A 115,343-nucleotide genomic window follows, 5' to 3' on the forward strand; every position below is an offset into this window, starting at 1 on the left:
GTGTTGATTGTAAGTACTCAGCTCTTACCTTTTCTTTTCTCTTTTCAGCCATATCCCTAGCAGTTTTTTCATCTTTTACTTCATAGAATCTATCACCTGCAGCAGGTACTTCTGATAGTCCAAGTATTTCAACTGGTATTGATGGTCCGGCAGACTTAATTTTCTTTCCTTTATCATCAAACATTGCCCTAATTCTTCCATATGTAGTTCCTACAATTATAGAATCACCTACATGTAAAGTACCATTTTGAACAAGTAATGTAGCAACTGGTCCTCTGCCTTTATCAAGCTTAGCTTCTACTACTGTTCCTCTAGCATTTCTATTAGCATTTGCTTTTAATTCTTGCATTTCAGCAGTTAATAGAACCATCTCAAGTAATGTATCTATTCCTTCTTTAGTATGAGCTGATACAGGTACAGTGATTATATCTCCACCCCAGTCTTCAGCTAACAATCCATGCTCAGTTAACTCTTGCTTAACTCTATCTGGGTTAGCTCCTGGTCTATCCATTTTATTTATAGCTACTACCATTGGAACATTTGCTGCCTTACAGTGGTTTATAGCTTCTACAGTCTGAGGCATTATTCCATCATCTGCAGCTACAACTAAAATAACTATATCAGTAATTTGGGCTCCTCTAGCTCTCATAGCTGTAAAGGCTTCGTGACCTGGAGTATCAAGGAAAGTAAGCTTTTCATCATTTATAGTTACAGTATAAGCACCTATGTGCTGAGTAATTCCACCTGCTTCTGTTTCAGTTACTTTAGCTTTTCTTATAGCATCTAATAATGATGTTTTACCATGGTCAACATGACCCATAACAGTTATAACAGGAGGTCTTTTTTCTAAGTTAGTATCTTCTTCTTCATCTTCATCTATCTGCTCTACAGCTTCTTTATCAATATCTCTTTCTTTTTTAACTACAATAGCATTAAATTTTTCTCCTAATTTTTCAGCAGTTTCAAAGTCAATTTCTTGATTTATAGCCGCCATTACTCCCATAAATATTAGCTGCTTTATAACTTCTATTGAAGATGCATTTAACTTCTCTGATAACTCTTTTACAGTAATTGTATCATCTATTTCAATTACTTTCTCATCACTATCTTCATTTTCTGTGTAATTACCTTGATCGTCCCTACCTTTGATTTTACCTTTATTTTTCTTGCGATTTTTTGTTTTATTATCTTCAACTAACTCTTCATATTTTTCTACTATATCTTCGCCAGAATTAGTTTCCTCTTTCCTTCTTTCTGCTAAAAGTTCTTTTATTAATTCCGCATCTTCTTCCTCTATCACACTCATGTGATTCTTTACTTCTATGCTAAATTCGTCTAGCAGAATACTAATTAAATCTTTGCTTGATATTTCTAATTCTTTGGATAATTCATAAATTCTTACTTTTGACATAGCATTCACCCCCGACACTAAATTTTTTCGATGTCTTTATATATACTAATTAACCGTTCGCTCATTTTTAAATCTGTAACGCCTAGGATTTTTATTTCTTCCTTTCCCAAAGCGCTTCCTAATTCGTCCTTATCGTATCCCTTTAAAACAGGTGTTTTATATTTTTCACCATACTTTAGGAATTTATCTGCTGTATTGTCAGATGCATCAGAAGATAGTATTATTAAATACACTTTATTCCTTTTTATTGCATCCTCACATTTATTATACCCTTCTAAAAGCTTTCCTGCACGTTTCGTTAAGCCTAAAAATTGGAGAAATTTATCTTTCATGCTGTATTTCATCTCTCAATCTTACATAAATTTCTTCATCTATTTGAGCCTCTAAATTTTTCTGCAATCTTTTTGCTTTGAAGGCTTTCTCCAAGCATTCGATATTTCTGCATACATAGGCTCCTCTTCCATTTTTCTTACCAGTCAAATCTACTGAAATGTCTCCATCAGTATCTTTAACAACCCTTATAAGTTCTTTCTTAGGCTTCATTTCCATGCATCCAGTGCACATTCTTTGTGGTACTTTTTTTTGCTTCATACAAAAACCACCTCACCTAAAATTAAATATTGCTTTATTTATTATTCATCTACAAACTGGTCGTCATCTTCATTTATAGTTTCCTTAAAATTAACTCCAGCTTGTGATTTACTTTTAATATCAATTTTCCAACTAGTAAGTTTTGCTGCTAATCTAACATTCTGTCCTTCTTTACCAATAGCTAAGGATAACTGGTTATCATCCACTATTACCTGAGCAAATTTATTATCCTCATCTAGTGTTACATCTAAGACTTTTGCTGGACTTAATGCATTTGCAATATATTCTTCCGGTAACTTACTCCATTTTATGATATCAATTTTTTCATTTTTAAGCTCATTTACAATATTTTGCACTCTTATGCCTTTAGGCCCTACACATGCTCCCATTGGATCTACATTTTCATCATTTGAAAACACTGATATTTTTGTTCTTGATCCAGCTTCTCTTGCAATAGCTCTGATTTCAACTGTACCATCAAATATTTCAGGTACTTCAAGCTCAAACAGTCTTTTTATTAGACCTGGATGTGTTCTTGAAATAACAATTTGCGGACCTTTTGTTGTACTCTTAACTTCAACAATATATAATTTTAACTTATCATTGAAGTTATATTTCTCACCTGGCATTTGCTCATTAGGTCCCAGCACTGCCTCTGTCTTGCCTAAATCAACTAGTACGTTATTTTTATCTTTTCTAATAACAGCACCTGTGATAATATCGTCTTCTTTTTCTGCAAATTCACTATAGATAATTCTTCTTTCTTCTTCCTTTATTCTTTGAATAACAACTTGTTTTGCTGCTTGCGCTGCTACTCTTCCAAACTTTTTAGGAGTTACTTCAATACTTACTATATCCTCAATATTATAGTTAGGATCTATTTCCTTTGCTTCTTCTAAACTTATTTCATTTACTTCGTCATAAACTTCATCCACAACTTTTTTCTGAGAATAAACATGAATTTCTCCATTTTCTCTGTTCATTGTCACTTTAACATTTTGGTTATTTCCGCCTAAATTAGCGTAATTTTTCTTATATGCGGCAACTAATGCATCTTCTATAGTTGTAAACAACAAATCTTCACTTATACCTTTTTCTTTAACTATTTCTTTTAAGGCTTCTATAAATTCCTGGTTCATTTCCTAAAAATACCCTCCCTTAAAGTTCGCATCTGAGACTTACACTTGAAATCTTATCTCTTGGAATAGAAAGATCTTCATCTTGGTATTTTATCTTTAGTTCCTGAGAGTTAAATCCTAAAAGCTCACCTTCAAATTTTTTCTTTCCATTTAATAATCCAGATATCTTTACTAAAACATTACTTCCAATATATCTTCCTAAATGTTTATCTGTATGTAAAACCCTTTCCATTCCTGGTGATGAAACTTCTAGATAATATGCCTCAGCTATAGGATCCTCTACATCTAGCATATCACTTACAGCTCTACTTACTTTTTCACAGTCTTCTAGTGATATTCCACCATCTTCTTTTTCTATATATATTCTCAGATAATTTTCTTGACCTTCTTTTACATATTCTAAATGATAAAGTTCATAATTCAACTCTTCTACTATTGGTCTAATTAGTTCTATAAGTTTATCTATTAAAGCATTTTTATTCATTTCAATCCCTCCTTACCTATATATTCTGCAATTTACAATAAAAAATGACTTTTTATAAAAAAATTGCATAAAATATTACGCTAATTTAAAAACGCAACATAAGCTGCGTTTTTTAAAAATAGAAAGAGCGGGTCAGTACCCACTCTTTACAACAGTTAACATAGTTCTGTAGATTTGCTAACTCCATTCTAACATACTACATTAATTATTTCAAGGAAAAGTTAAAAAATGGCTTAAGTCTAAAAAATTTATTACTCTTCTTAAAATATTTAATGCGAATAATTTAATTACATATTCTTTATTTGCTCTATCAATTCGTCAACTAATTCTTCTTCCTTAACTTTTTTAACTATCTTACCTTTTTTAAAAATAAGCCCTTCACCATTTCCTCCAGCTATTCCTATATCAGCTTCTCTTGCTTCTCCTGGACCATTCACTACACACCCCATTACTGCAACCTTTAAATTTTTATTATAATTTATAAGTCTTCTTTCCACTTCTTCTGCTATATTAATTAAATCTATTTGTGTTCTTCCGCAAGTAGGACATGATATAAACTCTATTCCTTCATTTAAATATCCAAGAGATTTTAAAATTTCTCTGCCAACTTTTATCTCCTCCACGGGATCCCCCGTTAGGGATATTCTTATAGTATCTCCTATTCCTTCACTTAGCAACGCACCTATTCCCACACTTGATTTAATTGTTCCTCTCCATATTGTACCAGCCTCTGTAACTCCTAAATGAAGAGGATAATCTACAACTTTTGAGATCATTCTGTAGCTATCTATCATTTGCATAACATTTGAAGACTTAATAGATATGACTATATTATCATAATTTACGTTTTCTAGTATTCTAACATGTTCTAACGCACTCTCTACTAAAGCTTCCGGGCACACTTTGCCATACTTATCTAATATCTCTTTTTTTAAAGAACCTGAATTCACGCCTATTCTTATTGGTACATTCTTATCTTTAGCTGCTTTAGCTACTTCTTTTACCTTATCTATACTTCCTATATTACCTGGATTAATTCTAAGTGCTGATACACCATTTTCAATAGATGTCAGAGCTAATCTGTAATCAAAATGAATATCTGCAACTAGTGGAATATTTATATTATTTACTATTTCTTTTATTGCATTACCGGCTTCCATGTCAGGAACAGCACATCTTATTATATCACAACCCGCTTCTTGAAGCTTATATATCTGTGCAATAGTTTCCTTTACATTTCTTGTATCTGTATTAGTCATAGACTGTACTGCTATTTTTGAATCTCCACCAATATGTATATTTCCAACCTTTATCTTTTTAGTTTTTACTCTTTTCACTTATTTCATCTCCCTAAAAAAATTGGAAATTGGGAATTAAAAATCGAATTACACAATTTCTAATTCCCAATTATTTATCTTATATTTATTATGAATTAAAATTTAATAGGATACAATATATCTTTGATGGTTACCAGTACCATCAAAGTCATCAGAATAGCAAATCCTACATAATTTATCAAGCCTACCTTATTCTCATCAACCTTTTTACCTGTGATTATTTCAAATAAAAATAATAGTATATATCCTCCATCTAAAGCCGGAAAAGGTATAATATTAAATATAGCTAATTGTATGCTTATATATGCTGCAAAAGCCATTAGACTTAATACTCCAGCCTTAGCTGCTGCCCCTGAAACTTTAATTATTGTCAGTGGTCCACCTACATCATTCATAGATGCATTACCTTTAAATAATGTTTTAAAGAAACTAAATGTTTGTTTTACTAATGAGTTAGTCTCTATAAATCCATAGGTTACGGATTGTGTAACTGTAGGTTTCTCAACTGTAGTCGGATATATACCAACTATGTATCTATTTTCATTAGGATCTTTAACTGGCGCAACTTTTACAGTTTTTGTTTCGCTGCCGCGCATATATGTTATATCAATTGGTGTACCATTAGCTATATACACTCCTGTTACAAAATCCTCCCAGGTTAAGACCTTAGATCCATTTACTTTTACTATTTTGTCTCCAGCTTTAATCCCCATCACATCTGCTGGCTGATTTGGCACCACCTTACTTACTTCTGGAGATAAATAACCTCTTAAACCTGCAATAGATGCAAATAAAACTATTCCAAGTATAAAGTTCATTATAGGACCTGCAATTACAATACTCAACTTTTGTAAGGGTCTTTTGTTGTTAAAAGCTCTAGGGTCTGTGCTTTCCCCTTCATCTCCTAACATTTTTACGTATCCACCTATTGGTAATAGTTTTATTGAGTATGTTGTTTCCTTTCCTTTTACCCCAAAAAGCTTTGGTCCCATTCCTATAGCAAACTCTTCTACTTTTACTCCATTTAATTTTGCTAATGTAAAATGGCCTAATTCATGAATTATAATTAATACTCCAAAGGCTATGATAGCCATTATAATATACAAACGTTATTCCTCCCAACCAAACTAAAATTAATTCTATTTACCAAAATTTTCGTTAACATAGCGTTTTACTTTACTATCTAGTTGTAATATATCTTCTAAAGTATAGTTTTGTTGTATAGTAAACTTATCCATACACATCTCTAATATATTGCCTATTTGTAAAAATTTAATTCTTTTATTTAGAAACAAATCTACTGCACATTCATTTGCTGCATTTAATATTGCCGGCATTGTACCTCCAGCCTTACCTGCTTCGTATGCAAGCTTTAATGGTTTAAATGTATCCATATCTGGTTTTTCAAAAGTTAAAGCTCCCATTTTGTAAAAATCTAATTTTTCCACAACAGCGTTTTTTCTTTCAGGATAATTAAGTGCATATTGTATAGGAAGTTTCATATCTGTGCTTCCCATCTGAGCTATTACACTTCCATCAATATATTCTACCATAGAATGTATTACACTTTCAGGATGAACTACAACTTCAATCTGATCATAATCTATATCAAATAGCCAATGAGCTTCTATTACTTCAAGACCTTTATTCATTAAAGTGGCAGAATCTATAGATATTTTTTTTCCCATATTCCATCTTGGGTGCTTTAAAGCTTCATCTACCGTAACTTCAGATAGTTCATACTCTTTTTTTCCTCTAAAGGGTCCTCCTGACGCTGTGAGTAAGATTTTGTTTACTGAAGATTTTTCATTTCCTTGAAGGCATTGGAATATAGCTCCATGTTCTGAATCTACAGGAAGTATTTTAACACCGTGTTTTTTAGCTTCTGACATAACAAGCTTTCCACCTGTAACTAGTGTTTCTTTATTTGCTAAAGCTATATCTTTTCCTGACCTAATTGCAGTAATTGTAGGCACTAACCCTACCATTCCAACTACAGAGGTTACCACTATGTCTACCTCTGACAAACTTGCTATTGTATTTAGTCCCTCCATACCAAAGAGTATTTTTGTGTTTTTGCCTATATTAGTGCAATACTCTTTAACTTCTCTATAAGCTTTTTCTTCTGTTAATACAACATAAGGCGGATTGAATTCATTGATTATATCTATGACTTTTTCCCAGTTGCTGTTTGCAGAGATAGCAGTAAGTTGGAATCTATCCTTTTCTTTTCTTATGACATCAAGTGTTTGGGTTCCTATAGAACCTGTGGCACCAAGTATTGAAACTTTTCTCATTTGAACATCTCCTAATTCTGATTAGGCATCTGAAATAAAATAACAATCCAAAATAGGCTAACATACTAATTAATTATTTTTTAAAGATGCCTCAAGCTTTAGTGTCTTAAATTTTCCTATATAACAATTACATATAATAGAACTTAAATCCAAAAATTTAATACTATATAAAGAGATAATATAATAAATAGTAGATGGACTTCAAGTCTATAGTTCATAAACTTTGTGTTAACAATTTCTCTCTATATAATATCTCCTAATTTTTTTCTTATAACAAAAACCCTATACTTAGATATAAATTCTATAGCAAGATTAACTATAACATATTTATCTTCCAAAATAAAGTAAGCAGTTATATTGCCTATAGAATATGAAAATAAGCTATAGGTATCTGCTTATTTTCCAGAAGATATGCTGTCAACAAATACTATGCTAATTAAATTATTAGCTTTATTATTAAATAAATTATTATTGAATAACAAATTATAAATAGGAGAACATAGAAACATCATTATAACTATAAAGAAAAAAAGTTTAAAATAGTGCCTTATTATTATAGTAAAAATTATACATATAATCAATATAATTAAATTATAACTAATTTTTTTGTAATTTAAATTTACAACACTCCTTAATATTATTGCTTTATAGTATTATATTCAGCACTATACTTATATATTAATTGCAGTTTCATTATAAAAGAAAGAGAGGTGAGTTCATTGACTTAAACAAACTATAAGTCAATGATTATATAATTGAATGATAACATAGAAATAGTAAAACAATTACTAGACAAAGGTTATTCTGATGTGCAGATTTGTGGTGAAGTTGGTCTAGATTGGGAAGAGTTTTGGAATATTATTGAGTATATAAATGATATTGAATAGAATTATAAAAAGGAGCAATGAAAAGGCTCCTTTAGATATATCTATTGATTTTGTGAAAGATTTTGAGCTTCAGCTACGTCTTGCTGTATTTTCTGCACCGGATCTGCAAAAGCATTATACCATTGTTTATTTACTGCCATATCCGATAGTTTAAAATGCTCATTGACACTATTAGTTAACTCACAACTAAGAATCTGTCTCAATTGAGGATTTGTAGCTTCAACAGCTGCTTTAGCTAATATTCTAATTCTAGTTTTTGATGAAGTGAGCATATCCATAGCTATATCCTTATCATTAAGATTAGTCCCACTATCAGAGGTATCATCTACTCCAAATAGATCATCTAACCACGACATATCATTTCACCTCCCACATAAATTATTTTTCTCAGTAAATACTTAAATATCCATGGGAATAAAGTGAAACTATAAAAAGACCCAAAAGCAATATTAATAAAGCTTTCAAGTCTTATTATGAGTCTAAATATTAAATTCCTACAATAAAAGTTATGTAATAGTATACAACAACAGAGGCAAATAGTATACTGTCAAATCTATCTAGTATACCTCCGTGACCTGGAATTAGATTACTGTAGTCTTTAACGCCAATATACCTTTTTATAGATGACGCAGTAAGGTCACCAAATTGGCAGAACACTCCACAAATAGCTCCTATTAAAAAGAAGTGATAAAGAGGTATAGAAACTCCATTAGAATTAATCACATACCCAAATACTCCACAAGCTATAGTGCTTCCAAGCATTCCTCCTATAGATCCTTCTACAGTTTTTTTGGGACTTACTCTAGGGCATAATTTTCTCTTTCCAAAGGCTTTTCCTGTATAATAAGCTGTAGTATCACAAAGCCATGACGATATAAATATTAACCAAACTAAATAATTCCCATAATTCTTATTATTAACCAAAACAATAAAACTAAAGAACACAGCCACATATAAAAACGCTAATATTGTAATGGATATATCAATAAAATTATATTCAGTATCTAATACAGGGATACACATAATTATAAAAATAGCAATTATTAAAAGAAAAAAAGTCATTCTATAATCAATAGTTTTATTTAGCGTTATATAGTAAACTATACATAGTAAATATCCCGCCACAGTTATTGGCTGAATATTTTTAGATTTTACCACTTTGTAGAATTCATACATTCCTAATAGAGACAAAATCATAATACCATATTTTAGGTATATACCACCTAAAAATAGAAATATAATAAAAGGTGCAAGAATTAATGCTCCTATATATCTATTATTCATCTAACCATCTCCTAGCAATAATTTTACTTCACGCCTCCAAATCTTCTATCTCTATTTTGGAAATCATAAATCGCTTTATGCAAATGTTCCTTTTTAAAGTCAGGCCACTTTATATTAGAATACCAAAACTCAGAATAAGCACACTGCCAAAGTAAGAAGTTGCTAAGTCTTTGTTCCCCACTTGGTCTTATTATTATGTCTGGATCTGGCATTCCTTTTGTATCCAAATGACTTGCTATAGTATTTTCATCTATATCTTCTTCTATTTTTCCATCTTTAATTTCTTCATATATTTTTTTAACAGCACGAAGAATTTCGTCTCTTCCACCATAGTTTAGTGCTAAGTTCAAAGTTAAGCCTGTATTATTTTTTGTATTCTCGTAGGCATTTGTTAGTTCCTGCTGGCAAACTTGTGGAAGTTTTAATATATCTCCTATATGATTTATGATAACATTATTTTCATCTAATTCCTTAAATTCATTTCTTAAGTATTGAACTAATAAATTCATAAGAGCATTTACTTCTTCATTGGACCTTTTCCAATTCTCCGTTGAAAATGCATATAATGTTAAGTATTTTATACCCAAACTGCTGCATTCTTTTACAATTTCCCTTATGGCTTCAACTCCTGCTTTATGTCCCATAGTTCTTGGAAGCATTCTTTCCTTCGCCCATCTTCCATTGCCATCCATTATTATAGCAATATGCTGTGGCATATTCTCTAAGTCTATATGTATATCTTCACCGGCAGCTTTATTCTTCTTTTTTAAACCGAAAAAATTTAACATATGTACTCTCCATTCATAATTTATATTAAAGCCTTCATTTGTTAATAAAAACCTGCGAATTCGCAGGTTTAAAATTCAAAATTATATTGACATAATTTCCTTCTCTTTAACTTCAACCATTTTATCTATTTCTTTGATGAAGTTATCTGTTTTCTTTTGAATATCATCTTCAGCTTTTTTTATTTCGTCTTCAGATACTTCGCTTTCCTTCTTTAAAGCCTTTATTTTTTCATTACAATCTCTTCTTATTCCTCTTATGGCAACCTTTGAATCTTCACCAAGCTTTTTTACATTTTTAACTATATTTTTTCTTGTTTCTTCAGTAAGCTCTGGAATAATAAGTCTTATAACTTCTCCATCATTTGAAGGGTTAATTCCAAGATCTGACTTTAATATAGCTTTTTCAATAGCTTTTATTGAACTTCTATCCCAAGGTTGAATTGCAAGTATTCTTGATTCAGGAACAGATATGTTCGCTAATTGATTTAATGGTGTCATTGCTCCATAGTATTCAGCCTCTATTCTATCTAGCATTGCTGGAGTGGCTCTTCCTGCCTTCATTGAAGCTAATTCATTCTTTAGCACTGATATAGTCTTATTCATTCTTTCATCCGCTGACTTTAAAATGTCTTTAATCATTGAAAATATACCTCCTTATAAATTTATTTTTACTGCTTGGAAACTAAAGTTCCAATGGACTCACCTAATACCGCTTTTTTTATGTTTTCTGGATTATCTAAGCCAAATACTAAAATAGGTATGTTATTATCCATACATAATGATGTTGCTGTGGAATCCATAACTTGAAGCCCTTTTTCTAGTACTTCAATATAATTTAACTTGTCAAATTTCTTAGCATCACTATATTTGTGAGGATCCCTATCATAAACTCCATCAACTTTCTTAGCAAGAAGTATAACTTCAGCTTCAATTTCAGCAGCTCTTAATGCCGCTGCTGTGTCTGTTGAAAAGTAAGGGTTTCCAGTGCCTGCTCCAAATATTACAACTCTATTTTTCTCCAAGTGTCTCATTGCTCTTCTTCTAATAAAAGGTTCTGCTACTTCTTTCATTTCTATAGCAGTTTGGACTCTTGTATTAACTCCAATGTTTTCAAGAGAATCTTGAAGCGCTAAAGCGTTTATACATGTAGCCATCATACCCATATAGTCTGCAGTAGTTCTATCCATTTCTTCTCCACTTCTGCCTCTCCATATGTTTCCACCGCCAACTACAGCACCTACTTCTACACCCATATCTACTAATTCTTTTATCTGTACTGCTATCTCTTTAGTAACATCAAAGTCTATACCATACCCCTTTTCTCCTGCTAGAGCCTCTCCTGATAGCTTTAACATAACTCTCTTGTATTTAGCATTATACATATATTATACCTCCAAATTGTCATAAATTACATATATTAAGGTTTATACCTTAAAAAAAGAGAACACGCAGTGTCCTCTTTTCAGTTACTATTTACCTTGCATCTGCTTTTGAACTTCTTCAGCAAAGTTTTCTTCTTTCTTTTCGATTCCTTCGCCTTTTTCAAATCTTATATAAGCAGCTACTGTTATTGGTGCTCCAACTTCTTTTGATTTTTCCTGAAGGTATTTCTCAATAGTTAAATCTGGATTCTTAACCCAAACCTGTTCAACTAAACAGTTTTCTTTATAGTATTTTTGAACTCTTCCTATAACCATTTTTTCAACTATCTTTTCAGGCTTTCCTTCATTTAAAGCTTGAACTCTGTAGATTTCTTTTTCTTTTTCAAGCGATTCGTTATCTACAGCATCTCTGTTTAAGAATAGAGGGTTAGTTGCAGCAACTTGCATAGCTACATCTTTAGCAACCTCTTTTAAAACTGAGCTTTCTTTTTCACATTCAACTTTAACAAGAACACCTATTCTTCCGCCGCCGTGAATATAACTTTCGATTACTCCATTTTCAACAGCTAATTTTTCAAATCTTCTAACTGCCATGTTTTCACCTAATTTTGCAATTAGTGCAGTTACAGCATCTTTAATTGTTATATTTTCATCTGCTATGTACTTTTCTTCAATTAATTCTTCTACAGTTGTAGCTTTTGAATTTGAAGCTTGCTTTGCAACATTATCAGCTAATTCTACAAAAGCTTCATTAGCTGCAACGAAGTCTGTTTCACAGTTAACTTCTACTATTGAAGCAACTTTTCCATTTTCAGAAATGTATGTTTTAACTAATCCTTCTGCTGCTACTCTTCCAGCCTTTTTAGCCGCAGCTGCTAAACCTTTTTCTCTTAATATTTCTACAGCTTTTTCTGAATCTCCATTAGATTCATTTAAAGCTTTTTTGCAGTCCATCATGCCTGCCCCAGTTCTTTCTCTTAATTCTTTTACCATCTGTGCAGTAATCATAGTAAATTCCTCCTATTCAAACTTAATTTAAAAGGTAAATGAAGAAATATCTTCATCTACCCTAATTAAATTATTCAGCTAATTGTTCGCCTTGTCTTCCTTCAATTATAGCATCAGCAATTTTAGCTGTTATTAATTTTACAGCTCTTATTGCATCATCATTTCCAGGTATAACGTAATCAACTTCATCTGGGTCACAGTTAGTGTCAACTATAGCTACTACTGGAATTCCAAGAATTTTAGCTTCTGATATAGCATTTTTTTCTTTTCTTGGGTCAACAACAAATAATGCTCCAATGTTGTTTGAGTCCATTTCTTTAATTCCGCCTAAGTTCTTTTCTAATTTTTCTTTTTCATTCTTAAGCTTTATAACTTCTTTCTTTGGAAGAACTTCAAAAGTTCCATCTGCTTCCATAGCTTCTAATTCTTCTAATTTTTTTATTCTTGCTTTGATTGTTGTAAAGTTTGTTAGCATTCCACCTAACCATCTATTGTTAACGAAGTGCATTCCTGATCTTACTGATTCTTCTCCAATAGCTTCTTGAGCTTGTTTCTTAGTTCCTACGAAAAGTACATCTTTTCCTTCTTCTGAAACTGATCTCACAAAATCATAAGCTTCTTCAACTTTTTTAACAGTTTTTTGTAAATCGATTATGTAGATTCCGTTTCTTTCTGTGAAGATATAAGGAGCCATTTTAGGGTTCCATCTTCTTGTTTGATGTCCGAAATGAACACCTGCTTCTAATAATTGTTTCATTGAAATAACTGACATAATATTTTTCCCTCCTAGGTTTTCCCTCCACTACCGTCATATCTATAAAATACCTTATTCGGCACCATTTTATAAATTGGGTAGTGTGTGTATTTTTCTACCTTTTGTAGTATATCATATGAATTAATGCTATTCAACAACATTTTTAAATTTATATAAATAAATTTAAAAATATTTTATGTATAAAATTTATGATATTAAACTCTAATGATTATTATCATCTAAATTTTACAAATTTATACTATGAACAAAAATAATTTACCTTCAATGTTCTATTTAAACCACATTTTTATCCGATGACTACTCACTCTAATACTCTTATATAATTCAAGTTTCACTTTCATAACTTTAAATAAAAATGGAGAATTAGATAATTCTCCATTCACACTACTTTATTTTCTTTAATTCATCAAGTAACTTTTCATTAAGTATTCTTATATGAGTACCTTTCATACCTAATGATCTTGATTCGATAACTCCAGCACTTTCGAATTTTCTTAGCGCATTTACAATTACTGATCTTGTAATACCAACTTTATCCGCTATTTTAGATGCTACAAGTAATCCCTCGGTTCCATCTAATTCATTAAATATATGTTCTACAGCTTCTAATTCTGAATAAGAAAGAGTACCTATTGCAAGTTGTACAACAGCTTTTTTTCTAGCATCTTCCTCTATTTCATCATGCTTAGCTCTTAATATCTCAAGTCCAATAATCGTAGCACTATATTCTGATAATACTAAATCCTCATCTGTAAATTGCTCATCGAATCTAGCAATTAATAAAGTTCCTAATCTTTCTCTATTACCAATAATCGGAACAATTGTAGTTAACTTATTCTCTATACCACATGATTTGTCTTCATCGAATACACAATCACCTTGATTTGTTAAATTTGAAAGAGTCTCATGAATATTTAATAGCTTATTATTATAATTCTCTGGGAATCTCATCTCATTTAAAACTTTATCTTTAACTGTGTCACATTCAAATCCTGAAGAAAGATTGAAACCTAATATCTTTCCTCTTCTGCTTATTATATAAACATTACAGTTTAGTACCTCGCTTAATAATTTACATATATCATCAAAAACTACTGGTTCAGTTCCTGTCTTCTGCAGTATCTTATTTAACATTCTTGTTTTATTTAATAACGATGACATTTGCACTCCTCCTTAATATTATCTTTTATATAAACAACCTAAATTCACAAATCAAATGGTATTATAAAGTTCATACATTCCTTTTTAATTATTATTGTCAAAAACAAGCAAGATTATTGTGCCAACAATTTAGACTTTTTGAAATATTTAGAATTATTTCTTATTCTTTAATTATAATAACATAATAGCAAGTACATTTCAACAGTAATTTTGTAATATTCGACATATTTATTAATATTTTTTGATATATTTCCTTTATCCTTTATTATTGTTAACATTTTTGATGTCATTTACAGAATTATTTATATTTTCTCCCTCTACTTTGTATTCTACATTCTTGCACTCAGAATTTGTGCATTCCAAGTAATTTCCTTTAGACTTGCTATATTTTTTTACCATCATACTACCGCAAACTGAACACTTTTCTGCTGCTGGTTCAAACCAACTTACAAAGTCACAATCTGGATAATTGCTACATCCATAAAACTTTCTTCCTTTTTTACTCTTTTTTACTAATATCTTTCCAACGCACTTTGGACATTTAACTTCTAATTCTTCTACTAATGGCTTTGTATTTTTACAGTCAGGATAACCTGGGCATGCAAGAAAGTCACCAAATCTTCCGTGTTTAATAACCATATTTCTTCCACACTTCTCACACTCTATATCTGTAACCTTATCTTCTATTGTTATCTTAGCTACTTCTCTTTCTGCTATATCTATTGCATCTTTTAAAGGTGTAAAAAATTGCCCTACAATTTCATTCCAATTTGCATTTCCGTCTTCTACATTATCTAATTTTTCTTCCATTTCAGCTGTAAACTCAAGATCAACTATCTGTTTAAAATACTCACTGACTATGTTATTTACTATATCTCCAAGTTCTGTTGGCTTTAAAGTTTTCTTTTCTCTTTCAACATACTTTCTTTCTAATAATGTAGATATAATAGGTGCATACGTACTTGGTCTTCCTATGCCATTTTCCTCCAATGTCTTAACAAGACTTGCCTCCGAAAACCTAGCAGGTGGTTGAGTAAAATGTTGTTTTCCATCTATAGATTTTTTTATAAGCTTTTCGTCTTCGCTTAGCTCAGGTAAATTGATGTCCTCTTTTTCCTCATCAGTTGAGTATTCATACACCTTCATAAAGCCATCAAATTTAACTATAGATCCACTAGCCTTAAGACCATAATCCCCATTAGCTATGTTTATTGATGTAACATCCATTATGCATGAAGACATTTGGCTTGCAACAAATCTATTCCAAATTAAAGAATATAATTTATACTGTTCATCCTTTAAGCTCGCTTTGGCAATTTCAGGAGTAATCTCCACATGAGTTGGTCTTATAGCTTCATGAGCATCTTGAGCATTTTTTTTGCCTTTATAGTTTCTTGTTTCTTTAGGAACATATCCATCTCCATATTGATTTATTATAAAGTTTTTGCAAGACTCTTGCGCTTCTGTGGATATTCTTACAGAGTCCGTTCTCATATATGTGATAAGACCCACTGTTCCAAATCCTTTTATATCTATACCTTCATATAGTTGTTGTGCAATTGACATAGTTCGTTTTGTTGCAAAATTCATTTTCTTATAAGCATCTTGTTGTAGAGTACTTGTAGTAAAAGGTGGTAAAGGATTTTTATTTTTAGAAGTCCTTTTAATGCTCTTTACTATAAATTCCCCATTTTCTAGTTCTTTTATTATTTTATCTACTTCTTCTTTATTGCTAATTTCAATTTTTTTCTTACCTAAGGTAGTAAGTCTAACATTAAAAGTTTTTTTAGAATCTCCCTTATGAAGTGCACATTCAACTGTCCAATACTCTTTAGGTATAAAGTCTAATATTTCTTTTTCCCTATCACATATCATTCTTAATGCAACGGATTGAACTCTTCCTGCACTTAGCCCCCATTTTACTTTTCTCCAAAGTATAGGACTAATTTTATAACCAACTAGTCTGTCTAAAACTCTTCTAGCTTGTTGAGCATTTACTAAATTAACGTTTATTTCTCTTGGCTCTTTTATAGCACTTTTTATTGCATTTTTAGTGATTTCATGAAATTCTATTCTACATTTTTCTTGTTCGTTTAGCTTAAGTATATGTGCTAAATGCCACGAAATCGCTTCTCCTTCCCTATCAGGGTCCGTTGCCAAGTATACTTTTTCACTTTTCTTAGCTTCTTTTTTTAATTTATCTAATAATTCTCCCTTACCTCTTATAGTTATATATTTAGGATTGTATTCATTATCTATATCAACTCCTAATTGACTTTTAGGAAGATCTCTTACATGTCCCATAGATGCTTCTACTACGTAATTCTTACCTAAATATTTTCCTATGGTTTTTGCCTTTGCTGGTGATTCAACTATAACTAATTTTTGTCCCATTTTGTACTCCGGTAAATAATAAGTTTCACCGAAGTGTTTGCACCCCCTTATTTTGAACTAGTTGCACTATTATATATTTTCTTTATATTTACTAAATACTATTCTTTATTTAAACAAATATACCTTATTTTATACCATAGCCAATAATACTAACGTTTACGTCTTATCCATATATGATATAATCTTCACTAAGCTTTTAGATACATTTGCTGAGCAAAAGTAATATAACTAAATTTAAGCTTTAATCTACATATTAAGTTAATCAAATCTTACTTTCTACTTTTACATAATAGTTTCCTGGAAGACATAATATTTCATCTTCAAGCTGCAATTCAAATAATACCTCATATAATTGTTTTATGTCAATATTTGTTCTTTTAAATATATCATCTACATGTATAGGTTCATTAGTTAAAATATTATAAATTTGTCTTTGCAAGCCGCTTTTTTTCAAGGTATTCGTCTTATTATTTGCTCTATACTGAATATTTAAAATTTGAAATAAATCTTCAAAATTTGTAAAAGGATACGCTCCATCTCTAATTAGTTTATTAGTTCCTTTGCTTACCTCTGAAAAAACGGAACCAGGTACTGCTACTATATCTTTTCCTTGTTCCAGTGCCAATCCTGCTGTAATTAAAGAACCACTTTTTTCCGCTGCTTCTACAACAATTATTAAGTCACTTAACCCACTAATAATCCTATTTCTTATAGGGAAATTACGACTAAGAGGCATTGTTCCTGGTAGAAATTCCGAAATTACACATCCATTTTCCAATATATCTCCATATAACTTCTTATTTTCCCTAGGATATACTACATCAACGCCTGAGCCTAATACTGCGCAAGTGTAACCTTTGTTTTCCACTGAAGCTCTATGTGCACAAGCATCAATTCCTCTTGCCATTCCACTTATAATATTTATATTATAAGCAGAAATCTCCTTACTTATAATAGCTGCTGCATTTCTACCATAAATACTACAATTTCTCGCCCCTATAATTCCTACACTTAAATTTTTATTAAGTCTTTCTATGTTACCTTTATAAAATAATACTGCAGGTGCATCTATTTGATTTTTTAATTTATTTGGATATTTATTATTATAAAAATTTATACTTTCAATACCTTTATCTTTAATTACTTTTAGCAAATCTTCTAATGAGCTTTTATTCCATGCTTTTTTTAAATAATATTTAACCTTTTCATGCTCCATGCTTATATCTATATTTTTTCCCTCATAATTGCTATAGTACCATATTTCTTCTAAACTATTAAAATTCTTAATTAAACTTAACTTAATTCTATTTGATAAATTTACTGAGCAAAACCATAAATCATATATGTCCATTTTTTCTCCTTTCTTGAATATGTTATACCATACATATTCAGAAACAATAAGTCAGTATGCCAAATTTACGACCTACTGCATCAATAAAACCACTGATAGTAAACTATCACCAAACTCTATTTACTTCTCAGTCGCAAAGTATGCTATAACTTTTGATTTGTTATCTTTCAGATCCTTAAAATTCTTGTCAGAATTCCCTACTTTTATTCAATTTATTTTATAGATTAAATATACAAAAGCAAATATTGTAGTTTTATATTTATTTCTATGTTATATTATTATTTGTTTATTAAAATCAACTTATAGATTTGCAATATTTACTACATGAAGGGAGATTTGATTGTGGAAAAAATAGTTATACTAGGTACTGGATCTGCTATGGTTACCAAATGTTACAATACATGTTTTACCCTATCTAATGGAGATGAACACTTTCTTGTAGATACAGGCGGCGGAAACACCATACTTTCAAACTTAGAAAAGGCTGATGTACCCATTAATAAGATTCACAATGTTTTTATATCTCACAGCCATAATGATCACATCACCGGAATAGTATGGATAATAAGAGCTGCTGCTCAACAGATATTAAATGGTAATTATGAAGGTAATTTATATATTTACTGTCATAAAGAAGTGATCAGTATAATTAGAACAATAAGTAACTTGCTGCTTCAAAAAAAGTTTACTCAATATATCGATAATAGGATATTTTTTGAAGAAATTTCGGATAATTGTTCTAGAAAAATAATAGATTGGAACATAAAATTCTTTGATATTAAGAGTACTAAACAGCTTCAATTTGGCTTTACTACAAATTTAATTAATGGAAAAACTCTTACTTTTTTAGGTGATGAACCTTATAATGATAAATTGTATAACTACAGCTATGGTGTAGATTATCTTATCCATGAAGCTTTTTGTTTATACTCACAGAAAGAACTATTTAAACCTTATGAAAAGTTTCATTCTACAGTAAAGGATGCTTGTGAAAATGCATCAAAATTAAATGTAAAGAATATAGTTTTAATTCACACTGAAGATAAAAACTTGCCAAAACGAAAAGAGCTTTACTCTGAGGAAGGCAGGAAATTTTTTGATGGAAACATAATCATACCAAATGATCTAGAAACATTATATCTTTAGTTTTGAAAGGATGATTTGTAATGGATAAGCTGTTATTTGGAATATCTGGTATTCCAATTGGAGATGGTTCACAAAAATTTAATTATATTTCTGCTATTAGTTATTTAAAATCTATAGGCCTTGACGCAATGGAGCTTCCATTTGTACGATCAGTTAACGTTACTGAAAAAAATAAAGATTTGATATTAGCTGCAAAATTAAAAAATGACTTCTATCTTTCAGCTCATGGTTCATATTATATCAACTTAAATGCTGACGAAGAAGACAAGCAATCACAATCTATGGAAAGAATACTTAAAGGTACAGATGGTCTTTTAAAGGTTGGTGGGAAAAGTCTAATTTTCCATGCTGGTTATTATTTAAAAGACTCTAAAGAAGAAACTTACAATACTATAAAGGAAAACCTACTTAAACTTCCTTATAATGGAGTTGACTATAGATTAGAAACTACAGGAAAAGGAACTCAGTTTGGAAGTCTTGAAGAGCTAGTTTCTATTTGCAAAGAAGTACCTAGTTGTAAATTATGCATAGACTTCTCTCATATACATGCAAGATATAATGGAAGCTTAAAAAGCTATAATGATTTTGCTGAAATCCTAAATTACATACAACAGGAGTTAGGAGAATCAGCATTAAAAGATTTACACATGCATATGTCTGGAATAAATTATAGTATAAAAGGAGAACGAAATCATCTTCCTTTTCTTGAAAGTGACTTTAACTTTTTTGATTGCTTAAAAGCTTTGAAAGATTTTGATGTAAAAGGATGTATAATATGTGAAAGTCCTGTACTTGAAAAAGATGCACTTTTATTAAAAGAAACTTATAAAAAATTATGGTAGATTCTTTTAACATTTAAAAAAACTTATCAAAATATTCATAGAAATATAATATACTTTTATCTTATTAAAAATTGTATTTCCTATTAAGTTAAAAAATTATTTAGGCACAGTTCATTGGTGACTGTGCTTAAATAATCTTTTCATTTAAAAATCTTCTATACTGAAGTGCTTCTATTATATCCATTTCTTGTATAGATTCTCTTCCATTTAAATCAGCAATAGTTCTAGATACTTTTAATATTCTACTGTATGCTCTAGTACTTAAGTTATACCTATTATAAATTTTTTCTATAATTTTATTGGTTTTACTATTTATCTTACAGTACTTCTTTATAAGTCTACTGTCCATTTGTGAATTACAATATATTTTTTCATTTTTAAACCTATTTTTTTGTATCTTCCTAGCTTTTTCAACTCTTAATCGGATATTTTTTGATGATTCCGCTGTACCTTTAGATTTAGCTTGAAGTTCCTCATAGGAAAGAGTGTTTACAAATGTAAATAAATCTATTCTATCTAGCAGTGGACCTGATAACTTACTTATATATCTTCTTCTTTCGTATTCACTACAGGTGCACTGTTTCATAGAACCATAAAAGCCGCACTGACATGGATTAGTAGAAATAACCGCCATAAAATTGCTTGGATAGGTCACCGCTCCAGTCATCCTGCTTATTTTAATATTTCTATCTTCCATAGGCTGTCTTAATACTTCTAAAACGCTTTTTTTGAATTCTAAAACCTCATCTAAAAACAGTACACCATTTTGTGCTAAAGATACCTCTCCTGGCATTAAATTTCTTCCGCCACCTACTAGAGCAGTGGTGGTAGTAGTGTGATGAGGGTTTCTAAAAGGCCTTTCGTAAATAAGTCCTTTATTTTTTTCTAAATTTCCAGATACACTATAGATTTTAGTTACCTCTAAAGCCTCATCGTAGCTTAAAGGAGGTAAAATAGTTGGTATTCTTTGCGCTATCATGGTTTTCCCGCTTCCTGGTGGCCCAATCATAGCTATATTATGGTTGCCTGCTGCTGCTACCTCTACAGCTCTTTTACAACTTTCTTGTCCTACTACATCCTCAAAATCCAATCTGTTCTCAATTTTATATTTTTGCTTTTTACAATAGTAGGGCATTAAATCTCTATATTTAATATATGAAACTACTTCTTTTAAATTTTCAAAAGGATATATTTTGGCTCCATTTATAATTGAAGATTCTTCAGCATTTTCCATGGGAATAATAAAATTGTTTATATTATTATTTTTGCTTTCTATTCCAATAGGCAATACTCCTTTAACTCCTTTAAGATCACCAGAAAGAGATAATTCTCCAATTATCAAGAAATCATTTGCATCATCAAAACTTATTTGCTCTGTAGCTATTAGTATTCCTATAGCAATAGGTAAATCAAATAATGATCCTACTTTTTTTACATCTGCCGGGGCAAGATTTATTATTATTCTATTTATAGGAAACTCAAAGCCAGAGTTTACTATAGCTGCCCTTACCCTTTCTTTTGATTCTTTAACAGACATATCTGCAAGTCCTACAATATTAAAACAGGGTAATCCTCTTTCAATGTCAACCTCTACAGAAACCATAACACCTTCTATTCCTGTAAAAGTAGCAGCTTTAATTTTTACTGCCATAATATCACCTCTGTTAAAGCTTTGACATTTAAAATAGTTTATATACATAAAATCCCACAAAGGCCCTATCATTATAAAAATGACCTATAATATAATTTTCCCTTGATACATATCGTATTTACAAATTAAATTAATATTGCTAAAATTAAAACATATTAGTATTTCGTACATCTGCAACAGATTTCTTGACTTCACATAGGATTTTAACCCCATTATGAAGCTTAAAAACCTTTACCTAATAGCACAACAGCGGCTCTTTCTCTTCATCCTATTAAGAAGGGGTATTAGATTCGGTAGCTATCAGATAAAATATCTAACCAAAAATATAGAACTTACATTTAAGGAAATTATTTACATATTGTGTTTAATTCATTAAAATATACATATAAGATAGTAATCTTAATGAAAGGAGAGAATTTATGCATTCTTTTAACAAGGATATAGGATCCCTGGGCGAAGAGATTGCTGAAACTTATTTAAGGCAAGTCGGATATACAGTTCTAGATAGAAACTTTAGATGTAAAATCGGTGAAATAGATATAATAGGAAAGGATGGAGATTATATATGTTTTATTGAGGTAAAAACTCGATATGGCTCCATATATGGAAGCCCCTGTGAAGCAGTAAATTATTCAAAACAAAGAAGAATTTATAAAACTGCTGAAGCTTATATAATGAGAAAAAAACTTTTTAAGTTTAACTTTAGATTTGATGTTATAGAAATCATATTAAATAATTCCAATAACACTCCGTCCATTAGGCTTATAAAAGATGCTTTCCAAATATAAGTTTCTTCTATGTTTATATAAGGCTAAACCAAGTAGGCTTAGCTTTAATTATAATATTGAGTATTAAGATTATATGAGCTGTTTTTAGAAATACCTTAACATTTATCTTACGTTAACGCAATGAATGACACTTTAAACTTAAAAGTGTCATTCTCTAATTATAAATTCTATATTATATTTCTTAAAAAGCTCATTCTATGTATTTTACATGTACCTAATTTTTTTATTGCCTGAATATGTTCTTCAGTTCCATATCCTGCATTATTCTCAAAACCATAGTGAGGATACATACCAGAATACTCCCTCATTAAATTATCTCTGTAGACTTTAGCTACTATAGAAGCAGCTGCTATACTAGCACTTCTAGCATCTCCTTTTATTATAAACTCATTATGTATGTTTAAGTTTTTAACGGCATATCCATCTGATAATACAATATCCGGAGAAACTTTCAACCCTAAAACCGCTCTCCTAAGCACTTCATTATTACACCATGCTATACCTTTATCATCGATTTCAGTACTATTTAAGACAGCTACGTTATAACTTACAGCCTTTTCTTTTATTATATTTGATAATGCTTCTCTATTTTTTGGTGAAAGCTTTTTTGAATCCTTTACTCCTAAAATCAAATCATTATCTTCTTTGTAATTTAATTTTAGAACCACAGCAGCCGCAGCTATTGGCCCTGCTAATGGCCCTCTGCCGACCTCATCTACACCAGCTACATATATATACTTTCCAAAGCTTTTGTCAAATTCATACATATCTTTCACTCTAGAAATTTCATTTTCATTTTTTTCAATAAATTTTCCTAGACTTTCAGCTAAACTTAATACATTTTTTCTTGTGTCCTTATTAAGACATTCTATGATTCTATATAACTTTTCTTTTCCAACTTCGGAATAGTTATTTTTAATATACGCCGTATAAGTCTTTATATTGTTAAAGTTTAGTTTGCCAGCATTCTCAAATAAATCTTCTTCCATTTTACTAATTTCAATTTCATTAGCTACATTTGTATTCATAATTAAGAACTCTCCATTTGCTAAATTAAACACTTGAAAAATTAAGGTCTCTCTAATGATATAGCTCCTAGCTTTCCGCCTCTAAACTCATCTAAAAGCATTACTGCTACTCTATTATAGTCTATTTGTCCACCAGATATAACCGCTCCTCTTTTTCTTCCTATACTATTCATATTTTCTAGAGGATCTTCACTTAGCTCATTAAGTTTATATCTAGTCATTAATCTATCAGCATAGTCAACTTGAAGCCTTCTAATGAGATTTAGAGCTAATTCTTCTATATCCATAATTTCGTCCTTAATAGCCCCTGTAAATGCTAGATTTAACTGAGTTTCTTCACTTTCTAATTTTGGCCATAGAATTCCTGGTGTGTCCATCAACTCAATTCCAATTTTTGTTTTGATCCACTGTCTACTTCTCGTAACTCCAGGTCTGTCACCTGTTTTAGCTATATTATTCTTAGCCATCTTATTAATAAAGGAAGACTTTCCTACATTTGGAATACCTACAACCATCACTCTATCAATTATATTTACAATTCCCTTTGCCTTCATTCTTTCATGTTTTTCTTTTAGAAGGTCGTTTAAAAGTGGTTTAATACCTTTTAATCCCTCTCCTGTAATACAATTTACCCCTGAAACTCTTATATTTTCATTTGAAAGGCTTTTGATCCACTCTTTAGTGATAGAACCTTCGCTTAGATCGCTTTTATTTAATAGTATTATTCTCGGTTTATTTCCACATATATCATCTACATCTGGATTCTTACTTGATTTAACTATCCTGGCATCTCTAATTTCTATTACCGCATCTACCAGTTTTAAGTTTTCTTTTATTTCCCTTCTAGTCTTCGCCATATGTCCCGGGAACCAATTTATAGCCATTTTATTCTTCCTTTCTAACCTCTTAAAGTTTTCACTTTTCAACTCTATATAGAGTTATACCTCTAGTACTTAACTTAATTACAAGTAGAATTATAATTAAGTTAAATATTTAGATTGAATATCCATAGCAAATCCAAAGTATAAAGGCTCATTTAAAGCCAATCCTCCGAATCTGCTAAATGGATATATTCTCAGTGCAGCTCTGCCAACAACCATTTTATAGTCAACAAAGCCTACATCTGGGTATCTACTATCTCTACTATTATTTCTATTATCTCCTAATACAAATACCGTATTCTGAGGAACTGTAACCTCACTAAAATCACGCATGTTTTGCTCAAGTATATATGGCTCATCTTTAGGTTTGTCATTTATGTACAACTTATTATTTTCAATTTTGACTCTATCTCCGCCTACTGCTACCACTCTTTTAATAAATTTTTCTTTAGGGTCTGCAGGATACTTTATTACAACTATATCTCCTGGCTTTGGAGCCTTAAAGTAATATGTTACCTTTTCTACAATAAGCCTATCCTTATTATTTAAAGTAGGATCCATTGAATGACCATCGACACTTACAGTTTCAAATACAAATGTTATAATCAAAAAAGCTGCTATTATAGCTATAACTATAGACTTTCCGAGTTCAATTAATTCCTTTACCATAACCATACACCACCTTAATATACAAAAAAGGGACTTTATTAAGCCCCGTTTTTATTTCAATATTTCTTTTACTTTAATATTTCTTTTACTTTTGCTGCCTTACCAACTCTGCTTCTTAAGTAGAATAGCTTAGCTCTTCTTACTTTACCTCTTCTTACTACTTCTATTTTTTCAACTGAAGGAGAGTTAACTGGGAAAGTTTTTTCAACTCCAACATTGTAAGCTACTCTTCTTACTGTGAAAGTTTCTCTTAATCCACCATTTTGTCTCTTAAGAACTATTCCTTCGAAGATCTGTACTCTTTCTTTGTTTCCTTCTTTGATTCTTATATGAACCTTTACAGTATCTCCTACGTTGAATGCTGGTAAATCATTTCTAATTTGTTCTGCTTCGATTTGTCTTATTATTTCTAACATTGTGCATTACCTCCTAAATAATATTCGACGTTCTTGCCCAGCTGTTAAGCAAGCAGAGGACCGCCTGTGTAGCACAAAATTCATTTTATCACACAGCAATTTATTTTTCAATATAAAATTTAATTTTTTCCCAATGAATTTTAAAAAAATACATTAATAGTAAAAACTTGTTTAATTATAATACTTTATTTTGACATTTAAACAATAATTTTTTATCTTCCTCTGATAACTTTAACTTCTTAAATAAATCTGGTCTTTTTTCCTTAGTTATTAAAAGTGATTGAAGACGTCTCCACTTTCTTATATTTTCATGATGTCCAGATAGTAAAATCTCTGGAACACTTTCCCCCTCAAAACACTCCGGTCTTGTATACTGTGGATATTCAAGTAATCCACTATAAAAAGACTCCTCTGTATAGCTTTCACTACTGGATAGAACTCCTGGTATAATTCTACAGATACTATCTACTATAGGTATACAGGCCATTTCTCCGCCAGTAAGCACAAAATCACCTAAAGATATTTCCATATCTATATATTTATATGTTCTTTCATCAATTCCCTCATAATGCCCACAAATAAATATCAATTCGCTTTCTTTAGCAAGTTCCTTGGCCATATTCTGATTAAAAGTTACTCCTCTTGGACCTAAAAAAATAACCTTACCTTTATTATTGTTCTTTACAGCTTTTATACAATCTGCTATAGGCTGAGAAGCCATAACCATACCAGCTCCTCCGCCATAAGGGTAGTCATCAACTTTTTTATGTTTATTAGTTGTGTAATCTCTAATGTTAACTGCATTTACCTCTACAATACCCTTTTCTTTAGCCTTACCTATTATACTGTGGTTAAATACTTGAAACATTTCAGGAAATAGCGTTAATATGTCTATTTTTACTGCCATGTTTCTACCGGTTTTATTGTTATTTTTTGATTTTCTACATCTATATTAACCACAATCTCTTTTAAAACAGGAATTAATAGTTCTTTTCCTTCTTTTATCCAATATACATCATTATTTTTTGTATGTATTACGTCGTAGATTTTCCCATAATCCACACCATTTTCATCTACTACTGTGCATCCAATTATATCTGTGACAAAATATCTTCCTTCAGGTAGTTTAACAGCATCTTCTCTTGATACTTCTATATATTTCTCCTTATATTTAACAGCATCCTCTATAGAATCTATCCCTTCAATTTTTAATATAACCTTATCCACTTGAAGCTTGCACCAAACTACCTGTCTCTCTATCTCATTTATGTATACTTTTTTCAACTTTCTAAATCTCTTTATATCATCAGTTAGAGGATATACTTTTAATTCTCCATTCAATCCATGAGTATTTATTATTTGTCCAACAGTTATAAACTGTTTCATAGAATCCTTTCCTCCTTTTAGTCGGAACACTGGGTAATTTTGCTCGTTTCCACCAGCAAAATTACCCGTTAAAGTCCATTTAGGACTTTAACCTCCTAATCTATTTATTTAAAACTATTAATACTTTCACATCTAATTTTAAACTATAGTCATATATTGCTGATTTCTATTTATATTATACATATATATTTGCTTGTTATCTTTAATTTATATTTATCTAAATATAATAAAAGAGTTAGGTGCACCTAACTCTTTATATTATCTCAACAACAACTCTTTTATTTTCTTTTATAGCTGCTGCTTTAACAACAGTTCTTATAGCTTTAGCTATTCTTCCCTGTTTTCCAATTACTTTTCCCATATCATCTGGTGCAACTTTAAGTTCAAGAATTATTGATTGCTCACCAGCAATTTCATTAACCTGAACCATTTCTGGGTTATCAACTAATGACTTAGCTATAATTTCAACTAATTCTCTCATTTAATACCCCTCCAGTTACTACTTATTTAATCCAGCTCTTACGAAAAGCTTTTTAACGATCTCAGTTGGTTGAGCACCATTCTTTAACCACTGTGCAGCTTTTTCTTCATCTACTTTTATAGTAGCTGGTTCAGTTATTGGATTGTAATAACCTATTTCTTCTACAAATCTACCATCTCTTGGAGATCTTGAATCTGCTACAACTATTCTGTAAAATGGAGCTTTTTTAGCACCCATTCTTCTTAATCTTATCTTTACTGCCATTAATTTCACCTCCTTTTAAGGATATATAAATCTATCTTTTTTAAATTAACTTATTTATTTCAACCTTTAGAAAGGCATTTTACCAAAGAGACCCTTTTTAAATCCTTTTTGCATTCCCTTCATTTGCTTCATCATCTTCTTCATATTTTCGAAGTCTTTTAGAAGCTTATTAACTTGTTGTATAGTAGTACCTGAACCTGCTGCTATTCTCTTTTTTCTTGAAGGAGAACTACTTACTAAAGAAGGATTTCTTCTTTCCTTTATAGTCATTGAATTGATTATAGCTTCTATTTTTCCTAATTCCTTTTCACTTCCACTAAGGTCTACATTCTGAAGTTCCTTAGTATTTACTCCTGGCATCATCTCAATTAACTTATTTAAAGGTCCTAACTTTTTCATTTGCTGCATTGAAGATAGGAAATCCTCTAGATTAAATTCTTGACTCATCATACGATTTCCTAATTTTTTAGCTTCTTCCTCATCTATAGACTGTTGAGCTTTCTCTATAAGTGATAATACATCACCCATTCCTAATATTCTAGATGCCATTCTATCTGGATGGAACACCTCGAAATCACTCATTTTTTCTCCAACACCTATAAACTTAATAGGTTTTCCAGTCATAGCTTTTATTGATAGTGCAGCTCCACCTCTTGTATCTCCATCTAGTTTTGTCAGTATTACACCAGTCAAGTCTAACTGCTCATTAAAACTATTAGCAACATTTACTGCATCTTGTCCTGTCATGGAGTCAACAACTAATAATATTTCATCAGGATTCATATTTTCTTTTACATCTTTTAATTCATTCATTAATTCTTCATCTATATGAAGTCTACCTGCTGTATCAATTATAACAACATTTAAGCTATTATTTTTCGCATATTCTAATGCACCTTTTGATATATCTACTGGAGTAACTTTATCTCCCATAGTAAATACTGGCACATCTATTTGTTTTCCTACTACCTGAAGCTGCTTTATAGCTGCAGGTCTATATATATCACAAGCTACGAGAAGTGGCTTTTTATTTTTCTTTCTAAGTTGAAGAGCAAGTTTTCCTGCCATAGTAGTTTTACCTGCACCTTGAAGCCCAACTAACATTATTATAGTTGTTCCGCTTGAAGAAAACTGGATACCACTTTCACTACTTCCCATTAAATCTTTAAGCTCTTCATTAACTATTTTTATAACATGTTGACCTGGAGTCAAACTTTGGAGAACTTCTTCTCCAAGGCACTTTTCGCTTACACTTTTTATAAAGTCTTTAACAACCTTATAATTAACGTCTGCTTCTAGAAGTGCTAGTTTTACTTCTCGCATAGCGTCTTTTATATCTTTTTCAGAAAGCTTACCTTTGCCTCTAAGTTTTTTTAAGGTTTCCTGAAGCTTAGAAGCCAACCCTTCAAAAGCCATGCTATTCCTCCTAAATATTATCAATTATATATTTTTTCATTTCATCTAATACTTTAGAATTCTCACTGTTTTTTGCATTTAATAAATCTATTGAATTTAAAAGAAATACCTTAACCTCTTCCATTTTTAGCTTTTGTTTCATCAATTCCAGCTTTTCCTCATACTGTAATAAAAGCTTATGACATCTTTTAATGATATCATGTACTGCCTGTCTGCTGGTATTTGTTATTTCAGATATCTCAGCTAAAGATAAGTCATCATTATAATACAGTTCCATTATATCTTTTTGTTTCTCTGTTAAAAGCTCGCCATACAAATCTAATAGTATAGAGAGTTGAATTCTTTCTTCCATGAAGCACTATGCAATCATATAAATTGCACTCTCACTCCTTTAAATTTATTAAAACATTTAATGAAACTCCTCTTCGCAAACTCTGAGGAGTAAGCGATTCACACAAAATCAAAGATTTTGGTTCTCTGCTTATGTAATGTTTTACTCAACGAATTATATAATATCAAAGATTATAAATACTGTCAAGTAATTTTACTTAACACATTAAAAATATTTTAAATACAGTGTTACAGCTTTTTAGTCTAGAATAAAGCTTCGGCAAATTCCTTTGGATTGAATTCTTGTAAATCCTCTATACTTTCCCCTACACCTACTAATTTAACAGGTATATTTAAACTGTGCTTTATGGATATTACAATTCCACCTTTTGCTGTTCCATCAAGCTTTGTAAGAACTATACCATCAATAGGACATACCTCCATAAACTGTCTTGCTTGTTGAACTGCATTTTGACCAGTTGTGGCATCTAATACTAGTAGAGTTTGCTTATCAGCTTCACCAAACTCCCTGTCAATTATTCTATTTATTTTTCCAAGTTCATCCATAAGATTTTTCTTGTTGTGTAATCTTCCAGCTGTGTCACAAATAAGTACATCGGTTTTTCTTGCTTTAGCCGCCTGTACTGCATCAAAAACCACTGCTGCAGGGTCTGAGCCTTCTTGATGCTTTATAATATCCACGCCTGCCCTTTTACTCCAAACTTCAAGTTGATCTATAGCCGCAGCTCTAAATGTATCTGCTGCTGCCATTAATACTTTATATCCACCATCTTTTAGTTTTGAAGATATTTTCCCAATAGAAGTAGTTTTGCCAACGCCATTTACCCCAATAACAAGAACAACTGCTGGAGTCTTATCTGGTCTTATAGTTCCATTTTCTTCTCCTAGTATATCTATAATGACTTCCTTTAGGTAATCTTTAACAAGAGCCGGGTCTTTAACTTTATTCTCTCTTATTTTTTCTTTTAGTTTTTCTATAATATGAAGACTTGTTTCAACACCTATATCTGCTGTAATAAGTATCTCCTCTAATTCTTCATATAAGTCTTCGTCTATGGTCATAGCCCCACTTAGCATGTCAGTTATCTTTTCTGTGAGATTATTTTTTGTCTTTGAGAGACCATCTTTTAATTTTTCAAAAAATCCACCAAACATTTTATATGCCTCCTTATCTGCTGTTAAATTTTCTTATTTGCAATTGATATAAAGTTTAAATCTAATTTTTTATATATGAATGTTCCTTATTTAAGATGCTTCTTTGCTTAGATCCACAGAAACTATCTTCGATATACCTTTTTCCTCCATAGTAACTCCGTACAGCGCATCACTTGCTTCCATTGTTCCTTTTCTATGGGTAATTACAATAAACTGAATGTTTTCTGAGAATTTCTTTAAAAATTCTGCATATCTTGCTACGTTCGCATCGTCTAATGCTGCCTCTATTTCATCTAGTATACAAAATGGAGTTGGTTTCATCTTTAATATAGCAAAAAGTAGAGCTATGGCTGAAAGTCCTTTTTCTCCACCAGACATCAAGTTAATATTTTGAAGCTTCTTTCCAGGAGGCTGAACTGTTATATCAATATTACCTGTGAGTTCATCTCCATCTGTTAGTATTAGATCTGCACTTCCTCCTTTAAAAAGCTCCTTAAATGTTTCATTAAAATTCTCTCTAAGCTTGTTAAAGTTCTCGTTGAATACCACTTTCATCTTATCAGTCATCTCATTTATTACTCCAGCAAGTTCTTCCTTAGCTCTTATTAAGTCCTCTCTTTGAGTAGTCATGAAATTTACTTTTTCAGTTAATTCTCTATATTCATCAATAGCTCCTACGTTAACTGTACCTAAAGCTGATATACTATTTTTCAAGGCAGTAATTTCTTTTTTAAACTCTTCCATATTTTCTATGTCTTTTTTGTATTCTAGAGCTTCTGCATAAGTAATTTCAAGTTCATCATTTAGTTTTGAATACAAAGATTCCTTTTCAGCTGTTAACTTTGTAAGGAAAAGCTGCATCTTATGTAATTCATCTTCTTTCTTGTTAATAACTAAACTCAAACTTTCCATATTATCAGTATCTAATTTAATCTTTTCTTTAATTCTTATAATCTCTATATCTTGCTCTTTAATTTTTTCTTCTAACTCTAAGATGTAATTCTCAATATTTTTTACTTTTTCTTTATTATGTTCAATTTGACTTTTACACCTATTTATACTCTCTTCTGACTTTTTATTTTCATCTTCTATAAGTTTCTTTTTTTGACTTAGCTCAGTTATATCTAATAATAATTTATCTAATATTATTGCTTTATTTGAAACACTTTCATCTATCTGAGCTTTTTTTATTTTTAAATGTGTGAGACTTTCCTTAGAACTATCGATTTCTTTAACCTTATCCTTTAGTTCTTCCTCAATCTCAGCAATCAAGTTATCATTCTCAACTTGATTATTAGTTGCAATCTCTAATTCTTTTTCTTTTACGGATAGTTCTTCTGCATTTTCCTTTAGTTTTTCATTTAGCAGCTCTATTTCTCTATTAGATACTACTAAATTTTCTTTTAGTTTACTGCTTTCGTTATCAACAGTATTAATTTTTCCTTTTAATTTAGTAACTTCGATGTTTTGAAAGTAAGTCTGATCCTTTAAATTTAAATTTTCCTCATCTAAAGCTTTAATATTTTTTCTATAATTTTGTATTTGAGAACTTAAAGCAATGATTTTTTCTTCGGTATCCTTTACTTTTAACTTAATATCTTCGATTTCTCTCTTTCTACCAATTATATTTGCATTTTTACTATGTAAACTTCCTCCTGTCATTGAACCTCCAGGGTTAACAACTTCTCCAGATAGGGTAACTATCTTAAAACTATAATTACTTATTTTCGCTATATGAAGCGCACTATCCATATTACTACATATTATAGTTCTACCAAGTATATACTCTATTGCATTTGTAAAGGCTTTATCATAACTTATTAGCTCACTAGCAATTCCTATATATCCTTCTATGTTCTGTATAGCGTTTGCTATAGACACCTTTTTACCTTTAACAATAGTAAGCGGTAAAAAGGTAGCTCTACCAATATTATTTTCCTTTAGATATTTTATAAGACTTTTTGCTATTTCTTCATTTTTGGTTATTATATCAGATATTGCTCCACCTAGCGCTATTTCCACAGCTACTTCAAGTTCTTTTTTTACACTTATTACTTCACCTAAAACAAAACAACTATCTTTTCCTACAGATACCTTACCTTTGTTTACATCTCCCATCAATGTTTTTACTGATCTATTGTATCCTTCATATTGCTTATCTAAGTTTATAAGCATATTATGATTTGCTTCCAATCTACTATGGATATTATTCAATTCTCTAAGTTCTTTTTCTTTGTCAGATAACGTAGAATTTAATTTAGATATCTGCCCTGAATTAATTTTTATGTTATCTTGTAAATCATCTATTTTTTGTTTTATCTCTTCAATCTGTTCTAAAAGAACTTCTTTAGTTTTTGTATTAATCTTAATTGAGTGCAAATAGCTCTCACAAGAATTTTTTATATCCAGAGCTTTTTCTGTAATCATATCAATATCATTTTTTAGCATTAAAACATTATTCTTTAAGTTTGATATATTTCTAAGGTATTCTATCTGGTCATCTTTTAACCTCTTTACTAGGCTGGTTTTATCTGAAATAGAAGCATCTATTAAGGCTATATCTTTTTCGTATTTATATATCTGTTTATTTATATCTTCTTGATTATTTCTCAAAATACTTAATTCTTTATCTTGAATATTCTTATCAGATATTATATTAGCTAATTTATTTTCGATTTCGCTAATTTCCTTTGAGCTTTTTTGTATATAGTTATATAGATTTTCTAACCTTTCACCTAGTAGTTTGGTTTCCGACTCTACCTCTTGCTTCTTTGACTTGTTATCATAGTATTGTTTTTTATCATTTGAACTCTTTAGGTCTATAGCCTCAAGCTTTTCATTCCAGCTGTTAATCATATTTTTAAATTCGGTAAGTTTTATGTTTAATTCTTCTGTACTTGTATTCATTCCATTAATGGAATCTTCAGCAGAATTTATCTTTTCTTGAGCCTTTCCTATTGAGTGGACAATTATATTTACTTCCTTATTTTTGAGCTCTTCCGATAACTTTATAAACTTTTTAGCCTTTTCATTTTCTATACGTAAAGGTTCTAATCTTTCCTCATAAGTACCTAGAATATCATCTATTCTAACAAGATTACTTTCTGTATTCCCTAGTTTTTTTTCTGCTTCTTCCTTTCTCCACTTAAACTTAACTATTCCCGCAGCTTCCTCTAAAAGACTTCTTCTCTCCTCAGGTCTTCCACTTAATACAGCTTCAATTTTCCCCTGACCTATTATTGAATATCCTTCCTTACCTATTCCAGTATCCATAAAAAGTTCATTGATATCCTTTAATCTACATTGAGTATTATTAATGTAATACTCACTTTCTCCGGAACGATAAAGCCTTCTAGATATAGTAACATCCGTATAGTCAAGTGCTAGATTCTTATCCTCGTTGTCTAATGTGAGAGAAACCTGACAAAGTCCTACAGACTTTCTAAATTGAGTTCCTGCAAAAATAACATCCTCCATCTTGCCGCCTCTAAGACTTTTTACACTTTGTTCTCCGAGAACCCACCTTACTGCATCAGAAATATTGCTTTTACCACTACCATTTGGGCCTACAATAGCTGTAACTCCATCTTTAAACATTAGTTCAGTTTTATCTGCAAAGGATTTAAAACCCCTTATCTCTATAGATTTTAAATACATAAATAGTACACTCCTTATCTCCCAAGTAGCATCGGAAGCAAGCTAACTATAAACATAAGCGCCACTATGTACACCAACGCTTTTCTCATATTTTCTCTTGTCTTTTTCTTCACACTATAACACTCCTTTTTAATTTGTATTATGCATGTATTATAGAATTTACTTTATATAGTTTATATTATATTAATTAAAATATCAATTATAAAGTGAAACTTACTTCAGATGAGGGTTAAATGTCTAAATGACATTTAACCCTCATCTGAAGTTTAGTTGAACGAATCTAGGGACGTAGCCGCTCTTTAATCCCACCTTCAACTTGAAAAGGATGGGAGTATTAGAGCGGATAGTCATCGGATAAAATAAAAACCCTGTTCATCACAGGGTTTTTTTATTAAACAAAGCTATCTTGGTTCAACTATAAATTTTATTGCTGTTCTTTCTTCCCCTTCAATTGTTATTTCTGAAAAAGCAGGAACAACAACTAGATCTATACCATTCGGAGCAACAAACCCTCTTGTAATTGCTATTGCCTTTACCGCTTGGTTAACTGCCCCTGCACCTACTGCTTGAACCTCTGCTGATGAGTTATCCCTCAATACTGCAGCTAAAGCTCCTGCTACTGATTTTGGCTGTGATTGAGCTGATACTTTTAATACTTCCATGTATAATTCCTCCCTACAAATATTGTTCTATTCATAGGAATATTATTCTATAAAGTACTGAGATTTCCTTCTTTGTACTTTCTTATCATATATTCATAAATCGACATTTCCATGATCTTTTCTTCTTGTTTTAAAATTAAATTCCCTCTTTGTATACTTTTATCCTGAACAACATCAACATTTGTTGTCTTTAATTGTTTCTTCATGTCATTAAAAAATTTCTTTTTATTCGCATAAAGTTTAGATAAATCCTTATCATTAACTACAATTATAAGTTTACCATTAAAATCCTTAGAAACTTTCTCTAAAATCATGTCGTTATAAAGACTGCCTTCTACTAACTCTCTAAAAGCTGGATGGAAAGGTCCCGCAACTAATTCTCCACCTTCATTTATTTCTTCTGTAGGTTGAAGCCCTACCCTAATAACTTTTATATTATTAGCTACAACCATTGAATAAACTATTTTAGCAACGTTCACAGCTTCACCAAGATTATATGGCTTATATATTCGGCTGTTGAACATGCTCTCCATCGGTGTATTTTTTATAACTAGAGCTGGATAAATTCTATAAATATCTGGCCTCATGGCAATAGACTTTTTTGCAGTTTCTATGTCCTTCTCTAAGCTATCCCCAGGAAGACCGAGCATTATCTGATGACCAAGTATAAAACCATATTGTTTTATAAGTTTAGAAGCTCTGACTACATCCTCTTCTGAATGGCCCCTACCAGACTTTAATAACACTTCTTTATCTAAAGATTGGATTCCTAACTCTATTATATCTACAGAATAATTTTTAAGATTAGTCAATATTTCATCGTCAATATAATCAGGTCTTGTAGATAAATGTATAAAATCTATATCTCCTCTATCTTTATATTCTTTAGCTATAGACAAAAGTTCTTTCTGTTTCCCTAGGCTTATTGCTGTGAAGGTCCCTCCGAAAAAGGATACCTCTATAACAGAATTTTTTCTATTCATAGTTTTAAGATACTGATCTATTGTATCTCTAGCAAACTTAGCATCTACCTTTTCAGTATTGCCTGTGATTGTACCTTGATTGCAGAATACACAATTATGAGGACACCCCTCATGTGGTACAAATATAGGTATTATATAATGACGCTTACTCATTCTCTTCCTCCAAAGTCTTCAATGCTTCTTGTGCGGCATTTTGCTCTGACTCCTTTTTGCTGTAGCCAACACCGCTACCTAGAATTGTTCCATCTACCGAAACCTCTGTATAGAACTTTCTTCTATGTGGTGGACCTTCATGCTTTATTAAAGAATACTCTATACATACATCCCCATTTTGCTGCATAACTTCCTGAAGCTTAGTTTTATAATCTAGTATTATTTTATTCTTTATAGCCTTTTCTATAATATCTTTAAAATTATCAATAATAAACTTTTTAGCTTTTTCAAATCCGCTATCAACGTAAACTGCAGCTATTATTGCTTCCACACAGTCTGCAAGTATAGAAATTCTTTCTCTACCTCCCGTAAGCTCCTCTCCTTTACTCATTCTGATGTATTTTCCAACACCCCACTTCTTTGCTATTTCATAAAGTGAGTTTTCGCATACTATGAGAGCTCTCCTTTTTGTAAGCTCTCCTTCTGATTTATTTGAGTAATTAGTAAATAGAAATTCAGATATACATAGTTGAAGTACAGAATCACCTAAAAATTCTAATCTTTCATTAAACTTTACGTTCTTTTTTCCGTTAGCATAGGAACTGTGAGTAACAGCTTCTCTTAAAAGATCTTTATCGCTTATATTAATATTTAATTTTTTTTCTAATTCCTCTAAAAACATTTTGCCATTGCTTGCCATAATACTACTCCCTCTGAAGTTTATTCTTCAGTCTGCTTTTAAAGATAAACAAATTCAAGAATAAACTACACATATATTTTATTAGACAAATTTAAAGCCCCGTATAAAACGGGACTTTTTTGAAGTATTATTCTTCAGTATGAGCCTTTATGTACTCAACTACATCGCTAACAGTAGTTATCTTCTCAGCATCTTCGTCTGGTATCTCTAAATCAAACTCTGTTTCCAAAGCCATTATTAATTCAACTATATCAAGTGAATCTGCACCTAAATCATCAATAAAGGATGATTCCACAGTTACCTCTTCAGCGTCAATACCAAGTTGCTCTGATATTAGGTTTTTAATCTTATCAAACATATTTGTCTCACCTCCTAAAAGCTTTTATACATAAATAATATTACATAACTTATGCACCGTCAATATAAATAGTGCTAAATTTATTATTCTAAATTATCAAATATTAATACATTTGTTTTTTTATTCTTTAGATTCCAATGACAACTTTATTTTTTAATTATATACTACGTTTCTTTTATATTATCAATTTGAGGTATATTCTCCAATTCACTTTTTATTTTTTCAATTATATTATTATCATAACAATTTAAAGCCTGCCTTATAGCATTCTTAAATGCCTTACTATCTGAACTTCCATGAGCCTTTATACAAATTCCTTTGGAACCTAAAAATGCTGATCCACCATGTTCAGAGTAGTCGAGCTTTTTTTTCAATCCTTTAAAAACAGGTTTTAACAATACAGCTCCTATTTTAGCAGTTAAAGACTTCATTATTTCTTGCTTTAACATACCCAGTATATTTAAAGCTACGCCTTCATACATTTTTAATATGGTATTGCCTACAAATCCATCACAAACTAATATATTTACATCTCCACTTGATACTTCTCTAGGCTCAACATTACCAACAAAGTTAAAATCTGTTTTCTTTAATATACCATGAACCGCTTTGGTTAGCTCATTGCCTTTTTCTTCTTCAGTACCTATATTCACTAAACCTATAGTTGGATTCTTTATACCTAATACGCTTTCAAAATAGATTTTTCCCATCAATGCAAATTGAACCAAATATTGAGGCTTACAGTCCACATTAGCACCAGCATCTACAACCATGAAGGCAGCATTTTTCCCTGGCATTATTGGAGCTAATGCTACTCTATCAATCCCCTTTATTCTACCAACAATTAAGGTTGCTCCAGTCATTAGTGCCCCTGTACTTCCTGCTGATATAACAGCATCAGCCTTTCCTTCTTTCACTAATTCTAGTGCTTTAACCAAGCTTGAGTCCTTCTTTTTCCTTATAGCCATAACAGGCGCTTCATTTGTACTTATCACTTCACTGGTGTTTAATACACTAATCCTATCTTCAGGGTATTGATATTTAGACAACTCTGCTTTAATTAAATCTTCTTTGCCTGTAATAATTATATTTACATTATACTCTTTTATCGCTTGAATACATCCTTCTACCACAGCAGCGGGAGCAAAATCTCCACCCATACCATCAACCGCGACTATCATAGTTTCACATCCCTTTTAATTTAGTTAAAATTCATCTTCTGCTTAATAATAACATAAATTTCTATTTTTAAAAAGATTATAGACTTCAAAGGTGATCTAACCTAATACGTAAAAAAAAGAAAGTCTATACGACTTTCTTTCCTTTTATTGTTCAGTTGAAACAACTTCTTTGCCCTTATAATATCCACAACTCTTGCACACTCTATGCGCAAGTTTCATTTCATGACACTGAGGACATTCAACTATTCCTGGTAGGCTTAGTTTAACGTTTGCCGCTCTTCTTGAGTCTCTTCTAGCTTTTGAAAATCTTCTCGCTGGATTTCCCACAGTACTACACCTCCTTAATCAGTCAAAAACATATCTTTCAGTTTTGCCAATCTAGGATCAATGACATCTTTCGTACAATTACATGCAGAAAAATTCAGATTTATACCGCATTGTTGGCATAAGCCCTTGCAGTCTTCTCTGCAAAGTCTTTTGATTGGCAGAGTTACTATAATATTATTTTCTATAATTTCTGTGATATCTACTGTATCACTATCTATAAAGATGACATCATCATCTTTATTTGCCCCATCGTTAGTTGTAAGCTTCTCTTCAATATCTAAGTCCACAACATAATCAAATTTTTCAAGGCATCTTGAACAGGATAATTCTAAAACAGTATCTACTGTTCCAGTTAAGGTTATGATATCTCCTACCTTAACTAGTATACCATCAAATTTAATCGGCTGCAAAAAATTAATTTGTTCTCTTCCATCAAAAAAGCTTGCTTTATCAAGCTCTAAATGGACTTTTCTATTGGCTGTTTGTTTTTTTAATAAATCAGATATATCCAATTTCATAATGCTCACCTCTATATATTAGCCACAATTTATTATATAGAGATGAGCATTAAAAGTCAAGATTTATTTATTTTTTGTCAGATAATGAAATATTTTATTATTTTGCGCTTTCAACTATTTCCTTTGTATCTCTAGCTATCATAAGCTCTTCATCTGTTGGTATAACAAATACTTTAACTGTTGAATCAGCAGTACTTATTTCTGTAGCTTTTCCTCTAACATTGTTTTTCTCAGCATCAATGTTAACTCCTAAATATTGTAATCCATCACAGATTTCTGCTCTGCTTGTTATTGAGTTTTCTCCAAGACCTGCAGTAAATACTATACAATCTACTCCATTAAGTGCTGCAGCATATGCACCAATTGAAGTTCTTACTCTATAGTGGAATACATCTAAAGCAAGTTCTGCTCTCTTATTTCCATCTTTTGCAGCATTTTCTATATCTCTAAAGTCACTGCTTACGCCTGATACTCCAAAGACACCTGACTTCTTATTCATTAGGTTATCTACTTCTTCAATGCTCATACCAGTTTCTTTTACTAAGAAAGGCACTATAGCTGGATCTATATCTCCGCATCTAGTTCCCATAGCTACACCTGCAAGAGGAGTGAATCCCATTGTAGTGTCAACTGACTTTCCACCTTTTACTGCAGATAAACTTGCTCCGTTTCCTAAGTGACAAGTTATAATTTTTAAATCTTCTATATTTTTACCCATCATTTGAGCTGCTGTCATTGAAACAAATCTGTGTGAAGTACCGTGGAAACCGTACTTTCTTATGCCATATTCTGTATATAATTCATATGGTAATGGATAAACAAATGCTTCTTCTGGTAAAGTTTGATGGAATGCTGTGTCAAATACTCCTACCATTGGTGTACTTGGCATCAACTCTCTGCAAGCATTTATTCCTATTATGTTTGGTGGGTTATGTAGTGGAGCTAATTTTACACATTCTTGTAAAGCTTCCATAACATTTTCATCAATTAATACTGATCCTGCATATTTTTCTCCGCCATGAACAACTCTGTGTCCTACTGCTGATATTTCTGACATATCACTTATTACACCATGCTCTTTATCAACAAGAGCATCAAGTACTAATTTCATAGCTACTTTATGATCTTTCATTGGTTGTTCTATTACATACTTTTCATCGTTAACTTTTTGAGTTAATATTGAACCTTCGATACCTATTCTTTCTACAAGACCTTTTGCTAATACATTTTCATTTTCCATGTTTATTAACTGATATTTTAAAGATGAGCTTCCACAGTTTATTACTAATACTTTCATTCTTATATTCTCCCTTCGGTCTAATTAAACTTTAATCTATTTGCTAATTATTTTGCTTGATCTTGTGCTTGGATTGCAGTTATAGCTACAACATTCACTATATCATCTGCACTACATCCTCTTGATAAGTCATTTATTGGTTTAGCAAATCCTTGACATACAGGTCCTATAGCATCAGCACCTGCAAATCTTTGTACTAACTTATATCCTATATTACCTGCTTGTAAATCTGGGAATACTAAAACATTAGCTTTACCAGCAACTTTGCTGTTTGGAGCCTTTAAGTCAGCTACTTTCTTAACTATAGCAGCATCTAATTGTAATTCTCCATCTATATCTAAATCAGGTCTCATTTCTTTAGCTAGTTCAGTAGCTCTTCTTACTTTATCTACTAATTCATGTTGTGCACTTCCCATAGTTGAGAAGGATAACATTGCAACTCTTGGCTCTATTCCACAAAGAGTTTTAGCAGTTTCAGCTGTACTTATTGCTATTGATGCTAGCTCTTCAGCAGTTGGACATGGGTTTACAGCACAATCTGCAAAAAGAAGCATACCATTTTCACCATATTGGCAGTTAGGTACTTCCATTATAAATGTACTTGAAACTACAGATATTCCTGGTGCAGTTTTGATTATTTGAAGTCCTGGTCTTAATAAATCTCCAGTAGTATGTATAGCTCCTGAAACTAATCCATCAGCATGACCTAATTTTACCATCATTGTTCCGAAATATAGCGGGTCTCTAACGATTTTGTCTGCTTTTTCTGGAGTCATTCCTTTATTCTTTCTTAGTTCATAAAATCCATTAGCATATTCTTGAGTTTTATCTGAAGTTTCAGGATCAAGTACCTCAACGCCATCTAAACTTACCCCTAAGCTTGCAGCCTTATCTCTAATTACCTTTTCAGATCCAACTAGAATAACATTAGCAAGACCTTCTTGCATTATTTTACCACACGCCTGAAGATTTCTTTCTTCTTCACCTTCAGGTAAGACAATTCTTTTCTTGTCAGCTTGAGCTTTTGCCCAAACTTGCTTCATTAAATTTGACATGTTCGTCTCTCCCTCCAAAATAAAAATAAAAATGAAAATAAGCTAAAATTGCATACACTTATAATATAATCCTTTTTCAATGCATTTTTCAATAAAAAAATATAAATTTTAAATTTTTTTATTGAAAAAGTTTTTTACTAATAATTTCATATCTAACAGAAATACTATTTTTGTATTAATTTGTTGCAATATTATTGCAACAAATCATCGATAATATTTCATTTTTTAAAATTTAATTAAAATTCCAAACAATATTTCTTAATTTTTTACTGTATATATAAATTATAATTTGAAGATATTTATTTATTATATTTATATTTAGTCTAGTTTTTTTATTGATAGTTAATAAAATAAATCTTGATGATTAAAAGAAAAATAAATATAATTATTTATAATTTGGTAATTTAGGAGGATTAAGCATTGAGCGTAACTGGTATTGTAGTTGAATATAATCCTTTTCACAAAGGACATTTACATCATATAAATAAGACTAAGGAGTTAACAGGTTGCTCCTATATTATTGCTGTAATGAGTGGTAATTTTGTTCAAAGAGGTATTCCTGCCATGGTTGACAAATGGAGCAGAGCAAAGACTGCATTAATGAATGGAGTTGATCTTGTAATAGAACTCCCTCTAATATATAGTCTATCTTCCGCTGAATTTTTTTCTTTTGGCGCAGTAAGTCTTTTAAATAGCTTAGGAGTAGTTGATAATATATGCTTTGGAAGTGAATGCGGGGATTCTAAAGTTCTATGTGATATTGCTAGTATACTTTCCAAGGAACCAGCTGAATACAAAGATCTTTTGAAACAAAAACTTCAACTGGGATTAGCCTATCCAAGTGCTAGAAGTAAAGCTTTATCAGACTTTATTGGCAGTTATGACACTGATCTTTTGTCGAATTTTAATATTGAAGAAGTTTTATCTTCTTCAAACAATATACTCGGAATAGAATATTGTAAAAGTCTTATAAGATTACAAAGTTCTATAAAACCATTCTCCATACAAAGACGAGGGAGTGATTATAACAGTACACACTTCGAAGGTGAATTATCCAGCGCATCATCAATAAGAAAACACATTAAGGATACGAAAAGTATTAGTGGAATTAAAAATTATGTGCCTGAAAATACATATAATTTGCTATTCTCATTACTTGAAAACAATTATACTTTTTCTTCTGAAGATTTGATGCTTCCATACCTTAAGTATAAATATATATTATATAAAGATACCATAGAGCAACTTCCAGACGTATCTGAAGGTATTCATAATAGGATATATAAATTTTTAGAAGATGCTGAAAGCTATGAAAAGCTTATTAATTCTATCAAGACTAAAAGATATACCTACTCGCGTATTAGTAGGATTTTATGTCAATTCTTTATAGGTTTTGAAAATTTCAATACTTATGAATTAAGAAAAAAGGAATGTCCCTATGTTAGAGTCTTAGGATTTAATAGTAATGGCCTAAAACTGTTAAAAGATATGAAAAAAGAATGTTTAATACCTATATATACAAAAATTCCAAAGGACTTAGATGATGTTCTTTCTTTAGATATACAAGGAACAAGGCTTTATAGCCTACTAAATAAAAATATAAATCCTAACTCTGATTACTTGATAAGTCCTATTATGCTTAAATAAATAGATATTTTTTAATCACCTATTAAAATTTGTGTTAATAATTAAATGCTGAAAGTTAGAATAAGAAGCAAAAACTTTAAATATAATTTTAGTAAATTGTATTTACTAAAACATATTTAACTTATATCCTGAACACTTTTATATGAAACTCCTTCTCCTTTCGTCGAATGAGTAAGCGATCATATCAAAATCATAGATTTTGTATGTCTGCTTAAACTTAATACAAAAAGTAGGTGGTTATAATTTGAAAATTTTATTTTATATAATAATTATACTTATTCTTATATTGATAATATATTTATTAAAAAACAAAAACATTTTTGTAACTATACTCTGTTCTTTGCTGATATTACAGATCATAGCAGCACCTAAGGTATGCATAGATGGGGTTATATCAGGAGCATTGCTCTTTTTTTACAAAGTTTTCCCATCTCTTTTTTCTTTTTTGGTAGTATCAAATATAATGCTAGCTTATGATGGAATTCATATATATTCTAAAGTATTAGGAAACATCATATGCAAACCTCTTAGGCTTCCTAAAAGCTGTAATTTCGTATTGATTATTAGTTTGTTATGTGGTTATCCTTTAGGAGCAAAATATGCCTGTGACTTATATGAGAAAAATATTATAGATTTAAAAACTTGTGAAAGGCTTCTTAATATAGCCTCAAATGCAAGTCCATTATTTGTTCTTGGTTCAGTAGGTATATCTATGCTTAAAAATTCCTATATAGGATATATATTGCTTTTGTCAAATTTACTTTCTTGTATAATAATGGGTGTAGTTCTCCCTAATAGAGTTAAAATTAATATAAAGAATATCTATGAAGAGAAGCACACTTATTCAGCTTCAAATATAGGAAATATTCTTAAATCAAGTATAGAAGGTTCTATAAAAACTTGTTTATCTATAGGTGGATTTGTAACTCTTTTTTCAGTTGTAAATAATATACTTAAAACAAATTATCTGTTTAACATATTCATGTATCATATATCAACTTTAACCCATATATCGAAAGATATAGTCGAAGGATTTACTCTAGGAATAATTGAAATGACTAATGGATGTAGTTTAATTGCCTCTTCCAACGCATCTATTACTATTAAAATCGCACTTGTAAGCTTTCTTTTTACATTCAGCGGTTTATCGATTATAGCTCAGGTTTATTCTTTTACATATAAATTTGATATATCAATAAAAAAATATGCCTTGAGAAAAATTCTTCAAGGCTGTATATGTTCCATACTAAGCATAGTAATGTACGAAAATGGATTATTAAATTTTTCAGAGCAGGCCTTTATGTATAATTATTTTACTCAAGATAAAATGTCAGTTATATTTATACTAACAATGTTAGCTCTAATATTTCCATGGTTTACTGTTAGAATTAAAAATTTATTTCATCTCCCTTAGTTCCTTTACATTTTGTCTAATTTCATTAGTCTTTAGGTTTACATTGCGCTCTAAATCAATAACGAATTCTTCTAGATCACCTTTTAAAACTTCTAGAAGCTGATTTTTCTTTGCAGTTAGCTCCCTGTCTAAGTCATTTAAAATTGCATTGGCATAATCTCTAGCACCTAGTCTTACAGCCTTTGCATTTCTCTGAGCAGAAGCGATAATCTCTTCTGCTCTTACATTTGCTTCTCTAGTAATATCATGATTTTCAATTTGCTTCCTAAGGAGATTTAAATTTTCTTTTTTTAAGTTTTCTGCTTCCTGTATTGCTTCACTTAATATTCTTTCCTTTTCTTCGATAACCCATTGAGCTTTTTTCAATTCATCTGGCATGTGATGAAGTATTTTTTCTATTATTTCTAATGTTTCTTTTTTATCTACCACAACTTTGCCCATCATAGGAACCTTTGATGATGTTTCTATTATCTCATTAAGATATTCCAGTAATTTTATTACATCCATACTTCTCCCCCCTAAAGGCGGTTAACCTTTTTCATAATATCAGGTATTATTTCATCTGGAACTAAATCTTTAATGCATCCCCCAAACATAGCCACTTGCTTTACAGATGAAGAGCTTAAAAATGAATTTTTTGCACTTGTCATCATAAATACCGTTTCTATGTTTGGGTCTAATTTACTATTCATAAGAGACATTTGAAATTCATACTCAAAATCTGATACGGCACGAAGACCTTTTATTATAACTTTAGCACCTTTATTTCTCATAAAGTGAATTAAAAGTCCACTAAAACTTTCTACTTTTACATTTGGAATGTCTTTAACTACTCTTTGAATTAATTCGACTCTTTCTTCAATATCAAAAAGGCCTTTTTTGTGAGGATTTACGAGTACTCCTACTATTACTTCATCAAATACTTTAGCGGATCTTCTTATTATATCTAAATGTCCATTAGTTACTGGATCAAAACTTCCTGGATAAACTGCTGTTTTCATTATTATTAGTCCTCCTTATATCTGTAAAAACATACAGTTGTATTCCCGTATCTCCTGTGATCTACAAGAATAATTCTCTCTGTCCCCTGGTATAACTCCTCCTTGGTATCAATCTTAGTTACAATAAGACCTTCTTTGTCTAATAATCCTTCTTTCTCTATTATCTCTACTGCTGGTGGAATTAGATTCTTCAAATAAGGCGGATCTAGAAAAATTATGTCAAAAGTTATTTTTCTTTTTGAAAGTTCCTCTAAAGCTTTATATGAATCCATATTGAGACATTTACATATTTGTCCAAAATTTAAATTTTCAACATTTTTAGTCAAAAATGAAAATGTAACTTTGTCTCTATCAACTAAATAACATTCCTTAGCCCCTCTGCTTGCTGCTTCTAACCCTAAACTTCCTGTACCTGAGAACACATCTACTACAGTAGCACCGTAAACTCTATTTTGTATTATATTAAATATAGATTCTTTAATTCTATCTAAAGTAGGTCTGGTAGTATCCATGCCAACTGGTGACAAAATTTTTCTACCCTTAGCAAGACCTGCGATAATTCTCATGATTTTTCCTCCTAATTTTTCCTTGTTGTTTCTAAATTATAGTCATTTTACTATAATATTTTAACATATAAAATTATATTATACAAAATTTTTTACTTACTAGGTAAAAATGTATCATAATTTGTACTCATTTAATCTACTATATTTACCCACAATAAACATTAGTTAAAGCAAATGAATTTTGAGGTTTGTTCTATTTTTTTAAAGATTTCATTTTTAATTTTGATATTTTTTTCGTTATTACTTTCAATAAGCTTTTTAGCTTCTAAGTTAGCTGACTTTAATATATCTATATCTTCTGCAATATCAGAGAGTATAAGTCCATCTTCTCCATGCTGCCTAAAACCAAATATTTCTCCAGACCCTCTAATTTTTAAATCCTGTTCTGCAATAAAGAAGCCATCATTGCTGCTTTTCATTATCTCCATTCTTCTTCTTATAATATCATTCTTAATATTCGATATTAATATACAATAAGATTTATGCTGACCTCTTCCAACTCTTCCCCTTAACTGATGTAGTTGTGCGAGTCCAAATCTTTCTGCGTTTTCTATTACCATAAGTGTGGCATTAGGTACATTTATGCCTACTTCTATGACTGTAGTAGATATAACAACTTTAACTTCTCCACTTTTAAATCTATTCATAACTTCATCTTTAACCTTAGGTGTCATTTTCCCATGAAGTATTTCCATAGGTATTTCTCTGAAGTAGTCCTCTTTCAATTCATTATATAAGTTCTCTACGGAACTTAAATCTAAATCTTCATTTTCTTCTACCAGAGGGCAGACTACATAAACCTGCCTCCCTTTTTTTATTTCCTCTAGTGCAAAATTATATGCCTTATATTTTAAGTCTTCTTTCATATAATGGGTTTCTATTTTCTGTCTTCCTGGCGGAAGCTCATCGATCACAGATACATCCAAATCTCCGTAAAGGTATAAACTTAAAGTCCTAGGAATTGGCGTAGCAGTCATAACCAGAGTATCTACGTTTTTACCTTTATTTGTTAATCTACTCCTCTGCATTACACCAAATCTGTGCTGTTCATCAGTAACTACCATTCCAAGGTTTTTGAATTCGACATTATCTTCAATAAGAGCATGTGTACCTATTATTAAATCTATATTTCCATCCTTCAAATCTCTTTTTATTTCTTCCTTATTTTTCTGAGTAGTGCTGCCACACAATAATTTAATATTAATATTGAATTCCTTAAATAGTTTCTCTGCTTCAAAATAATGTTGAGTAGCTAATATTTCTGTAGGTGCCATGATAACAGCCTGATAACCGTTCTTTATTATGTTAAAGGCAGAAATGAGAGCCACAACAGTTTTACCACTTCCTACATCACCTTGAACTAACCTATTCATCGGGCTTTCCTTTTTTTGATCAATCAATATTTCCCTGATAACCCTATTTTGCGCCTTTGTTAAGGCATAAGGTAGTTTTTCTTTTAAAAGCTTTAATTCATCACTTATTTTAAAAGCTATACCTTTTTTATTTTCATTAAAATAATTTTTAAGCATTAGTATTTTTAGTGAATATGTGAATAATTCCTGAAACTTAAGCCTTTTTCTAGCTTCCTGTAGTTCTTTCATACTAGAAGGGTTGTGTATTATTCTTATTGCCCTATCTAAACTGCATAGCTTATATCTATTTATTATCCATTCTGGAAGATTTTCATCTATAACTACATCTTTAAGAACATAATTTACTAATTTTGCTATTAAACTATTTGTTATTCCAGATTTGAGAGGATATTTAGGCATTATCTTTTCGGAATTTTCTGCATTTGATCTATTTTTAACTAATGTTGGGTTTATAATAGAAGTTTCGCCTTTAAAATCTTGTAATTTCCCCATTATAGTATAATCACAATTTATTTTAAAGTAATTTTTCATGTAAGGTTGATTAAACCATTTTCCTTTAAATATATTATTGCCATCATTAAAAATAACAGTAGAAATTGTTTTTCCATTTTTAGTTCTTATATCTTTATCTACTTTTACAACTTTACAATTGATTATTAATTTACCAATATTTTTTTCTTCCGTTAAAGAGCTGCAAGATGAGATCATCTCATAATCTCTTGGAAAATACAATAGTAAATCTAAAATACTGAAGATACAGCATTTTTTTAAATTTTCTCCAGTTTTAGGTCCTACCCCTTTTAAGCAAGTTATATCACTATATATATCCAATGAAATCACTCCATTTTTAAAAATTATAAAATTTTATATTATAGCTTTATATTATTTAAATCAACTATTATATTAATATCCATACCAATATACATCAAAATCATATAATTTTGCAAATAAAAAAAGCCTTAAGGCTTTTTTTATTCAACAGAAACAATAAAGTAATATAGCGGCTGTTGTCCATTATAGTATTGCACATCAGCATCTTCATATTTTTCTTGAATATTTTCTATGAATTCTTTTACTTTTTCCTCTTCGCAATCCTGACCATAAAAAACTGTAATTAACTCGCTATCGTCATCAACCATTGAGGAAATTATATTTTCACATACTTCAAAGATGTCTTCTCCTACATCTTGTATCTTTCCTTCAACTAGACCTAAGATATTACCTTCTTTTATAGTTTTACCATCCATCTCAGTATCTCTTACAGCGTAAGTTACTGAACCAGTCTTTACTATATCTACTCCTTGTTTCATAGCTTGTATGTTATCACCAACACTTAAATCAGGATTAAATACTGTAACCGCTGTTATACCCTGAGGTATTGTTTTAGTAGCAATAACATTTACATTTTTATCACTTAGCTCTGCTGCTTGATTTGCCGCCATAATTATATTTTTATTATTTGGGAGAACAAAAATATTTTCTGCATTTAATTTATTTATACACTCAAGTATATCTTGAGTACTTGGATTCATCGTCTGTCCTCCTTCAATTACGAAGTCTACACCTAAATCCTCAAAAATATTCTTTATTCCATTGCCCATAGCTACTGATATAAATGCATATTTTTTTAATTCCGTATCCTCTAATTCATGAGTTTCTTCACTTTCACTAGAAGCAGCTTTTTCATTATAGGATTCATTTTCTACATTTAGTATATTTCTATGCTGCTCCCTCATATTATCAATCTTAATCTTTGACAACTCACCTAACTTAATAGCTTTAGAAAGAACCATTCCAGGATCATTAGTATGTATATGAACTTTTACAATATCGTCATCTTTCACAACTACCATGGAATCTCCCATAGTCTCTAATTCAGATTTAAAGCTATCTACAGCTGTACTATTTGAAATAATAAAGAATTCAGTACAATAACCAAACTTGATATCCTGCTCAACTATATTTTTACTAGCTGGCCCAGCCACAGGCTCATTAGCATCTGTGATGTCAACTTTCTTCATATCTTCCTTTAGAACTTCATACATGCCTTCGAGTATTATTAATAATCCCATTCCTCCTGCATCTACAACCTTTGCTTTTTTAAGCACTGGCAGCATTTCAGGAGTTTTATCTAAAATAAGCCTGCTATATTCGCATACCTCTTTTAAAAGCGTTTCTACATCCTCACTACTGGACTTAACAGCACTTTCTCCTGCTGCTCTTATAATAGTAAGAATTGTGCCTTCTGTTGGTCTCATAACAGCCTTATAAGCAGATTTTGAACCTTCCATCAAACTATTTGCAAATTCTTCAGAAGTGGCCTCACTTTTTCCTTCTAGACCTTTTGCAATTCCTCTAAATATTTGTGAAAGTATTACACCTGAGTTACCTCGTGCTCCCATTAGAGCACCTTTAGCTAGTTTTTTAGCTATTTCCTCTATAGACTTATCCTTCATATTCTTAATTTCAGATACTGCACTTCTAAATGTCATAGACATATTCGTACCCGTATCTCCGTCTGGTACAGGAAAAACATTTAATGAATTTACATAATCTTTTTGCGCCTCTAGCTTATTGCTTGCATGCACAACCATATTGTAAAAACACTGGCCATCTATATTTAAGTACTTCATATTTGAAAACTACCTCCTAGACTCTAACACCTTGAACATTCACTGTAATATTTGAAACTTTAAGGCCTGTATAATTCTCCACATTATATTTTACTTTTTGAATTATATTATTAGAAATAACTGATATTTTAGTTGCATATTGAACCATAATAAATAGCTCTATAGATAATCCGTCTTCTTTAGAACGAACTTTCACACCTTTGCTTAAGTTTTCACTCTTTATTAATTCCCATAGTCCATCTTTAGCATTTCTAGATGCCATTCCAACTACACCATAACACTCCATAGTTGAGACACCTACAATATTGGCAACCACTTCTTCTGAATAACTTATAATTCCGTTTTCGCTGGTGATGTTACCTATCATAATAAAATCCTCCTCCTGTCATAGACCATATAACATATTTTATATTAAATAAGAGATTTATTCAAGGAAATATATTATTTATAATGTTATTTTTACTATTTAATTTTATAATATACTTGCAAAAATTCTATGTTATGTGGTAAAATAATTAATGTTTGAATTGAGAAGATATATTTCTTCACAATTTGTTAAGGAGGTGTTTATAATGTCAAGAAAGTGCGAAATATGCAATAAAGGCGTTGTATTTGGTGTACAATACAGCCACTCACACCGTCAATCCAAAAGAACTTGGGCTCCAAACATAAGAAAAGTTAAAGCTATAGTTGAAGGAACACCAAAAACTATACATGTTTGTACAAGATGCCTTCGTTCAGGAAAGGTTCAACGTGCAATATAAGGAATAAAAAATGCAGTTGTTTAAACAATTGCATTTTTGTTTCTTGCATTAATATTGTAATTTATTTCATTACTTTACAATATTTAGCTCCTTTGCAATCCTAAAGTTGAACCTTAATTTAATATAGTAATCGTAATAACATTTTTATGAAACTTGTTATGCTCTAAATTCTTTACTTATTGAATCTAAACTTATAATACTTAGGCAATTCAAAGGAGCACATATTTTTATCTAGTTGTTTTAAGATGAAAATTACATTAATTAAGATACATATAGATACAATTACTAAGCCTGAAACTATGTTTCTAGGCTTTTTTTCTTTATAATTGCTTCCTATTCTCTTCTAAGAGTCATTATATCCTTTAATTATATTTTTATAACAAGGCAAACTTAACTTGAACACTCTTTCAACTTCTTCATATAATATTATTGTAATTTATGTATGAATTGATGGCTGACCTTAACAGACAGCTAATATAAGAAATAGGCAGCCTCATCAATTTGTCGACTGCCTTTTCCTATATAATCTTAAAATAATTAAACCTCCGGCAAACCTCTTACAGGCTTCTTCATATTAGTGTCGACATCCATTGTAACAGGATTTGCTGTTTTTGGATTTTTGCCTTTATTATCATTTTTTCTCTTTTTTTCTCCTTTGGTTGGCATATCGTTGTCACCCCTTTTCAACATTAACTTACCCACACTAGAAGATTTTAATACTAAATTATTTGAATAGCTCTTTCCAGGTTACAGGCCCAACTATTCCATCCTGTTCAATTCCTTTAGCTACTTGGAATTTCTTTATTGAGCTCTCTGTATTGCGCCCAAATATTCCATCTATAGCAGCTCCTATTCTCCACTGCACCCATCTAACCGCATATCCTCTACTTCCTATTTTAATTAATGGTTTAGCATAAATTGCTTGTATAGCCTGCCATGTGTTTTCTCCTGCTATACCATCTATAAATAGTCCCATAATACTTTGAAACTTTTTAATAGCTTTTTCTGTGATCGGACCACTTATACCGTCTACAACTAGACCTGCATTTATTAAACTATTAAGGCTTGACTGTAATTTTTCGATTTCAGGGTTGCCACTACCTTTTCCGTCTAAATCCGTTGTAGTATTGATTTCACTTGAAGCTCTTCCGGTTATCCCCTTTACTATTGCAGTTGCCATAGACTCAGGGTTAAATCTGTTCATATCTTCTTGTGAGTCTACAAAACACCCTTCTATAAGTAAAGAAGTCATTGTAGTATTGTTTAACATATACAGATGATGTCCATCGATTCCTTGAACCTTTACCCCTCTGTTTGCAAATCCTAAAGAAACAATTTCCTTAAGAACATTCTCTGCCATACTTCTTCCGCTTTCACTACTAATCCATATCTCAGTCCCGCGTCCACCACCTGCATTTTCATGAAGGCTTACGTATAGATCTGCGCCTGAATTATTTGCCTTATTAACTCTTTGCCATAAACTATCAGATACACTTGAGCAAGCAGTAGGTGTGACAACAATCACTTGATATCCCAATGCTTGTAGTTTGGATACAACTCTTTTACCTACATCAACTACCATAGTATTTTCATCACCTATATATGATGCACCTGTGTCAGGATAACAATTATGGCCTATGTCTAAAGCAATTCTCATCTGATCACCCTCCCTTACTTTCATAATCATAATATGAAAGCAGTGCAAAATAGTGAACTTTACACTTAAAAGATAAAACTCCCCTTCTATTGATAAGAGGAGTAAATTAATAATTATTTCTTTCTTTTAAAAAATTTTATAATGGCCGATAAAAACCCCGGGAGTTTGATAGTAATTATTTTCATAAGATATACCTCCTACCTATTATTTTCCATCAAGTACCATCCACAATAAATCAATGCCCCACCTACAGCTATTATCCATCCCCATACTGGGATAATAAAAGTTATTACTATTCCAATTCCAATTGATGCGATCATTAGCCCCACTTTTTTTCTTTTCTTTTTATGGAAGATTTTTCTCGACATATTATTATCCCTTAAAATTGCTCTATAATATTATATGCATTAACTCTCTTTACTGTTACATAATTTTAGTAATTTTTAATGTTAAAATAACAAAAGCAGCTGATGGTTATTATCAGCTACTTCTTAACATAACATTGATATGTATTTATTTCATTAATCTTTACTATAAAATATAAGAATAGTTCCTTTTTCAAAAGAAATTTCAACTTCATTATCTAAAAATTGGTTAGAAATAGTACGAGAATCTCCTAACCCTAGGTTATAATCTACAAGTTTATACTTTGCACCTCTTATATTTAGATTTTTCACACACTCACAATATGCCTGAAGAGAAAAATCAGATCCTTTTTCCCCTTTTATTTTTATCGATTTGTTTGATATAGTAATTGTGTTATGCTCATCCTTTATATATCCTTTGACATTTAGCTCCAAACACTTCAGAAGTATTCCTATATTACCCATCATATGATCTATTCTTGTACCTGTACATCCTAGAAGTACAATTTCAGTTACTCCTAATTTTATAGCTTTACTAAAAATAAATTCTGTATCTGTAAAGTCTTTATCTTCTGGAACTCTTTCTACTTTACACTCTTTATGTTTTGAAAAAAAGTCTAAAGCATCTTTGTCTATGGAATCAAAATCTCCCATAAGGTAGTTAGGTACTATTTGATGTTTATATAAAAAGTTCCCTCCACTATCAGCACAAATTAAGTAATCACTATCTTCCAGTTCTTTATTTATTAGCTCATAAGATGGAGGAGTGCCTCCAGACATCAAGACTGCTTTCATTTTAAAATTCCCCTTTTAAATCCTTTATGTTCTCTTCTATTCTTCCATCTTTAAATACTGCTGAACCGGCAACAACTACATTTGCCCCACAATCTACAACTTCTTTTATATTATCTTTTCCTATTCCTCCGTCTACTTGGATCATAAGATTCTTATTATACTTATTACTCAATTCTTTAACTTCTTTAATTTTTTCTGAACAATAATTTATGTATTTCTGTCCACCAAATCCTGGGTTTACCGACATTATTAACACCATATCTAAAATAGGAATTAAATGTTTTATGCTTTCTACAGGAGTTGCAGGATTTAAAGCTACTGCTGCCTTAACACCAAAACCTTTTATATAGTTTATAGTTCTATCTATATGTCTATCTGCTTCATAATGTACTGTAATGATATCTGCGCCGGCCTTTACAAAATCCTCTACATATCTTGCTGGCTCTTCAATCATCAAATGTACATCAAAAGTGAGATTTGTGATTTTTCTTATACTTTTCATTATAGGTATTCCAAAGGATATATTAGGTACAAACATTCCATCCATTACATCTATATGAATGAAATCTGCACCGTACTTTTCTAGGCTTTTAATATCTTCTCCTAATTTAGAAAAATCTGCTGATAATATTGAAGGGGCTATCTTTACCATTGCTTATTCCTCCTGCTCATTATTTCCTCTAGCGTTTTTATGTAAAATTCATATCTTTTGTTATTTATAATACCATTGGTAACAGCTTCTTTTACAGCACACCCTGGCTCCTTAAAATGAATACATCCTGTAAACTTACAACAACCTATATAATCGGTAAATTCCGGAAAACAATCTTGCACTTTTTCCTTCGATAGAAAATCTAAATCCAAAGAAGAAAATCCAGGAGTGTCTACAATAAAGCCCTCACCTATATCTATGAGTTCACTATGTCTTGTTGTATGTTTACCTCTGCGAAGCTTTTCACTTATTTCTCCTGTTTCCATAAGTTCTCTTCCTGCTATTGTATTTAAAATAGTTGATTTACCTACACCGGAGGGTCCACATAATACTGTTACATTATCTTTTAACTTTTCTTTCACTGTTTCAATACCATATCCCTCTTTTGCCTTTAAGAAAATGGTTTCATAACCTGCGCTTTTTATCATATCTACTATTTCATTTCTCTCTTCTTCAGATATTAAATCTAACTTGTTAAAACATACTATTACTTTTAAATTATTGTACTCACAATTTATTAAAAACTTATTTAGTAAGTCTTCATTTATTTCAGGATTTTTTAAAGCAAATACAACTAAAGCCTGGGTGACATTTGCTACTGCTGGTCTAATCAGTTCGTTATCTCTAGGATAAATTTTATCTATAACGCCTTTTCCGTCTTTAATAGTAATTTCTACTTTATCTCCAACCATAGGAGTAAGTTCATTATGTCTAAACTTACCTCTTGCTTTACATTCAACTATTCCTTCACTTACCTTTATATAATAAAATCCACCTATTCCTTTTACTATAGTTCCTTGCATAAATCCTCCTATTATTAATTTTAGTAAAGAATGAAGAATTAATAATCTTTGTTGACTTTCTTTTGCTAATGATACTGAAATAAAATTAATTCTTCACTCTTAACTCTCAATTTAAATTTAATATAAATAAGCTTCTCCGTAGAACCATATTTTATTATGGATTTTGTTTGCCACTGCCAGATGTATTTGTACCTGTGTTATTACCTTGATTAGTTCCTCCATTGGTTGAGCCTCCACCAGTGTTTGAACCTCCTCCAGTGTTAGATCCTCCACCTGGCTGAGTTCCTCCAGGCGTTGAGCCTCCACCCTGGTCAGTTCCTCCACCATTCGAACCTCCACCTTGGTCAGTCCCTCCATTAGGCTGCTTTGGCTCTGGTTCTTTATATTTATAATAAGTTAAAGTTATAGTTGTTCCTTCTTTAACTGATCCTGAAGCACTTTGCTCTATTACCTTACCATCTTGAGATTTATCATTAGTTTCTACTGGACTCTTTGAAACCTTAAGACCGGAATTAGTTATCATGGCCGCTGCATCATCTACTGATTTTCCCACTACATCAGGTACGTTAACATATTTAATTTTAGGTCCGCTACTTATTATTAAATTTATGCTAGTATCAGGGCTTGTATTGGAATCTGCTTCTGGATCCTGACTTATAACGGAATTCTTAGGAACAGTATCACTATATTGATAATTTACTTTACCTAATTTTAATCCACTATTGATTATAATATCCTTAGCTGCAGCTAAGTCTATTCCTTTTAGATCTGGTACTCTTAACTTATCCTGTCCTCCACTTATGCTAACTCTAACTTCAGAATTTACTTTTACCTTTGTACCTTCAGTAGGATAAACTCTAAGCACAGTTCCTTCCGGCTTATCACTCTTTTCTTTTCCAATTGATACAAACTTTAGCTTTTTCTCTTCTACAAGTTTTTTAGCATCATCTTGATTCATTCCAACTATATTAGGCACAGTAGTATCTCCAGATGCATTTGTTATCTTACCAAATGCATAAAATCCTGATACAGCTCCTATAACTACTACAAGTATTGCAATAGCAATTCCAATTAGTGTCTTTCTTTTTTTAGCTCCGATTACATTTCTACGTTGTACTGGTTCATCATCATATTCTTCATTATTTTTGTAGTTATCATTTACTACTATAGGATCCATCACTCTTGTCATATCGTTGTCTAAGGCATTGGATGCAATATTAAAACTTTGATTATTTTCTATTTTCTTTAAATCGCCAAGCATATCTTTTATATTTTGATATCTTCTTATAGGCTCTTTTTCCACACACTTTAAAATAAGCTTATTTAAACTTTCTGGTATTTTTTCATTCAATTGCTTTGGCGGCACTACAGGTTCTTGTATATGCTTTAAAGCAACAGATACCGGACTTTCTGCGTCATAAGGCACTCTTCCAGTAACCATTTCGTAAATTACTATTCCAAGAGAATATATATCTGTTCTGCAGTCTACATAACTTCCTCTTGCCTGCTCAGGTGAAAAGTAATGGGCTGATCCCATTACCTTGCTGGAATTAGTTATTGTAACTGAATTTGATGCTTTTGCAATACCAAAATCCGTTACCTTAACTACTCCCTCCTCAGTAACAAGAATATTATGAGGCTTTATATCTCTATGTACTATATTGTTTCTATGAGCACACTCAAGAGCCTTTCCTATCTGAGAGGCAATATTGATAGCTCTGGGTGTATTTAATTTGCCCTCTTCACGTATTATCTCCTTTAGAGTCTTGCCTTTAACATATTCCATTACTATATAATTAATATCTTCTTGAGTACCGACATCATAAATATTGACAATATTGTTATCTGAAAGGCTTGCAACAGCAGTAGCTTCTCTTTTAAATTTTTCAACAAACTCTTTATCGCTAGAATATTCATCTTTCAAAACTTTTACAGCAACGAAGCGGTTTAACAAGTGGCATTTTGCTTTGTAAACTATAGCCATTCCGCCTTCTCCGACTTTTTCTAACAACTCATACCTATTCCCTAGCATAGTTCCTATCATCTTCACACTCTCCTTCAAATACGATAACTGATATATTATCTCTTCCACCTTTCAGCTTACTAAGTTCAATTAACTGTATACAAGCATCCTCATTATTATTATTAAATATTATATCATACATTTCACTATTGTTAACTCCATTAGATAAACCGTCGCTACACAAAATTACTTTCAGCACATCTGCTAAGTCTATGTTAAATGTATCTATTTCCACAGATACATTTGTGCCTAGTGCCCTTGTTATTATATTTTTATTAGGATGGCTTACGGCTTCCTCTTCAGTAATACTTCCTTCATCAAGTAACTGCTGAACTAATGAATGGTCTTTTGTTATTTTACTTATACCATTATGTTTCATTATATAGCAGCAGCTGTCTCCAACATTAGCTACAACCATTTCCTTACCTTTTACTAAACAAGCCGTTATAGTTGTCCCCATTCCAACTAAACCATCGTTACTTTTTGACAGCTCAAAAATTTGTTTATTTGCCATCTTTATACTTTCTATTAGAATACTTTCCATATCATCTAGATTACTTAAAGATTTTATATAAGATATAGTAGCATCCACAGCTACCTTACTCGCGACCTCTCCTGCATTATGTCCGCCCATTCCATCAGCAACAATGTAGATACCAAAATTCTCATCTTTGTAATACCCTACTGAATCTTCATTTATCTTTCTAACGTTACCTATATCGGATAGCATCCCCACCATTTTCTACACTCCTTTTAAATCATTTTTAGATTCAAGATAACTTCTTCTTAGTTGACCACAAGCAGCATTAATATCAGATCCCATTTCCCTTCTAATAGTAGTTTCTATTCCATGGCTTGATAACATTTCATAAAAATCTTTTACGTTATTTGAAGAAGATTTTTTAAATTCTCTTTCTTTTACCTCATTGACAGGTATTAAGTTCACGTGGCATAATATTCCTTTTAGGAGTTGAATCAGTTGAAATCCGCACTCTCTAGTGTCGTTAACTCCGTTAACAAGGGCATACTCAAAAGTTATTCTTCTGTTAGTTTTACTAATATAATATTTACAAGCTTTTATTACTTCATCAATAGAATACTTATGTGCTACAGGCATCATCGTCTTTCTCAATTCATCGCTTGGTGCATGAAGAGATATAGCAAGAGTAATTTGCATATTTTTATCTGCCAATTCTATGATTTTAGGTACTATTCCACAGGTAGAAAGAGTTATATGTCTCTGTCCTATATTCAGCCCACATTCAGCATTTACAGAATTCAAAAATTCCATTACATTATCATAGTTGTCTAATGGTTCTCCACTTCCCATAAGTACTATATTTGATATTCTCTCACCTATTTGCTCCTGCGACTTTAACACTTGTGCTAAAATCTCGCCACTGCTTAGGTTTCTAACTATGCCTTCTAATGTTGAAGCACAAAATTTACATCCCATTCTGCACCCTATTTGAGTAGAAACACATATAGAATTACCATGTTTATACTTCATTACTACTGATTCAATTATATTCCCATCTTTGTATTTATAAAGAAATTTAAAAGTATCATCAAGCTTTGATTTATACATATGAACTACTTCAGGTATTTCTATATAAAAGGAATTCTTTAATTTTTCTCTAGTATTTTTAGGAATGTTAGTCATTTGGTCAAAATCCCATATATTTTTATATATCCAGTCAAATATCTGTTTAGCTCTAAATTCACTCTCTTTATTTTCTTTCATCCATTGTTTTAATTTTTCAAGATTAAAATCAAGAATATTATACATATATTACACCTACCTACGTCTTATCATTTTGGCAATGAAAAATCCATCCATATGCTTATCAGGCAGGATAGTCATGTATCCTTCTTTATGATAAATGATATTATCTGACTCTCCATAGTAAAGAGGTTCTAAACTAAATTCACTATGTCTTTTGATAAACCATCTTATATTTTCTTCATTTTCTTCTTTATTTAGAGTACAAGTAGAATAAATAAGCTTTCCTCCTGGCTTAACATACTTACAAGCATTTGTCATAATCTGCCTTTGAATTTCAATGAGTTCTTTCATAGCATTAGTGTTCTTATTCCATTTAATTTCAGGCTTTTTCCTTATTATTCCAAGTCCTGAGCAAGGAACATCTATAAGTACTCTATCTGCTTTCTCCTTATATGTTGTATCATATTTTGTGGCATCTAAAACATTACATTTAATGTTCCTTATTCCAAGTCGCTCAGCGTTTTCTTTAATCATTGGCAATTTACTCAAATGAATATCAAAAGCAAATACGTCTCCAGTATTGTTCATGATCTCAGCAATATGACATGTTTTACCTCCTGGTGCACTACATAAATCTAAAACAGTCATACCCTCTTCTAGATCCATAGAAGGTGCAACTAACATTGCACTCTCATCTTGAACGGTTATTAACCCATTTTTAAACAATGGATTATCTTCCACATTTCTTCCTTTAGTTATTATAATAGCTTCTGGACATATTTTCCCCTCTTCAATATCGTACCCGTTATCTTCTAAAAGCTTCCATGCATCTTCATACTCTGTTTTTAAATTGTTAACCCTTACTGTGATTGCAGGAATCATATTCAAACCATTTAGTATTCTTTCTGCATCTTCTATGCCATACTGACTTATAAATAAATTTACTATCCATTTTGGAAATGAATATTTAAAACTTAGTTGTTCTGTATTGTTTTTTTCATTACAGTAATTTATATCCTTTTTCCTCAAGTAATTTCTTAACACACCGTTAACAAGCCTAGAACCTTTAATTGAATTTCTTTTTGCTAGTTCTACTGCCTCATTAACTACAGCGAATTCAGGAATTTTGTCTAGATATATCATCTGGTAAAGGGATATTCTAAGAATGTTTAGAATATCTCCGTCCATCTTTTCTAAGTCACTTTTTATATAATAATTCAATATAACATCAATAGTATACTTATACTTTAATGTTCCATATACTATCTCCGTAGCTAATGCTCTATCTTTATCATTTAAGTTTGATTTATTTAATTCTCTGCCTAATACAATATTAGAAAATGCACCTTTTTGCAGCACTTCACCTAATACCTTTACTGCTGTTCTTCTAGCGTTATCCATTATTTTACCTCTACTTCAAATTAATCTATTTAATCATCTCTTCTACTAATAACTATTAACCTCAACAGATTTGCTATAGCTGTTAATGCAGCAGCTACATATGTCATTGCCGCAGCACTTAATACTGATTTAGCCATTGATAGTTCCTCTGAGTACAATATTCCTTTCGCATCTAAAATCTTAAGTGCTCTACTTGATGCATTAAACTCCACTGGCAGCGTTATAATTTGAAAAATAACTACCGCTGAAAATAGAAGTATTCCTATATTCACCAATCCTTTTAATCCAAAGACCAAACCTGCAGCAAATAATATCCATGAAATGCTAGAGCCAAAGTTTGCTACAGGTACTATAGAATTTCTTATAATTAAAGGTGCATAATTCTTACTGTGTTGAATTGCATGACCTGTTTCATGTGCAGCAACACCTATAGCTGCTACAGAATTGCCATAAAAAACTTCTTGTGATAATCTCATGACTCTTTTTGTAGGATCATAGTGATCTGTAAGCTTACCTGGAATCACCTCTACAGGAACATTATATAATCCATTGCTATCTAAAAGAATTCTTGCAACTTGAGCCCCGCTATATCCATTGCGACTTCCATGTCTTGAATACTTTTCGAAAGTAGACGAAACCTTAAATTGAGCATAGGCCGCTATAATTAATGCAGGGATTAATATAATAAAGCTGCTATCAAAATACATAATTACTCCTCCATCCTCTACCTAACTTTAACTATTTAAGTATAATGCCGTTCTTTAATTCATGACCCTTTATATATTCTCCTACCTTCATACTCTTTCCACCTGGAAATTGTACTTCTTGAATTAACAAGGTACCCTTTCCACAAGCTACCTTTATTCCATCTTTCGAAACATCAATAACGTATCCTGGCTCCTGATCACACTCTTCATTTAATACCATAGCTTTAAAAATTTTCATATTTTGCTTATCATACTGAGTATATGCAATAGGCCAAGGATTTAAACCTCTTATCATATTTTTTATCTCATGGCTACTTAAATTCCAATTAATTTTTGACACATTTTTGTCCAACATACTTGCATATGCTGTAGGTGTTTCTCCTTGTTTTTCTCTAGTTATACTTCCATCAATTAGCCCTTTTAGAGTTCTTACAAGTAGTTCGCCTCCGTCTTCCATCATAATGTCATGAAGTTCTCCGGCAGTCATATCATCAGTTATTTCAACTTTGCTTTTCAGAAGCATATCTCCAGTGTCTAAGCCTACATCCATAAACATAGTTGTATTTCCGCTTTCTTTTTCTCCATTTATTATAGCCCAATGTATTGGTGCTGCCCCTCTGTATTTTGGTAGAAGTGACCCATGAAGATTAATACATCCATACTTTGGTATATCTAATACTTCCTTTGTAAGTATCTGCCCGTAAGCTACTACTACAATAAAGTCCGGTTTCATATCCTTTAATTTTTGTAAAGTCTCTGTGTCATTCTTTAGCTTTTCAGGCTGAAACACAGGTATGTTATTCTCTAATGCCACTTCTTTCACTGGTGACATAGCTAACCTATTTCCTCTCCCTTTTGGCCTATCAGGTTGAGTGAAAACAGCCTTTACTCCGAACTCTTCTATAAGTTTTTTAAGCGAAGGTACTGCAAAATCTGGAGTACCCATAAAAACTATATCCATATACTATTCTCTCCCTTCGCTATCTATAGTTTTATCAACGAATAATATACCGTCTAGATGGTCAATTTCATGACATAATGCTCTAGCAAGCAATCCTTCTCCCTCTACTGTAATCTCCTGACCCTTTTCATTTAAAGCTTTTACCGTTACTCTATTAGGCCTTTCTACCTCTCCTTGTTCACCAGGAACACTCAAACATCCCTCAACATCTAACTGACTTCCTTCTCTAGATATAATTTCAGGATTTATAAGTTTTATTATTCCTTCGCCTACATCTACTACTATAACTCTCTTAAGTATTCCAACTTGAGGTGCTGCAAGGCCTACACCTTGGGCTTCATACATTGTTTCTTCCATATCTTTAATTAAAGTTATAATCCTATCGTTTATAACTTCTACTTCTCTACTTTTCTTTCTAAGTATTTCATCACCATATTTTCTTATGTTTCTTAAACCCATCTATTTCCCTCCATAATCTATAATAAATTGCTTGGATTTACGTCAATGCTTACTCTTATATCATTATAAACATCTTTTAATAAATCATAAACTATTTTCCTTACATTTTCTCCAAATTCTCTTGTTATTTTACCCTTTAATATAATTTGCCATCTATAAAGCTCTTTTATTTTTGAAATTTGACAGGGACATGGCCCCAGCATTTTAATTGTATCATTTTTTTCTAACATATTTTTTAAATAAATACCAACATTTTGTATACTTTTTATTAAAATATTTTCATTTTTACTACTCATATTAATAAGCAGCAAATCTGAAAAAGGTGGATAATCCATAGTATATCTTATATCTATTTCTTCCTTATAGAAATTGTCATAATCACTGCTGCAGGCATATTTAACACTATAATTCTCAGGATTATAGGTCTGAACTACAACCTTACCTGCTTTTTCCCCTCTACCTGCTCTTCCAGATACTTGAGTTATAAGTTGAAATGTTCTTTCAGTAGAACGAAAATCTGGAAGATTTAATGATAAATCTGCAGCAATTACTCCAACTAAAGTTACATTCTTAAAATCAAGACCTTTCGCTACCATTTGTGTACCAATTAGTATATCTGCCTCACCATTTTTAAATGTCTCGTATATCTCTTCGTAGGAATTCTTACCTCTTGTTGTATCAAAGTCCATTCTTAAAGTTTTAGCACTTGGAAATATCTTATTTATTTCCTGCTCTATTTTTTCCGTCCCTATGCCGAAATATTTAACATATTTACTTCCACATTTCGGACAGGTGTTAGGTATATAGTGCTTACTTCCACAGTAATGACATACTAATTTTCTTCCGTCGCTATGATAGGTAAGAGATATGTCACAATTGTTGCATTTAAACACAAAACCACATTTTCTACAGGAAACAAAAGTTGAATGCCCTCTTCTATTTAAAAACAGAATTATTTGTTCTTTTTTATCTAATCTATCCTCAATGCCCTTATGCAAACTTTTACTAAAAATAGACTTATTATTGCTTAAGAGCTCTTCTCTCATATCTATAATTTCCACCTCTGGCATAATAGCTCCATCAGCTCTATTTTTTATAGATATTAATTTAAATTTATCTTTCTTACATTTATAATAAGTTTCAATAGATGGCGTAGCTGAACCTAAAACTAATTTACAATTTTCTATACTGCATTTAAGCTCGCCTATCTCTCTAGCATTATACTTTGGATTACTATCGGATTTATAACTTCCTTCATGCTCTTCATCTATTACAATAAGACCTAAATTTTTAAAGGGAAGAAAAATAGCAGATCTAGCTCCTATTGCTACCTTTACTTTTCCCATTTTTACGCGAAGCCACTCATCATACCTCTCGCCATCAGATAGCTTGCTGTGAAACACACTTATGTCTCCTCCAAATCGTCCCTTAAATCTTTCTACCATTTGAGGTGTGAGCGCAATTTCAGGCACCAAAATTATGGATTCTTTATCTTTTTTAATCATTTCACTTACTAAATGCATATAAATTTCTGTTTTTCCACTACCAGTTACCCCATGTATAAGATATGTTCTCCTATCGGATTCTAATATTTCATCTACAGCTTTTTGCTGTTCTTCATTTAACACTTTTTTTGAATATATGTCGTATTGCCTTGTATTATATCTATTAACTATTTGCTCCTGACTTGTAAGAAATCCATACTTCAACATAGTATTTATTGAGGATAGTGATAGGTTAAATTCTTTACCTAATGAAGTCTTTGTGTACATACCACTATTCTGTTCAACAGTTTTATATATTCCTATGTATGGCTCTTTTTCATATTTTCCTTCTAATGCTTTGCCTAAGTATACTAATGTTTCACTCTTATTCTTCATTCCTTTAAAGATACCTGTTGGTATAAAAACCTTTATACATTCTAGATAAGTACAAAGATATTTTTCTCGCATCTCATTTATAATGATTAAATCTTTCTCAGTAAACAGTGGGAACTCTTCACATAGGCATTGAATCTCTTTCATATTTCCTTTGCTGTCACAATCCTCATACAGTCCAACTATAAACCCATCTATTTTTTTATTTCCCATTCCAAAGGGCACCTTTACTCTGAACCCTATACTTAACTTACCAATTAGATTTTCTGGTATTCTATATGTAAAAACCTTATCTACCTGTATAGAAGTATTGTTAACTATAATTCCTGCATACCTATACACTTAATCACCCTTTATTGTTAAGTTTTGTTTTTTGTTTAAGGAAACTCCTGCTCCTTATTCCGCATGAGTAAGCGATCATCTTAAAATCAGCACTCTGTGTAAGTGACTATCACCAAATCAGCACTCTGTGTAAGTGATCATCTCAAAATCATAGATTTTGGATGCCTACTTAAGATTTGGGATATTTACTTAAGATTTTAGATGTCTGCTTAAGTTCAATAATATACTAAATAAGAGAGGCATTTTCTTACGAAAAATCGCAAGCTTCAGCCCCTCTTTCAAAAATTACTTTTCATTTATTAAATCAAATAATTTCCTTGCTACCTGTCTTTTAGACATTTTTTCTAAAGGAATAGTTCTTCCATCACGGTTAAGTATTGTTACCTTATTGTCGTCTGAAGCAAACCCCGTGTCTGAGGCTGTAATGTCATTTGCTACAATGTAATCAAGATTTTTATTTTTTAGTTTTTTTTCAGCATTTTGCAATAAATCATTACTTTCAGCTGCAAATCCTACAAGTATTTGATGCTTTTTTAATTCTCCTAACTTTTTAAGTATATCACTGTCTTTCATTAGGGTTAGCTCAAATTCATCTGCAGCTTTCTTTATCTTTTTATCAGAATACTGCTTAGGTTTATAATCAGCAACTGCAGCAGCTTTAATTATGATATCTTGATCATTAAATTTTTCCAATACATTATCAAGCATCTCTGCATTAGTTTTTACATTAATTAATTTAACTCCAAAAGGAGCTTTAAGAGATGTTGCCCCTGATACTAAAGTTACATCTGCACCTCTATCCCTTGCTTCTTCTGCTATAGCATATCCCATTTTCCCTGAAGATCTATTGGTTATATATCTAACAGGATCAATACTTGCTATAGTTGGACCTGCAGTTACTAGAACTTTTTTGCCTGACAAATCCTTTTTATCATAAAGCATACTATCAATATATTCTGCTATTATTTCTGTATCAGCTAGCTTACCTTCACCTTCATCTCCACAAGCTAATCTTCCACTAGTAGGTTTAATAAACTTATAACCATAGTTTTGAAGTTTGCTTATGTTGTCCTGTACAATAGGGTTGCTATACATATTTGTATTCATTGCAGCAGCAAAAATTACAGGTGCTTTAGTTGCCATAATGGTAGTTGATAAAAGATCATCTGCTATACCATTCGCAACCTTACCTATAATATTTGCTGTAGCAGGAATTACTGCAATCAAGTCAGCTTTCTTTGCAAGAGATATGTGCTGAATTTCCCATGCTCTTGGCTCGCAAAACATATCATAGTTTACGATGTTTTGACTTAAAGTCTGAAAACTTAATGGATTTACAAACTTTGTAGCTGAATCTGTCATTATCACATGTACTTCGTAATTTTTCTTTTTTAATTTACTTATTACATCTAATGCCTTATATACAGCAATGCCACCTGTTACCCCTATAACTACTGTTTTTTTATCTTGAGCCATTATTTTATACCTTCTCTAATTGTCTCGTATGTTATTGCTCCTTGGTTTATTTCATTAATTGATATAGTAACAGGTTTTGTTGAATTAGTTCTTACTAAAGGTTCCTCACCTTGAATTAACTGTCTTGCTCTTTTAGCTGTCATAGTAACTAATGTATATCTATTGTCAACCTTTTTTAATAATTCCACTATTGATGGATTAATCATAGAGTTGTTCATGAATAATTCCCTCCTTTGAGTCTAATATCTTGTCTTTAACTCTATCAACTCTGCATCTTTCAGCAACAATTATGCTATGTATTTTTTTTACTGCCTCTTCAACAGTATCATTAACAACGGCATAATTGTATTTAGAAACGTAATTTATTTCTTTATATGCAGATTTAAATCTAGTCATAAGAGATTCAGGTGTTTCAGATCCCCTATTTATTATTCTGTTCTTAAGTTCTTCCATTGAAGGAGGAAGTATAAATATAAATACTCCTTCTGGATAGCTTTCTTTTACTTTTAAAGCTCCTTGAATATCTATTTCCAATATTACATCTCTACCATTTTCAATAGCTTTTAAAGCATTTGACTTTGGTGTTCCATAATAATTGCCATAAACTTCAGCATATTCTAAAAAATCATCGTAATCTATTCTTTTCTTAAATTCCTCTTTAGTTAAAAAGTAATAATTGGTACCATCTACTTCTCCCGATCTAGGCTGTCTTGTAGTAGCTGAAACTGAAATCCAAAAATCATTTTCTTTCAGTAAAGTCTTGCAAATAGTACCCTTACCAGCGCCAGAAGGGCCGGATATTACGATTAAAAGTCCTTTCATTATTCATCAACCTCATTAGCTTCTTCTTCTTCTTTAGAGGATAATCTGTGTGCCACTGTTTCTGGCTGTACTGCTGAAAGTATAACATGATCGCTATCTGTAATTATTACAGCTCTTGTTCTTCTTCCATAGGTAGCATCTATAAGCATTCCTCTATCTCTCGCTTCTTGAATTATTCTTTTAATTGGGGCAGACTCTGGACTAACTATAGCAACTAGTCTATTTGCTGACACAATATTACCAAACCCTATGTTTATTAATTTTATACTCATACATTTCCTCCTAATTGTTATTCAATGTTTTGAATTTGTTCTCTAATTTTTTCTATCTCATTTTTTATATTTAAAACAGAGTTAGTTATTTCTAAATCATTTGCCTTTGAACCAATAGTATTGGTTTCCCTGTTCATTTCTTGTAATATAAAATCAAGCTTTCTTCCTATAGGTTCATCTAAATTAAAAGTCTCTCTTAGTTGTACTAAATGACTATTTAGTCTAACAATTTCTTCATCAATGCATGCTTTATCACCAAATATAGCAACTTCCATAGCTATTCTGTTTTCATCTACTTGATAATCTTGAAGCAATTCCTTTAGTCTCTCATTAAGCTTTTCCTTATATTCACATACTACAAAGGGAGACCTTTTCTCTATTTTATCCAAAGAATGTTTAATATAGTCACATTTTGATAGTATATCTTTTTTAAGTTTCAATCCTTCTTTTTCTCTCATTTCTACTAATAAATTTATAGCTTCTTTAAGAGGATTAGAAAGAATTTTCCATATACTTTCCACATCTTCTTCTTCCTGCTTTAATATTATTACATCTGGGAATTTAGCAATAAGAGATATAGATAGTCCTTCCTTTATATCATACTTATCTTTTATTTTTTTTAAGCACTCAACATAACTGTCAGCTAAATTTTCATCAAGAACTGCTTTTACACCAAGCTTTTCCTGTTTGTTTTGAGTAATAAAAACGTCAACTTTTCCTCTGCTTATTTTCTCTAAAACTGTTTTTCTAATTCTATCTTCAAAGGATAGAAAACTTTTAGGCATTTTTATATTTAAATCACAATATCTATGATTTACGCTTTTTATTTCTACTATAAAGCTGCGCCCATCTTGTTCTACACTTCCCCTTCCAAAGCCGGTCATACTTTTTATCATTATATTTCATCCTTCCGTCTTTCCTTGCTAATTCATACTAATTATACATAAATATTAATAATAATTGCAAGATAAATTTATATTTCATCAAATTTCATATATATTATTATTAAATTTAGCAAATTATGTAGTTTAACTCCCCTATTTATTAAAAAAGATTATATCACAAAATGTTTACTATAAATATATACTTATATATTATACAATCCCTTTTCAAAAATTTCTTTAATCTCTTCTTTATTGCTTGTCATTCCTAGAGCAAGCATTAACTTAATTCTAGCCTTCTGGCCTGGAAGATTATCTCCAAATATTACGCCAAGATTTCTTAATTCTTTTCCTCCACCAGTATATCCATAAGTGTCTAGAACCCTTCCTTCAAAACACCTTGAAACTAATACCACTATTACTCCTTTATTCAAAGCCCTTTTAATTCCATCTACCATCTTAGGTGGTATGTTACCTCTTCCCATTCCTTCAATTACAATACCTTTGTCTCCCTGATCAATACAAAAATCTATAAATCTTGAATCCATTCCTGAAACACACTTTATAAGACTGACCTTAGATTCAACTATATCAGTATCTATATGATGTCTTGTTAAATTATCTCTATAAAAAATAACTTGATTGTTATCTACTATTCCTAAAGGTCCAAAACCTGGGCTTTTAAAAGCACTTAAACTCATAGAATTAGCCTTAGTTACCTCTGAGGCTGAATTCAGCTCTCCATTCATACACACTAAGACTCCTTTTCCACGAGCTTCTTCTGAAATCGCAGTACATGTTGCTGCTGATAAATTTGATGGACCATCATATCCAAGTTCTGAACTACTTCTCATAGCACCTGTAACTACAACCGGTTTATCACTTTGTATTGTTAAGTCTAGAAGATAGGCAGTTTCCTCTAATGAATCTGTGCCATGGGTTACTACTACACCATCTATATCTTCTCTATCTAATAAATCCTTTACATATTTTGATAATTTCATCATATCATTAGGAGTTACAAATGGACTTGGTACATTAGAAAAATTATATGACTCTATATATGCATATTTTTCAATACCTGTTACCATAGCAACTATCTCTTCCCCACTAAGGCTTGGTACTGCTGCTTGAACTCTTGGATCTACCTTCATTGATATCGTCCCACCATTAAAAACTATAGCAACTTTTTTCATGAAAAATTCCTCCTTAAAATCTCTTATCTTTCTATTATAATCTAATAGCAAGCATTTTTCATGATTTTTATTATAATTTATCAATTTTGTTTAGATTTACTCTATTAATTGATATAATATTAATTCTGCAATATTAATTTTCTTATAAATAGAAAATATATAAAATTTTTTTAATAAAGTGGATATTATATAGTATGTATTTTAATCATACTTTTACCTTATATAGCTTTAAATATAATGAGCTACTATCTATAAAGCCTGCGAACTTTAAAGTTCACAGGCTTTATAGATTATATTTAAATTATAATATAATACAGATCAAGCCTCCATTACCTTCGTTAATTATCTTTTGAAGAGTTCTCTGTATTTTTACCTGTACATCCTCAGGCATCTTGTATAACTTATTTTGCAACCCTTCTTTAACAAGTATCTCCAAAGACTTACCAAACATGTTACTCTGCCATATCTTAGAAGGATCATTTTCAAACTGTTCTAGTAGAGACTTAACCATCTCTTCACTTTCTCTTTCTGTTCCCATTATAGGTGAAACTTCAGTTTCTATATCTGCCCTTATAAAATGAAGAGAAGGAGCACTTGCTTTTAATTTTATACCTGTTCTATTCCCTTGCTTAACTATTTCAGGCTCTTCTAGCTTCATTTCAGTAAGCTGAGGTGCTACTAAACCATACCCAGTTTCTCTTACATCCCTTAAAGCTTCTGCTACCTTATCGTATTCAACCTTTGCTCTATGCATTTGTTTAACTGCCTCAAGTAAATCGCTTTCTCCACCTAGTTCACTTCCACAAACTTCACTTAATATTCTATAGAACATATCTTCTTTTGGTTTTAAATTTATCCTTGCAGTACCTTCTCCCATATTAATTTCCTTAATGTTAGACATTCCTAAAAATTCAACATCAGCAAATCCTTCTAATGATTTACCTATATCTCTAACTTTAAATATGTTTTTACACATATCTTTTACTAAATCTATAAAGTCTATCTTTAGCCAGTGTGACGCTTCTAATCTTTCTATCCACTCAGGCATATCAATATTTATCTCTTTTATAGGGAATTCTTTAAGTACTCTTTGGAACACATTAGTTATATCATCCTCTTTCATATTAAGTACGTCCATCGTTTGAACAGGAACATCATATTTTTCCTCAAGTTCTCTTTTTAGATTCATAGTTTCTTCATTATGAGGCTGTCCAGAGTTTAACACTATTATAAAAGGTTTATTTATTGCTTTTAACTCATTTACAACTCTTTCTTCGGCCTCCACGTATTCATCTCTACCTATGTCAGTAATTGAACCATCTGTAGTTACTACTAAACCTATTGTTGAATGTTCATTTATAACCTTCTTTGTCCCAATTTCTGCCGCTTCTTCAAAAGGTATTTCATAGTCATACCAAGGTGTAGTTACCATTTTAGCGTTTTCGCCTTCCATATAGCCTAATGCATCTTTAACAATGTAACCTACACAATCTACCATTCTTACCTTAAATTTAGTATTCTCATTCAGACTTATTTCTATAGCCTCATTAGGTACAAATTTAGGCTCTGTTGTATGAATAGATTTCCCTGACGCACTTTGTGGTAGCTCATCTTTTGCTCTTTGTTTCTTATAGTTATTTTCAATATTAGGTATTACCATAAGCTCCATAAATCTCTTTATAAAAGTAGATTTTCCCGTTCTTACAGGACCTACCACCCCAACATAAATGTCACCTTGAGTTCTTTCTGCAATATCTTTGTATATATCAAAGTTCTCCAAAATATTCCCCCCAGTAATCTAATATTAACAGTATATATATATTTGATATTGACAGACAATATTACTAAAATAAAATAAAAATTTAAAAGAACCTTTGATAACACTCTTAGAGTGACTAATCAAAGATTCTTTATCATTAGTATACTTCGTATTTTTTATCTCTTGTCATAAGCTCATGGACTCCATACTTTGGATCTTTACCTTCAAATAATACTTTATACAAAGCATCAGTAATAGGCATTGAAACTTTCAACTTTTCTTTTAACTCATAAAAAGCTTTACAAGCTTTTATACCTTCTACTACCATTCCAATTTCTTCCGTGGCTTCCATAGCGGTGGCCCCTCTACCAATTAATATTCCCGCTCTTCTATTTCTACTATGCATACTAGTACAAGTAACAATTAAGTCTCCCATACCAGTAAGTCCGGCGAAGGTCTCTTTCTTGCCACCGAGTTTTGTCCCTATTCTTATTATTTCACTCATTCCTCTTGTCATAAGAGCAGCCTTTGTATTATCTCCATATCCAATACCATCTGACACTCCCGCAGCAAGAGCAATAATATTTTTAACTGCCCCTCCTATTTCTACTCCTGTTATGTCTTCGTTAGCATAAACTCTGAATTTATTTGTCATAAATAAATCCTGAACTTTTTCTGCATATTCCATATTCTCTGAAGTTACTACAACAGTAGTTGGTATATCCTGCGCAACTTCTTCTGCGTGACTTGGACCTGATAGAATAACTATGGGGTTTTTAGGCAATTCTTCTTTAATAACTTGCGAAAGTCTTTTTTCACTTTCTTCTTCTATTCCTTTGGCTATGTTTACTATTATCTGATTGTTTGTTATAAACTTTTCAGCCTGCCTACACACCTCTCTTATGGCATGTGATGGAACAGACAGCACAATATAATCGCTGTCTGTAATGGCATCACCCATATTTTCAAAGGCCTCTACTCCAAAAGGAATTACTGTACCGTGTAAATATTTTATATTTTCTCTTTTTGCATTAATATCATTTATTACATCTTTTTTTCTATCCCAAATTTTAACCTGAATTCCTTTCTTAGCGAGCATTACAGCTAGAGCTGTTCCAAAGCTCCCCCCACCTAAAAAAGTAACTCCTGAACCCATAACTATTCCTTCCTTTCTCTGAATTCCAACTTTATACCTGTTCCTGTAAACTCAAAGTTTTGTCTTAATTGATTTTCTAAATATCTTTCATAAGAAAAATGAATACAAGACTGATCATTTACAAAGAACACAAAAGTAGGCGGTTTTACACCAGTCTGAGTTACATAGTAAATTTTAAGTCTTTTAGTTCCCATAATCGGTGGTTCTTTCATCATTACTGCTTTGCTTATTACATCATTTAACACACCTGTTTTTATTCTTTTTGTATAGCTTTCATAACATTCTTTAACAGTTTCAAGTACCTTATGTACTCTCTGACCTGTAAGTGCAGATATAAATAAATATGTTGCATAAGACATAAAAGATAGATTTGTTTTAATCATATTTTTAAATTCGTTCATTGTATTAGTATCTTTTTCTATAAGATCCCATTTGTTCACAATTACCATTATAGCCTTATTCATCTCATGTGCATATCCTATAATTTTCTCGTCCTGCTCAGTTATTCCTTGTGTAGCATCAAGCATTAAAATACATACATCTGCTCTTTCAATAGCTGTATAAGTTCTTATAACACTATACCTTTCTATTTCTTCTTTAACCTTGCTTTTTCTTCTAAGACCAGCTGTATCTACAAGTATAAACTTTCCTTCTTCTGTTTCTAGGTAACTATCAATAGCATCTCTAGTAGTTCCAGGGATATCACTTACAATAACTCTTTCTTCTCCTAAAAGTTTATTTATAAGTGATGATTTTCCAACATTAGGCTTTCCTACAAAAGCTATTCTTACATATTCATCTTCTTCCTCTTCTAGTGAAGCATCATCAAAATTCTCAACTACTCTATCCAACATATCACCAAGTCCTAATCCTTGTGATGCAGATATAGTTATTGGTTCTCCTATTCCTAGATTATAAAATTCATATGCATTATCTTCTTCTTTTAGACTATCTACTTTATTTACAACAAGTACTATTGGTTTTTTACTTTTTCTCAGCATTTGTGCTACTTCTCTATCTGCTGCTGTAAGCCCTTCTTTACCATCTACTATAAACACTATTACATCTGCAGTTTCTATAGCTATTTGTGCTTGCCTGCGCATTTGTGATATTATAATATCGCTGCTTTCTGGCTCTATACCACCGGTATCGATAATTGTAAAACTGTGCCTAAGCCATTCAGCTTGAGCATATACTCTATCCCTTGTTACTCCTGGAGTATCCTCTACTATAGATATTCTATGACCTGCCAATTTATTAAATAATGTAGATTTTCCTACATTAGGCCTTCCTACTATTGCTACTATTGGTTTTCCCATTTTTTATACCTCCTCATGGTGTTTATTTATTATGCTTATTAAATCTTCTCCAGTATAATCACATACTAATATTTCTCTATTTAAAGCTTTTCCTAAACCTTCAACAGTAATGTCATCTAAAAATATTTTTTCTGTATCTGCAGCTAATTCATATCCTTTTCTCAGCATGCAATCTGGAATTATAATATGTTTTCCTATCTCTTTATTTTTCAACTGTTCAATTATATCACTACCTGTTATAAGTCCTGCCACAGTTATAGTTTCACCAAAAAAATTATTAATTATCTTTATAACATCTATTTTTATCTTAGAATTAGCTTTCATTATAATGTCTGCAGCATTTACAATTTCATTGTAGGCAAGTTCTCCTGTCACCATTGTAAATGATCCTTTTATGTTCTCTTTTAAATCTGAAACAGAATCTTCAATATTGTTTCTGAGAAGTCTTATTACTCCTACGCCATCCTCTAGCTGCTTAAAGCCATTATAAAAATCTGTAGATGGAATTTCTCTTTGTGCCACGACATAAAACTCATCAGACATTCTTACAAAAGGACTTCCTATTTCTTTTATATATTTTTGCTGCAGTTTTGCTACTATATCTAATTGTCTTTCAGCAGTTTCTTTGCTATATAAATCTAGCTTATGCAGTCCCTCTCTAAATTTGGTTACACCAACAGGTACTACAGCTAAATTTTCTACAGTAGGATATAATTTATATAAATCTTCAATAGTTTTTTCTAATTCAATTCCGTCATTTATTCCTGGACATAAAACAATCTGACAATTTATTTCTATGCCTGCACTAGTCATTCTCTTTAGTCTATCATATACATTTCCAGCAAATCTGTTATTAAGCATCTTAATTCTAAGTTCTGGATTAGTAGTGTGAACTGAAACATTTATAGGACTTATTCTATATTTTATTATCCTATCAATATCATCTTCACTCATATTAGTCAGAGTTACAAAATTTCCTTGAAGAAATGCAAGTCTTGAATCATCATCCTTAAAATAAAGTGTCTCCCTCATACCTTTAGGCAGCTGATCGATAAAGCAGAAAATACATTTATTATGACAACTCTGTGGCTTATCTAATATAGCATCTTTAAATTGTACACCTAAATCTTCATCATATTCTTTTTCTATTTCAAGCTCCCAAATTTCCCCATTTTTCTTTTGTATTTCAACTGTAACATATTCATCACAAATTAAATATTTATAATCAATAATATCTTTAACTGGCTCACCATTGATACTTATCAAACAGTCTCCAATTTCTATTTCCATCTCTTCAGCAATACTTCCCGGCTTTATTACTGCAATTTCATTTTTCATATATTCAACCCCTTTAATAATAAGCAGTAACCAGTGGACAAATTTTAGCTGTTAATTGTCGACTGATGTTATATTACATTTAGTAATATTACCTTAATATGCTTATTTAGTCAATGCATAATAAAAAACCCTTCTAAGAAACAGAAGAGTTTTTGTTACGAATTATATTAAATTTAAAATAAGAAAAGTTGCACCTGCTACTAACCCTGATATTGGTATTGTAAGAACCCATGCCATTACAATTTCTCTAGCAACAGCCCATCTTACCGCTGAAAGTCTTTTCGATGCACCAACTCCCATTATTGAACCAGTAATTATGTGAGTTGTACTTACTGGCGCATTAAACATTGTTGCACTGAAAATTACTGCTGATGCTCCCATTTCCGCTGTAAATCCATTAACTGGAGCAATCTTAGCCATCCTTGATCCCATTGTCTTAATTATCTTCTTTCCGCCAAGGCTTGTCCCTAATGCCATAGCCAAAGCGCAAGAAAACTTAACCCAAGTCGGTACAGCAAATTCAGGTATCATTCCAGCACTTACAAGTGCCATTGTAATAATCCCCATGGACTTTTGAGCATCATTGCCTCCATGATTTAGAGCTATAGTCATAGCTGAAAGTATTTGAGCCTTTGAGAAAATTTTTGAAACCGTAGCCGGTCTTGTACCTCTTAGCATAAAATTTATAATGTTCATAAGTATAAAGCCTATAAAGAATCCTATTAATGGTGATAATATAAGCCACAATATAACCTTTATAAATAAGCTACTCCAGTCAACAACAGCAAACGAATGATTTGCTACTATAGCTGCGCCAACTAATCCTCCAATAAGTGCATGTGAGGAGCTACTTGGAATCCCAAAATACCATGTTATTAAGTTCCATATTATTGCTCCGAGTAGAGCTGCTATTATAAGCTTCAAAGTTATATAGTCAGCATGTACAATTCCACTTCCTATAGTTTTAGCAACCTTTGTCTGAAAAATAAATGCTCCAACAAAATTCATTGCTGCAGACATGATTACAGCTTGCTTTAATGTCAACACTCTAGTTGATACAGAACATGCTATAGCGTTAGCACTGTCGTGAAAACCATTAATAAAGTCAAAAGCCAATGCTACTACAACTATAACAGCAGTTACAATAATAGTACTACTAAGCATTTTTCATTACTACTCCTTCTACAACATTAGCCACATCTTCACATGCATCTAATGTATCTTCAAGATACTGGTAGATTTCTCTCCATTTAATTATTTCAATAACTTCAGTATTACTTCTAAATAAATCCATAATTGCTTTTCTTGATACTCTGTCGCCTTCTTCTTCTATTCTATTAATTTCTATGATGTTATTACGCAATTTTTTACTAGTTTTCATGTTTTTAAGTTCTTCCATTAAATTTATTAACTCTTCACAACTACTTACTATCATTCTACTTAACATCTCTGCTTCTTCTGTGCAGTTATTTACATTAAGCATTACGAATCTGCTAGCTGTAGCTTCTATAAGGTCAATAACGTCATCCATGTCTTTTGCTATAAGGTAGATATCTTCTCTATCAAAAGGCGTTATGAATGTCTTATTTAACTGTTCAAGTATTTCATGCTGTTTTTTGTCTCCTTCATGCTCAATTTCTTTGAGCTTCTTATGATTTTCTTCTGAATTATCTAGATCTTGTATAAATTCCACTAGCATATTAGAAGCTCTTTGTGCAATTTTTGCAATCTCGATAAAATAATCATAGAATTTGTCTTCTTTTGGAGTTAAGCTGAACATTTTATCCCTCCTAATGTTGAAACTATATATTCGACCTTATAAAGTATAACATAAAATTAACTAAAGTAAAACATGAAATTAACATTTATTAATAATGTAAACGTTATATATTACAAGATATAATAAAACATTTTATGTTATAACATTATTTTACATATTATCGCACAAGATATATACAATTTTAAATTAATTATTACTTTCTTATGACAAATACATTATTGTTCTACATAATTATTAAAAATAATAAAAGAGCCAGCTGCTTTAAGCTGGCCCTTAATTATTTATTCGTTAAGATCTTTTTGTTCTCCTGTTACTAAATATATAGTCCATTCACATATATTAGTTGCATGATCTGCCACTCTTTCTAAGTACTTACATACAAATAAAAGTTGAGTTATCTGATTAACATTTTTTAAATCTTTTGATGCTATAGTTAAAAGCTCATTAAAAATATTCTTATATAATCCATCTATTTCATCATCCATTTTACATGCTTTGTATGCAGCATCTACATCTGCTGCAACATATGAATCCAAAGATTTTCTTATCATAGCATTAACCATGACCGCCATTTTCGGTATATCTATTAATTCTTTAATGTACTTTTCATTTTTTAATCTTATAGTTATCTTTGCTATATCCACAGCATAATCTGCCATTCTTTCAAGATCTGTAACTAATTTAGTAGTAGTAAATATAGTTCTTAAATCTCTTGCAAGAGGTTGTTCCTTAGCTGTCAATTTAATACACTTATCTTCAATTTCCCTATTAAGTTTATCTACCAAATCATCATTTTTTATAATTTGTTCTGCTAACGGTTCATCTTGTTTTACTAGAGCTTCCATACACTGATATATTTGTTTTTCTACTATACTTCCCATTCTAAGCAAATCGTTATGCAGCTCTTCTAGCGCTAAATCAAATCCTGTCCTTGTCATAATATCACCTCTTTTTTTTCAATATTATATATATATTATGCTATATTTTAAAATATTTAACTAGTACTTTTTATCCAAATCTTCCTGTTATATAGTCTTCCGTTCTCTTATCTTTAGGTTTATAAAAGATATTTTCAGTTATTCCACTTTCTACAATCTCACCATTTAAGAAAAACGCTGTATAATCAGATATTCTACCTGCCTGCTGCATATTATGCGTAACAATTATTATAGTATACTTTTTCTTTAACTCATCCATTAATTCTTCTACTTTTAAAGTAGATATAGGATCTAATGCAGAAGTTGGCTCATCCATAAGAAGTACTTCTGGCTCTACAGCAAGAGTTCTTGCTATGCATAATCTCTGTTGTTGCCCACCGGAAAGACCTAATGCACTCCTATTTAGTCTATCTTTTACTTCATCCCAAAGAGCAGCACCTTTTAAGCTGCTTTCTACTAATTCATCTAACTTACTTTTATCCTTTACTCCATGAATTCTAGGTCCATATGCTATGTTGTCATATATTGACATTGGAAATGGATTAGGCTTTTGAAACACCATTCCAACTCTTTTTCTTAATTCTATAACATCAGTATATTTGTATATGTCCTTACCTTCAAATAAAACTTCTCCTTCTATTTTTACAGATTCAATTAAATCGTTCATTCTATTTAATGTTCTTAAAAATGTAGATTTTCCACATCCAGATGGTCCTATTAAAGCTGTAACAGCATTTTTTTCTATATCTAAATTAATCTTTTTTAAAGCTTGAGTATTCCCATAATACAAGTCAAGGTTATTAGTTTGCATTATACCCATATAATTTCCTCCTTATTTCTTACCTGCATAAGATTGATATATTTTCTTACCAATTATTCTAGCAGATACGTTAAACAATAATACCATTATAATTAGAACTGCCGAGGCTCTATTTGCTATTTGAGCAGCATCTGGAACCATACCTTCTGAGTTCAATTTCCATATATAAACCGCTAAAGTTTCCGCTGGTCTCATAAGACTAAATGGAGATGTTTTTTCAATTAAACTAAAATTATTAAAATGAAGTATTGGCGCACTCATTCCCGCTGTATAAAGCAATGCTGCTGCTTCACCAAATATTCTTCCAGCTGCAAGTATTATTCCTGTTAAAATCTGTGGAATAGCTGAAGGAAGAACAACTCTTACTATAGTCTGCCACTGTGTTGCACCAAGCCCCAAACTTGCTTCTTTAACGGGCTTTCCTGCTTCTCTTATTGCATTTTCGCTAACTCTTGTTAGTGCTGGTAGATTTAATACCGTTATAGCAAGTGCACCTGAAAGCAATGTAAATCCCCAGTGAGTCATATTAACAAACACCAAGAGACCAAATAATCCAACTACTATAGAAGGAAGAGATGCCATAGTTTCAATACACAATCTTACAAAGTTAAGTATGACTCCCTCTTTAGCATACTCCGCTAAGTATATTCCTGCTCCAACGCCAAAAGGTACTGTTATAACTAAAGATACAATCAACATATAAAAGGAGTTAAAGAGTTGAGGACCAATACCTCCGCCAGCTTCTCCTATCTTTGGATTTCCAAATAGAAAGGATGGCTTAAGACAATCTCCCCCTTTAAATAATATATATCCAATTAAGGCTACTAAAAGCACTACAACAAATATTGATATGCCATATAAAATTGTTGTCCATATCCTATCTTTTAATTTTGCATCCATTATCTACTTTCACCTCTTTTTCCAATAGCTCTTACTATCAATATAAATACAAAAGATATGATTAGAAGTAAAAATGCAAGAGACCATAGTGCATCATTCCATGCAGTTCCTCCTACCGTATTTCCCATATCCATAGTAAGAATACTTGTTAAAGTAGCTGTAGGACTTAATAAGTTCTTTGCAAATTTTATAGAGTTACCTATAACCATTTGCACAGCCAAAGCCTCTCCAAATGCTCTTGCCAGTCCTAAAACTACACCTGTTAAGATTCCGTTTTTAGCTGCTGGTACTATTACCTTGCTTATTGTTTGCCATCTAGTAGCCCCTAGTCCATAAGAAGCTTCTAAATAACTTTTAGGTATAGTTTTTACTGCATCAGAAGATATGCTAGCTATAGTTGGAAGAATCATAATACTTAAAACTAAAATACCTGCTATTAAGCTGAAACCTATTCCGCCAAAGCCTTTTTTTATAAAAGGTAACAATACACTAAATCCAATCCAACCATATACAACTGATGGAATTCCGACGAATAATTCAAGTGCAGGTTGCAGTACTTTCTCTCCTATTCTTGGAGATATATAATTCATAAATACAGCTAATGCAATACCTATCGGAGCACTTATAATTACAGCACCTATAGAAACAAAAGTAGATCCTGTAATAAATATAAGAGCACCAAGTTTAGGATTATCACCTTCCGGACTCCACTCCGAGCTAAACAAAAAGTTTGTTAATGAATATCCATGCTTAGTAAAAGTGTTTAACCCTTTTGATGCTACAAAAATAATTATACTAATAGTTAAAGCTACTATTAGTAAACCACAAAACAAGGCAAACCCTCTTCCTATATATTCACTTTTTAATTTTTGCCATAATGTCCTTTCCTTCATATTACCAACCTCTACTATTAATATTTTTTTAAATAACAGCTTAATAGATTTATCTATATTAAAATCTTTCAGCTTTTATGCAAAGCTAAGCCATTTAAATATTTAAGCTAGCTTAACTCTTAACTTTGCATAAAAGTTGAATTTATATATACTTTTTATATTTTTGCTTTGGGTTACAGTTTAAAAAGCTGGCCGCTTTAGCAGCCAGCTACTAAACTACTTTGTTTTAATATCACTTGCTGGAATGTATCCTAATTTTTCAATTAAAGGTCTATTCTCTTCACTTGTCATATATTCAATAAATGCTTTTGATAAATCTTTAGCTTCGCCTTTAGTATACATATGTTCATAAGACCAGAATGAATATTTTCCTGATGTTATGTTATCTTTGTTTGCTTCTACTCCGTCTATTTTAACTACCTTTACGTTTTTCTTAACTTCATCTGTTAAATATGATAGTGCTAAATAGCTTATAGATCCTTTTGTTGACTCAATTGACTTTTCAACACTACCATTTGAGTCTTGAGTTATTCCTAAACTATCTTTTTCATCTTTTCCGCCCATTACTGTATTTTTAAATGTTGCTCTAGTCCCTGATGAGCCAGGTCTGTGTATTAAGTTTATTGCCTCATCATCTCCACCAACTTCTTTCCAATTAGTAATTTCACCAGTAAATATTTTCTGTATTTGATCCTTTGTTAAGCTATCTACCTTAACATCTTTGTTAATTACCATTGCAAACCCTATTGCACATACTTTATGATCAACTAGTTCTTTTGCCTTATCTGCACCTAGTTTTGTTTCTGCTGCTATATCAGAGTTTCCTATATCCGCTGTTCCTTCTGAAACTAATTTTAATCCAGTACCACTTCCGCCACCTTGAACATTAATTGTTGCACCTGAGTTCTTCTCTGTGAATTTTTTTCCAGCTTGCTCAGCTAATGGTTGAAGTGCTGTTGAACCTGCAAGAGTTATAGAACCTGACGCTGTTTTACTACTTTCTGGCTTAGCTGCTTCCTGTTTGGATCCACATCCAACAAAAGCTCCTGCCACAACTGTTATCGCCATAGCAGCTATAATAACTTTTAAACTTCTTTTTTTCATTATAGTAAACCCTCCTCGAAATTTTGTGCACTGTTTTGTACATGTACTATAATATACCCTTAAAGTTAACCTATTATTATGCACAGGTTAAGTAAAATTAACAATTCATAATTTATATTTGTGTACATCTTAATATAAAAAGACCTTTGAAAACACTATTTTCAAAGGTCTTTTTACAAATATTCAATCAACGATTATATTGTTAAACTTAACATTAACTTAACATATTAAGTTTACTTATGAGCTTTACAAGGAATTTTAACAACAAATTTACTTCCTTTATTAACTTCACTTTCTACTTCGATTATGCCATTAAAAACCATTACTATATGTTTGACTATAGCCAACCCTAAACCAGTTCCCCCTTGAACTCTGGATCTAGCCTTATCCACTCTATAGAATCTCTCAAACAATCTTCCAATATGCTCTTTAGGTATTCCTACTCCTGTATCCTCAACCCATATGATACATTCTTTATTCTCATATTTTGTTCCAACTTTTACTGTACCATTATTATCTGTGTACTTTATAGCGTTATCTACCAAATTAATAATCATCTGCTTAAATCTATCACTATTGCCAAATAAATTAGGAACATCTTCTACAGCAGTAAGTAATCTAATATTCTTCTTATCTGCAGTATTCTTCATTAAGTAGTATACATCTTTAACGATGTCATTTACTTTAATCTCTTCTACTTTTTCATCTATTTCATTTTCTATATTAGATAAAGTTAAAATATCATTAATTAGCCTTGTCAATCTATCTGCTTCATCATTTATTATATCCAAAAACTTTTCTCTATTTACTGGATCATCCACATATTTTAATGTTTCAGCAAAACCTTTTATGGAAGTAAGCGGGGTTTTAAGCTCATGTGAAACATTTGCAACAAATTGAGAGCGCATATTTTCAAGCCTCTTAATATCAGTAATATCATTGACTACTGCCACTGTGCCTATTTTTTCTTTACCTCTTATAATATCCGCTGTTCTGACCCTCAACTCTCTTTCTTTTGGCCATAATATCTTTAATTCTCTAAACTCATCGTTAATATTATTAAATATATCTTCAAATTCAAAATCTCTTATATTATCCATAAGCTTTTCGCCTATGATGTCTTTATTTATACCAAATATTCTTTTAGCATAAGGATTTACCATAATAACCTTGCTATTTTTATCTATTGCAATAACCCCACTATCCATGCTTCGTAGTATAGCTTCCAGCTTATTTTGCTTATCTAAAGAATCTTTTATTGTCTCTTGTAGCTTATCCGCCATATTATTAAAGGTTTTCCCTAGCTGCCCAATTTCATTATTAGAATATATATTTACCCTTCTATACAGTTCTCCCTGAGCTATTCTAGAAGTTGTAAACTCCAAATTCCTTATAGGTCTCACAATAGAGTGAGATAATTTAGAAGCAAATATTATAGAAAGAATAATAGAAAGAATAATAATCGCCAAATAATACTTAAAATATTTACCTTCAATTCCTCTAATTGCCTGTATAGTTACAGAACTTCTTACTACATAACCGTCTCCAAATACAGTTGCAAAATATACTGTATCCTGTCCTAGCGTAAAGCTATGTCTTACACTATATCCATCTCCGTATTTCCTCGCATCTTGTATCTCTTTTCTACTATTATGATTATCCATATCTTCCGGATTTGCAATTGAATCACTTAACACCTTGCCATTTTTATCTATAAAAGTCTCCCTAACAGCCTCATTCTTAAAATTTTCTTTAAAAAACGCTTGTTTATTTGATATGTTTTCATTTTTTAAAACGTTTATTATTATATCATTGTTGGCTTTTAAGATTTCCTTAATGTTTTCCTTGTATTGATAGTTCTCAATAAATATAAACAATGTGGTAATAATAAGCATACCAAAAATCAAAGTAGCCAGCATAGATAACATTAATTTCTTTTTCATTTATACCACCAATCAATCTCCTGAATTAAACCTATAACCAATTCCTCGAATAGTCTCAATATATTTAGGACTTTTATCATCTTCCTCTATTTTCTGTCTCAAATGTCTTATATGCACATCCACGGTTCTAGTTTCTCCAATATACTCATATCCCCAAATTTTATCTAACAGGAAATCTCTCGTCATGACCCTTCCCTTATTTTTTATCAATATTTCAAGAAGCTCAAATTCCTTTAAAGTTAAATCTATTTTTTCTCCATCTTTTGTAACTTCATGCTTTTCAAAATCTATATTTACTTTTCCAAAATTATAGGAATTATCTATAGGTTTTATATTTGTTCTTCTTAAAATAGCCTTTACTCTTGCTAAAAGTTCTCTTATAGAAAAGGGTTTTGTTATATAGTCATCGGCTCCAAGCTCTAAGCCTAAAACCTTATCAAATTCCTCACCCTTAGCAGTTATCATTATTATCGGTGTAGTGGAAATATTAGTATCTCTTCTTATCTCCTTACAAACATCGTACCCATCCATACCTGGAAGCATTAAATCAAGAAGAATCAACTGTAAGTTTTCCTCCTTGGCTATTCTTAGTCCATCTAAACCATTATCAGCACAAATAGTTTTATATCCATTATTCTCTAAGTTAAACTTAATCAATTCTCTTATATGTTCTTCATCATCAACAATAAGTATTTTTTCTTCTGCCATAACTTAACCTCCTAGACTCATATTATAGTGTTATTAAAGTTTACTTTAATAACACAAAAGAAAACATTCTTCCACCATTTTTATTTTTCCTATAAGAGTGCATTACAGGATCTTTGCTACAAAAAGTACAGATATTTATATCATGAACATTACTATCTGTTACACCTTTTAATTTTAATTGATGTTTTATACAATCTGTCATACTTAAATTTCTTCCGCTAAACAAATTTATATTTTTATATGTTTCACAGTTCTTAAATTTAGAAACAATTTCTTCTCCAACTTCATAGCAACATTGACGATTATGCGGTCCAATACCTGCTATAATATCCTCTCCTTTAGTTCCAAACTTTTTCTCCATTTTCTCTATAGTTTTCAGTAAAATACATTCAAAAGTTCCCTTCCATCCACTATGAACTGCAGCTATCGCTTTATTCTTTCTGTCATATAATAAAATTGGAACACAATCTGCTGTAAAAACACCTATTGCTATATGCTTTAAATCTGTGACCAGCGCATCTGCCTCATAAGTATTTTCATCATAAACTATAATAGAATCTCCATGTACTTGATCTACAAATCCAACCTTATCTACATTAAACCAACTTTTAATATTTTCTAAATTTCTTCTTCCTTTTTCCGTACCTTTATTAAAATCCAGATCATTTTCAGCTGTTGAAAATACCATTTCAGCTTCTTCTAAAGATATTTTTATAAATTTATAATTTTCAATCAAAAATTCCTCCATTATAATCCTCCCTAAAACTTCTTTAACAATTTTTAATTATATTTTAACATTCTTTATTATTATTGCCACAAAAACTATTAACTTTTAACTATATTAACTTATATTTAACAGAATAATTAAGCAAGATTTTTTGAACCAAATTTACTTTTAAGGGTTCTTCCAACGTAGTATTACGCAAAATAGACTATAAAACTGCCTAATTATTTTTTTCAAGATGCCTTAAATAAATAAATGATATGCAATTATTGCATATCATTTATTTTGAATTAAGTTCTTAATCTCTTCCATAAAAGTATTTATATCCTTGAACTGCCTATATACTGAAGCGAATCTTACATAGGCTACTTCATCTAGCTTTTTTAGATTTTCCATTATTAGTTCACCAATATACTCCGAACTTACCTCGGTAAACATTTTATTATTAATCTTCTTCTCTATTTCATCTGCTATGTTCTCTATTTGTTGCCTTGATACTGGTCTTTTCTGACAAGCCTTTATAAGCCCATTAATTATCTTAGTCCTATCAAAATATTCTCTATTCATATTTTTCTTTATTACTAATATTGGAATGTTCTCAACCTTTTCATAAGTTGTATATCTCTTGCTGCAACTTAAACATTCTCTACGTCTTCTTGTAGACATATCATCTTCAGTGGACCTAGAATCAACAACTTTACTTTCTCCATAGCCACAGTAAGGGCACCTCAATTTTCTTCACGTCCTTCTAGTTTATTATATTTATTATTATACTTATGTAATATTTATATATAATCATTATACACTTTTTTATATAAAATTCTACTATGTTTTTCTATTCTCTTAGTATATACTCTCCTCCATCAACTAGTACAACATCCACTCCTATTTTTTTTACATTCTGCCATGGAATTTCGATATCATCATTTTTCCCAAACCAAGATGCTCTATGCGATGGTAATATAATAGATATTATCTTGCTCTCATCACAATCTATTTTTAAATCTTTTATAAAGCCTAACTTTGCACCAGTATTAATATCTACGATTTCCATGGATCTTAAATTTCCTAGAGAATGTAACGACTTTTCATCCTGCATATTTATATCCTCCATTATTCTTTTATTATTAAATATATGAACATTACCTATTATTCAGTACCAAAACAAAAAAAATAAAGCCGAGAATATGACTAAACCATATTCTCAGCTCATAATCAATAATTATAAATAAGTAAAATAATTGCTTAACTTATACATATTTTCTCATATGTCTTAGTGCAGTTTTTTCTAGTCTAGAGACCTGCGCTTGTGATATTCCTATTTCATCGGCTACTTCCATTTGAGTTCTTCCATCGAAAAATCTTAGATTAAGTATAAGCTTTTCTCTATCATTTAATTTTTTCATTGCTTCCTTAATAGCTATGTTTTCTAACCAGCTATCGTCTAAGTTTTTATTGTCACTTATTTGATCCATTACATAAATTGCATCTCCTCCATCATGATATATCGGTTCAAAAAGTGACACTGGATCTTGAATAGCGTCTAAGGCAAAGACTACCTCCTCTCTTGGTACTTTCAACTCCTTAGCTATTTGTGATATGGTAGGCTCCTTATTATTTTCTCCTATTAATTTATCTCTTATTTGTAAAGCTCTATAAGCAATATCTCTCAAGGATCTGCTTACCCTTATTGAATTATTGTCTCTCAAATATCTTCTTATTTCACCAATAATCATAGGAACAGCATAAGTGGAGAATTTAACATTTTGATTTAAATCAAAATTGTCTATTGCCTTAATTAGACCAATACATCCTACTTGAAATAAATCATCAACATTTTCCCCTCTGTTATTAAATCTTTGAATTACACTTAATACTAGTCTTAAGTTACCTTTAATAAACTTTTCTCTTGATTCGTTATCTCCGTCCTTCATTCTGTATAGTAGTTTTCTCATCTCATCTTCTTTCAAAACTGGTAGTTTTGCTGTGTTTACACCGCAAATTTCAACTTTATTAATTATCATAAAGTTATCAGCCCCTTTAGAATATTCGCATTTTAATTATTTACTAAGAAGCTGAATTTTATACTAAAGACAACCTTATAACATTTTATTTATTTCTTTCTTTAATCTTTTTATTATTCTTTTTTCTAATCTAGAAATATAAGATTGAGAAATACCAAGCATGTCTGCTACTTCTTTCTGAGTCTTCTCACCTTGTCCATTTAATCCAAATCTTAAATTTACTATTTCTTTTTCTCTATCGCTTAATTTTTTCATCGCTACCATCAAAAGTTGTTTGTCTACTTCATCTTCTATTAAGTTATATACAACATCATTATCAGTTCCTAAAATATCAGATAAAAGCAACTCATTTCCATCCCAATCAATATTTAAGGGCTCATAGAAAGAGATTTCTGCCTTAACCTTACTATTTCTTCTCAAATACATAAGTATTTCATTTTCAATACATCTTGATGCATATGTAGCTAATTTTATTTTTTTATCTGGATCAAAAGTATTAACTGCTTTTATAAGTCCTATTGTTCCTACTGATACCAGATCTTCAACATTCACCCCAGTATTTTCGAACTTTCTTGCAATATAAACTACTAACCTTAAATTTCTCTCTATAAGTATAGAACGTACACTTTCATCCCCATTTACAAGTCTTGCAACTAAATCATCTTCTTCTTTTTTGCTGAGTGGTGGAGGAAGAACATCATTCCCCCCTATATAGTAAACATTTTTTACAAACAGCTTAAATTTTGCAAGTATTCTATTTAATAATATTTTCAATTTTATCATAAATACCCTCCAAACTAATTAATTAATCTTACATAATAACCCCTCTAGATAAAAGTGCTTGATAGTCGTTAATATCACTTAGATGCCCTTCACAAAAAGCAACTATAACTTCTTTATCTATGGAATTTTTTCCCTCACTTATCTTTACACATTCTGGCTTGAACCCTTGAAGACTTCCACCTTGTCCATTTACAACTTTATAAGGAATATAAAATCTATCGTAAGAACTTAAATTTACATCATAAAATATTGATTTTTCAACTATAATTACAGGTAGGTTAGTAGCTGGTTCTCTTAATTCATTACCAGTATCTAAAAAAGCTTTAACATTTTTCTTTGAATCTTTCAATATAATATCAACACTATAAATTAATGTACTTAAATTTTTTCTATCTTTAATGTAAACTATTATCCTCTCAATTAGCATATATATTATCATTAGAGAAACCATAAGTTTTTTATAGGAAAAATTTACAATAGCTGAATACCCGATATTATATCCTTGATTAAATTGGATAAAAATACATATTCCCGCAAGAAGCATAGAGTATAAAATAAAAATAGTTAACGCTTTTAAATTAAATAGAACATTTATTTTTCTAAAGGTAACAAGTATTATTATCATTGCAACAACAATTTTAAATGGAACTGTGGAGAATACCCTTAGTTTTGGATAAAGCAAAGTCATTACATACATACTACCAATTGTTGCTGCAAATAGCATGTATCTGAATTTTACTTTTATTCTTACTGTGCGAGCTGTTACATGAAGCAAAAATAAATTCACTATTAAATTTTCAAAAAGCAAGACATCTAAATATATAACCAAAAACCGCTTTCACCTCCACCATTCCTTTGTAATTATTTATTTTTATTATATAACTATTTATTTCAAAATTTTGTCATTTTATAATAAAAAAAACATTTTTTATTTTCCATAATATGTCAACTTATTTTCGTTTATATCTTTATGAATCTTATAATTTATAAAATTTTTTATTGATCAATAAGTAGATATCTAAAATCTTGAGTAGATATCCCAAATCTATGATTTGGTGATAGTCACTTACGCAGAGTGCTAATTTTGAGTGAATCCCTTACTCAGTGAGTACTCCTAAGAAATAAAGAGCAGGAGTTCCCTTAATTAAATCAAAAATAAAAACCACTTATAACATCATAGCTATAAGCGGTTTTATTGCATCTTTTAATATTATTTTCTTTGTCTTCTCAAAAATGCTGGTATTTCTAAATTATTTTCATCATAATTTTTATATTCTACTGTTGCTGCTGCTTCATCTTTATTATGTGCATATGTAACAGGTTGTGGTTGTGGTTGTGTTGTGTGAGGTTTTGCAGCTGGTTCATTTTTATGTTGAATTCTTTCAGTTTCAAAACCAGTAGCAATTACAGTAATTCTTATTTCATCTTTAATATTTTCATCTATAACTGCACCGAATATGATATTTGCATCCGGGTCTGCAGCTTCTTGTACTATCTCAGCAGCTTCATTTATCTCTAAAAGTCCTAAATCTGATCCACCAGTTATATTTAAGAGAACCCCTGTTGCTCCTACTATTGAAGTTTCTAATAATGGACTGGATATAGCCTGTTTAGCAGCTTCCTGAGCTCTGTTATCTCCCGTACCTCTTCCTACACCCATATGTGCAAGACCTTTGTCAATCATTATAGTTCTAACATCGGCAAAGTCAAGATTAACAAGACCTGGTATTGTTATTAAGTCTGATATACCTTGAACACCCTGCCTTAAAACATCGTCAGCATATTTAAATGATTCCATTAATGTTGTTTTCTTATCAACTATGCTTAATAATCTTTCATTTGGAATAGTAACTAATGTATCCACTCTATCTTTTAAGTTTTTAATTCCCATTTCCGCATGCAACATTCTTTTTCTGCCTTCAAAAGGAAAAGGCTTTGTTACTACACCAACTGTTAATATGCCCATTGATTTAGCTATTTCTGCAATTACAGGAGCCGCTCCAGTACCAGTTCCTCCTCCCATTCCTGCAGTAATAAATACCATGTCGGCACCTTTTATTGCCTGAGAAATTTCATCTTTACTTTCATCAGCAGCTTTTTGTCCAATTTCAGGATTAGCTCCTGCACCTAGCCCCTTAGTAAGCTTATCGCCAATCTGTATTTTTTGTGATGCTTGTGAAAGCATTAAAGCTTGCTTATCTGTATTTACAGATATGAACTCCACATTCTTTAACCCTTCTTTTATCATTCTGTTAACAGCATTATTACCGCCACCACCGCAGCCTATAACCTTTATATTAGCAAATTGTTGAACATCAACATCAAAATCTAGCACAATACTACCTCCTTATTTAGAAAAAATCTGTAAAAAACTCTTTTATTTTTGATACAAATCCATTATTATTATCTTTTTTGTCTCGTTCTTCAGTCCATTCTCTATTACTGTTTTCACTTTCTTTTTTCACCTCAGTCATAAACCCTTTATCTTTTATAGAATCTGCAACGTCTTTAACTATTCCCACTGCAGATGCATATAATGGGCTTGCTGCTCCAATATATTCAGGTGCTCCTACCCTAATCGGTTTTTCTAATATATGCTTACTAAACCCTTCTATGCCCTTGATTAAGGCTAGTCCACCTCCAACTAATACTACACCAGAAACTTTTTCATAGAGATCGCTACATTTAATTTTCTGATCTATAAGGTAAAGTATTTCCTCTATTCTAGCTTCTATTATTTGTTTTAGCATAAAATAATCTACATGTACTTTGCCATTATAATCAACATTAACCTCTATCGGTGAGTCACAGCTAATTGATTCTTCTCCAACGCTTCCATATTTGATTTTTAATTTTTCAGCTTCTGAGAAGGGTAGCTTTAAGCATAAAGCAATATCATTAGTTATTGTGTTGCCACCTAATGGTATTGTATCTATACTAACTAAATTACTACCTTCATAGATATAAATATCAGTAGATTGTGCACCTACATCAACAAGTGCAATTCCTCTTTGAATCTCTTCCTCTTTTAGTGCAACTTGAGATATTGCTAAAGGTTGAAGTACTATGCCTAAAACCTTAATCTCAGCTTTACTTATACTTTTAAAAAGATTGTTAACCACAGTACTTTGGGCTAAAATAATTTGAGCATCTACCTCCAACCTTAACCCGCTCATTCCAACTGGATCCTTTATCTTATCATACCCATCTATTATATACTGCTCTGGTATTACACCTACGATTTCTTTATCGGACGGAATTGTAATTATTTTAGATGCTTTTAAAACTCTTTTTATATCGTTCTCTTTTATTTCTCTATCTTCTGAAGCTACAGCTACCACACCTTTATTCCATACTAATTCACAGATTCCTCCTGGAAGGCATATATAAGCTTCTGTAATCTTAGTGTCAACCATTCTTTCCAGTGAGTCAATACACTGTTTTATTGATTCAGAAGTTTTATCTATATCAACAACAATTCCTTTTTTTACCCCATTACAATTTGCCGATGTTATTCCCATTATTTGCATTCTTCCATACTTATCTACTTTTCCGGCAGCGGCACATATTTTTGATGATCCGACGTCTATTCCAATTATATATTCATTCATTAAGCCTCTTTCCCCCCTTGTTAGAGAACCATCAAAGTATATATTCAACAGAAAATTTATTTTTCCTCTTATATTTTATCATATTTTAATAAAATCTCAAATATAGTTAAATATCTGCTCTTTTTGCTCCGTAAAATCAAAAAGGAAGGATTTATTATCCTTCCTAACTAATTTGCTTTTTCTAAATCATTTATCGGTATACTTCTAGTATGTAATGTATGACTCCATTCCTTATTATTCTTATCTATAATTCCCTGTACAGAAATTGGGAACCATGTAATAGCATATATAGGATATATCAAATAATATAAAAATACTTTCAAATTAAGCTTTTTCTCTAGTATTAATATAAACGGCGTATATACAAATTGAAATACTGCAAGTAATATAGCAGCTATTTTAATCAAATCAAAATCAATAGTATATATTGTTAAATTAAAATTAGATATCATGCTAAGGGCTTCCATACTAGATTTAACAACTCCAGCTACAGCTGATATGCCAAGCAGAATTGTTACTATAGGCTGTATACTATATAGAGCACAATCTAATGCAACAAAACTGCCTTTAGATATTGACCTTTTAATAAGCTTGAAAAAGTATCTACTTGATACATCTGCAAAACCCTGCATCCATCTTTTTCTCTGCCACCATGACTGTGCTAATGTCAAAGGTTTTTCGTCATATATTATTGCATTGTGTGCCCAACCTACTTTATGTCCATGCAGAACCAGCTTGCAGGTAAACTCTAAGTCCTCTGTTAAACAGGTAGCCCCCCAACCTAGTTCCTTAAGTATATCCGTATCAATACAGAACCCTGTGCCACCTAATTGACTGGACAATCCCATATTGCTTCTTGCCAATTGAAACATTCTATTGCAAGTCCAAAAGGCTATGGAATAACTTCCGGTAATCCATGTATCCTCTGGATTCTTGCTATCAAGGTAACCTTGAACTACTTTATACCCTTCGCAGAGCTTTTTGTTCATCTCTTTCAGAAAATCTCTATGAGCTAAATTATCAGCATCAAATATTGCTACAGCATCATATTTTTTCTCCATATTAAATATTTTATCGAACATCCACTCTAACGCATAACCCTTGCCTCTTTTTTCCTTATTTGTTCTTTCGTATACTATAGCGCCTTTTTCTCTAGCTTTTTGTGCAGTCTTATCTTTACAGTTGTCAGCAATTACAAATATATCATATAGTTCACTCGGATACTCAAGCCTTTTTAAACTTTCAACTATATCTCCAATAACAATTTCCTCATTGTGCGCAGCCACAATCAGTGCAAAGCTCTTCTTAGGTTCTACCTCTTCATGTTCATCTTTTTTGTATATACCAAAGAAAGATACTAATAAGTAATATATTGTTACAGCGTATACTATATGTGTTAGGATCCAAGAGGTATCATTGATTATTTCTTTAAATATGCTCACTATCAATCCCCCCTAATTCAAAGTTATTTTAGCATAAATACATATTAATTACTATAGAATTTATAATAAATTTATTAAATTTATTTATTCGCTAACTGCAAATTTAAAATTTATAGCTTTATTTAATAGTCTTCTAATATGTAATCAAAAATATGATTAATTATGAGTTAAATATAGAAAAACATATTATAAATCAAGTTAATTTTTATTATTACAATTTTTTTCAATTTTAATTTACTTTAAGACCCTATGGCTTGTTTGTGATTAAGTGACCTATGTGGTATCATATAGTTAATATAACTATACATTATTGTTATAGTACAGTACTAGAAAAGGGGGTAGAGCCTTATGAGGCGCTACGAACTGATCTTTTATATCGATTTGAGAAGGCTTCATAAAAAAGATGAGTCATTTGGATAGATCCTCTAATATTAAATTTTAATGATTTAATTTTGAGGAGGATTTATTATGAACACTACTATTGAAAAAGTTGAAAATGTTAATATGCCAAATACTGAAATAGAAGTTTCAAAGGAAGTTGATAAGGATAACCATAAAAAAGATCAATATTGCTTAAAAATGCTTGATTATTTCATATTTTAATAAAAACAGGACCTTAAAGGTCCTATTTTTATTTTATGTTATAATTTTTACACTATTGAAAAACAAATTATTATTCACTAGAGTGAAATAATTCTGGAGAGCATATCTCTATCTGATGCATAACTCAGTGCAGATTCATATGATACTAATCCCTTTTTATAGAGTTCGGATAAAGACATATCCATAGTCTTCATTCCATATTTTCCTCCAGTTTGTATTGATGATTGAAGCTGATGAGTTTTTCCTTCTCTAATCATATTCTGTATTGCAGCATTTGCAACCATTATTTCTACCGCTGCAACTCTTCCATCCCCATCAGATTTAGGTAAAAGCTGCTGAGATATTATACCTTGAATAACTGCTGCTAGCTGTATCTTAATCTGTTGCTGCTGATATGGAGGAAACACATCTATTATTCTATCAATAGTTTTAGCTGCACCTATTGTATGTAGTGTTGATAACACTAGATGTCCTGTTTCTGCGGCAGTTAAGGCAATGGATATAGTCTCCAAATCCCTCATTTCTCCTACAAGAATAACGTCAGGATCTTCTCTTAAGACAGATTTAAGGGCATTAGCATAGCTTAAGCTATCCTTTCCTATTTCTCTTTGATTTATTATAGATTTATTATGCTTATGCAAATACTCAATTGGATCCTCAAGAGTAATTATATGAGCTGCTCTACTAGAATTAATTTCATTTATCATTGCAGCCAAAGTCGTACTTTTACCGGAACCTGTTGGACCAGTTACTAATACAAGTCCTCTTTGGTTGGATATAAGTTCCTTTATAACAGACGGAAATTGAAGTTCATTTAACGTAGGAATTTTTAATCCAACGACTCTTATTGCAATTGCCGAACTTCCTCTTTGCTTGAATAAGTTAACTCTAAACCTTCCAATTCCTGACACCGAAAAAGATGTGTCTAATTCTCCTATTTTTATGTAATGATCGTAGTATTCTCCTGAAATTTCTTTAGCATAAACCTCAGTATCCGCAGGTTGTAGTTTTTCATTTCCTATATGCTTTAATTGTCCATTTACTCTTATAACCGGAGGTACCCCCACAGTTAAATGTAAATCTGAAGCATTCTGTTTTATTGTTATTGCTAATAATTCTTTTAGTGTTATCACTTTTAGTTCCCCTTTCACAGTCTTTGCTGTATATAAAAATTGTATGATATCTATAACAATACGATTATCCTCTTTAGTAACTCATTAAAATCTAACCATTAAAGTATTATTATGTTTAATTATCGTTTAATGTTGTTAAATTTAAATATCTTACTAACTAAATTTTAATAACATATAATTTATGTTATTCTACAATTTTTATCAAATTCCTCTTATTTATGTATAAAATTTTATTAAATTACCTTTTTTATTAAATTACCTTTTTTATTCATTAACTTAACTAATAATGAAAACTTTAACTAAGAAATTATAAATATTAAAAACTGAGAATCAGTAATAAAGAATTTCCTCAATCCTTTTTACTAACTCTCAGTTATTTAAGTTACTTTTTCCCATAATTTAACTCTTTATATAGCTTTTTAAGCGCTCTCTTTTCTATTCTAGATACATAAGACCTAGATATCCCAAGAATTTTAGCTATCTCTCTTTGAGTTTTTGGCTGCCCCTCTAATAATCCATATCTCATTTCTACTACTTTTCTTTCTCTTTCTGATAAACATGAATTTATTTTCGAGTATAGTTTCTTAATTTGCATCTTATTTTCTACAATTTCGATTATAGAGTCTTCTTCACTGCTAAGTACATCCATTAGGGATATTTCATTTCCTTCCTTATCAATACCAATTGGATCCTGTAAATATACTTCACTTTTAGTTTTTTTATTGTTTCTAATAAGCATAAGTATTTCATTTTCAATGCACTTTGCTGCATAGGTCGCAAGTCTCGTACCTTTGGATGCATCAAAAGAATCGATGGCTTTTATTAAACCAACTGTTCCAATAGATATTAAATCATCTACTTCTTTTCCTGGATAGGAATACTTTTTTACTATATGGGCCACTAGCCTTAAATTTCTTTCTACAAGAATACTTTTTGCTAAAGCGTCTCCATCCTTAAGTTTTTTTAAATAATACTCCTCTTCTTTATCGTTTAGAGGTTGAGGAAAGGAACTTGTATTTGTTACGTAGGCAGTTAAGAAAAACATGCTGCCCATAATATCTAATAAGCAATTTGCTAAATACACGGGATGCTCCTCCTAATAGTGCTTATTAATATATTATGAAGCAAAACTAAAAAAAGTGCATTAACTATATAAATTTATTTTTCCAAATATTGCGATACTCCATTTACAATATCTTTGAAAATCGGTGCTGCAGTACTTCCTCCACTCTCTTTATCCTTATCAATATCCTGAACAAAAACAGTCATTGAATAATACTTATCTTTTATTTTGAAAAATCCCACAAACCATCCGTCTGAATGAGTTTCTGGTTGACCAGCTTGTTTTGATAGTTCCACCCTTGTAGTACTTCCTGTTTTGCCTCCTATTTCTACATTATCAATATATGCAGCCTGCCCAGTACCCTTTTTTACTACTTTTATCATTTGATTCTTCATAATATTTGCTGTAGACTTCTCGATAACAGGGCGCTGTTCCGTTGATAAACTTTCAAGCTCTGTATTATTGTCGTCAACATAGGCATCTATGATGTATGGCTTTACATAGGTACCATTATTGGCAACAGTATTAGCAATACTTATAGCTTCTATAGGTGTTATTCTGAGGTTCTGTCCTATAGAAGCGAGACCTAAACTGCCATCACTAATCTTCGGTTCTTTAACTTCAAAGGCTCCTTGTTTTTCACTGTCAAACCCTAATACCTTTTCGAATAACCCCTGTGCCTTTGCATTATCATAAAAATTATTAAAGCCTACTTTTGCTCCAATTTGTGCAAATATATCATTACAGGAAACCACAAGTGCTTCCTCTGGAGTCAAGGTACCATGCTTACTATGACTTTCTAGTTCAATTAAACCTCTGCAAGTAAAGTTATCCGTTGTACTGATGGTTTTCCTATCTAATCCAGCCTCTTCGACGATAATCTTAAATATAGATCCTGGGAAAAATCCATGGTTGGTTGCAACGCCTAAATTAACATTGGGTTTAGTATCATCCTTCTGTACTAAAGCCTTTATTTTTCCAGTGTCAGCCTCCATTAAAACTACTCCTATTTGTTGAAAACTCTTATTTTTATCATTATTTAGAATTTCCTTTATCTTATTTTCTATGTTTTTATCGAAGGTTAACCTTACATTTACATTATCTTTAGGTAATTCAGTTTTTTCTTCCACTATAGATCCATTTACATCTCTATTAAAAATAATTTGAGGTTTTTTATTTGATTTGGTTTTATTATTAATCTGCATTTCTAAAGAATCCTGTGACTTTTGTTCATTATTATCTGTTCTTTTAGTATTAATTAAAAGATTTTCTATTTTCCAAGCCTCGCCTTTTTCTAATGCAGAGTAAGTATAAGTATAAAAACCTTTTATTTCCTTAATGTCTTTTAACTTATTATAAGTACTCTCATCTATTTCATAATAAATTTTTTTGCTGCTGCTTAGCACTCCAGCTTTTGACAAATCATAGTCATTATTGTAATTTCGCAGTATGTACATAAGTGTTAAAATTTTGTCCTGCTCTGTATCCAGGTTATTTTTCGAAAATATTTCTGGAGATATCACAGCATAATATTTTTTATTATAATCAAGCAATTGTTTTCCATTACAATCGAATAATTGATAACTTGCATCTGTTATATCTTCCTTATAAGAATACTGTGAATCAGCCATTACGCTCAATTTATCCGATTTAAAGTACTGAAATTTAACTATTCTCAAATATAATATACTGAGCAAAGTTATAAAGATTCCAAAGACTACATACTGCCTTTTTCTTATTATCAATCTACTGACTTTTATCATCATAATAAAAACACCTCATCTCAGACAAGATTTTGTCCAAAATGAGGTTTTTTATTCACCATTTTATTCTTCTTTTTGCAATATATGCTTTATATTTGCTACCATTATGTCTATGGCTACTTTATTATGGCCGCCTTCTGGTATTATTATATCAGCATATCTTTTAGTAGGTTCAATAAATTGCATGTGCATTGGTCTTACAACATTTAAATATTGATTTATAACAGAATCAACTGTTCTTCCTCTTTCGTTGATATCTCTTACTAGTCTTCTTATTATTCTAACATCTGCATCAGTATCTACGTATATTTTTATATCTAAAAGATCTCTTAACTCTTTTTCCTGAAGAACTAATATTCCTTCAACAATTATTATTTCTCTAGATTCTACTCTTATAGTCTCCTGCTTTCTATTATGAACCTCAAAATCATATATTGGTTTATCAATAGCTTTACTATTTAACAATGATTTTAAATGTTCTACAAGCAATGGCGTATCAAATGCATTAGGATGATCATAATTTGTTTTTGTTCTATCTTCTATTGAAAGGTGACTTTGATCTTTATAATAAGAATCCTGTTCAATCATAGCAATGCATTCTTCATTAAATTTTGTATATATCTCTTTAGCAATTGTGCTCTTACCTGAACCAGTTCCTCCAGTAATTCCTATAAGAATTGGACGTTTCATTAGTTATCCCCCTCTTAGTATATTTCTAACTATTAATCTTACTTTTTATTAGCATATCATCTTTTTCTAGTTCTATATCTGTCTTAATTGTAAATATCATCTGAGCTGAAGGAGCTGATTGTATTTTTTCACCTTTACTATTTCTCATATCATCTAGCTTTATCTCAAAGTTATCTCCTACCGATCTTAAAACCTCTACTGTATCTCCTTCAAGCACTTTGTTTCTTTGTTCTATTGTAGCTAATCCTGTACTCTTATCGTACTCTCTTACTACACCTACTATATCATAATCTCTTATATATGATGATGTTTCATATGTTTGCTTATTTGGATCTCCAAAATAAAACCCAGTAAAATATACTCTATGGCTTGCCTTTTCAAGATTATCTAACCATTTTTTCTGAAATACATATTCTTCTGGATTATCAAAATATGCATCTATAGCCTGTCTATAGGACTTTACTATACTCGCCACATAAAATACACTTTTCATTCTTCCTTCTATTTTTAACGAATCTATACCGGACTGAATTAATTCTGGTATATGCTCAATCATACATAAATCCTTAGAGTTTAGTATATACGCACCTTTTTCGTCTTCAACAACAGGAAAATACTCACTAGGCCTTTTTTCTTCTACAAGATAGTATTTATATCTGCAGGGTTGAGCACACTGTCCTCTATTTGAATCTCTTCCTGTCATATAGTTTGATATTACGCACCTTCCTGAGTATGCCATACACATAGATCCATGAATAAAGGATTCTAACTCACAGGATTCTGGAATATTTCTTTTAATACCCTTTATTTCTTCTAATGACAATTCTCTTGCAAGAACTATTCTTTTAACTCCTTGTTTATGCCAAAATATTGCTGATTTCCAGTTAACATTATTAGCCTGTGTGCTTAAATGTATTTCTAAATCTGGAACCACTTCCCTTGCAGTCATTATTATTCCAGGGTCTGATACAATTATGGCATCTACATTTAAATTATATAAATATTTTAAATACTCTTCTAATCCGATTAAATCTTCATTATGTGGAAATACATTTATAGTAACAAATACCTTTTTCCCTCTTGAATGGGCATACTCCACACCTTCTTTTAGTTCTTCATCTGTAAAATTATCTGCAAAAGCTCTTAAATTAAGTTTGCTTCCTCCAAGATATACAGCATCTGCACCAAAATTTATAGCTGTTTTTAGCTTTTCTAGATTACCTGCTGGTGCCAATAGTTCTGGTTTTTTCATATTATTAATCCCTCCTTAAGGTAACTGCAATACCATCTCCCATAGGAATAATGGAAGTTATGAATTTATCATCTTGGGATACAGTGTCTAGATATTCTCTCATTCTCTTAACTATAGTTACCTTTCTTCTCTCTACTAATTCATCGGAAGCTATCATTCCTCTAAATAAAACATTATCAGCAATTATTACTCCATTTTCACTTAAAAGTCTCATACAATGTGGTAAAAAATGATTATAATGTCCTTTTCCAGCATCCATAAATATTAAATCATATTTATCATCTAACTTTTCTAAAACCTCTAAGCAGTCTCCCTGTATAATATTTATTTTATCTTTTAGTCCAGATTTTTCAATATTATTTTGAGCTAATTCTATCATCTTTGAATCTCTTTCAACTGTAGTAATAGAACTTTCTCCCTTTGAACTTACACTCATAAGTATTGCTGAATATCCAATAGCAGTACCTAGCTCTAGAATTTTTAGAGGTTTCTTTATTTTAATCATTACTTCTAAAAATTTAGCTACTTCTTTATGAATTATAGGGACAAAATTGCTATGTGCATAATCTTCTAGTTCTTTTAATATGCCACTGTGGTCCTTTATAAGCCCTCTTATATATTCTTCCATGTAATCATATGTAATTCCGCTCATTTAATCCTCCAACCTTACACTAAGTTAAATTTCTATGAGTTATTTTATATATTAATTCTTTATAATATGAATAGTTGACAGCTATATTAAAATTAATCTGCCAACTATCCATATATTTTTATTAATTTATATTACTCACCTTGTGTTACCTTCTTTACCTCAAGAAACTTCTTCTCATTATCTGTAAAAAAATGAGTTCCATCGTTTTTTGAAACAAAGAATAAATAATTAGTATTATCAGGATTTATTGCTGCTTTAATACACTCTTTTCCTGGATTAGAAATAGGTCCTATAGGCAGCCCATTTACAATATACGTATTGTAAGGCGAATTTACCTTTAAATCGTTATAATATAACTTATCCTTGTGTACACCTAAGGCATATAAAACCGTTGCACAAGATTGAAGCTTCATGCCTTTTTTTAATCTATTATAGAATACAGATGCCGCCTTACCTCTTTCATCCTGCCTATCAACTTCTTTTTCTATAATTGATGCCATAGTTATTATCTTATCTAAGTCTTGGTTATTAATATTTTTACCAGTTTCTATTTGAATATTATTAATTACTTTAGAAAATCTTTTTAACATAACATCAATTATCTCTTTTCCTTCTGTTCCTTTTAGGAATTCATAGGTATCAGGAAAAAGATAGCCTTCTAAACTGTACTTCCTTTTGGGATCATTTTTTACAAAGTCTGGAACACTATATTCCTTACAACTTTTAATAAAATCCGCTTTATTTATTATGCCTTTTTTCTCTAATAAAGCGGCAATATGCTCTAAATCATATCCTTCTGGTATAACAACTTTTACAGGCTGGTCATCTTTAATTCCTTTGTTTAAATATCGAATAAATTGTTCTAAAGAAATATTTTCTGAAAAAGAATACTGCCCTGGCTTAACATCTTGTTTAATATTATTCTTTTTTATATAAGCCTTAACAAAATAAACATTTCGCACGCTATTTTGCTTCTTTAGGTTTTCTATAACATTATTTAAGTCTTCTCCACTATTTACTGTAAACTGAATCTTACTGTCTTGTGATTTTAAAGGATGTCTCGCTATACTAACCTTTAAATATAATGCTGAACCAGCTAATATAATTAGAATAACAAGGCAGAATAAAAAGATCTTCAGAAAACTTTTTCTCTTCATCGTAATATAGCCCCTTTTTTATTTTTTTCTCATGGCCTTTCTTCTCATGTCAGAATTTAAAATTTTCTTTCTCATTCTTATATTCTTAGGAGTTACTTCCACAAGTTCATCTGATGCTATAAACTCAAGACTTTGCTCTAGGGACATTTGAGTTACAGGTACTAATTTTAAAGCTTCATCTGCTCCTGAAGATCTTGTATTTGATAACTGTTTTTTCTTACATACATTAACATCAATATCTTCTGCTCTTGAAGATTCTCCAGCTATCATTCCTTGATAAACATCCATTCCTGCTGGTATAAATAATATTCCTCTTTCCTGTGCATTAAATAATCCATAAGTGATTGATGTTCCAGTTTCAAATACTACAATTGATCCCCTAGTTCTTTCTGGAATTTCACCTCTATACTCTTCATAATCATGAAGAACGTGATTCATTATACCGTTACCCTTAGTATCAGTCATAAATTCATTTCTAAAGCCTATAAGACCTCTAGCTGGAACTTTAAATTCAAGTCTTGTATATCCATTAACAGCTGATGTCATATTTACCATTTCAGCTTTTCTAGGTCCTAACTTTTCCATAACAGGTCCCATAAATTCTTCTGGCACATCTATTGTAAGGTACTCTATTGGCTCTAGCTTCTTTCCATTTTCTTCTTTAAATATAACAGAAGGCTTAGAAACCTGGAACTCATATCCTTCTCTTCTCATTGTTTCAATTAAAACTGAAAGATGAAGTTCTCCTCTTCCGCTTACCTTAAAGCAATCTGCAGATTCTGTCTCTTCAACTCTTAAAGATACATTCGTCTCCAATTCTTTCATTAATCTATCTCTAAGATGTCTTGATGTAACAAAATCTCCATCTTGACCAGCAAAAGGTGAGTCATTAACCATGAAATTCATGCTTAACGTAGGCTCATCTATTTCTACAAAAGGAAGTGCTTCAGGGTTATTTATATCTGCTAATGTTTCTCCTATATTTATATCTGGAATACCAGCAACAGCTACTATATCTCCAAGCTGTGCGACCTCTGTTTCTTCTTTCTTAAGTCCATTATAAACATATAAACTTGAAACTTTAACATTATCTATCTTTCCATCTTTTCTTATAAGTGCTACCTGCTGATTCTTTTTAATGCTTCCTCTTTCTATTTTACCAATTCCTATTTTTCCTACATATTCATTGTAATCAATTGTAGTAACTAGCATTTGAAGTGGCATATCTAAATGTCCTTCTGGTGCTGGTACATTTTTTATAATAGCTTCAAATAGAGGGTCCATATTTGTTGAATCATCTTCTAATTCTTTTTTTGCAAATCCAGCTCTTGCAGAACAATATACTACTGGGAAATCTAATTGCTCATCATTTGCTCCAAGCTCTACAAATAAGTCAAATACTTCGTCTAGTACATCTGCTGCTCTTTCATCTGGTCTATCTATTTTATTTATAACAACTATTGGATTTAAATTTAATTCTAAAGCTTTCTTTAAAACAAACTTAGTCTGAGGCATAGGTCCTTCATAGGCATCTACAACAAGTAAAACACTATCTACCATTTTAAGTACACGTTCAACCTCTCCACCGAAGTCTGCGTGACCTGGAGTGTCTACTATGTTTATTTTAATTCCATTGTGCATTACAGCAGTATTTTTAGAAAGTATAGTTATTCCTCTTTCTTTTTCAAGGTCATTTGAATCCATTACTCTTTCGTCAACTTTCTCATTTTCTCTAAAAACGTGACTTTGTCTTAAAAGAGCATCTACCAATGTAGTCTTACCATGGTCAACGTGGGCAATTATAGCCACATTTCTTATATCGTTTCTTACAAATAAATTCATTATTATTCCTCCAAATTAAATAAATAATTTTTATATATCTGTTGATTTATAAATAAAACATGAGTAAATAGGTTATAATCATACGGTAAATTGTTGCAAGTTTTAGTTCTATTAAATAAACAGAACAATAAAGTGTTATTTTATTTATAAATCAACAGTAGATAATTCCTTTACCGTTAAACACTCAAAAAAATTGGATACTTTCTAGTACCCAATTTTTGCTCACTCTATCTATTTTATTATTATAGTCTGAAAAAGTCAACTTATGTAGAATTTTATTTATTCATTCCAAAAGTAAAATCTATTCCAATAGCATCATTTAATATCTTAAGTACATCATCCCACATAATACTGAATCTTTGTTCTGCTTGAAGATATTCACTAACTGAAGCATTCATTGAAATAACGGTACCTATGTTTCTAAGCTTTTCTTGAATCTCTTCAGATACTGATCCATTTTGCATATGTTGAGTATATGCTTCAATTTGAAGTTTTCTAAAATCATCAAGTATTTTTCTGCTGGACTCATCACCTTCAATTTTCTTACTAGCTTCTTTAAGCTTTACAACTTCGTCACATTTACCTAATTCTCTTGCAAATTCATGAGCTTTGTCATAAATATTCATAATATATTCTCCTTTAACATAATTGAAAATTGAGAATGATTAAATATATATTCATTCTCAATCTTATAAATCTTATATTTCCATAATTATAGGCAATATCATTGGTTTTCTCTTTGTCTTTTCATATAGGAACATTCTTAACACTTCTTTTATATTAGATTTTATACTAGCCCATTCAGTTATACGTTTTTCCTCACATTCTCTTAAGGCATCTCTAACTAACTCTCTAGCCTCACCCATTAGGTCTTCGGATTCTCTAACATATACAAATCCTCTTGAAATGATATCTGGACCTGCAATTACACTACCAGATTCCTTTTCAATAGTAACTACTACAGTAAGTATTCCATCCTGTGAGAGATGTTTTCTATCTCTTAATACTATATTACCAACATCTCCAACTCCAAGCCCATCAACAAATACCTGACCAGATACTACTGTGCCATTCTTTCTTATGGCATCTCTGCTTACCTCTATAACTTCCCCATTGTCACCAATTATAATATTATTTGATGACATACCAAGTTTAATCGCAAGCTCTGCATGTTGCTTTAGATGTCTATACTCACCATGAACCGGTATAAAAAACTTAGGTCTTACAAGAGTATGCATAAGTTTTAATTCTTCCTGACAAGCATGACCAGAAACATGTACATCTGCCAATGACTCATAAATAACTTCTGCACCCTTTTTAAATAATTGATTTATAACTCTTGATATAAGTTTTTCATTTCCTGGTATAGGATTTGCAGATATTACTACCATATCCCCTGGAAGAATACTGATTTTTTTGTGTTCTGAAGCCGCCATTCTCGAAAGCGCTGACATAGGTTCTCCTTGGCTACCAGTAGTTATAATAACAATTTTGCTTTCTGGATATTTATTTATATTATCAACATTTATAAATATATCTTTGTCAGCATCAATGTATCCAAGTTCCATGCCTACTTCCATTATATTTTCCATACTTCTTCCAGAAACAGCAACTTTTCTATCATACTTTATTGCAGCTCTAATAATTTGCTGTATTCTATGAACATGTGAAGCAAATGTAGCTACTATTATTCTTCCTCTTGCACTAGAAAAAATATCCTCAAAGGTCTCTCCTACTATACTTTCAGACATGGTATATCCTGGTCTTTCAACATTAGTGCTATCCGCAAGCATCGCGAGTACACCTTTTTTCCCGAGTTCAGCAAATCTTGTTAGATCAGCTACACACCCATCAATTGGAGTGTAGTCTATTTTAAAATCTCCTGTATGTAATACAATACCCACCGGGGTATGAATTGCAATTGCTACGGAATCTGCGATGCTATGGCTTGTTCTTATGAACTCCACTGATATACCTTCAAGCTTTACTATATCTCTTGGCTTTACACACTTTAAATCTACAACGCTAAGCAAGTTATGTTCTTTTAATTTAGTTTGAACAATTCCTAACGTCAATTTAGTGCCATATACGGGAACGTTCATCTCTTTCAGTACGTATGGTAACGCTCCTATATGGTCTTCATGACCATGAGTTAGAAATATTCCTTTTACCTTATCTATATTTTTTTGAAGATAGCTTATATCTGGTATTACCACGTCTATACCAAGCATTTCTTCATCAGGAAATTTCAGCCCACAATCTATTACAATTATGTCATTTTTATACTCTATGGCGGTTAAATTTTTTCCTATTTCATTTAATCCACCTAATGGAATAATTTTTACTTTATCTTTTTCTTTGCGCAAAAATCCTCCCCTCCTTCTTCATATATTAATTTAAATTCTTTTATTTATTTTTTAATGCAGTCATCACATATCCCATAAAACTTAACACTGTGGTTAGTAATTTTAAAGTTATACTTTTCAACTATTTCATTTTCTAAAACCTCTAGTAAATCTCCCTCTACCTCAATTACTTTTCCACAGTTAGTACATACAAGGTGATGATGCTGATGATTTTCTTCTTCATGTACTAGCTCATATCTATTACAGCCATCGTTAAGGTCTAACTTACATATTACGCCCAATTCCTCTAATAGTTGTACTGTTCTGTAAACTGTAGCAAGACCTATTTCTGGACATTCTTTTTTCACAAGATCATATAACTCTTCAGTTGTTAAATGACTGCCTTCATTTCTTATCATTATGTCTACTATAGCTCTTCTTTGTGGTGTAAGCTTATATCCTTTTTCCTTTAAATTACTTTTTAATTTTTCAACTTCTTCAGACGAAAGCTTTGCCATCATAATAACCCCGCTTCAAAATTTATTTTTAGTATTAGTTTCAAATTTTAGTTTAATACTAAAATTTTTCATTGTCAATTGAAAATCAATTAATACTAAAATTAAACTCCTCTTACTAACGTTAGAGGAGTAAATAGAGCCTAATTAAGTTCATCCTCACTGAACAATGTTTCATATGCTTCAGAAACAATTGCAAATTCGTCATCATCTTCTACAGTAACCAATATTTCATTTCCCTCTTCATCTTTGTCAATTCTAAGTACAATTGCTTCATCAGTGCTTTCTTCATCACCGTCTTTTGGTACAACTACTACGTACTCTTTGTCCTCTATATCCATCTTTGTTATTACTTCAAATTCTATTTCATTTCCATCTTCATCATTTAAAACTATGCTTGTTACATCATTTTCCATGAATTTTCACCTCTCAAAATTTAATATTTTATTCTCAAATAATAATCCATCCATATAATTCCATGACATAATATGTAATTATAATATCTCTTTTACTTTTTTGCAATACTATCTAAGTATCCCTGAAGTATGTATATAGCTGCCATTTTATCTACAATTTTCTTTCGTTTTGCACGAGATAAATCTGCTTCTAACATAGCTCTGTGAGCAGCTACTGTAGTTAGTCTTTCATCCCACATATTAATCGGTAAATTAATATCTTCCTTTATCAAATCACAAAAACTTATTACCTTTTCACTTTGAGGTCCTAAAGTTCCATTCATGTTTTTAGGAAGTCCAGCCACAATAGATTCTACGCTATATTCCTCACAAATTTTTTTAATCTCTTCTAGGTCTTTTTCAGTGCTTTTTCTTCTAATGGTTGTAATTCCTTGAGCTGTAAGTCCAAGGGGATCACTTACTGCAACACCTATAGTTCTATCTCCTATATCTAATCCTAGTATTCTCATGTTATTCTCCTAATTATTATGTTCAAATTTAAAATAAAAATGCCCATAAGGGCATTTTTATTTTACCCGACACTCAAACTTCATTAATCCACTACTAGCTTATCACTTACACACTAAAACTGTAACCTCTGTATGAGTGACGTTAAATTTTCATATAAAGTAAAATGAAACTCCTCTTCCTTCAGTCAGAGGAGCAATGGACCATCATAAAGCCTTACTTTATCCCTAAATACGCTTTTAGAACCTCTTCTAATATTTCGTCTCTTTCAAGCTTTCTTACTAGTGATCTTGCACCGTTATAATTTGTAATATATGTTGGATCACCAGATATTAAGTAGCCTACAAGCTGATTCACGGGATTATAACCTTTTTTAATTAGTGAATCGTAAATTTCAGTTAATATCTCCTTAGTCAAATCCTTTTTATTTTTAGAAATATCAAACTGAATAGTATTATCGTTTCCCATTTTCTCACCCCGCTAACAATATCTATTAACTATATTATAGCCCATATTTATAAAAATGTATACTATTTAACCAGTTTTTCCACAATTCCAGCACAGCTTCCTATAGCTTCATCTAACTTTTCTGGCAGCTTTCCACCTGCCTGTGCCATATCTGGTCTTCCACCACCGCCGCCTCCAGCGATAGATGCAACTTCTTTTATAATTTTTCCACAATGAACACCCTTTTCAATTGCAGCTTTAGATGCCATCGCTACAAATTGAGCTTTTCCCTCAGCTACACTTCCAAGAACTACAACACACTCTCCAGCCTTGCTTCTAATTTTATCTGCAAGTTCTCTAAGAGCATTGCCATCAATATCTCTAAGCGTTCCAGTAAGAAGCTTAACTCCATTTATTTCCTTAAAATTATTTAATATTTCATCTTCTGAACCGCTTGCAAGCTTAGCCTTTAACTCTTCAATTTCTCTTTCTTTTTCTTTTAGCTCAGCAAACTGTACATCTAATCTATGCAGAACTTCTTTTTCTCCACACTTTAATCTATTTGCAATTTCTTTCAAAAGATTATTTTTTTCTTCAACAAGTGCAAGAGCTGTAGGCCCTGTAACTGCTTCAATTCTTCTTATTCCAGCCGCAACACCAGCTTCTGATACTATTTTAAATAAACCGATTTCTCCTGAGTTTCCTACGTGAGTTCCTCCACACAATTCCTTACTAAAATTCCCCACTACAACTACTCTTACTTCATCTTTATATTTTCCATCAAATAAAGCAATTGCTCCACTTTCTCTAGCTTCTTCTAAAGTCATAACTTGAGTTTCAACATTTAGGACTTTCATAATATTTTCATTGACTAGATTTTCTATCTTTTTAAGTTCCTCAGCACTTGCAGCCTCAAAGTGATTAAAATCAAATCTTAGCCTTTCATTATCAACATATGAACCTGATTGATGCACATGCTCTCCTAAAACTTTTCTTAATGCTTCATTTAGAATATGAGTAGCTGTATGGTTTCTTCTTATATTGTTTCTTCTTTCTGCATTTACACTTAGTGTAGTTTCTTCATCTACACTGATGTTTCCTGAAACTACTTTAACAAAATGCAATACTTTTCCAGCAACATTCTTTTTACAATCTAAAACTTCTGCTTTAAAGGATCCTGCGAACATTATTCCCTTATCACCTACTTGACCTCCCATTTCTGCATAAAAAGGAGTTTCTTCAGTGACTATAATTCCTTTTTCACCTTCACAAAGCTGATTTACAAATTCCTCTCCTTTTATTAAAACTTTTACCTTTGAATTTAATTCTAGAGTATCATAGCCATTAAATTCAGTTTCTATTTCTAAAGGAATTTTGTTTAATATTGTGTCTTTAGCCCCCATGTAGTTAGTCTCTTCTCTAGCTGCTCTTGCTCTTTCTCTTTGGTTTTGCATTTCTCTATCAAAACCATCTAGATCTACTGTCATACCTTTTTCTTCAAGTATCTCTTGAGTAAGCTCTATAGGAAATCCATAGGTATCATATAGTTTGAAAGCCCTTTCCCCTGATAGTACAAATGCACTACTATTTTGAAGATCTTCTATGTATTCATTTACTATATGCATTCCACTATCTATAGTTTCATCGAATCTTTCTTCTTCTAATTTTATAACCTTCTTTATATAGTCTCTTTTCTCTTTAAGCTCTGCATAATTTCCACTTGAACTATCTATAACTACATCTGTTAGCTTATACAAAAATCCTTCATTTATTCCTAAGGATTTTCCGTGTTTTGCAGCTCTTCTTAAAAGCCTTCTAAGAACATATCCTCTTCCTTCATTAGATGGTAAAATCCCATCACTAGTCATAAAGGTTACACTTCTAATATGGTCAGTTATAACTCTCATGGAAATATCAGTTTTTTCATCTTTTCCGTATTCTACATCTGCCATTTTACTTATTTCATCAAGTATTGCTCTCAAAGTATCAACTTCAAATATGTTATTTTTACCTTGCATTATTACGGCAATTCTCTCAAGTCCCATTCCTGTATCTATATTGGGCTTTGCAAGTCTATTATAATTTCCTGCTTCATCCTTATCAAACTGTGTAAATACAAGATTCCAAAACTCAATTACCCTATCTTCATCTGAGGCTTTAACAAATTCCTCTGCACTATTTAATTTTCCTTCTCCTCTGTCAAAGTGTATTTCTGAACAAGGTCCACAAGGTCCAATACCTAACTCCCAAAAGTTATCATCTTTTCCTAACCTAAATATTCTTGAAGGATCAATATCTGTTTTATTAGTCCATATGTCAAAAGACTCATCGTCATCTAAATAAATAGTTACATACAATTTATCTTTAGGCAGCTTTAAAACTTCTGTTGTAAACTCCCATGCCCATGGAATAATCTCTTCCTTAAAATAATCTCCAAATGAGAAGTTACCAAGCATCTCAAAGAACGTTCCGTGTCTAGAAGTTTTTCCTACATTTTCTATGTCCCCAGTTCTTATGCATTTTTGAGAAGTAGTAATTCTAGTTCTTGGTGGAGTCTGCATACCTGTAAAATATGGCTTTAAAGGTGCCATACCTGCATTTATTAGTAGTAAACTCTTATCATTCTTAGGTATAAGTGAATAACTCGGTAGTCTTAAATGACCTTTGCTCTCAAAAAAGCTTAAATACATCTCTCTAATTTGATTTAAGCCTAACTTTTCCATTGTCATCTCTCCTTTGTAACTTAAATTTATTTGTTTAATAAAAAAAACCCTCATCCCGTAAGGGACGAAAGTTTATTCCGTGGTACCACCCTAATTCTCAGCTTTACTAGTACTTCTAATTTATGCTAACAATAATTTGTTTTACATATAAGCTGATCTCTTTAAATAATATGACTCCTGGACTGCTTCAACATATGTTACAAGAAGTTTTCACCAAGCACTTCCTCTCTTTGTGTAACAGAGTATATTTACTCCTTCCAATCATTGTCTTGATATCTAATTATGATACAAATTATAAATAAAAATATAATCTGTGTCAATATTTGTTTATAGTTAATACTAAATAAAAATAAAAATATATTTAATGCTTTTACAAAAATTCTAAAATAAATAGTAGTTTAAATCTTCATATACTATTTTTATTATAACTCCAATTGGAATTGCCAGTATCATTCCTAAAAAGCCTGCAGCCTTTCCCCCTATTATAAGTAGTAATATTACTATTAGAGGATGCATACTAATACTATCACCAGTTATCTTTGGAGAAATTATATTTCCTTCAATCTGCTGCAGAAGGTATAACCATATACATGTATATAGTGCCTTTTCCGGAGAATCCACTAATGCGATAAATATTGCAGGAATTGCTCCAAATATTGGCCCAAAATATGGAACTATATTGAAAAATGCGTTCAATATAGATAAAATTACTGGAAAATCTACTTTTAAAAAAATAAGAATTATGAAGGTCGCTACTCCAATAAGTAAACATAAAAGTAATTGACTTACAATATATCTTCCAAGTATTTTATCTATATCACAGCCTATCTTTCTTACCATCGTTCTGCTTTTAATTGGAAAAAAGTTTAATATTCTATTTCCTATACTATGCCCATCTGATAAAAAGTAGTATGATATTATAGGTACTACAGCTATAGTAACAATATTTTGACCGATGTTTAGTGCAGATTCAAATATATTTGTAAAAAATCCTATTGTCTGGTTGTTTATTCTATTATGTAACTTATCAATTATAATATACATCGTTTTATTGTTGCTTAATGGTTTTAGTTTAGAATAGAATTTATCTACGAGTCTTTGAATATTATCAAAGGTTGTATTTATATTTAAACTTTCCTTAAATATTGATGGTATTAATAATGTAACTGCAGCTATAACTATTAGTATTAGTACGCATATCAATACCAATGCTGTTGTTCTCCTACTCATTCCATATTGCTGCATCTTTTTTTGCAATGGCCTTACAGTATATGCAATTATAAATGATATAAATAGTAAATATAGAACCTCTCTAATGACAGAGTTTTTAAGACATAGAAATATTATTAACAGTATACCTACAAGGAGTATTATGTATTTAAAAAGTATCTTTCTTTCTATTTTTTTCATTCACATCATCTTCCATAAACAATTTATGCGGTAAACTTGTAAAATTGAGGTTTGCATTTCTTTCGTTATAAAGCATATTTTTTTCTCCTAGCACTAAATTATTTATTAATATTATTTTTTTGCCTGAGATAAAATTTGTAATAAAACCTGTAGATATTATTACTGCTCCTATGATAAAAGAATCTTCATCGAATAAAATATCTTCAATCATTCCTATTATATTGCCTCTTCTGTCTTTAATATCCATTCCTTTAATATCTTTAAATTCTAGAAATTTTCCTTTAAATGTTTCAGTAGTAACCATAACTGAATTAAAACTTACTACATTCTCAATCATGACATTTAAATTTTTCCTTAACAAACTAGTAGATGATATACTAAATCCAACTACTTTTTTTTTATTAAAATCTATTAATATATCATTGATAAATCCGAGTTTCTTGCCATTTACACTTATCACATCCATAAGCATAAAATCTCTTGTTCTATACATACTATCACCCCATGATATATAAATAAAGCAAGTTTCACTTTACCTTTTAGTATGTTTTCCAATAAAACTAATAAATATAACTATAAAAGAAAAAGTATTTACGTAACAAAGAACTGTAAATATATTCGGTCGTATAAGTTAACTTTCAGCCCAGTGTCCCATAAAAAATAAAGCCATTAGCAATAGCTAATGGCTTTATTTTTATTCTCCGTGTACGTGGTCATGAATATGTTCTGAATGAGTTTTCATTTCCCAAGGTTCTAATCCTACTGACTCTCTATAATTGTTTATTGCTTTGTGAATAGCTTCTTCTGCTAGCACTGAGCAATGCATCTTAACAGGTGGAAGTCCGTCTAAAGCTTCAGCAACAGCTTTGTTAGTTAAATTCCATGCATCCTCTACAGTTTTTCCCTTTATAAGTTCTGTAGCCATACTTGATGAAGCTATAGCTGATCCACATCCAAAAGTCTTAAATTTTACATCTTTTATTATGTTATCTTCTACCTTTATATAAATTTTCATTATATCTCCACATTGTGGGTTTCCAACTTCTCCTACTCCGTTAGCATCTTCAATTTCGCCAACATTTCTAGGATTTCTAAAATGTTCCATAACTTTTTCACTGTACATCATAATTATTTACCTCCGAATTATTACTTTTGATTTTTTATAAAATCTTCCCAGAACGGTGACATCTCTCTTCTTCTCTTAACTATTCTTGGAATTACTTCTAGTGCGTATTCAACTTCTTCCTCAGTAGTTCCTGCTCCAAGGCTCAATCTTAATGAACCATGTGCTACGCCATGGGATAAACCTATGGATAAAAGTACATGTGAAGGATCTAGTGATCCTGATGCACAGGCGCTTCCTGTTGAAGCAAATATTCCTTCATCATTTAAATCAAGAAGTAAAGTTTCTCCTTCTATTCCTATGAAGCTTAAGTTAACGTTTCCAGGCATTCTATTTTCGCCTATAGGTCCATTTATTTTAACATAAGGTACTCTTTCAACTAATCCATTTAGAAGTCTATCTCTAAGAGCTCTTAATCTATTTGATTCTGTTTCTAATTCTTCTACAGCAAGTTCAACAGCCTTTCCAAGACCAACTATCCCTGGAACATTTTCTGTAGAAGCTCTCTTGCCTTTTTCTTGTCCGCCGCCATGAATTAGGTTTTCAATTTTTATTCCTTTTCTTAAGTACATTGCACCTATTCCTTTTGGACCATAGAATTTATGTCCAGCCATTGAAAGTGCATCTATGTTCATTTCCTTTACATCTATTACAACATGACCTACAGCTTGAACTGCATCTGTATGGAAGAAAACCTTCTTCTCTTTGCATATCTTTCCTATCTCAGCTATTGGCTGAATGGAGCCTATTTCATTATTTGCAAACATTATTGATACAAGTATTGTTTTATCTGTAATAGCGTTTCTTAAATCCTCTAAGCTTATTATTCCGTATTCATCTACTGGAAGATATGTTACTTCAAATCCATTCTTTTCAAGAAACTTACAAGCATGTAATATAGCATGATGTTCAATTTTAGTTGTTATGATGTGATTGCCTTTACTTTTATGCGCAAGTGCTATACCTTTTAGTATCCAGTTATCACTTTCTGATCCACCTGCTGTAAAGAATATTTCATCCTTTTCTGCATTTATAGCTTTAGCTACCCTTTCTCTTGCAGTGTTAACTGCTTTTCTAGGCACATCTGACATTGAGTATAATGAGGATGGATTTCCGAAGTGTTCTGTGAAATAAGGAATCATTTCCTCTAACACTTCTGGTTTTGTATAAGTAGTAGCTGAATAGTCCATATAAACTTTTTTATTACTCATTGATATTATCCCCTTTCACTCTGTTTGATTTCATTTTATTATAATCATCTACCATGTCTTGGAGTGTTGTGGACTCCATAACGGTATCTATACTTTCCTTTATTCTTGACCATAAAAGTCTAGTAGCACAACATTCTATGTTGCTGCAGGAATTCTCACTATTCCCATCTATACAGTCTGATATTTCAATAGGACCTTCTAGTACTCTCATGATATCAGATATTTTTATATCTTTTGGAGCCCTGCTCAATATGTATCCACCTTGAGCACCTCTTATACTTTTTATTAAATTTGCCTTTCTAAGCGGAGAGAACAACTGCTCAAGATAATATTCCGAAATATTTTGTCTTTCCGATATACTTTTTATGGATGACGGTTCTTCACCAAAATGAATAGCCAAGTCAACCATAGCTTTTACACCATATCTACCTTTAGTTGATAGCTTCACTTAACCACTCCCTTCAATGTTGAGTGTTTTACTATGCTTTCATTTTCATAATAACAAAGCCGAGTAAAATTGTCAACAATAAATATAGAAAAACTTGTAACATCTAATGTCATTTTGCCCATTCCATCAAAATTTCTTTCATGGTGTTTTTAGCATAGCCAGGATCTGCCTTTTCTGTTTTAGCTCCTGATAGCTTTTTAACCACGCCATAACTTTTTTCTAGCGAAAGACTTTCTTCTTTTCCTGTAAGTACCCATAAAATTTTATAGTTTGCTGGGATGCAACTTAATTTTACTTCACCTAATCCATCGGTAAAATAAATTAGAAAATGATTTGCCATATTGTGCTTATTCATATATTCAATTACAGGTGAAAATGCAGTGCCTCCTTTAGTATCTGGCTTCTTCTTTACATCCTTTTTGTTTTTTACTTTATATATTCTTCTTATTTGATTATCACATTCTATTATAGTTATTTCAGAAGTATGAATTTTTATTATTCCAAAAATTTCTTTTATAATTTGATCTATTTCTTTATCTGTTATACTTCCACTTATATCAATTGCAACAACAATTTGAGCAGTATATTTTGAAAGCTTTCCTCGTAAATCAAGCCTTTCAGGTTGTCGTCTATCTTTTCTTGTGATAGTCTTTTTATACCCCGTCGGATTTATTCCTATAGTTCTTTTCAAATAATTCTGCCATGAAATTTCCGGCTTAGTATTCAGCTCTTCCATAATTTTTTGAAATGCAGAGGGAACCTTTCCCTTTGCTGCATTATCTGCAGTCTTTTTTGTGAGCTCTTTTATCTGTTCAGAATTAAAGGACTCTTCCGAACTCTCCCATAAGTCATGAGCATGTGCAGAATCATGAGACTTTTTTATAAAATCCAGCTCTTCACTGTCCTTGTTTTCTAAAATTTTTAATCCTTCAGATGATTTAAGTTTATCAATCCCTTCTTGAATAAGCCTTGCATATTCCTCGAAAGGTAGATCTCTTGGTAAATCTATATTATAGCTTAGAGCTATATTCCTAATATTGTCTGACCAAGCAGGCATATGACTTATATATTGATTAATTGAAATATCCATTGCACTATTTATTGCAGTAGAACAATATTTGTCTTTTAAATTTTTTGCTCTTTTCAAGTGATTGTACATAATGTGGTAAACTTCGTGCTTTAACAAAGCTTTCATCTCTTTTAAAGAACATTGCAGAAAAATATAAGGATTAAAATATATTGTAAAATGAGACATAGATGCCACATTGCCTACT

117 protein-coding genes and 1 other annotated feature (2 of these 118 running past the window's edge) are annotated in these 115,343 nt (G+C 31.1%); of the genes, 8 read left to right on the plus strand and 109 right to left on the minus strand.

The window, feature by feature from the left end; translation table 11 throughout:
- The 8 genes from infB to ACZ5N4_RS19660 form a co-directional block, all read right to left on the minus strand.
- Positions 1-1,411 carry the 5' portion of a translation initiation factor IF-2 gene (gene infB / locus ACZ5N4_RS19625; RefSeq protein WP_464204202.1) on the minus strand. It extends 665 nt beyond the left edge of the window, so only the first 1,411 of its 2,076 coding nucleotides appear in the window; its start codon is at positions 1,409-1,411; its stop codon lies off the left edge, out of view.
- Positions 1,412-1,428: 17 nt separating this feature from the next.
- Complete coding sequence (locus tag ACZ5N4_RS19630; protein ID WP_464204203.1) at positions 1,429-1,743, minus strand: ribosomal L7Ae/L30e/S12e/Gadd45 family protein; 315 nt, start codon at positions 1,741-1,743, stop codon at positions 1,429-1,431.
- Positions 1,733-2,002, minus strand: coding sequence for an RNase P modulator RnpM (gene rnpM, locus ACZ5N4_RS19635; RefSeq protein ID WP_178910794.1), 270 nt, complete (start codon positions 2,000-2,002; stop codon positions 1,733-1,735). Before rnpM ends, ACZ5N4_RS19630 begins: the two co-directional genes overlap by 11 nt.
- A gap of 41 nt (positions 2,003-2,043) precedes the next feature.
- Complete coding sequence (gene nusA / locus ACZ5N4_RS19640) at positions 2,044-3,141, minus strand: transcription termination factor NusA (protein ID WP_464204204.1); 1,098 nt, start codon at positions 3,139-3,141, stop codon at positions 2,044-2,046.
- Positions 3,142-3,160: 19 nt separating this feature from the next.
- Complete coding sequence (gene rimP / locus ACZ5N4_RS19645) at positions 3,161-3,625, minus strand: ribosome maturation factor RimP (protein ID WP_308039303.1); 465 nt, start codon at positions 3,623-3,625, stop codon at positions 3,161-3,163.
- 287 nt (positions 3,626-3,912) lie between these two features.
- Complete coding sequence (ispG, locus tag ACZ5N4_RS19650) at positions 3,913-4,962, minus strand: flavodoxin-dependent (E)-4-hydroxy-3-methylbut-2-enyl-diphosphate synthase (protein WP_464204205.1); 1,050 nt, start codon at positions 4,960-4,962, stop codon at positions 3,913-3,915.
- A gap of 95 nt (positions 4,963-5,057) precedes the next feature.
- The gene (gene rseP, locus ACZ5N4_RS19655; RefSeq protein WP_464204206.1) at positions 5,058-6,068 is read right to left on the minus strand and encodes an RIP metalloprotease RseP; all 1,011 of its coding nucleotides are present in this window, start codon (positions 6,066-6,068) and stop codon (positions 5,058-5,060) included.
- Between the two features lie 33 nt (positions 6,069-6,101).
- The gene (locus ACZ5N4_RS19660) at positions 6,102-7,259 is read right to left on the minus strand and encodes a 1-deoxy-D-xylulose-5-phosphate reductoisomerase (RefSeq protein WP_464204207.1); all 1,158 of its coding nucleotides are present in this window, start codon (positions 7,257-7,259) and stop codon (positions 6,102-6,104) included.
- A gap of 755 nt (positions 7,260-8,014) precedes the next feature.
- On the opposite strand from ACZ5N4_RS19660, the gene ACZ5N4_RS19665 reads away from it, so the two are divergent.
- A complete protein-coding gene (locus tag ACZ5N4_RS19665) occupies positions 8,015-8,146 on the plus strand; it encodes a hypothetical protein (RefSeq protein WP_464204208.1) in 132 nt (43 codons plus the stop codon).
- A 41-nt stretch (positions 8,147-8,187) separates the two neighbouring features.
- Here the strand turns inward: ACZ5N4_RS19665 and ACZ5N4_RS19670 are convergent, their stop codons facing one another.
- The 10 genes from ACZ5N4_RS19670 to dprA all read right to left on the minus strand — a co-directional run bounded on the left by ACZ5N4_RS19670 (position 8,188) and on the right by dprA (position 18,289).
- Complete coding sequence (locus tag ACZ5N4_RS19670) at positions 8,188-8,502, minus strand: spore coat protein (RefSeq protein WP_464204209.1); 315 nt, start codon at positions 8,500-8,502, stop codon at positions 8,188-8,190.
- 130 nt (positions 8,503-8,632) lie between these two features.
- Positions 8,633-9,430 (minus strand): phosphatidate cytidylyltransferase, encoded by a 798-nt coding sequence (locus ACZ5N4_RS19675; protein ID WP_464204210.1) that lies wholly within the window; start codon positions 9,428-9,430, stop codon positions 8,633-8,635.
- A 23-nt stretch (positions 9,431-9,453) separates the two neighbouring features.
- Positions 9,454-10,218 (minus strand): isoprenyl transferase, encoded by a 765-nt coding sequence (locus ACZ5N4_RS19680; protein WP_464204211.1) that lies wholly within the window; start codon positions 10,216-10,218, stop codon positions 9,454-9,456.
- Positions 10,219-10,299: 81 nt separating this feature from the next.
- Positions 10,300-10,857: a ribosome recycling factor gene (gene frr / locus ACZ5N4_RS19685; RefSeq protein WP_211144375.1), complete on the minus strand. Its 558-nt coding sequence runs from the start codon at positions 10,855-10,857 to the stop codon at positions 10,300-10,302.
- Between the two features lie 29 nt (positions 10,858-10,886).
- Complete coding sequence (pyrH, locus tag ACZ5N4_RS19690) at positions 10,887-11,600, minus strand: UMP kinase (protein WP_308039313.1); 714 nt, start codon at positions 11,598-11,600, stop codon at positions 10,887-10,889.
- 87 nt (positions 11,601-11,687) lie between these two features.
- Positions 11,688-12,608 carry a translation elongation factor Ts gene (gene tsf, locus ACZ5N4_RS19695; RefSeq protein WP_464204212.1) on the minus strand — a complete coding sequence of 307 codons (921 nt, stop codon included), beginning with the start codon at positions 12,606-12,608 and terminating at the stop codon, positions 11,688-11,690.
- Positions 12,609-12,678: 70 nt separating this feature from the next.
- Entirely contained in the window at positions 12,679-13,380 is a 702-nt protein-coding gene (gene rpsB, locus ACZ5N4_RS19700) for a 30S ribosomal protein S2 (RefSeq protein ID WP_464204213.1), read from the minus strand.
- A gap of 387 nt (positions 13,381-13,767) precedes the next feature.
- Positions 13,768-14,544: a GTP-sensing pleiotropic transcriptional regulator CodY gene (gene codY, locus ACZ5N4_RS19705; protein WP_464204214.1), complete on the minus strand. Its 777-nt coding sequence runs from the start codon at positions 14,542-14,544 to the stop codon at positions 13,768-13,770.
- Positions 14,545-14,799: 255 nt separating this feature from the next.
- Positions 14,800-16,938: a type I DNA topoisomerase gene (gene topA, locus ACZ5N4_RS19710; protein ID WP_464204215.1), complete on the minus strand. Its 2,139-nt coding sequence runs from the start codon at positions 16,936-16,938 to the stop codon at positions 14,800-14,802.
- A gap of 262 nt (positions 16,939-17,200) precedes the next feature.
- Complete coding sequence (dprA, locus tag ACZ5N4_RS19715) at positions 17,201-18,289, minus strand: DNA-processing protein DprA (protein WP_464204216.1); 1,089 nt, start codon at positions 18,287-18,289, stop codon at positions 17,201-17,203.
- 342 nt (positions 18,290-18,631) lie between these two features.
- Here dprA and ACZ5N4_RS19720 point away from each other — a divergent pair, with 342 nt between their 5' ends.
- Together ACZ5N4_RS19720 and ACZ5N4_RS19725 are read left to right on the plus strand one after the other, a co-directional pair.
- Complete coding sequence (locus tag ACZ5N4_RS19720) at positions 18,632-19,435, plus strand: MBL fold metallo-hydrolase (RefSeq protein WP_464204217.1); 804 nt, start codon at positions 18,632-18,634, stop codon at positions 19,433-19,435.
- A 20-nt stretch (positions 19,436-19,455) separates the two neighbouring features.
- A complete protein-coding gene (locus ACZ5N4_RS19725) occupies positions 19,456-20,277 on the plus strand; it encodes a TIM barrel protein (RefSeq protein ID WP_464204218.1) in 822 nt (273 codons plus the stop codon).
- A gap of 127 nt (positions 20,278-20,404) precedes the next feature.
- On the opposite strand, the gene ACZ5N4_RS19730 is transcribed toward ACZ5N4_RS19725, so the two are convergent.
- On the minus strand, positions 20,405-21,928 hold the full coding sequence (locus ACZ5N4_RS19730) for a YifB family Mg chelatase-like AAA ATPase (RefSeq protein ID WP_464204219.1): 1,524 nt from the start codon (positions 21,926-21,928) through the stop codon (positions 20,405-20,407).
- Positions 21,929-22,347: 419 nt separating this feature from the next.
- On the opposite strand from ACZ5N4_RS19730, the gene ACZ5N4_RS19735 reads away from it, so the two are divergent.
- Positions 22,348-22,716, plus strand: a complete 369-nt coding sequence (locus ACZ5N4_RS19735) for a YraN family protein (RefSeq protein WP_464204220.1) — start codon at positions 22,348-22,350, stop codon at positions 22,714-22,716.
- Positions 22,717-22,883: 167 nt separating this feature from the next.
- On the opposite strand, the gene ACZ5N4_RS19740 is transcribed toward ACZ5N4_RS19735, so the two are convergent.
- The 21 genes from ACZ5N4_RS19740 to pta all read right to left on the minus strand — a co-directional run bounded on the left by ACZ5N4_RS19740 (position 22,884) and on the right by pta (position 41,654).
- Positions 22,884-23,744 (minus strand): ribonuclease HII, encoded by an 861-nt coding sequence (locus tag ACZ5N4_RS19740; RefSeq protein WP_464204221.1) that lies wholly within the window; start codon positions 23,742-23,744, stop codon positions 22,884-22,886.
- 41 nt (positions 23,745-23,785) lie between these two features.
- The gene (ylqF, locus tag ACZ5N4_RS19745; protein WP_464204222.1) at positions 23,786-24,628 is read right to left on the minus strand and encodes a ribosome biogenesis GTPase YlqF; all 843 of its coding nucleotides are present in this window, start codon (positions 24,626-24,628) and stop codon (positions 23,786-23,788) included.
- A gap of 96 nt (positions 24,629-24,724) precedes the next feature.
- Positions 24,725-25,294 (minus strand): signal peptidase I, encoded by a 570-nt coding sequence (gene lepB, locus ACZ5N4_RS19750; protein ID WP_211144387.1) that lies wholly within the window; start codon positions 25,292-25,294, stop codon positions 24,725-24,727.
- Between the two features lie 68 nt (positions 25,295-25,362).
- The gene (gene rplS, locus ACZ5N4_RS19755) at positions 25,363-25,710 is read right to left on the minus strand and encodes a 50S ribosomal protein L19 (RefSeq protein WP_211144388.1); all 348 of its coding nucleotides are present in this window, start codon (positions 25,708-25,710) and stop codon (positions 25,363-25,365) included.
- A gap of 175 nt (positions 25,711-25,885) precedes the next feature.
- The gene (gene trmD / locus ACZ5N4_RS19760) at positions 25,886-26,617 is read right to left on the minus strand and encodes a tRNA (guanosine(37)-N1)-methyltransferase TrmD (protein ID WP_211144389.1); all 732 of its coding nucleotides are present in this window, start codon (positions 26,615-26,617) and stop codon (positions 25,886-25,888) included.
- Positions 26,608-27,096: a ribosome maturation factor RimM gene (gene rimM / locus ACZ5N4_RS19765; protein ID WP_178910770.1), complete on the minus strand. Its 489-nt coding sequence runs from the start codon at positions 27,094-27,096 to the stop codon at positions 26,608-26,610. The genes trmD and rimM overlap by 10 nt, the downstream gene beginning before the upstream one ends.
- Positions 27,097-27,349: 253 nt before the next feature.
- Entirely contained in the window at positions 27,350-27,577 is a 228-nt protein-coding gene (locus ACZ5N4_RS19770) for a KH domain-containing protein (RefSeq protein ID WP_178910769.1), read from the minus strand.
- 18 nt (positions 27,578-27,595) lie between these two features.
- Positions 27,596-27,841, minus strand: coding sequence for a 30S ribosomal protein S16 (gene rpsP / locus ACZ5N4_RS19775; RefSeq protein ID WP_308039327.1), 246 nt, complete (start codon positions 27,839-27,841; stop codon positions 27,596-27,598).
- 66 nt (positions 27,842-27,907) lie between these two features.
- The gene (ffh, locus tag ACZ5N4_RS19780) at positions 27,908-29,257 is read right to left on the minus strand and encodes a signal recognition particle protein (RefSeq protein ID WP_464204223.1); all 1,350 of its coding nucleotides are present in this window, start codon (positions 29,255-29,257) and stop codon (positions 27,908-27,910) included.
- 10 nt (positions 29,258-29,267) lie between these two features.
- The gene (locus tag ACZ5N4_RS19785) at positions 29,268-29,609 is read right to left on the minus strand and encodes a putative DNA-binding protein (RefSeq protein ID WP_211144392.1); all 342 of its coding nucleotides are present in this window, start codon (positions 29,607-29,609) and stop codon (positions 29,268-29,270) included.
- A 242-nt stretch (positions 29,610-29,851) separates the two neighbouring features.
- The gene (gene ftsY, locus ACZ5N4_RS19790; protein WP_464204224.1) at positions 29,852-30,763 is read right to left on the minus strand and encodes a signal recognition particle-docking protein FtsY; all 912 of its coding nucleotides are present in this window, start codon (positions 30,761-30,763) and stop codon (positions 29,852-29,854) included.
- A 90-nt stretch (positions 30,764-30,853) separates the two neighbouring features.
- Complete coding sequence (gene smc, locus ACZ5N4_RS19795) at positions 30,854-34,420, minus strand: chromosome segregation protein SMC (RefSeq protein ID WP_464204225.1); 3,567 nt, start codon at positions 34,418-34,420, stop codon at positions 30,854-30,856.
- 401 nt (positions 34,421-34,821) lie between these two features.
- Entirely contained in the window at positions 34,822-35,082 is a 261-nt protein-coding gene (locus ACZ5N4_RS19800) for a stage V sporulation protein S (RefSeq protein ID WP_185648905.1), read from the minus strand.
- 47 nt (positions 35,083-35,129) lie between these two features.
- Positions 35,130-36,218, minus strand: coding sequence for an elongator complex protein 3 (locus ACZ5N4_RS19805; RefSeq protein WP_464204226.1), 1,089 nt, complete (start codon positions 36,216-36,218; stop codon positions 35,130-35,132).
- Positions 36,211-36,918 (minus strand): ribonuclease III, encoded by a 708-nt coding sequence (rnc, locus tag ACZ5N4_RS19810; RefSeq protein WP_464204227.1) that lies wholly within the window; start codon positions 36,916-36,918, stop codon positions 36,211-36,213. Before rnc ends, ACZ5N4_RS19805 begins: the two co-directional genes overlap by 8 nt.
- 127 nt (positions 36,919-37,045) lie before the next feature.
- The gene (gene acpP, locus ACZ5N4_RS19815; protein WP_464204228.1) at positions 37,046-37,276 is read right to left on the minus strand and encodes an acyl carrier protein; all 231 of its coding nucleotides are present in this window, start codon (positions 37,274-37,276) and stop codon (positions 37,046-37,048) included.
- Between the two features lie 164 nt (positions 37,277-37,440).
- Entirely contained in the window at positions 37,441-38,457 is a 1,017-nt protein-coding gene (plsX, locus tag ACZ5N4_RS19820) for a phosphate acyltransferase PlsX (protein WP_464204229.1), read from the minus strand.
- A 144-nt stretch (positions 38,458-38,601) separates the two neighbouring features.
- Positions 38,602-38,784 (minus strand): 50S ribosomal protein L32, encoded by a 183-nt coding sequence (gene rpmF / locus ACZ5N4_RS19825; protein WP_178910758.1) that lies wholly within the window; start codon positions 38,782-38,784, stop codon positions 38,602-38,604.
- A 14-nt stretch (positions 38,785-38,798) separates the two neighbouring features.
- Entirely contained in the window at positions 38,799-39,302 is a 504-nt protein-coding gene (locus ACZ5N4_RS19830; protein ID WP_464204230.1) for a YceD family protein, read from the minus strand.
- A gap of 97 nt (positions 39,303-39,399) precedes the next feature.
- Positions 39,400-40,599 carry an acetate kinase gene (locus ACZ5N4_RS19835; RefSeq protein ID WP_464204231.1) on the minus strand — a complete coding sequence of 400 codons (1,200 nt, stop codon included), beginning with the start codon at positions 40,597-40,599 and terminating at the stop codon, positions 39,400-39,402.
- 47 nt (positions 40,600-40,646) lie between these two features.
- Positions 40,647-41,654: a phosphate acetyltransferase gene (gene pta / locus ACZ5N4_RS19840; protein WP_464204232.1), complete on the minus strand. Its 1,008-nt coding sequence runs from the start codon at positions 41,652-41,654 to the stop codon at positions 40,647-40,649.
- 420 nt (positions 41,655-42,074) lie between these two features.
- Between pta and ACZ5N4_RS19845 the strand changes: the two genes are divergently transcribed.
- Positions 42,075-43,301 carry a nucleotidyltransferase gene (locus ACZ5N4_RS19845; RefSeq protein ID WP_464204233.1) on the plus strand — a complete coding sequence of 409 codons (1,227 nt, stop codon included), beginning with the start codon at positions 42,075-42,077 and terminating at the stop codon, positions 43,299-43,301.
- Between the two features lie 244 nt (positions 43,302-43,545).
- Positions 43,546-44,715: a sporulation integral membrane protein YlbJ gene (gene ylbJ / locus ACZ5N4_RS19850; RefSeq protein ID WP_464204234.1), complete on the plus strand. Its 1,170-nt coding sequence runs from the start codon at positions 43,546-43,548 to the stop codon at positions 44,713-44,715.
- On the opposite strand, the gene ACZ5N4_RS19855 is transcribed toward ylbJ, so the two are convergent.
- The 6 genes from ACZ5N4_RS19855 to ACZ5N4_RS19880 all read right to left on the minus strand — a co-directional run bounded on the left by ACZ5N4_RS19855 (position 44,698) and on the right by ACZ5N4_RS19880 (position 50,655).
- Positions 44,698-45,222, minus strand: a complete 525-nt coding sequence (locus tag ACZ5N4_RS19855; protein WP_464204235.1) for an ATPase — start codon at positions 45,220-45,222, stop codon at positions 44,698-44,700. The genes ylbJ and ACZ5N4_RS19855 overlap by 18 nt on opposite strands.
- An 11-nt stretch (positions 45,223-45,233) precedes the next feature.
- Entirely contained in the window at positions 45,234-45,716 is a 483-nt protein-coding gene (gene coaD, locus ACZ5N4_RS19860; RefSeq protein ID WP_464204236.1) for a pantetheine-phosphate adenylyltransferase, read from the minus strand.
- Positions 45,717-45,721: 5 nt separating this feature from the next.
- Positions 45,722-46,282, minus strand: coding sequence for a 16S rRNA (guanine(966)-N(2))-methyltransferase RsmD (gene rsmD, locus ACZ5N4_RS19865; protein WP_464204237.1), 561 nt, complete (start codon positions 46,280-46,282; stop codon positions 45,722-45,724).
- A 161-nt stretch (positions 46,283-46,443) separates the two neighbouring features.
- On the minus strand, positions 46,444-48,486 hold the full coding sequence (recG, locus tag ACZ5N4_RS19870) for an ATP-dependent DNA helicase RecG (protein ID WP_464204238.1): 2,043 nt from the start codon (positions 48,484-48,486) through the stop codon (positions 46,444-46,446).
- A gap of 140 nt (positions 48,487-48,626) precedes the next feature.
- A complete protein-coding gene (locus tag ACZ5N4_RS19875) occupies positions 48,627-50,288 on the minus strand; it encodes a DAK2 domain-containing protein (RefSeq protein ID WP_464204239.1) in 1,662 nt (553 codons plus the stop codon).
- Between the two features lie 16 nt (positions 50,289-50,304).
- Positions 50,305-50,655 (minus strand): Asp23/Gls24 family envelope stress response protein, encoded by a 351-nt coding sequence (locus ACZ5N4_RS19880; protein ID WP_464204240.1) that lies wholly within the window; start codon positions 50,653-50,655, stop codon positions 50,305-50,307.
- Positions 50,656-50,860: 205 nt separating this feature from the next.
- Here ACZ5N4_RS19880 and rpmB point away from each other — a divergent pair, with 205 nt between their 5' ends.
- Complete coding sequence (rpmB, locus tag ACZ5N4_RS19885; RefSeq protein WP_066619969.1) at positions 50,861-51,052, plus strand: 50S ribosomal protein L28; 192 nt, start codon at positions 50,861-50,863, stop codon at positions 51,050-51,052.
- Positions 51,053-51,589: 537 nt separating this feature from the next.
- Here rpmB and ACZ5N4_RS19890 read toward each other — a convergent pair.
- The 42 genes from ACZ5N4_RS19890 to ACZ5N4_RS20095 form a co-directional block, all read right to left on the minus strand.
- Positions 51,590-51,718 (minus strand): hypothetical protein, encoded by a 129-nt coding sequence (locus tag ACZ5N4_RS19890; protein ID WP_464204241.1) that lies wholly within the window; start codon positions 51,716-51,718, stop codon positions 51,590-51,592.
- Positions 51,719-51,776: 58 nt separating this feature from the next.
- Positions 51,777-52,709: an N-acetylmuramoyl-L-alanine amidase gene (locus ACZ5N4_RS19895; protein WP_464204242.1), complete on the minus strand. Its 933-nt coding sequence runs from the start codon at positions 52,707-52,709 to the stop codon at positions 51,777-51,779.
- A gap of 197 nt (positions 52,710-52,906) precedes the next feature.
- Positions 52,907-53,029 (minus strand): hypothetical protein, encoded by a 123-nt coding sequence (locus ACZ5N4_RS19900; protein WP_464204243.1) that lies wholly within the window; start codon positions 53,027-53,029, stop codon positions 52,907-52,909.
- 201 nt (positions 53,030-53,230) lie between these two features.
- On the minus strand, positions 53,231-53,869 hold the full coding sequence (locus tag ACZ5N4_RS19905; protein ID WP_464204244.1) for a thiamine diphosphokinase: 639 nt from the start codon (positions 53,867-53,869) through the stop codon (positions 53,231-53,233).
- 1 nt (position 53,870) lies between these two features.
- Positions 53,871-54,521: a ribulose-phosphate 3-epimerase gene (rpe, locus tag ACZ5N4_RS19910; protein WP_464204245.1), complete on the minus strand. Its 651-nt coding sequence runs from the start codon at positions 54,519-54,521 to the stop codon at positions 53,871-53,873.
- Positions 54,515-55,384, minus strand: coding sequence for a ribosome small subunit-dependent GTPase A (gene rsgA, locus ACZ5N4_RS19915; RefSeq protein WP_464204246.1), 870 nt, complete (start codon positions 55,382-55,384; stop codon positions 54,515-54,517). Before rsgA ends, rpe begins: the two co-directional genes overlap by 7 nt.
- Positions 55,385-55,538: 154 nt before the next feature.
- Positions 55,539-57,428, minus strand: a complete 1,890-nt coding sequence (pknB, locus tag ACZ5N4_RS19920) for a Stk1 family PASTA domain-containing Ser/Thr kinase (RefSeq protein WP_464204247.1) — start codon at positions 57,426-57,428, stop codon at positions 55,539-55,541.
- Positions 57,403-58,146, minus strand: a complete 744-nt coding sequence (locus ACZ5N4_RS19925) for a Stp1/IreP family PP2C-type Ser/Thr phosphatase (RefSeq protein WP_464204248.1) — start codon at positions 58,144-58,146, stop codon at positions 57,403-57,405. The genes pknB and ACZ5N4_RS19925 overlap by 26 nt, the downstream gene beginning before the upstream one ends.
- A 3-nt stretch (positions 58,147-58,149) precedes the next feature.
- Positions 58,150-59,196, minus strand: a complete 1,047-nt coding sequence (gene rlmN, locus ACZ5N4_RS19930) for a dual-specificity RNA methyltransferase RlmN (RefSeq protein WP_464204249.1) — start codon at positions 59,194-59,196, stop codon at positions 58,150-58,152.
- Positions 59,197-59,205: 9 nt separating this feature from the next.
- Positions 59,206-60,534: a 16S rRNA (cytosine(967)-C(5))-methyltransferase RsmB gene (rsmB, locus tag ACZ5N4_RS19935; protein WP_464204250.1), complete on the minus strand. Its 1,329-nt coding sequence runs from the start codon at positions 60,532-60,534 to the stop codon at positions 59,206-59,208.
- Between the two features lie 29 nt (positions 60,535-60,563).
- Entirely contained in the window at positions 60,564-61,241 is a 678-nt protein-coding gene (locus tag ACZ5N4_RS19940) for a zinc metallopeptidase (RefSeq protein WP_464204251.1), read from the minus strand.
- Positions 61,242-61,272: 31 nt separating this feature from the next.
- Positions 61,273-62,202, minus strand: coding sequence for a methionyl-tRNA formyltransferase (gene fmt, locus ACZ5N4_RS19945; RefSeq protein ID WP_464204252.1), 930 nt, complete (start codon positions 62,200-62,202; stop codon positions 61,273-61,275).
- A 3-nt stretch (positions 62,203-62,205) separates the two neighbouring features.
- Positions 62,206-62,661: a peptide deformylase gene (gene def, locus ACZ5N4_RS19950; RefSeq protein WP_464204253.1), complete on the minus strand. Its 456-nt coding sequence runs from the start codon at positions 62,659-62,661 to the stop codon at positions 62,206-62,208.
- A 17-nt stretch (positions 62,662-62,678) separates the two neighbouring features.
- Positions 62,679-64,880 carry a primosomal protein N' gene (gene priA / locus ACZ5N4_RS19955; protein ID WP_464204254.1) on the minus strand — a complete coding sequence of 734 codons (2,202 nt, stop codon included), beginning with the start codon at positions 64,878-64,880 and terminating at the stop codon, positions 62,679-62,681.
- Positions 64,881-65,165: 285 nt separating this feature from the next.
- On the minus strand, positions 65,166-66,356 hold the full coding sequence (gene coaBC / locus ACZ5N4_RS19960) for a bifunctional phosphopantothenoylcysteine decarboxylase/phosphopantothenate--cysteine ligase CoaBC (protein WP_464204255.1): 1,191 nt from the start codon (positions 66,354-66,356) through the stop codon (positions 65,166-65,168).
- Positions 66,356-66,574 (minus strand): DNA-directed RNA polymerase subunit omega, encoded by a 219-nt coding sequence (gene rpoZ, locus ACZ5N4_RS19965; RefSeq protein ID WP_211144424.1) that lies wholly within the window; start codon positions 66,572-66,574, stop codon positions 66,356-66,358. The genes coaBC and rpoZ overlap by 1 nt, the downstream gene beginning before the upstream one ends.
- Positions 66,555-67,178 carry a guanylate kinase gene (gmk, locus tag ACZ5N4_RS19970; protein WP_464204256.1) on the minus strand — a complete coding sequence of 208 codons (624 nt, stop codon included), beginning with the start codon at positions 67,176-67,178 and terminating at the stop codon, positions 66,555-66,557. Before gmk ends, rpoZ begins: the two co-directional genes overlap by 20 nt.
- Complete coding sequence (gene remA, locus ACZ5N4_RS19975; RefSeq protein ID WP_178908399.1) at positions 67,178-67,450, minus strand: extracellular matrix/biofilm regulator RemA; 273 nt, start codon at positions 67,448-67,450, stop codon at positions 67,178-67,180. The genes gmk and remA overlap by 1 nt, the downstream gene beginning before the upstream one ends.
- 17 nt (positions 67,451-67,467) lie before the next feature.
- Positions 67,468-68,346, minus strand: coding sequence for a YicC/YloC family endoribonuclease (locus ACZ5N4_RS19980; RefSeq protein WP_464204257.1), 879 nt, complete (start codon positions 68,344-68,346; stop codon positions 67,468-67,470).
- A gap of 191 nt (positions 68,347-68,537) precedes the next feature.
- On the minus strand, positions 68,538-69,527 hold the full coding sequence (locus ACZ5N4_RS19985; protein WP_464204258.1) for an asparaginase: 990 nt from the start codon (positions 69,525-69,527) through the stop codon (positions 68,538-68,540).
- Between the two features lie 301 nt (positions 69,528-69,828).
- Positions 69,829-71,307, minus strand: a complete 1,479-nt coding sequence (spoIVA, locus tag ACZ5N4_RS19990; RefSeq protein ID WP_464204260.1) for a stage IV sporulation protein A — start codon at positions 71,305-71,307, stop codon at positions 69,829-69,831.
- 136 nt (positions 71,308-71,443) lie between these two features.
- The gene (locus ACZ5N4_RS19995; RefSeq protein ID WP_464204261.1) at positions 71,444-72,442 is read right to left on the minus strand and encodes an NAD(P)H-dependent glycerol-3-phosphate dehydrogenase; all 999 of its coding nucleotides are present in this window, start codon (positions 72,440-72,442) and stop codon (positions 71,444-71,446) included.
- A 2-nt stretch (positions 72,443-72,444) separates the two neighbouring features.
- The gene (gene der / locus ACZ5N4_RS20000; RefSeq protein WP_464204262.1) at positions 72,445-73,761 is read right to left on the minus strand and encodes a ribosome biogenesis GTPase Der; all 1,317 of its coding nucleotides are present in this window, start codon (positions 73,759-73,761) and stop codon (positions 72,445-72,447) included.
- A gap of 3 nt (positions 73,762-73,764) precedes the next feature.
- Positions 73,765-75,099 carry a DUF512 domain-containing protein gene (locus tag ACZ5N4_RS20005; RefSeq protein WP_464204263.1) on the minus strand — a complete coding sequence of 445 codons (1,335 nt, stop codon included), beginning with the start codon at positions 75,097-75,099 and terminating at the stop codon, positions 73,765-73,767.
- 162 nt (positions 75,100-75,261) lie between these two features.
- Positions 75,262-76,263, minus strand: a complete 1,002-nt coding sequence (locus tag ACZ5N4_RS20010; RefSeq protein ID WP_464204264.1) for an anion permease — start codon at positions 76,261-76,263, stop codon at positions 75,262-75,264.
- Positions 76,256-76,879 carry a DUF47 domain-containing protein gene (locus ACZ5N4_RS20015; RefSeq protein WP_464204265.1) on the minus strand — a complete coding sequence of 208 codons (624 nt, stop codon included), beginning with the start codon at positions 76,877-76,879 and terminating at the stop codon, positions 76,256-76,258. The genes ACZ5N4_RS20010 and ACZ5N4_RS20015 overlap by 8 nt, the downstream gene beginning before the upstream one ends.
- 281 nt (positions 76,880-77,160) lie before the next feature.
- Positions 77,161-77,817 (minus strand): phosphate signaling complex protein PhoU, encoded by a 657-nt coding sequence (gene phoU / locus ACZ5N4_RS20020; RefSeq protein WP_464204266.1) that lies wholly within the window; start codon positions 77,815-77,817, stop codon positions 77,161-77,163.
- A 70-nt stretch (positions 77,818-77,887) separates the two neighbouring features.
- Entirely contained in the window at positions 77,888-78,637 is a 750-nt protein-coding gene (gene pstB, locus ACZ5N4_RS20025; RefSeq protein WP_464204267.1) for a phosphate ABC transporter ATP-binding protein PstB, read from the minus strand.
- A 12-nt stretch (positions 78,638-78,649) separates the two neighbouring features.
- Positions 78,650-79,537 carry a phosphate ABC transporter permease PstA gene (pstA, locus tag ACZ5N4_RS20030; protein WP_464204268.1) on the minus strand — a complete coding sequence of 296 codons (888 nt, stop codon included), beginning with the start codon at positions 79,535-79,537 and terminating at the stop codon, positions 78,650-78,652.
- Positions 79,537-80,430 (minus strand): phosphate ABC transporter permease subunit PstC, encoded by an 894-nt coding sequence (pstC, locus tag ACZ5N4_RS20035; RefSeq protein WP_464204269.1) that lies wholly within the window; start codon positions 80,428-80,430, stop codon positions 79,537-79,539. The genes pstA and pstC overlap by 1 nt, the downstream gene beginning before the upstream one ends.
- A gap of 216 nt (positions 80,431-80,646) precedes the next feature.
- Positions 80,647-81,534, minus strand: a complete 888-nt coding sequence (locus ACZ5N4_RS20040) for a phosphate ABC transporter substrate-binding protein PstS family protein (protein ID WP_464204271.1) — start codon at positions 81,532-81,534, stop codon at positions 80,647-80,649.
- Positions 81,535-81,767: 233 nt separating this feature from the next.
- The gene (pnpS, locus tag ACZ5N4_RS20045; protein WP_464204272.1) at positions 81,768-83,477 is read right to left on the minus strand and encodes a two-component system histidine kinase PnpS; all 1,710 of its coding nucleotides are present in this window, start codon (positions 83,475-83,477) and stop codon (positions 81,768-81,770) included.
- Between the two features lie 12 nt (positions 83,478-83,489).
- On the minus strand, positions 83,490-84,185 hold the full coding sequence (locus tag ACZ5N4_RS20050; protein WP_464204273.1) for a response regulator transcription factor: 696 nt from the start codon (positions 84,183-84,185) through the stop codon (positions 83,490-83,492).
- 40 nt (positions 84,186-84,225) lie between these two features.
- Positions 84,226-84,933 (minus strand): peptidoglycan editing factor PgeF, encoded by a 708-nt coding sequence (gene pgeF, locus ACZ5N4_RS20055; protein WP_464204274.1) that lies wholly within the window; start codon positions 84,931-84,933, stop codon positions 84,226-84,228.
- 252 nt (positions 84,934-85,185) lie between these two features.
- Entirely contained in the window at positions 85,186-85,641 is a 456-nt protein-coding gene (gene nrdR, locus ACZ5N4_RS20060) for a transcriptional regulator NrdR (RefSeq protein WP_178907933.1), read from the minus strand.
- A gap of 103 nt (positions 85,642-85,744) precedes the next feature.
- Positions 85,745-86,008 (minus strand): YlmC/YmxH family sporulation protein, encoded by a 264-nt coding sequence (locus ACZ5N4_RS20065; RefSeq protein ID WP_464204275.1) that lies wholly within the window; start codon positions 86,006-86,008, stop codon positions 85,745-85,747.
- A 151-nt stretch (positions 86,009-86,159) separates the two neighbouring features.
- Complete coding sequence (gene sigG / locus ACZ5N4_RS20070; protein ID WP_464204276.1) at positions 86,160-86,933, minus strand: RNA polymerase sporulation sigma factor SigG; 774 nt, start codon at positions 86,931-86,933, stop codon at positions 86,160-86,162.
- A gap of 75 nt (positions 86,934-87,008) precedes the next feature.
- Positions 87,009-87,716, minus strand: a complete 708-nt coding sequence (gene sigE / locus ACZ5N4_RS20075; protein ID WP_178907930.1) for an RNA polymerase sporulation sigma factor SigE — start codon at positions 87,714-87,716, stop codon at positions 87,009-87,011.
- Between the two features lie 28 nt (positions 87,717-87,744).
- Positions 87,745-88,545, minus strand: a complete 801-nt coding sequence (gene spoIIGA, locus ACZ5N4_RS20080) for a sigma-E processing peptidase SpoIIGA (protein WP_464204277.1) — start codon at positions 88,543-88,545, stop codon at positions 87,745-87,747.
- Between the two features lie 381 nt (positions 88,546-88,926).
- Positions 88,927-90,051 (minus strand): cell division protein FtsZ, encoded by a 1,125-nt coding sequence (gene ftsZ, locus ACZ5N4_RS20085; RefSeq protein ID WP_464204278.1) that lies wholly within the window; start codon positions 90,049-90,051, stop codon positions 88,927-88,929.
- A gap of 16 nt (positions 90,052-90,067) precedes the next feature.
- Complete coding sequence (gene ftsA, locus ACZ5N4_RS20090; protein WP_464204279.1) at positions 90,068-91,327, minus strand: cell division protein FtsA; 1,260 nt, start codon at positions 91,325-91,327, stop codon at positions 90,068-90,070.
- Positions 91,328-91,494: 167 nt separating this feature from the next.
- Entirely contained in the window at positions 91,495-92,769 is a 1,275-nt protein-coding gene (locus ACZ5N4_RS20095; RefSeq protein ID WP_464204281.1) for a glycosyltransferase family 2 protein, read from the minus strand.
- 468 nt (positions 92,770-93,237) lie between these two features.
- Between ACZ5N4_RS20095 and ACZ5N4_RS20100 the strand changes: the two genes are divergently transcribed.
- Complete coding sequence (locus ACZ5N4_RS20100) at positions 93,238-93,372, plus strand: hypothetical protein (RefSeq protein WP_281395979.1); 135 nt, start codon at positions 93,238-93,240, stop codon at positions 93,370-93,372.
- A 77-nt stretch (positions 93,373-93,449) separates the two neighbouring features.
- Here the strand turns inward: ACZ5N4_RS20100 and ACZ5N4_RS20105 are convergent, their stop codons facing one another.
- The 21 genes from ACZ5N4_RS20105 to ACZ5N4_RS20205 form a co-directional block, all read right to left on the minus strand.
- Entirely contained in the window at positions 93,450-94,505 is a 1,056-nt protein-coding gene (locus ACZ5N4_RS20105) for a type IV pilus twitching motility protein PilT (RefSeq protein ID WP_464204282.1), read from the minus strand.
- 382 nt (positions 94,506-94,887) lie between these two features.
- Positions 94,888-95,589, minus strand: coding sequence for an RNA polymerase sporulation sigma factor SigK (sigK, locus tag ACZ5N4_RS20110; RefSeq protein WP_464204283.1), 702 nt, complete (start codon positions 95,587-95,589; stop codon positions 94,888-94,890).
- A gap of 74 nt (positions 95,590-95,663) precedes the next feature.
- A complete protein-coding gene (locus ACZ5N4_RS20115; protein ID WP_464204285.1) occupies positions 95,664-97,334 on the minus strand; it encodes a penicillin-binding transpeptidase domain-containing protein in 1,671 nt (556 codons plus the stop codon).
- A 60-nt stretch (positions 97,335-97,394) separates the two neighbouring features.
- Positions 97,395-98,021 carry a uridine kinase gene (gene udk, locus ACZ5N4_RS20120; RefSeq protein WP_464204286.1) on the minus strand — a complete coding sequence of 209 codons (627 nt, stop codon included), beginning with the start codon at positions 98,019-98,021 and terminating at the stop codon, positions 97,395-97,397.
- Positions 98,022-98,046: 25 nt separating this feature from the next.
- Positions 98,047-99,273, minus strand: coding sequence for a peptidase U32 family protein (locus ACZ5N4_RS20125; RefSeq protein WP_464204288.1), 1,227 nt, complete (start codon positions 99,271-99,273; stop codon positions 98,047-98,049).
- A gap of 4 nt (positions 99,274-99,277) precedes the next feature.
- A complete protein-coding gene (locus tag ACZ5N4_RS20130) occupies positions 99,278-99,925 on the minus strand; it encodes an O-methyltransferase (RefSeq protein ID WP_464204289.1) in 648 nt (215 codons plus the stop codon).
- Between the two features lie 131 nt (positions 99,926-100,056).
- Positions 100,057-101,082, minus strand: a complete 1,026-nt coding sequence (mltG, locus tag ACZ5N4_RS20135) for an endolytic transglycosylase MltG (RefSeq protein ID WP_464204290.1) — start codon at positions 101,080-101,082, stop codon at positions 100,057-100,059.
- Positions 101,083-101,100: 18 nt separating this feature from the next.
- Positions 101,101-102,924 (minus strand): translational GTPase TypA, encoded by a 1,824-nt coding sequence (typA, locus tag ACZ5N4_RS20140; RefSeq protein WP_464204291.1) that lies wholly within the window; start codon positions 102,922-102,924, stop codon positions 101,101-101,103.
- A 275-nt stretch (positions 102,925-103,199) separates the two neighbouring features.
- On the minus strand, positions 103,200-103,550 hold the full coding sequence (locus ACZ5N4_RS20145) for a YlbF/YmcA family competence regulator (RefSeq protein WP_178907918.1): 351 nt from the start codon (positions 103,548-103,550) through the stop codon (positions 103,200-103,202).
- A 72-nt stretch (positions 103,551-103,622) separates the two neighbouring features.
- Complete coding sequence (locus ACZ5N4_RS20150; RefSeq protein ID WP_464204292.1) at positions 103,623-105,290, minus strand: ribonuclease J; 1,668 nt, start codon at positions 105,288-105,290, stop codon at positions 103,623-103,625.
- Between the two features lie 44 nt (positions 105,291-105,334).
- Positions 105,335-105,787 carry a Fur family transcriptional regulator gene (locus ACZ5N4_RS20155; RefSeq protein ID WP_464204293.1) on the minus strand — a complete coding sequence of 151 codons (453 nt, stop codon included), beginning with the start codon at positions 105,785-105,787 and terminating at the stop codon, positions 105,335-105,337.
- A 140-nt stretch (positions 105,788-105,927) separates the two neighbouring features.
- Complete coding sequence (locus tag ACZ5N4_RS20160) at positions 105,928-106,200, minus strand: DUF1292 domain-containing protein (protein WP_464204294.1); 273 nt, start codon at positions 106,198-106,200, stop codon at positions 105,928-105,930.
- A 92-nt stretch (positions 106,201-106,292) separates the two neighbouring features.
- Positions 106,293-106,709: a Holliday junction resolvase RuvX gene (gene ruvX / locus ACZ5N4_RS20165; RefSeq protein ID WP_464204295.1), complete on the minus strand. Its 417-nt coding sequence runs from the start codon at positions 106,707-106,709 to the stop codon at positions 106,293-106,295.
- A 214-nt stretch (positions 106,710-106,923) separates the two neighbouring features.
- Complete coding sequence (locus ACZ5N4_RS20170; RefSeq protein WP_178907914.1) at positions 106,924-107,175, minus strand: IreB family regulatory phosphoprotein; 252 nt, start codon at positions 107,173-107,175, stop codon at positions 106,924-106,926.
- Positions 107,176-107,237: 62 nt separating this feature from the next.
- Positions 107,238-109,877, minus strand: a complete 2,640-nt coding sequence (alaS, locus tag ACZ5N4_RS20175) for an alanine--tRNA ligase (RefSeq protein ID WP_464204296.1) — start codon at positions 109,875-109,877, stop codon at positions 107,238-107,240.
- Positions 109,878-109,934: 57 nt separating this feature from the next.
- Positions 109,935-110,151: a binding site (T-box leader), on the minus strand.
- Positions 110,152-110,258: 107 nt separating this feature from the next.
- Positions 110,259-111,287: an AI-2E family transporter gene (locus ACZ5N4_RS20180; protein WP_464204297.1), complete on the minus strand. Its 1,029-nt coding sequence runs from the start codon at positions 111,285-111,287 to the stop codon at positions 110,259-110,261.
- Positions 111,256-111,780, minus strand: coding sequence for a PRC-barrel domain-containing protein (locus ACZ5N4_RS20185; RefSeq protein WP_464204298.1), 525 nt, complete (start codon positions 111,778-111,780; stop codon positions 111,256-111,258). Before ACZ5N4_RS20185 ends, ACZ5N4_RS20180 begins: the two co-directional genes overlap by 32 nt.
- Before the next feature lie 201 nt (positions 111,781-111,981).
- Positions 111,982-112,410 carry a Fe-S cluster assembly scaffold protein NifU gene (gene nifU, locus ACZ5N4_RS20190; protein ID WP_211143385.1) on the minus strand — a complete coding sequence of 143 codons (429 nt, stop codon included), beginning with the start codon at positions 112,408-112,410 and terminating at the stop codon, positions 111,982-111,984.
- A 23-nt stretch (positions 112,411-112,433) separates the two neighbouring features.
- Positions 112,434-113,621, minus strand: coding sequence for a cysteine desulfurase NifS (nifS, locus tag ACZ5N4_RS20195; protein ID WP_464204299.1), 1,188 nt, complete (start codon positions 113,619-113,621; stop codon positions 112,434-112,436).
- The gene (locus ACZ5N4_RS20200) at positions 113,614-114,069 is read right to left on the minus strand and encodes an RrF2 family transcriptional regulator (protein ID WP_464204300.1); all 456 of its coding nucleotides are present in this window, start codon (positions 114,067-114,069) and stop codon (positions 113,614-113,616) included. Before ACZ5N4_RS20200 ends, nifS begins: the two co-directional genes overlap by 8 nt.
- A 109-nt stretch (positions 114,070-114,178) precedes the next feature.
- Positions 114,179-115,343, minus strand: the 3' portion of a protein-coding gene (locus ACZ5N4_RS20205; RefSeq protein ID WP_464204301.1) for a vWA domain-containing protein. Its footprint extends 215 nt past the window's final position; 1,165 of the gene's 1,380 nt are visible here — the last part of the coding sequence; the start codon falls outside the window, past its right edge — the gene reads right to left on this strand; it ends in the stop codon at positions 114,179-114,181.

Source organism: Clostridium nitrophenolicum, from assembly GCF_055391695.1.

What these genes read in the sequence shown, in the direction of transcription:
- ACZ5N4_RS19855 (WP_464204235.1), bottom strand. Translation starts at nt 45,222, where the DNA reads ATGGATGTAATAAAATTACTGGAATATCTTAATGAGATAATAGAAACA.
- lepB (WP_211144387.1), bottom strand. Translation starts at nt 25,294, where the DNA reads ATGGTAAAGGAATTAATTGAACTCGGAAAGTCTATAGTTATAGCTATA.
- ACZ5N4_RS20115 (WP_464204285.1), bottom strand. Translation starts at nt 97,334, where the DNA reads ATGATGATAAAAGTCAGTAGATTGATAATAAGAAAAAGGCAGTATGTA.
- ACZ5N4_RS19880 (WP_464204240.1), bottom strand. Translation starts at nt 50,655, where the DNA reads ATGATAGGTAACATCACCAGCGAAAACGGAATTATAAGTTATTCAGAA.
- pnpS (WP_464204272.1), bottom strand. Translation starts at nt 83,477, where the DNA reads ATGAAAAAGAAATTAATGTTATCTATGCTGGCTACTTTGATTTTTGGT.
- ACZ5N4_RS19875 (WP_464204239.1), bottom strand. Translation starts at nt 50,288, where the DNA reads ATGAAGTACTTAAATATAGATGGCCAGTGTTTTTACAATATGGTTGTG.
- mltG (WP_464204290.1), bottom strand. Translation starts at nt 101,082, where the DNA reads ATGAAGAGAAAAAGTTTTCTGAAGATCTTTTTATTCTGCCTTGTTATT.
- rsmB (WP_464204250.1), bottom strand. Translation starts at nt 60,534, where the DNA reads ATGGATAACGCTAGAAGAACAGCAGTAAAGGTATTAGGTGAAGTGCTG.
- alaS (WP_464204296.1), bottom strand. Translation starts at nt 109,877, where the DNA reads ATGGAAAAGTTAGGCTTAAATCAAATTAGAGAGATGTATTTAAGCTTT.
- nusA (WP_464204204.1), bottom strand. Translation starts at nt 3,141, where the DNA reads ATGAACCAGGAATTTATAGAAGCCTTAAAAGAAATAGTTAAAGAAAAA.
- ACZ5N4_RS19770 (WP_178910769.1), bottom strand. Translation starts at nt 27,577, where the DNA reads ATGAGAGAATTAGTTGAAATTATAGCTAAGTCATTAGTTGATAACCCA.
- ACZ5N4_RS20010 (WP_464204264.1), bottom strand. Translation starts at nt 76,263, where the DNA reads ATGCTTAGTAGTACTATTATTGTAACTGCTGTTATAGTTGTAGTAGCA.
- rpmB (WP_066619969.1), top strand. Translation starts at nt 50,861, where the DNA reads ATGTCAAGAAAGTGCGAAATATGCAATAAAGGCGTTGTATTTGGTGTA.
- ACZ5N4_RS20005 (WP_464204263.1), bottom strand. Translation starts at nt 75,099, where the DNA reads ATGAAAAATGAAATTGCAGTAATAAAGCCGGGAAGTATTGCTGAAGAG.
- ACZ5N4_RS19785 (WP_211144392.1), bottom strand. Translation starts at nt 29,609, where the DNA reads ATGGAAGAAAGAATTCAACTCTCTATACTATTAGATTTGTATGGCGAG.
- ACZ5N4_RS20125 (WP_464204288.1), bottom strand. Translation starts at nt 99,273, where the DNA reads ATGAAAAAACCAGAACTATTGGCACCAGCAGGTAATCTAGAAAAGCTA.
- ACZ5N4_RS19895 (WP_464204242.1), bottom strand. Translation starts at nt 52,709, where the DNA reads ATGAGAATTGCTTTAGACATAGGCCATAATTGTTATCCTGACACAGGT.
- ACZ5N4_RS20145 (WP_178907918.1), bottom strand. Translation starts at nt 103,550, where the DNA reads ATGAATATTTATGACAAAGCTCATGAATTTGCAAGAGAATTAGGTAAA.
- nifU (WP_211143385.1), bottom strand. Translation starts at nt 112,410, where the DNA reads ATGTACAGTGAAAAAGTTATGGAACATTTTAGAAATCCTAGAAATGTT.
- coaBC (WP_464204255.1), bottom strand. Translation starts at nt 66,356, where the DNA reads ATGGCTCAAGATAAAAAAACAGTAGTTATAGGGGTAACAGGTGGCATT.
- ACZ5N4_RS20050 (WP_464204273.1), bottom strand. Translation starts at nt 84,185, where the DNA reads ATGGCAGAAGAAAAAATACTTATTGTTGATGATGAAGAACATATAAGA.
- ACZ5N4_RS19730 (WP_464204219.1), bottom strand. Translation starts at nt 21,928, where the DNA reads ATGGCAGTAAAAATTAAAGCTGCTACTTTTACAGGAATAGAAGGTGTT.
- rimP (WP_308039303.1), bottom strand. Translation starts at nt 3,625, where the DNA reads ATGAATAAAAATGCTTTAATAGATAAACTTATAGAACTAATTAGACCA.
- der (WP_464204262.1), bottom strand. Translation starts at nt 73,761, where the DNA reads ATGGGAAAACCAATAGTAGCAATAGTAGGAAGGCCTAATGTAGGAAAA.
- rpsP (WP_308039327.1), bottom strand. Translation starts at nt 27,841, where the DNA reads ATGGCAGTAAAGATAAGATTAAGAAGAATGGGTGCTAAAAAAGCTCCA.
- pstC (WP_464204269.1), bottom strand. Translation starts at nt 80,430, where the DNA reads ATGAAGGAAAGGACATTATGGCAAAAATTAAAAAGTGAATATATAGGA.
- rpoZ (WP_211144424.1), bottom strand. Translation starts at nt 66,574, where the DNA reads ATGAACAACTCTATGATTAATCCATCAATAGTGGAATTATTAAAAAAG.
- plsX (WP_464204229.1), bottom strand. Translation starts at nt 38,457, where the DNA reads ATGATAGTCGCGGTTGATGGTATGGGTGGAGATTTTGCTCCCGCTGCT.
- acpP (WP_464204228.1), bottom strand. Translation starts at nt 37,276, where the DNA reads ATGTTTGATAAGATTAAAAACCTAATATCAGAGCAACTTGGTATTGAC.
- rpsB (WP_464204213.1), bottom strand. Translation starts at nt 13,380, where the DNA reads ATGTCAGTTATTTCAATGAAACAATTATTAGAAGCAGGTGTTCATTTC.
- ACZ5N4_RS19995 (WP_464204261.1), bottom strand. Translation starts at nt 72,442, where the DNA reads ATGGGTTCAGGAGTTACTTTTTTAGGTGGGGGGAGCTTTGGAACAGCT.
- codY (WP_464204214.1), bottom strand. Translation starts at nt 14,544, where the DNA reads ATGTCATCGTTATTAAATAAAACAAGAATGTTAAATAAGATACTGCAG.
- ACZ5N4_RS19890 (WP_464204241.1), bottom strand. Translation starts at nt 51,718, where the DNA reads ATGCCAACCAAAGGAGAAAAAAAGAGAAAAAATGATAATAAAGGCAAA.
- ACZ5N4_RS20180 (WP_464204297.1), bottom strand. Translation starts at nt 111,287, where the DNA reads ATGAAAAAAATAGAAAGAAAGATACTTTTTAAATACATAATACTCCTT.
- tsf (WP_464204212.1), bottom strand. Translation starts at nt 12,608, where the DNA reads ATGATTACTGCACAGATGGTAAAAGAATTAAGAGAAAGAACTGGGGCA.
- ACZ5N4_RS20100 (WP_281395979.1), top strand. Translation starts at nt 93,238, where the DNA reads ATGAACACTACTATTGAAAAAGTTGAAAATGTTAATATGCCAAATACT.
- fmt (WP_464204252.1), bottom strand. Translation starts at nt 62,202, where the DNA reads ATGGATATAGTTTTTATGGGTACTCCAGATTTTGCAGTACCTTCGCTT.
- rimM (WP_178910770.1), bottom strand. Translation starts at nt 27,096, where the DNA reads ATGAAACAGTTTATAACTGTTGGACAAATAATAAATACTCATGGATTG.
- rlmN (WP_464204249.1), bottom strand. Translation starts at nt 59,196, where the DNA reads ATGTATAATATTCTTGATTTTAATCTTGAAAAATTAAAACAATGGATG.
- ACZ5N4_RS19940 (WP_464204251.1), bottom strand. Translation starts at nt 61,241, where the DNA reads ATGTATTTTGATAGCAGCTTTATTATATTAATCCCTGCATTAATTATA.
- sigG (WP_464204276.1), bottom strand. Translation starts at nt 86,933, where the DNA reads ATGATAATTAATAAAGTTGAAATTTGCGGTGTAAACACAGCAAAACTA.
- rnpM (WP_178910794.1), bottom strand. Translation starts at nt 2,002, where the DNA reads ATGAAGCAAAAAAAAGTACCACAAAGAATGTGCACTGGATGCATGGAA.
- ACZ5N4_RS20130 (WP_464204289.1), bottom strand. Translation starts at nt 99,925, where the DNA reads ATGAGCGGAATTACATATGATTACATGGAAGAATATATAAGAGGGCTT.
- ffh (WP_464204223.1), bottom strand. Translation starts at nt 29,257, where the DNA reads ATGGCTTTTGAAGGGTTGGCTTCTAAGCTTCAGGAAACCTTAAAAAAA.
- pta (WP_464204232.1), bottom strand. Translation starts at nt 41,654, where the DNA reads ATGTCAAATTTAATGAAGCAAGTTTGGGCAAAAGCTCAAGCTGACAAG.
- rsgA (WP_464204246.1), bottom strand. Translation starts at nt 55,384, where the DNA reads ATGCAAGGAACTATAGTAAAAGGAATAGGTGGATTTTATTATATAAAG.
- ACZ5N4_RS20160 (WP_464204294.1), bottom strand. Translation starts at nt 106,200, where the DNA reads ATGGAAAATGATGTAACAAGCATAGTTTTAAATGATGAAGATGGAAAT.
- ACZ5N4_RS19725 (WP_464204218.1), top strand. Translation starts at nt 19,456, where the DNA reads ATGGATAAGCTGTTATTTGGAATATCTGGTATTCCAATTGGAGATGGT.
- gmk (WP_464204256.1), bottom strand. Translation starts at nt 67,178, where the DNA reads ATGAAAGGACTTTTAATCGTAATATCCGGCCCTTCTGGCGCTGGTAAG.
- ylqF (WP_464204222.1), bottom strand. Translation starts at nt 24,628, where the DNA reads ATGGCTATAAATTGGTTCCCGGGACATATGGCGAAGACTAGAAGGGAA.
- pgeF (WP_464204274.1), bottom strand. Translation starts at nt 84,933, where the DNA reads ATGGAGGAATTTTTGATTGAAAATTATAAATTTATAAAAATATCTTTA.
- ACZ5N4_RS19980 (WP_464204257.1), bottom strand. Translation starts at nt 68,346, where the DNA reads ATGATAAAAAGTATGACCGGCTTTGGAAGGGGAAGTGTAGAACAAGAT.
- ACZ5N4_RS19830 (WP_464204230.1), bottom strand. Translation starts at nt 39,302, where the DNA reads ATGAAATTGGATATATCTGATTTATTAAAAAAACAAACAGCCAATAGA.
- ACZ5N4_RS19670 (WP_464204209.1), bottom strand. Translation starts at nt 8,502, where the DNA reads ATGTCGTGGTTAGATGATCTATTTGGAGTAGATGATACCTCTGATAGT.
- remA (WP_178908399.1), bottom strand. Translation starts at nt 67,450, where the DNA reads ATGAGTATAAAATTAATAAACATAGGGTTTGGTAATATTGTGTCAGCA.
- ACZ5N4_RS19735 (WP_464204220.1), top strand. Translation starts at nt 22,348, where the DNA reads ATGCATTCTTTTAACAAGGATATAGGATCCCTGGGCGAAGAGATTGCT.
- def (WP_464204253.1), bottom strand. Translation starts at nt 62,661, where the DNA reads ATGGGTTTAAGAAACATAAGAAAATATGGTGATGAAATACTTAGAAAG.
- ACZ5N4_RS19805 (WP_464204226.1), bottom strand. Translation starts at nt 36,218, where the DNA reads ATGAGTAAGCGTCATTATATAATACCTATATTTGTACCACATGAGGGG.
- udk (WP_464204286.1), bottom strand. Translation starts at nt 98,021, where the DNA reads ATGAAACGTCCAATTCTTATAGGAATTACTGGAGGAACTGGTTCAGGT.
- ftsA (WP_464204279.1), bottom strand. Translation starts at nt 91,327, where the DNA reads ATGAATGAATATATAATTGGAATAGACGTCGGATCATCAAAAATATGT.
- rsmD (WP_464204237.1), bottom strand. Translation starts at nt 46,282, where the DNA reads ATGAGAATTATCGCAGGTCTTGCTAAGGGTAGAAAAATTTTGTCACCA.
- ftsY (WP_464204224.1), bottom strand. Translation starts at nt 30,763, where the DNA reads ATGTTTGGTGGATTTTTTGAAAAATTAAAAGATGGTCTCTCAAAGACA.
- phoU (WP_464204266.1), bottom strand. Translation starts at nt 77,817, where the DNA reads ATGACAAGGACAGGATTTGATTTAGCGCTAGAAGAGCTGCATAACGAT.
- ACZ5N4_RS19800 (WP_185648905.1), bottom strand. Translation starts at nt 35,082, where the DNA reads ATGGAAGTATTAAAAGTATCAGCTCAATCACAGCCAAAATCAGTAGCA.
- ACZ5N4_RS19900 (WP_464204243.1), bottom strand. Translation starts at nt 53,029, where the DNA reads ATGATCGCATCAATTGGAATTGGAATAGTAATAACTTTTATTATCCCA.
- ACZ5N4_RS19835 (WP_464204231.1), bottom strand. Translation starts at nt 40,599, where the DNA reads ATGAAAGTATTAGTAATAAACTGTGGAAGCTCATCTTTAAAATATCAG.
- nifS (WP_464204299.1), bottom strand. Translation starts at nt 113,621, where the DNA reads ATGAGTAATAAAAAAGTTTATATGGACTATTCAGCTACTACTTATACA.
- ruvX (WP_464204295.1), bottom strand. Translation starts at nt 106,709, where the DNA reads ATGAGAATACTAGGATTAGATATAGGAGATAGAACTATAGGTGTTGCA.
- ACZ5N4_RS20185 (WP_464204298.1), bottom strand. Translation starts at nt 111,780, where the DNA reads ATGTATAGAACAAGAGATTTTATGCTTATGGATGTGATAAGTGTAAAT.
- typA (WP_464204291.1), bottom strand. Translation starts at nt 102,924, where the DNA reads ATGAATTTATTTGTAAGAAACGATATAAGAAATGTGGCTATAATTGCC.
- pstA (WP_464204268.1), bottom strand. Translation starts at nt 79,537, where the DNA reads ATGGATGCAAAATTAAAAGATAGGATATGGACAACAATTTTATATGGC.
- ACZ5N4_RS19985 (WP_464204258.1), bottom strand. Translation starts at nt 69,527, where the DNA reads ATGAAAAAAGTTGCTATAGTTTTTAATGGTGGGACGATATCAATGAAG.
- ACZ5N4_RS19905 (WP_464204244.1), bottom strand. Translation starts at nt 53,869, where the DNA reads ATGAAAGCAGTCTTGATGTCTGGAGGCACTCCTCCATCTTATGAGCTA.
- rnc (WP_464204227.1), bottom strand. Translation starts at nt 36,918, where the DNA reads ATGGCAAGCAATGGCAAAATGTTTTTAGAGGAATTAGAAAAAAAATTA.
- ACZ5N4_RS19925 (WP_464204248.1), bottom strand. Translation starts at nt 58,146, where the DNA reads ATGGTGGGGATGCTATCCGATATAGGTAACGTTAGAAAGATAAATGAA.
- ACZ5N4_RS20155 (WP_464204293.1), bottom strand. Translation starts at nt 105,787, where the DNA reads ATGGCAAAGCTTTCGTCTGAAGAAGTTGAAAAATTAAAAAGTAATTTA.
- pknB (WP_464204247.1), bottom strand. Translation starts at nt 57,428, where the DNA reads ATGATAGGAACTATGCTAGGGAATAGGTATGAGTTGTTAGAAAAAGTC.
- dprA (WP_464204216.1), bottom strand. Translation starts at nt 18,289, where the DNA reads ATGGACATATATGATTTATGGTTTTGCTCAGTAAATTTATCAAATAGA.
- ACZ5N4_RS19680 (WP_464204211.1), bottom strand. Translation starts at nt 10,218, where the DNA reads ATGTTAAATTTTTTCGGTTTAAAAAAGAAGAATAAAGCTGCCGGTGAA.
- pyrH (WP_308039313.1), bottom strand. Translation starts at nt 11,600, where the DNA reads ATGTATAATGCTAAATACAAGAGAGTTATGTTAAAGCTATCAGGAGAG.
- rplS (WP_211144388.1), bottom strand. Translation starts at nt 25,710, where the DNA reads ATGTTAGAAATAATAAGACAAATCGAAGCAGAACAAATTAGAAATGAT.
- topA (WP_464204215.1), bottom strand. Translation starts at nt 16,938, where the DNA reads ATGGGACAAAAATTAGTTATAGTTGAATCACCAGCAAAGGCAAAAACC.
- trmD (WP_211144389.1), bottom strand. Translation starts at nt 26,617, where the DNA reads ATGGCAGTAAAAATAGACATATTAACGCTATTTCCTGAAATGTTTCAA.
- coaD (WP_464204236.1), bottom strand. Translation starts at nt 45,716, where the DNA reads ATGAAAACAGCAGTTTATCCAGGAAGTTTTGATCCAGTAACTAATGGA.
- pstB (WP_464204267.1), bottom strand. Translation starts at nt 78,637, where the DNA reads ATGGGTATAATGCAAACTAATAACCTTGACTTGTATTATGGGAATACT.
- ACZ5N4_RS20170 (WP_178907914.1), bottom strand. Translation starts at nt 107,175, where the DNA reads ATGGGAAACGATAATACTATTCAGTTTGATATTTCTAAAAATAAAAAG.
- frr (WP_211144375.1), bottom strand. Translation starts at nt 10,857, where the DNA reads ATGATTAAAGACATTTTAAAGTCAGCGGATGAAAGAATGAATAAGACT.
- ACZ5N4_RS19660 (WP_464204207.1), bottom strand. Translation starts at nt 7,259, where the DNA reads ATGAGAAAAGTTTCAATACTTGGTGCCACAGGTTCTATAGGAACCCAA.
- smc (WP_464204225.1), bottom strand. Translation starts at nt 34,420, where the DNA reads ATGTATTTAAAATCTATAGAGATAAGGGGTTTTAAATCCTTTGCAGAT.
- ACZ5N4_RS20065 (WP_464204275.1), bottom strand. Translation starts at nt 86,008, where the DNA reads ATGCAGGATGAAAAGTCGTTACATTCTCTAGGAAATTTAAGATCCATG.
- sigE (WP_178907930.1), bottom strand. Translation starts at nt 87,716, where the DNA reads ATGATAAAATTGAAAATATTATTAAATAGAATACTTGCAAAATTTAAG.
- rpe (WP_464204245.1), bottom strand. Translation starts at nt 54,521, where the DNA reads ATGGTAAAGATAGCCCCTTCAATATTATCAGCAGATTTTTCTAAATTA.
- ACZ5N4_RS20040 (WP_464204271.1), bottom strand. Translation starts at nt 81,534, where the DNA reads ATGAAAAAAAGAAGTTTAAAAGTTATTATAGCTGCTATGGCGATAACA.
- ACZ5N4_RS19675 (WP_464204210.1), bottom strand. Translation starts at nt 9,430, where the DNA reads ATGAATAATAGATATATAGGAGCATTAATTCTTGCACCTTTTATTATA.
- ACZ5N4_RS19740 (WP_464204221.1), bottom strand. Translation starts at nt 23,744, where the DNA reads ATGAATACAAATGTAGCTAATGAAATTGAAATTAGTAAAATGGAAGAA.
- ACZ5N4_RS20015 (WP_464204265.1), bottom strand. Translation starts at nt 76,879, where the DNA reads ATGTTCAGCTTAACTCCAAAAGAAGACAAATTCTATGATTATTTTATC.
- ACZ5N4_RS19630 (WP_464204203.1), bottom strand. Translation starts at nt 1,743, where the DNA reads ATGAAAGATAAATTTCTCCAATTTTTAGGCTTAACGAAACGTGCAGGA.